This window comes from Pseudomonas sp. Pseusp21, from assembly GCF_059492145.1.
Genome location: NZ_CP168520.1, coordinates 4,794,056 through 4,909,398, shown reverse-complemented (window position 1 = coordinate 4,909,398; position 115,343 = coordinate 4,794,056). Strand labels below are relative to the sequence as shown.

The 115,343-nt window shown below is 60.7% G+C and carries 102 protein-coding genes and 2 pseudogenes (2 of these 104 running past the window's edge); 49 read left to right on the top strand and 55 right to left on the bottom strand.

Annotated elements, in window-relative coordinates; translation table 11 throughout:
• From ACEN93_RS22190 to ACEN93_RS22180, 3 genes are all read right to left on the bottom strand, one after another.
• Positions 1–535, bottom strand: partial view of an NADH:flavin oxidoreductase/NADH oxidase gene (locus ACEN93_RS22190; protein ID WP_495610504.1) — the 5' end (the start) only. Its footprint begins 572 nt before the window's first position; the window shows 535 of its 1,107 coding nt (coding positions 1–535); it begins with the start codon at positions 533–535; its stop codon lies beyond the left edge, outside the window.
• A gap of 224 nt (positions 536–759) precedes the next feature.
• A complete protein-coding gene (gene recJ, locus ACEN93_RS22185; protein ID WP_039769572.1) occupies positions 760–2,469 on the bottom strand; it encodes a single-stranded-DNA-specific exonuclease RecJ in 1,710 nt (569 codons plus the stop codon).
• Between the two features lie 54 nt (positions 2,470–2,523).
• Positions 2,524–3,066, bottom strand: coding sequence for a YaeQ family protein (locus ACEN93_RS22180; RefSeq protein ID WP_011332624.1), 543 nt, complete (start codon positions 3,064–3,066; stop codon positions 2,524–2,526).
• Between the two features lie 146 nt (positions 3,067–3,212).
• On the opposite strand from ACEN93_RS22180, the gene ACEN93_RS22175 reads away from it, so the two are divergent.
• Positions 3,213–4,412, top strand: a complete 1,200-nt coding sequence (locus ACEN93_RS22175) for a CaiB/BaiF CoA transferase family protein (protein WP_039769570.1) — start codon at positions 3,213–3,215, stop codon at positions 4,410–4,412.
• A 13-nt stretch (positions 4,413–4,425) separates the two neighbouring features.
• Complete coding sequence (locus ACEN93_RS22170) at positions 4,426–5,319, top strand: TIGR02285 family protein (protein ID WP_203546257.1); 894 nt, start codon at positions 4,426–4,428, stop codon at positions 5,317–5,319.
• 174 nt (positions 5,320–5,493) lie between these two features.
• Here ACEN93_RS22170 and ACEN93_RS22165 read toward each other — a convergent pair whose 3' ends face one another.
• From ACEN93_RS22165 to xerD, 7 genes are all read right to left on the bottom strand, one after another.
• Positions 5,494–5,775 carry a DUF3509 domain-containing protein gene (locus ACEN93_RS22165; protein WP_064382409.1) on the bottom strand — a complete coding sequence of 94 codons (282 nt, stop codon included), beginning with the start codon at positions 5,773–5,775 and terminating at the stop codon, positions 5,494–5,496.
• Positions 5,776–5,938: 163 nt separating this feature from the next.
• Positions 5,939–6,346: a response regulator gene (locus ACEN93_RS22160; protein WP_039769567.1), complete on the bottom strand. Its 408-nt coding sequence runs from the start codon at positions 6,344–6,346 to the stop codon at positions 5,939–5,941.
• 118 nt (positions 6,347–6,464) lie between these two features.
• Positions 6,465–7,835, bottom strand: coding sequence for a transporter substrate-binding domain-containing protein (locus ACEN93_RS22155; protein WP_039769565.1), 1,371 nt, complete (start codon positions 7,833–7,835; stop codon positions 6,465–6,467).
• Positions 7,836–7,954: 119 nt separating this feature from the next.
• Positions 7,955–9,364 carry a threonine synthase gene (gene thrC / locus ACEN93_RS22150; protein ID WP_495610503.1) on the bottom strand — a complete coding sequence of 470 codons (1,410 nt, stop codon included), beginning with the start codon at positions 9,362–9,364 and terminating at the stop codon, positions 7,955–7,957.
• 109 nt (positions 9,365–9,473) lie between these two features.
• A complete protein-coding gene (locus tag ACEN93_RS22145; protein WP_039769561.1) occupies positions 9,474–10,778 on the bottom strand; it encodes a homoserine dehydrogenase in 1,305 nt (434 codons plus the stop codon).
• Between the two features lie 132 nt (positions 10,779–10,910).
• Positions 10,911–11,642, bottom strand: a complete 732-nt coding sequence (gene dsbC / locus ACEN93_RS22140; RefSeq protein WP_007954633.1) for a bifunctional protein-disulfide isomerase/oxidoreductase DsbC — start codon at positions 11,640–11,642, stop codon at positions 10,911–10,913.
• A gap of 143 nt (positions 11,643–11,785) precedes the next feature.
• Positions 11,786–12,682, bottom strand: a complete 897-nt coding sequence (gene xerD / locus ACEN93_RS22135; protein ID WP_490840714.1) for a site-specific tyrosine recombinase XerD — start codon at positions 12,680–12,682, stop codon at positions 11,786–11,788.
• A 107-nt stretch (positions 12,683–12,789) separates the two neighbouring features.
• On the opposite strand from xerD, the gene ACEN93_RS22130 reads away from it, so the two are divergent.
• Entirely contained in the window at positions 12,790–14,598 is a 1,809-nt protein-coding gene (locus ACEN93_RS22130) for a cation:proton antiporter (RefSeq protein WP_495610502.1), read from the top strand.
• 27 nt (positions 14,599–14,625) lie between these two features.
• Here the strand turns inward: ACEN93_RS22130 and ACEN93_RS22125 are convergent, their stop codons facing one another.
• The 6 genes from ACEN93_RS22125 to ffh all read right to left on the bottom strand — a co-directional run bounded on the left by ACEN93_RS22125 (position 14,626) and on the right by ffh (position 18,702).
• Entirely contained in the window at positions 14,626–15,039 is a 414-nt protein-coding gene (locus ACEN93_RS22125; protein WP_011332614.1) for an acyl-CoA thioesterase, read from the bottom strand.
• A gap of 91 nt (positions 15,040–15,130) precedes the next feature.
• Entirely contained in the window at positions 15,131–15,481 is a 351-nt protein-coding gene (gene rplS / locus ACEN93_RS22120) for a 50S ribosomal protein L19 (protein WP_003175895.1), read from the bottom strand.
• 45 nt (positions 15,482–15,526) lie between these two features.
• The gene (trmD, locus tag ACEN93_RS22115) at positions 15,527–16,279 is read right to left on the bottom strand and encodes a tRNA (guanosine(37)-N1)-methyltransferase TrmD (RefSeq protein ID WP_039769553.1); all 753 of its coding nucleotides are present in this window, start codon (positions 16,277–16,279) and stop codon (positions 15,527–15,529) included.
• Between the two features lie 3 nt (positions 16,280–16,282).
• Positions 16,283–16,819, bottom strand: coding sequence for a ribosome maturation factor RimM (rimM, locus tag ACEN93_RS22110; RefSeq protein WP_011332613.1), 537 nt, complete (start codon positions 16,817–16,819; stop codon positions 16,283–16,285).
• 5 nt (positions 16,820–16,824) lie between these two features.
• Positions 16,825–17,076 carry a 30S ribosomal protein S16 gene (rpsP, locus tag ACEN93_RS22105; protein ID WP_003185073.1) on the bottom strand — a complete coding sequence of 84 codons (252 nt, stop codon included), beginning with the start codon at positions 17,074–17,076 and terminating at the stop codon, positions 16,825–16,827.
• 249 nt (positions 17,077–17,325) lie between these two features.
• On the bottom strand, positions 17,326–18,702 hold the full coding sequence (gene ffh, locus ACEN93_RS22100) for a signal recognition particle protein (protein WP_039769551.1): 1,377 nt from the start codon (positions 18,700–18,702) through the stop codon (positions 17,326–17,328).
• Positions 18,703–18,911: 209 nt separating this feature from the next.
• On the opposite strand from ffh, the gene ACEN93_RS22095 reads away from it, so the two are divergent.
• The 3 genes from ACEN93_RS22095 (at position 18,912) to ACEN93_RS22085 (ending at position 22,530) form a co-directional block, all read left to right on the top strand.
• Entirely contained in the window at positions 18,912–19,724 is an 813-nt protein-coding gene (locus ACEN93_RS22095; RefSeq protein WP_039769548.1) for a cytochrome C assembly family protein, read from the top strand.
• 12 nt (positions 19,725–19,736) lie between these two features.
• Entirely contained in the window at positions 19,737–20,978 is a 1,242-nt protein-coding gene (locus tag ACEN93_RS22090; RefSeq protein ID WP_495610501.1) for a transporter associated domain-containing protein, read from the top strand.
• Between the two features lie 235 nt (positions 20,979–21,213).
• Positions 21,214–22,530 (top strand): MFS transporter, encoded by a 1,317-nt coding sequence (locus ACEN93_RS22085; protein WP_495610500.1) that lies wholly within the window; start codon positions 21,214–21,216, stop codon positions 22,528–22,530.
• 42 nt (positions 22,531–22,572) lie between these two features.
• Here ACEN93_RS22085 and purT read toward each other — a convergent pair whose 3' ends face one another.
• The 5 genes from purT to ACEN93_RS22060 all read right to left on the bottom strand — a co-directional run bounded on the left by purT (position 22,573) and on the right by ACEN93_RS22060 (position 25,771).
• On the bottom strand, positions 22,573–23,754 hold the full coding sequence (gene purT, locus ACEN93_RS22080; protein WP_039769540.1) for a formate-dependent phosphoribosylglycinamide formyltransferase: 1,182 nt from the start codon (positions 23,752–23,754) through the stop codon (positions 22,573–22,575).
• A gap of 100 nt (positions 23,755–23,854) precedes the next feature.
• The gene (locus ACEN93_RS22075) at positions 23,855–24,322 is read right to left on the bottom strand and encodes a preQ0 transporter (RefSeq protein WP_074691220.1); all 468 of its coding nucleotides are present in this window, start codon (positions 24,320–24,322) and stop codon (positions 23,855–23,857) included.
• Between the two features lie 65 nt (positions 24,323–24,387).
• Positions 24,388–24,603 (bottom strand): DUF1289 domain-containing protein, encoded by a 216-nt coding sequence (locus ACEN93_RS22070; protein ID WP_007954618.1) that lies wholly within the window; start codon positions 24,601–24,603, stop codon positions 24,388–24,390.
• Positions 24,600–25,124, bottom strand: coding sequence for a gamma carbonic anhydrase family protein (locus tag ACEN93_RS22065; protein ID WP_025112181.1), 525 nt, complete (start codon positions 25,122–25,124; stop codon positions 24,600–24,602). Before ACEN93_RS22065 ends, ACEN93_RS22070 begins: the two co-directional genes overlap by 4 nt.
• A 47-nt stretch (positions 25,125–25,171) precedes the next feature.
• Positions 25,172–25,771: a CoA pyrophosphatase gene (locus ACEN93_RS22060; protein ID WP_039769535.1), complete on the bottom strand. Its 600-nt coding sequence runs from the start codon at positions 25,769–25,771 to the stop codon at positions 25,172–25,174.
• A gap of 147 nt (positions 25,772–25,918) precedes the next feature.
• Between ACEN93_RS22060 and ACEN93_RS22055 the strand changes: the two genes are divergently transcribed.
• The 7 genes from ACEN93_RS22055 (at position 25,919) to nagE (ending at position 34,578) form a co-directional block, all read left to right on the top strand.
• A complete protein-coding gene (locus tag ACEN93_RS22055; protein WP_039769534.1) occupies positions 25,919–26,470 on the top strand; it encodes an NUDIX hydrolase in 552 nt (183 codons plus the stop codon).
• 102 nt (positions 26,471–26,572) lie between these two features.
• Positions 26,573–27,088, top strand: coding sequence for a L,D-transpeptidase family protein (locus tag ACEN93_RS22050; RefSeq protein WP_039769532.1), 516 nt, complete (start codon positions 26,573–26,575; stop codon positions 27,086–27,088).
• A gap of 330 nt (positions 27,089–27,418) precedes the next feature.
• Positions 27,419–28,150 (top strand): GntR family transcriptional regulator, encoded by a 732-nt coding sequence (locus ACEN93_RS22045; RefSeq protein ID WP_039769530.1) that lies wholly within the window; start codon positions 27,419–27,421, stop codon positions 28,148–28,150.
• A gap of 30 nt (positions 28,151–28,180) precedes the next feature.
• Complete coding sequence (gene nagA, locus ACEN93_RS22040; protein ID WP_495610499.1) at positions 28,181–29,287, top strand: N-acetylglucosamine-6-phosphate deacetylase; 1,107 nt, start codon at positions 28,181–28,183, stop codon at positions 29,285–29,287.
• Positions 29,268–30,290 carry an SIS domain-containing protein gene (locus tag ACEN93_RS22035; RefSeq protein ID WP_139834502.1) on the top strand — a complete coding sequence of 341 codons (1,023 nt, stop codon included), beginning with the start codon at positions 29,268–29,270 and terminating at the stop codon, positions 30,288–30,290. Before nagA ends, ACEN93_RS22035 begins: the two co-directional genes overlap by 20 nt.
• Positions 30,291–30,325: 35 nt before the next feature.
• Positions 30,326–32,839 (top strand): phosphoenolpyruvate--protein phosphotransferase, encoded by a 2,514-nt coding sequence (gene ptsP, locus ACEN93_RS22030; protein WP_495610498.1) that lies wholly within the window; start codon positions 30,326–30,328, stop codon positions 32,837–32,839.
• Positions 32,840–32,862: 23 nt separating this feature from the next.
• Positions 32,863–34,578 carry an N-acetylglucosamine-specific PTS transporter subunit IIBC gene (nagE, locus tag ACEN93_RS22025; RefSeq protein ID WP_074691214.1) on the top strand — a complete coding sequence of 572 codons (1,716 nt, stop codon included), beginning with the start codon at positions 32,863–32,865 and terminating at the stop codon, positions 34,576–34,578.
• A gap of 687 nt (positions 34,579–35,265) precedes the next feature.
• Here nagE and ACEN93_RS22020 read toward each other — a convergent pair.
• Together ACEN93_RS22020 and purL are read right to left on the bottom strand one after the other, a co-directional pair.
• Positions 35,266–35,577 (bottom strand): YqfO family protein, encoded by a 312-nt coding sequence (locus ACEN93_RS22020; protein WP_039769519.1) that lies wholly within the window; start codon positions 35,575–35,577, stop codon positions 35,266–35,268.
• 5 nt (positions 35,578–35,582) lie between these two features.
• On the bottom strand, positions 35,583–39,479 hold the full coding sequence (purL, locus tag ACEN93_RS22015; protein WP_074691210.1) for a phosphoribosylformylglycinamidine synthase: 3,897 nt from the start codon (positions 39,477–39,479) through the stop codon (positions 35,583–35,585).
• A gap of 285 nt (positions 39,480–39,764) precedes the next feature.
• Here purL and mltF point away from each other — a divergent pair, with 285 nt between their 5' ends.
• Positions 39,765–41,225 carry a membrane-bound lytic murein transglycosylase MltF gene (gene mltF, locus ACEN93_RS22010; RefSeq protein ID WP_011332593.1) on the top strand — a complete coding sequence of 487 codons (1,461 nt, stop codon included), beginning with the start codon at positions 39,765–39,767 and terminating at the stop codon, positions 41,223–41,225.
• 125 nt (positions 41,226–41,350) lie between these two features.
• Here mltF and pdxJ read toward each other — a convergent pair whose 3' ends face one another.
• The 8 genes from pdxJ to lptF form a co-directional block, all read right to left on the bottom strand.
• Positions 41,351–42,094, bottom strand: a complete 744-nt coding sequence (gene pdxJ / locus ACEN93_RS22005; protein ID WP_064382428.1) for a pyridoxine 5'-phosphate synthase — start codon at positions 42,092–42,094, stop codon at positions 41,351–41,353.
• Positions 42,095–42,141: 47 nt separating this feature from the next.
• Positions 42,142–42,831 carry a DNA repair protein RecO gene (gene recO, locus ACEN93_RS22000; protein WP_495610497.1) on the bottom strand — a complete coding sequence of 230 codons (690 nt, stop codon included), beginning with the start codon at positions 42,829–42,831 and terminating at the stop codon, positions 42,142–42,144.
• A gap of 167 nt (positions 42,832–42,998) precedes the next feature.
• A complete protein-coding gene (gene era, locus ACEN93_RS21995; protein WP_039769512.1) occupies positions 42,999–43,901 on the bottom strand; it encodes a GTPase Era in 903 nt (300 codons plus the stop codon).
• Positions 43,894–44,583, bottom strand: coding sequence for a ribonuclease III (rnc, locus tag ACEN93_RS21990; RefSeq protein ID WP_011332589.1), 690 nt, complete (start codon positions 44,581–44,583; stop codon positions 43,894–43,896). The genes era and rnc overlap by 8 nt, the downstream gene beginning before the upstream one ends.
• Before the next feature lie 182 nt (positions 44,584–44,765).
• Positions 44,766–45,620, bottom strand: a complete 855-nt coding sequence (gene lepB / locus ACEN93_RS21985; protein WP_074691207.1) for a signal peptidase I — start codon at positions 45,618–45,620, stop codon at positions 44,766–44,768.
• A 9-nt stretch (positions 45,621–45,629) separates the two neighbouring features.
• The gene (gene lepA, locus ACEN93_RS21980) at positions 45,630–47,426 is read right to left on the bottom strand and encodes a translation elongation factor 4 (protein ID WP_039769508.1); all 1,797 of its coding nucleotides are present in this window, start codon (positions 47,424–47,426) and stop codon (positions 45,630–45,632) included.
• Between the two features lie 172 nt (positions 47,427–47,598).
• Positions 47,599–48,660 (bottom strand): LPS export ABC transporter permease LptG, encoded by a 1,062-nt coding sequence (gene lptG, locus ACEN93_RS21975; protein WP_074691203.1) that lies wholly within the window; start codon positions 48,658–48,660, stop codon positions 47,599–47,601.
• Positions 48,653–49,774 (bottom strand): LPS export ABC transporter permease LptF, encoded by a 1,122-nt coding sequence (gene lptF, locus ACEN93_RS21970; RefSeq protein WP_495610496.1) that lies wholly within the window; start codon positions 49,772–49,774, stop codon positions 48,653–48,655. The genes lptG and lptF overlap by 8 nt, the downstream gene beginning before the upstream one ends.
• A 307-nt stretch (positions 49,775–50,081) precedes the next feature.
• Between lptF and ACEN93_RS21965 the strand changes: the two genes are divergently transcribed.
• From ACEN93_RS21965 to rlmF, 5 genes are all read left to right on the top strand, one after another.
• Positions 50,082–51,572, top strand: a complete 1,491-nt coding sequence (locus ACEN93_RS21965) for a leucyl aminopeptidase (protein WP_007957362.1) — start codon at positions 50,082–50,084, stop codon at positions 51,570–51,572.
• A 60-nt stretch (positions 51,573–51,632) separates the two neighbouring features.
• Positions 51,633–52,061: a DNA polymerase III subunit chi gene (locus ACEN93_RS21960; RefSeq protein WP_074691201.1), complete on the top strand. Its 429-nt coding sequence runs from the start codon at positions 51,633–51,635 to the stop codon at positions 52,059–52,061.
• Between the two features lie 8 nt (positions 52,062–52,069).
• Positions 52,070–52,474 carry a hypothetical protein gene (locus tag ACEN93_RS21955; RefSeq protein ID WP_039769501.1) on the top strand — a complete coding sequence of 135 codons (405 nt, stop codon included), beginning with the start codon at positions 52,070–52,072 and terminating at the stop codon, positions 52,472–52,474.
• A gap of 151 nt (positions 52,475–52,625) precedes the next feature.
• Positions 52,626–55,472, top strand: a complete 2,847-nt coding sequence (locus ACEN93_RS21950) for a valine--tRNA ligase (RefSeq protein ID WP_039769500.1) — start codon at positions 52,626–52,628, stop codon at positions 55,470–55,472.
• A 132-nt stretch (positions 55,473–55,604) separates the two neighbouring features.
• Complete coding sequence (gene rlmF, locus ACEN93_RS21945) at positions 55,605–56,627, top strand: 23S rRNA (adenine(1618)-N(6))-methyltransferase RlmF (RefSeq protein ID WP_074691199.1); 1,023 nt, start codon at positions 55,605–55,607, stop codon at positions 56,625–56,627.
• Positions 56,628–56,752: 125 nt separating this feature from the next.
• On the opposite strand, the gene ACEN93_RS21940 is transcribed toward rlmF, so the two are convergent.
• Entirely contained in the window at positions 56,753–57,034 is a 282-nt protein-coding gene (locus ACEN93_RS21940; RefSeq protein WP_007957357.1) for an HU family DNA-binding protein, read from the bottom strand.
• Between the two features lie 396 nt (positions 57,035–57,430).
• Here ACEN93_RS21940 and yejK point away from each other — a divergent pair, with 396 nt between their 5' ends.
• Both yejK and ACEN93_RS21930 read left to right on the top strand, forming a co-directional pair.
• Positions 57,431–58,435 (top strand): nucleoid-associated protein YejK, encoded by a 1,005-nt coding sequence (gene yejK, locus ACEN93_RS21935; protein ID WP_039769496.1) that lies wholly within the window; start codon positions 57,431–57,433, stop codon positions 58,433–58,435.
• Entirely contained in the window at positions 58,435–58,785 is a 351-nt protein-coding gene (locus ACEN93_RS21930; RefSeq protein WP_039769495.1) for a glutaredoxin family protein, read from the top strand. The genes yejK and ACEN93_RS21930 overlap by 1 nt, the downstream gene beginning before the upstream one ends.
• Before the next feature lie 31 nt (positions 58,786–58,816).
• Here the strand turns inward: ACEN93_RS21930 and ACEN93_RS21925 are convergent, their stop codons facing one another.
• The 5 genes from ACEN93_RS21925 to ACEN93_RS21905 all read right to left on the bottom strand — a co-directional run bounded on the left by ACEN93_RS21925 (position 58,817) and on the right by ACEN93_RS21905 (position 62,898).
• Positions 58,817–59,752 carry a glutathione S-transferase family protein gene (locus tag ACEN93_RS21925; RefSeq protein ID WP_039769493.1) on the bottom strand — a complete coding sequence of 312 codons (936 nt, stop codon included), beginning with the start codon at positions 59,750–59,752 and terminating at the stop codon, positions 58,817–58,819.
• 276 nt (positions 59,753–60,028) lie between these two features.
• A complete protein-coding gene (locus tag ACEN93_RS21920) occupies positions 60,029–60,331 on the bottom strand; it encodes a GIY-YIG nuclease family protein (protein WP_163974075.1) in 303 nt (100 codons plus the stop codon).
• Between the two features lie 39 nt (positions 60,332–60,370).
• The gene (locus ACEN93_RS21915) at positions 60,371–60,844 is read right to left on the bottom strand and encodes a nuclear transport factor 2 family protein (protein WP_064593559.1); all 474 of its coding nucleotides are present in this window, start codon (positions 60,842–60,844) and stop codon (positions 60,371–60,373) included.
• A 100-nt stretch (positions 60,845–60,944) separates the two neighbouring features.
• Positions 60,945–62,249, bottom strand: a complete 1,305-nt coding sequence (locus ACEN93_RS21910; RefSeq protein WP_039769487.1) for a CynX/NimT family MFS transporter — start codon at positions 62,247–62,249, stop codon at positions 60,945–60,947.
• Complete coding sequence (locus tag ACEN93_RS21905; RefSeq protein WP_039769486.1) at positions 62,239–62,898, bottom strand: FadR/GntR family transcriptional regulator; 660 nt, start codon at positions 62,896–62,898, stop codon at positions 62,239–62,241. Before ACEN93_RS21905 ends, ACEN93_RS21910 begins: the two co-directional genes overlap by 11 nt.
• Positions 62,899–63,063: 165 nt before the next feature.
• Between ACEN93_RS21905 and ACEN93_RS21900 the strand changes: the two genes are divergently transcribed.
• Together ACEN93_RS21900 and ACEN93_RS21895 are read left to right on the top strand one after the other, a co-directional pair.
• On the top strand, positions 63,064–63,375 hold the full coding sequence (locus ACEN93_RS21900; RefSeq protein ID WP_074691191.1) for a type II toxin-antitoxin system MqsR family toxin: 312 nt from the start codon (positions 63,064–63,066) through the stop codon (positions 63,373–63,375).
• The gene (locus tag ACEN93_RS21895) at positions 63,372–63,863 is read left to right on the top strand and encodes a type II TA system antitoxin MqsA family protein (protein WP_495610495.1); all 492 of its coding nucleotides are present in this window, start codon (positions 63,372–63,374) and stop codon (positions 63,861–63,863) included. The genes ACEN93_RS21900 and ACEN93_RS21895 overlap by 4 nt, the downstream gene beginning before the upstream one ends.
• Before the next feature lie 52 nt (positions 63,864–63,915).
• Here ACEN93_RS21895 and ACEN93_RS21890 read toward each other — a convergent pair whose 3' ends face one another.
• The 4 genes from ACEN93_RS21890 to ACEN93_RS21875 all read right to left on the bottom strand — a co-directional run bounded on the left by ACEN93_RS21890 (position 63,916) and on the right by ACEN93_RS21875 (position 68,078).
• Positions 63,916–64,680, bottom strand: a complete 765-nt coding sequence (locus ACEN93_RS21890) for an amino acid ABC transporter ATP-binding protein (protein ID WP_007957337.1) — start codon at positions 64,678–64,680, stop codon at positions 63,916–63,918.
• An 11-nt stretch (positions 64,681–64,691) separates the two neighbouring features.
• A complete protein-coding gene (locus ACEN93_RS21885; RefSeq protein WP_007957335.1) occupies positions 64,692–65,789 on the bottom strand; it encodes an amino acid ABC transporter permease in 1,098 nt (365 codons plus the stop codon).
• A 10-nt stretch (positions 65,790–65,799) separates the two neighbouring features.
• Positions 65,800–66,981 (bottom strand): amino acid ABC transporter permease, encoded by a 1,182-nt coding sequence (locus ACEN93_RS21880; RefSeq protein WP_039769483.1) that lies wholly within the window; start codon positions 66,979–66,981, stop codon positions 65,800–65,802.
• Positions 66,982–67,046: 65 nt separating this feature from the next.
• A complete protein-coding gene (locus tag ACEN93_RS21875) occupies positions 67,047–68,078 on the bottom strand; it encodes an amino acid ABC transporter substrate-binding protein (protein WP_007957332.1) in 1,032 nt (343 codons plus the stop codon).
• Between the two features lie 467 nt (positions 68,079–68,545).
• Between ACEN93_RS21875 and ACEN93_RS21870 the strand changes: the two genes are divergently transcribed.
• The 5 genes from ACEN93_RS21870 to ACEN93_RS21850 all read left to right on the top strand — a co-directional run bounded on the left by ACEN93_RS21870 (position 68,546) and on the right by ACEN93_RS21850 (position 73,711).
• Complete coding sequence (locus ACEN93_RS21870) at positions 68,546–69,202, top strand: alpha/beta hydrolase (RefSeq protein ID WP_039769482.1); 657 nt, start codon at positions 68,546–68,548, stop codon at positions 69,200–69,202.
• Between the two features lie 96 nt (positions 69,203–69,298).
• Positions 69,299–70,765 carry an ATP-dependent RNA helicase RhlB gene (gene rhlB, locus ACEN93_RS21865; RefSeq protein ID WP_074691183.1) on the top strand — a complete coding sequence of 489 codons (1,467 nt, stop codon included), beginning with the start codon at positions 69,299–69,301 and terminating at the stop codon, positions 70,763–70,765.
• A gap of 124 nt (positions 70,766–70,889) precedes the next feature.
• The gene (locus ACEN93_RS21860; RefSeq protein WP_039769472.1) at positions 70,890–71,834 is read left to right on the top strand and encodes an ornithine cyclodeaminase family protein; all 945 of its coding nucleotides are present in this window, start codon (positions 70,890–70,892) and stop codon (positions 71,832–71,834) included.
• 14 nt (positions 71,835–71,848) lie between these two features.
• Positions 71,849–72,976 (top strand): NAD(P)/FAD-dependent oxidoreductase, encoded by a 1,128-nt coding sequence (locus ACEN93_RS21855; RefSeq protein ID WP_495610494.1) that lies wholly within the window; start codon positions 71,849–71,851, stop codon positions 72,974–72,976.
• Between the two features lie 93 nt (positions 72,977–73,069).
• The gene (locus tag ACEN93_RS21850) at positions 73,070–73,711 is read left to right on the top strand and encodes a helix-turn-helix transcriptional regulator (protein ID WP_039769469.1); all 642 of its coding nucleotides are present in this window, start codon (positions 73,070–73,072) and stop codon (positions 73,709–73,711) included.
• Between the two features lie 108 nt (positions 73,712–73,819).
• On the opposite strand, the gene ACEN93_RS21845 is transcribed toward ACEN93_RS21850, so the two are convergent.
• From ACEN93_RS21845 to ACEN93_RS21820, 6 genes are all read right to left on the bottom strand, one after another.
• Positions 73,820–74,596, bottom strand: coding sequence for an ABC transporter substrate-binding protein (locus tag ACEN93_RS21845; protein ID WP_074691177.1), 777 nt, complete (start codon positions 74,594–74,596; stop codon positions 73,820–73,822).
• A 200-nt stretch (positions 74,597–74,796) separates the two neighbouring features.
• Positions 74,797–75,249 (bottom strand): molybdopterin synthase catalytic subunit MoaE, encoded by a 453-nt coding sequence (gene moaE / locus ACEN93_RS21840; protein ID WP_039769465.1) that lies wholly within the window; start codon positions 75,247–75,249, stop codon positions 74,797–74,799.
• Between the two features lie 3 nt (positions 75,250–75,252).
• Positions 75,253–75,495, bottom strand: coding sequence for a MoaD/ThiS family protein (locus ACEN93_RS21835; protein ID WP_039769463.1), 243 nt, complete (start codon positions 75,493–75,495; stop codon positions 75,253–75,255).
• The gene (gene moaC / locus ACEN93_RS21830) at positions 75,492–75,965 is read right to left on the bottom strand and encodes a cyclic pyranopterin monophosphate synthase MoaC (RefSeq protein WP_007957321.1); all 474 of its coding nucleotides are present in this window, start codon (positions 75,963–75,965) and stop codon (positions 75,492–75,494) included. The genes ACEN93_RS21835 and moaC overlap by 4 nt, the downstream gene beginning before the upstream one ends.
• Before the next feature lie 101 nt (positions 75,966–76,066).
• Positions 76,067–77,461 (bottom strand): PhoH family protein, encoded by a 1,395-nt coding sequence (locus tag ACEN93_RS21825; protein ID WP_495610493.1) that lies wholly within the window; start codon positions 77,459–77,461, stop codon positions 76,067–76,069.
• 349 nt (positions 77,462–77,810) lie between these two features.
• Positions 77,811–78,935: a polysaccharide deacetylase family protein gene (locus tag ACEN93_RS21820; protein WP_495610492.1), complete on the bottom strand. Its 1,125-nt coding sequence runs from the start codon at positions 78,933–78,935 to the stop codon at positions 77,811–77,813.
• A 282-nt stretch (positions 78,936–79,217) separates the two neighbouring features.
• Between ACEN93_RS21820 and yaaA the strand changes: the two genes are divergently transcribed.
• The 13 genes from yaaA (at position 79,218) to ACEN93_RS21755 (ending at position 97,191) form a co-directional block, all read left to right on the top strand.
• Positions 79,218–79,997 (top strand): peroxide stress protein YaaA, encoded by a 780-nt coding sequence (yaaA, locus tag ACEN93_RS21815; RefSeq protein WP_011332561.1) that lies wholly within the window; start codon positions 79,218–79,220, stop codon positions 79,995–79,997.
• An 810-nt stretch (positions 79,998–80,807) separates the two neighbouring features.
• Positions 80,808–82,124: a nucleotide sugar dehydrogenase gene (locus ACEN93_RS21810; RefSeq protein ID WP_495610491.1), complete on the top strand. Its 1,317-nt coding sequence runs from the start codon at positions 80,808–80,810 to the stop codon at positions 82,122–82,124.
• A 106-nt stretch (positions 82,125–82,230) separates the two neighbouring features.
• The gene (gene alg8 / locus ACEN93_RS21805; protein WP_163974069.1) at positions 82,231–83,712 is read left to right on the top strand and encodes a mannuronan synthase; all 1,482 of its coding nucleotides are present in this window, start codon (positions 82,231–82,233) and stop codon (positions 83,710–83,712) included.
• 35 nt (positions 83,713–83,747) lie between these two features.
• Positions 83,748–84,917: an alginate biosynthesis protein Alg44 gene (locus ACEN93_RS21800; RefSeq protein ID WP_074691175.1), complete on the top strand. Its 1,170-nt coding sequence runs from the start codon at positions 83,748–83,750 to the stop codon at positions 84,915–84,917.
• A 9-nt stretch (positions 84,918–84,926) separates the two neighbouring features.
• Complete coding sequence (algK, locus tag ACEN93_RS21795; RefSeq protein WP_495610490.1) at positions 84,927–86,333, top strand: alginate biosynthesis TPR repeat lipoprotein AlgK; 1,407 nt, start codon at positions 84,927–84,929, stop codon at positions 86,331–86,333.
• Entirely contained in the window at positions 86,330–87,817 is a 1,488-nt protein-coding gene (locus ACEN93_RS21790; protein WP_039769452.1) for an alginate export family protein, read from the top strand. The genes algK and ACEN93_RS21790 overlap by 4 nt, the downstream gene beginning before the upstream one ends.
• Positions 87,818–87,843: 26 nt before the next feature.
• Complete coding sequence (gene algG / locus ACEN93_RS21785; RefSeq protein ID WP_039769710.1) at positions 87,844–89,415, top strand: mannuronan 5-epimerase AlgG; 1,572 nt, start codon at positions 87,844–87,846, stop codon at positions 89,413–89,415.
• 10 nt (positions 89,416–89,425) lie between these two features.
• Entirely contained in the window at positions 89,426–90,877 is a 1,452-nt protein-coding gene (locus tag ACEN93_RS21780; protein ID WP_039769449.1) for an alginate O-acetyltransferase, read from the top strand.
• Between the two features lie 8 nt (positions 90,878–90,885).
• Positions 90,886–92,010 (top strand): mannuronate-specific alginate lyase, encoded by a 1,125-nt coding sequence (locus ACEN93_RS21775; protein ID WP_103386420.1) that lies wholly within the window; start codon positions 90,886–90,888, stop codon positions 92,008–92,010.
• A 207-nt stretch (positions 92,011–92,217) separates the two neighbouring features.
• Positions 92,218–93,783 carry an MBOAT family O-acyltransferase gene (locus ACEN93_RS21770; RefSeq protein ID WP_039769445.1) on the top strand — a complete coding sequence of 522 codons (1,566 nt, stop codon included), beginning with the start codon at positions 92,218–92,220 and terminating at the stop codon, positions 93,781–93,783.
• A gap of 10 nt (positions 93,784–93,793) precedes the next feature.
• On the top strand, positions 93,794–94,966 hold the full coding sequence (locus ACEN93_RS21765; RefSeq protein ID WP_495610489.1) for an alginate O-acetyltransferase: 1,173 nt from the start codon (positions 93,794–93,796) through the stop codon (positions 94,964–94,966).
• 14 nt (positions 94,967–94,980) lie between these two features.
• Entirely contained in the window at positions 94,981–95,637 is a 657-nt protein-coding gene (locus ACEN93_RS21760; protein WP_039769442.1) for an alginate O-acetyltransferase AlgF, read from the top strand.
• Positions 95,638–95,739: 102 nt separating this feature from the next.
• Complete coding sequence (locus tag ACEN93_RS21755; protein ID WP_039769441.1) at positions 95,740–97,191, top strand: mannose-1-phosphate guanylyltransferase/mannose-6-phosphate isomerase; 1,452 nt, start codon at positions 95,740–95,742, stop codon at positions 97,189–97,191.
• A 72-nt stretch (positions 97,192–97,263) separates the two neighbouring features.
• On the opposite strand, the gene ACEN93_RS21750 is transcribed toward ACEN93_RS21755, so the two are convergent.
• Complete coding sequence (locus ACEN93_RS21750; RefSeq protein WP_495610488.1) at positions 97,264–99,954, bottom strand: RHS repeat domain-containing protein; 2,691 nt, start codon at positions 99,952–99,954, stop codon at positions 97,264–97,266.
• A 113-nt stretch (positions 99,955–100,067) separates the two neighbouring features.
• Between ACEN93_RS21750 and ACEN93_RS21745 the strand changes: the two are divergent.
• Positions 100,068–100,211: pseudogene (locus ACEN93_RS21745) on the top strand (hypothetical protein); the annotation flags it as partial.
• 73 nt (positions 100,212–100,284) lie between these two features.
• Here ACEN93_RS21745 and ACEN93_RS21740 read toward each other — a convergent pair.
• Complete coding sequence (locus tag ACEN93_RS21740; RefSeq protein WP_495610487.1) at positions 100,285–103,104, bottom strand: RHS repeat-associated core domain-containing protein; 2,820 nt, start codon at positions 103,102–103,104, stop codon at positions 100,285–100,287.
• 182 nt (positions 103,105–103,286) lie between these two features.
• Here ACEN93_RS21740 and ACEN93_RS21735 point away from each other — a divergent pair, with 182 nt between their 5' ends.
• Together ACEN93_RS21735 and ACEN93_RS21730 are read left to right on the top strand one after the other, a co-directional pair.
• Positions 103,287–103,751 carry a hypothetical protein gene (locus ACEN93_RS21735; protein WP_064382468.1) on the top strand — a complete coding sequence of 155 codons (465 nt, stop codon included), beginning with the start codon at positions 103,287–103,289 and terminating at the stop codon, positions 103,749–103,751.
• 35 nt (positions 103,752–103,786) lie between these two features.
• Positions 103,787–104,611, top strand: a complete 825-nt coding sequence (locus ACEN93_RS21730; protein WP_103385695.1) for an SDR family oxidoreductase — start codon at positions 103,787–103,789, stop codon at positions 104,609–104,611.
• 62 nt (positions 104,612–104,673) lie between these two features.
• On the opposite strand, the gene ACEN93_RS21725 is transcribed toward ACEN93_RS21730, so the two are convergent.
• From ACEN93_RS21725 to ACEN93_RS21705, 5 genes are all read right to left on the bottom strand, one after another.
• A complete protein-coding gene (locus ACEN93_RS21725) occupies positions 104,674–105,411 on the bottom strand; it encodes a hypothetical protein (protein WP_039769433.1) in 738 nt (245 codons plus the stop codon).
• A gap of 239 nt (positions 105,412–105,650) precedes the next feature.
• Positions 105,651–106,508, bottom strand: coding sequence for an efflux RND transporter periplasmic adaptor subunit (locus ACEN93_RS21720; RefSeq protein WP_039769432.1), 858 nt, complete (start codon positions 106,506–106,508; stop codon positions 105,651–105,653).
• A 10-nt stretch (positions 106,509–106,518) separates the two neighbouring features.
• Positions 106,519–106,719, bottom strand: coding sequence for a DUF1656 domain-containing protein (locus ACEN93_RS21715; protein ID WP_003221811.1), 201 nt, complete (start codon positions 106,717–106,719; stop codon positions 106,519–106,521).
• Positions 106,709–108,901, bottom strand: coding sequence for an FUSC family protein (locus ACEN93_RS21710; protein WP_495610486.1), 2,193 nt, complete (start codon positions 108,899–108,901; stop codon positions 106,709–106,711). Before ACEN93_RS21710 ends, ACEN93_RS21715 begins: the two co-directional genes overlap by 11 nt.
• A gap of 10 nt (positions 108,902–108,911) precedes the next feature.
• The gene (locus tag ACEN93_RS21705) at positions 108,912–110,423 is read right to left on the bottom strand and encodes an efflux transporter outer membrane subunit (RefSeq protein ID WP_495610485.1); all 1,512 of its coding nucleotides are present in this window, start codon (positions 110,421–110,423) and stop codon (positions 108,912–108,914) included.
• 182 nt (positions 110,424–110,605) lie between these two features.
• Here ACEN93_RS21705 and ACEN93_RS21700 point away from each other — a divergent pair, with 182 nt between their 5' ends.
• Both ACEN93_RS21700 and ACEN93_RS21695 read left to right on the top strand, forming a co-directional pair.
• A complete protein-coding gene (locus tag ACEN93_RS21700; RefSeq protein WP_039769420.1) occupies positions 110,606–111,574 on the top strand; it encodes a LysR family transcriptional regulator in 969 nt (322 codons plus the stop codon).
• Positions 111,575–111,891: 317 nt separating this feature from the next.
• Positions 111,892–112,266, top strand: a complete 375-nt coding sequence (locus ACEN93_RS21695; protein ID WP_495610484.1) for a DUF6124 family protein — start codon at positions 111,892–111,894, stop codon at positions 112,264–112,266.
• A gap of 121 nt (positions 112,267–112,387) precedes the next feature.
• Here ACEN93_RS21695 and ACEN93_RS21690 read toward each other — a convergent pair whose 3' ends face one another.
• On the bottom strand, positions 112,388–112,849 hold the full coding sequence (locus tag ACEN93_RS21690; protein ID WP_039769416.1) for a hypothetical protein: 462 nt from the start codon (positions 112,847–112,849) through the stop codon (positions 112,388–112,390).
• A 276-nt stretch (positions 112,850–113,125) separates the two neighbouring features.
• Between ACEN93_RS21690 and ACEN93_RS21685 the strand changes: the two are divergent.
• From ACEN93_RS21685 to ACEN93_RS21675, 3 genes and pseudogenes are all read left to right on the top strand, one after another.
• Positions 113,126–113,338, top strand: a pseudogene (locus ACEN93_RS21685) (LysR family transcriptional regulator); the annotation flags it as partial.
• Positions 113,339–113,988: 650 nt separating this feature from the next.
• Entirely contained in the window at positions 113,989–114,963 is a 975-nt protein-coding gene (locus tag ACEN93_RS21680; RefSeq protein WP_039769412.1) for a 2-hydroxyacid dehydrogenase, read from the top strand.
• Positions 114,964–115,114: 151 nt separating this feature from the next.
• Positions 115,115–115,343 carry the 5' end (the start) of a DUF2165 family protein gene (locus tag ACEN93_RS21675; RefSeq protein ID WP_039769411.1) on the top strand. Its footprint extends 281 nt past the window's final position, so 229 of the gene's 510 nt are visible here — the first part of the coding sequence; it begins with the start codon at positions 115,115–115,117; the stop codon falls past the right edge of the window.

Genomic DNA, 115,343 nt, shown 5'->3' with positions numbered 1-115,343 from the left:
CCGCATGCACCTCGACCACACTGAAACCGGCGGTCAAAGCACGTTGGGCTGCGGCCACGAAGTCCTGAATGACCTGGGCGATCTGCCCTTCATCCAGTTGTTTCGGCTGGGTGTGTTGCGGGTCAAAGGCAATCGGCGAAGGCCCGACCGGCGTCCAGCCACCGTCCTCCGGTTTGACGCTTCCGTGCTTGCCGATCCACGGCCGGTGGGTGCTGGCCTTGCGCCCGGCGTGGGCCAGTTGAATGCCGGCCACTGCGCCTTGGGCGGTGATGAAACGGGTGATGCGTTGCAGTGGTGCGATCTGTTCGTCGTTCCACAGGCCCAGGTCTTCGGCGGTGATCCGCCCGTCGGCCGTGATTGCCGTGGCTTCGGTGAATACCAGGCCAGCGCCGCCCACGGCACGGCTGCCGAGGTGCACCAGATGCCAGTCGTTGGCCAGGCCATCGACGCTGGAGTACTGGCACATGGGCGACACGGCGATGCGGTTGGGCAGGGTCAGTTGGCGAAGGGTAAAGGGTTCAAGCAGCAGACTCATGGGGCACCTCTCAAATCAGTGGGCAGGCTCCAGGGTTCTGTTTGAAAAGTCGACGAGTGACAGGAAAAAGGTGCAGCACCCGCCCCCGCGGGCAAAAAATTCGACAAGACGTCACAAGGCCAATCAAGCAGTGCTTAGAGCCTAGTCGACATCCGGGGATGAGGGAGGGTTCAGAGTAATTCTGTGTATGTAAGTCCGCCTGCGCGAGCTTGCTCGCGAAGGCGTCAACGCGGTTCGATGTGGGCAATCATCAGTTGCACGGTTTCATTGCCGCGAAACTCGTTGAGGTCGAGCTTGTAGGCCAGTTCGACCCATTTGATTGTCGGGTTCGGCCAGATATCGCGATCGATGCCGAAGGCGATGCCATCCAGCTTCACCGAGCCGCATTCAGTTTTCAGCACCACTTTCAGGTGCCGCTCGCCGACCACTCGCTGCTCGACCAACTGGAACACGCCATGAAACAGCGGCTCCGGGAAATGCTGGCCCCACGGCCCGGCGTGACGCAGGGCCCGAGCCAGTTCCAGATGAAACTCCTCGACCGCCAGCGTGCCATCCGACAGCAGGCGCCCGGTCAGGTCTTCTTCGCGAAGCTGCCTGCGCACCTCGGCGTCAAATGCCTCGGCGAACAACGGAAAATTCTCCTGCGGCAAAGTCAGGCCAGCCGCCATCGCGTGGCCGCCATACTTGCTGATCAGGTCCGGATGCTGCGCTGCCACCACACTCAGCGCATCACGAATATGAAAGCCCTGAACCGAACGCCCAGAGCCCTTGAGCAGACCGTCACCGGCATCGGCGAAGGCGATGGTCGGGCGGAAATAACGCTCCTTCATCCGCGACGCCAGAATACCAATGACGCCCTGATGCCATTCCGGATCGAACAGGCACAACCCGAATGGCATCGACTCGACCGGCAAGTCCTTGAGCTGGGCCAGCGCTTCGCGCTGCATGCCTTGCTCGATGGATTTGCGGTCCTGATTCATGCCGTCCAGTTGTGCGGCCATTTCCCGGGCCAGCGCAGGGTCGTGGGTCAGCAGGCATTCAATGCCCAGGCTCATGTCATCCAGACGCCCCGCCGCGTTCAGGCGCGGGCCGACGATGAAACCGAGATCGGTAGAGGTAATGCGCGAAGCTTCACGCTTGGCCACTTCCAGGATCGCCTTGATCCCCGGCCGCGCACGTCCGGCGCGAATTCGTTCCAGGCCCTGGTGCACCAGAATCCGGTTGTTGGCATCCAGCGGCACCACGTCGGCAACGCTGCCCAGCGCTACCAGATCCAGAAGTTCGCCGATGTTCGGTTGCGGTTTGCTCTCGTACCAGCCGAGGCTGCGCAGGCGTGCGCGCAAGGCCATCAACACATAGAAAATCACCCCGACCCCGGCCAGCGCCTTGCTCGGAAACTCGCAGCCGGGCTGATTCGGATTGACCAGTGCATCAGCTTGCGGCAGTTCATCGCCGGGCAAGTGGTGGTCAGTAATCAAGACCTTCAGGCCATGGCGCTTCGCGGCCGCGACACCTTCAACGCTGGAAATACCGTTGTCGACGGTGATCAGCAGCTGCGGCTCGCGGGTCATTGCGACTTCGACGATTTCCGGGGTCAGGCCGTAGCCGTATTCGAAGCGGTTGGGCACCAGATAATCGACATGTGCCGCGCCCAGCAGGCGCAAACCAAGCACGCCCACGGTGCTGGCCGTCGCGCCGTCGGCGTCGAAGTCACCGACGATCAGAATCCGCTGTCGCTGCTCCAGCGCCGTCACCAGCAGATCGACCGCCGCATCGATCCCTTTGAGCTGCTGGAACGGAATCAGCCGCGCCAGGCTCTTGTCCAACTCCGCCTCGGACTGCACGCCCCGCGCCGCGTACAGGCGGGTCAGTAGCGGTGGCAGTTCACCGAGAAACGGCAGAGTGGCGGGCAACGGGCGAGGATCGATACGCATGGGGTGACAGGAGCTTCTCTTGGATACGTGGGATTTTTCGGGAGTAGCGCGGACTTAACCGCGCTCGCCTTGCAGCCAGGTGAGCTGGACTTCGTGCTGGCCACGGTCGTCGGTGACGAAGATCGTGCCTTCGCTGATCATCACGTCCCACTTGATGACGCGGGGCATGTCCTTGGCCAGGGTTTCCAGCACTTCCTGCGGAACAGCGGCAATGTTGACGTTCTTCAGGTTTTTGATCGCCGGAATCACCTTGCCTTCCCAGACGCGCAGGCTGCCGTAGGCCAGCAGGCTGGTGCGTTCGGTGCGGCGCGAGCACCAGGTCAGGCGATCGGCGTCCGGCTGGCCGACTTCGATCCAGTGCAGGACACGGTCGTCCAGGCTCTTTTCCCACAGCGCAGGTTCATCCACGTCCGACAGACCACGCCCGAACGACAGTTGCTCGTTGTACCAGAGCGCGTAGGCCAACAGCCGCACGGTCATGCGTTCTTCGGTTTCCGAAGGATGGCGGGCGATGGTCTGCTTCACGTTCTCGTAGACGCTGCGGTCAAGGTCGGTGAGGTTCAGTTCGAATTTGTAGGTAGTGGACGGCTGGGCCATGAACGGGCTTCTTGATACGAGGAAAGTCGGCAAGTCTAACCGATGCTGTAGGCAATCCACGAATTGATGGCGATCAACCTTGCGCGACTGACAGCCGGCTATGTTAAAACGCTGTATCTGCTCAGCCTTGTCCTACAGGATCTCGCATGCCGTTCGCCAACAAACCGCTCAGCGGTCTGAAAGTCATTGAATTGGGTACTTTGATTGCCGGGCCGTTTGCTTCGCGCATCTGCGGCGAGTTCGGCGCCGAAGTGATCAAGATCGAATCGCCGGACGGCGGTGATCCATTGCGCAAATGGCGCAAGCTGTACGAAGGCACCTCGTTGTGGTGGTTCGTCCAGGCGCGCAACAAAAAGTCCCTGACGCTGAACCTGAAACACCCCGATGGCCTGGCGATCCTGAAAAAACTGCTGGGTGAAGCCGACATCCTGATCGAGAACTTCCGCCCCGGCGTGCTGGAAAAACTCGGCCTGGGCTGGGAAACCCTGCACGCGCTGAACCCGAAACTGGTGATGGTGCGCCTGTCCGGTTTCGGCCAGACCGGGCCAATGAAAGATCAGCCAGGTTTCGGTGCGGTCGGCGAATCCATGGGCGGCCTGCGCTACATCACCGGTTTCGAAGACCGCCCGCCGGTACGCACCGGGATTTCCATCGGCGATTCGATTGCGGCTTTGTGGGGCGTGATCGGCGCGTTGATGGCCTTGCGTCATCGCGAGGTCAACGGCGGCCTCGGCCAGGTGGTCGATGTGGCGCTGTACGAAGCGATCTTCGCCATGATGGAAAGCATGGTGCCGGAGTTCGATGTCTTCGGCTTCATTCGTGAGCGCACCGGTAACATCATGCCGGGCATCACCCCGTCGTCGATTCACACCAGTGCCGACGGCAAACACGTGCAGATCGGCGCCAACGGCGATGCGATCTTCAAGCGCTTCATGCTGATCATCGGCCGTGAAGATCTGGCCAATGACCCGGCGCTGGCCAGCAATGACGGGCGCGATACTCGCCGCGATGAGTTGTACGGGGTGATCGACCGCTGGGTCAAGTCGCTGCCGCTGCAAACCGTGCTGGATCTGCTGAATCAGGCCGAAGTGCCGGCCAGCCGGATCTTCAGCGCCGAAGACATGTTCAACGATCCGCAGTACCTGGCCCGGGAAATGTTCCTCCACGCCAAACTGCCGGACGGCAAACCTTTCAAGATGCCGGGCATCGTGCCAAAACTCTCTGAGACACCCGGCACGTCCGAATGGGTCGGACCGCAGCTCGGTGAGCACAATGCGCAGGTACTCCACGATCTTGGCTACGACGAGAAGCAGATCGCCCGGTTGCGCGAAGACGGAGCCATCTGAGCTGAAGCCCCTGATGCCCTCGGCCTCGAACCGCGCCCACCATTGGTGGACCTGGCGGTTGTTCGGCCTGCTGTTCCTGCTGGTGCTGCCGGCGTGGGCGCAGGCCAAACCGACGTTGATCTGGCTGCTGCGCGACCTGCCGCCACTGACGATCTTCGAGGGTCCGAAAAAGGGCCAGGGCGTTATCGATCAATTGATGCCGATGCTGATTGCCGGCATGCCGCAATACGAACACACCTTGATGCGGGTCAATCGCGCCCGTGGCATTCAAATGCTTCATGAACATCCCTTCGCCTGCGATCCGTCGCTGATCTGGAACAAGGAGAGGGCGCAATGGATCGCCTTCTCCATTCCCGCGTTTCGTGCTGTCAGCAATGGCCTGGTGGTGCGTCAGAGAGATCGCGAAGTGCTGGAGCCGTTTCTGGTCGAAGATGAAGTCGATCTGTCGGCATTTCTGGCCAACGGCGAGCGAAAAGTCGGCGTGGTAGCCGAGCGCAGTTATGGCGAGTACATCGATACATTACTGCATCAGGCACCGAGCGGCGCGCTGACGCCCCATTACGGCAACGACGCGCTCAGCAGCCTGCTGTCGATGCAGCGCCTGGGACGTTTGCAGGTAGTTTTGGGTTACTGGCCGGAAATCCGCTATCAGGCGCGCCAGGCCGAGATCACCGAGGACGAACTGCTGTTCTTCCCGATTCGCGGCACGGGCAAGTACCTGTCGGGCCATGTCGGCTGCACCGACACCACGGCGGGTCGCCAGGCGATCACCGAGATCAATCAGCTGTTGCGCACCCTGCCCCACGATCACCTCAACCAGCTCTACGCCGACTGGCTCGACCCCGAAAGGCGTCAGGATTATCTGGAACAGGCGCGGATTTTCTTCCAGCGACAAGCCGCGCAGTAAAATCCGGGCAAAAAGAAACCCCGAGAAGTGGGGAGACGACTCGGGGTTAAACGTGGCCTGTATCAAAGACCCGTAGCAGCAAGCGACAAGCACCGGAGCACAATGCTTGCTCCTGCTGTTACGGGGTCTGACCGACCTGAATGCAGGAAGGTTCCCACAAATGAAAAATCAGTTTCAGAGGGCCGGGTGCTTGTCGAGGGCTGCGTTTCGCAACGCGGCGATCACACAGGGTTCCAGCCGGCCTTCGGCAATCAGGATGTCACGGTGCAGACCGTCGACCACATCTGTCAGTTGACGCTTGTCGCTCAATTGCGCCTGATTGAATTCGCGCTCCACCACGATCGCGCCGCTGCCGTTCTTCAAGGTCACCAGGCATTCGCCATGGCGACCCCGAGGGGTCAACGTCACTTGATACGGGCTTAGAGCCTCACCGAGCAATAGACTGATACTTTCCATCTCGATCTCCACTCAATAGTCCGAAAACACAGTGCCTGGGGCGTGTTCACAGTAAATGACCACCGGCCCGAGAGGAAAGTTCTGCTTGTCGCCGGCTTCTCCCGGTGCGTCACCGGCCTATCGGAGCATGCATGGGGAAGATGACAGAAAAATAACCGGGGGCTCAGGCGTCGACGGAATGCCTGGGGAGGGTCATGTAGGCATCCAGCAGCGCCCTCATCAACACCGCCGAGACTGGCGTGTGCAAACGCCCCAGCAAGGTGATCCGGTGCTCGCCCAGCAAGGTTTCCAGATCGTCCAGCAGGCTGGGTGCCACGGCCCCCAGCAGAATCATCGCCCGCGCTTTCTGTCGGTCGGCCAGATGCCGAATCAGCGCAAGCCCGTCACCGTTCTGCAATTGTGGATTGCACAGGGTGATGTCCACGGCTCCGCGACGCTCCAGTGAGCGCTTTGCCGAGCCCAGCGACGGCGCGGTCAGAACATCGTAGATACCGATGGCGTTGAGCATCTGGTGCAACGCCATCAGCTGGAACGGATTGGGTTCTAGAATCAGGATCTTGAGCGAGCGCATGGGACGACCTCTGGAGCGACAATCGCGGATTCACGCCGCAGTGGCCTGTCACTCTAGGGCAGTCGTCCTAAGCCTCCCATCAGAAAAGGAATCGCGGTTTATAGGACTTTTCCCATCTTTAATGCAGACATTGACACCCGCTCTCCTTCCGCCGCTCGGTGATGTCGGTCCAGCCTCCGAGCAGGCCACGCAGTTTTCCATCGGCACTGTAAAACGGCACCGTCCACTGATAAATCTGACGGGGGCCGCTCTTGAACATCAGCTGTCGTTTGCTGAAACGTGTTTTACGAGTGCCCAACTGCGCCATGAACTCGTCGTGCAACATCAGTGCCGTGGCCTGTGGAAGCGCATCGATCTCGAACAGCTTCCGGCCCTGTACCTGCTCCAGCCGAACCGACAGCGCATCTTCATAGCTGCGGTTGCACATGATCAACCGCCCCTGCAGATCGCGCACGAACACGGGGTCGGGCATCGCATCGATCAATGCATGTTGAAAAGCCAGTTGATCACTTAGATCTTTTTCGGCCGCACGCCGCTGTTTTACCTCGACCGTCAATCGACGGTTCCACAGCAACGGCAACAGCCCGAACACGCCGAGCCCACCCATCGCCCAGCACCCCCACTTGATCAGGAGCGAGCTGATCGAGGGTACCGGAGCGGGAGAAATGCCATCCAGCCATTTCAGGCGCATGGCGCGCAGTTCGGCTGCCGAGAAAGCGCCCAGTGCCTTGTTGAGGATGCTCACAAGCTCTGGCAGCCCCTTGCGCACCGCCAGATGATCGGCCTCCCACTTGCCTTCCACGAGACCCGAGACCCTGAGCAGGCCGGAGGGAAACAGCTGCGCGCCGATCTCGTTTTCGATGGTGGCGTAGGCCTCACCACTCTCGACCAGCGCCCGGGCCTCGGCATAGGTCTTGACCGAGCGGATCTCGATGGACGGATAGTCGCGTCGAATGCTGTCCTCCAGCGCGTGCCTTGCCGGCAGGACCAACACCCGTTTGGCCAGCGTTTCGAGCGACTTTATCGGCGGCTCGCCCGAACGACCGACGAATACCCAGCCGGCACCGCCGAACGCGTGACTGAAGTCCAGGAATGCCTTGCGCTCGTCATTCATTGCCAACGTCGTGCTGATGTCGGCCACGCCACTCTGGAGCCGTTCCAGCATGTGATCGGTGGAAAACGACTCCTGATGGACGAACTGCAATCCGGTCATGGCGCTGATATGCGTGAGCACATCGTTGTTCAAGCCGCTCCACTGACCATGTTCGTCCTGAAACAGATACAACGGGTATTGCACCGAGGCGACCGTCACCCGGGGATTGTCCCGAATCCACTGACGCTCATTTTCATCCAGCTCGATGGGCTGGACACTCTCCCCCCCTTCGGAATGCCTCGCCAGATGGGCAGCTTCGCTCGACTGCGACAACTCGAAGCCCCCCAATAAAAACAACCAGCACAGAGCTGCTTTCAATCCTGAAAAAAACCGCATTGCCACATCCTTCGTCATCGACTCGCCCGTCCTTCGTGGGCGAAACGCGCGCAGTGTGGCATGCAAAAACAAGAAAGCCCGTCAGGAGACGGGCTTCAAAATGTGACAGCTTTGCGGGCTTAAAGAGGCTTGCCGCGGTTGCCATGCTGACTGACAAAGGCCTGCACGGCTTTCAGCTCGTTTGCCAGCACTGTGCAGCGCTCTTCTCTCTCAAACAAATCAGAAAGATGTGCAGGTAGTTCGAGAGCTTTTCCTACACCAGCTTTCTCCACCGCGTCCGGGAACTTGACCGGATGCGCCGTGCCCAGAATCACCATCGGGATGTCCAGGCTGCGACGGCATTCGCGCGCGGCTTTCACGCCAATGGCGGTGTGCGGATCCAGCACCTCACCGGTCTGCTCGTAGACTTCGGCGATGGTTTCGCAGGTTTGCGCATCGTCCACGGCCAGCGAGTCGAACAGTTTGCGTGCTTCGGTCCAGCGTTCCTGTTCGACGCTGAAACCGCCGCCCTGCTTGAACGAATCCATCAGCCCGGCAATTGCCGCACCGTTGCGGCCGTGCAGGTCGAACAGCAGGCGTTCGAAGTTCGACGAGACCATGATGTCCATCGACGGCGACAGCGTGGCGTGCAGGGTTTCCTTGACGTACTGGTTGCCACTCATGAAGCGGTGCAGGATGTCGTTGCGGTTGGTGGCGACGATCAACTGGTTGATCGGCAGGCCCATGTTGCGCGCCAGATAGCCGGCGAAGATGTCGCCGAAGTTGCCGGTCGGCACCGAGAACGACACCGAACGCGCCGGGCCGCCCAATTGCAGGGCCGCGTGGAAGTAGTAAACGATCTGGGCCATGATCCGTGCCCAGTTGATCGAGTTCACTGCCACCAGGCGGGTGCCCTTGAGGAAGCTCTGGTCGGCGAAGCTGGCCTTGACCATTTCCTGGCAGTCATCGAAGTTGCCTTCGATGGCGATGTTGTGGATGTTCTCACCGAGAATGGTGGTCATCTGCCGACGCTGCACTTCGGACACACGGTTGTGCGGGTGCAGGATGAAGATGTCGACGTTTTCGCAGTGCTTGCAGCCTTCGATGGCGGCCGAACCGGTGTCACCGGAGGTGGCGCCGACGATCACCACGCGCTCGCCGCGCTTTTCCAGCACGTAGTCGAGCAAGCGACCGAGCAGTTGCAGGGCGAAGTCCTTGAACGCCAGGGTCGGGCCGTGGAACAGCTCCAGCACCCATTCGTTGCCGTTCAACTGACGCAGCGGCGCAACGGCGTTGTGGGCGAACACACCGTAGGTTTCTTCAAGAATCTTTTTGAAATCGGCGTCCGGAATGCTGCCGGTGACGAACGGGCGCATGACGCGGAAAGCCAGCTCGTGATACGACAGGCCGGCCCAGGAAGCGATTTCTTCCTGGGTGAAACGTGGCAGGTTTTCCGGGACGTACAGACCGCCGTCGGTGGCGAGACCGGCCAGCAGGACGTCTTCGAAATTCAGGGCCGGTGCCTGGCCGCGGGTACTGATGTAACGCATAGGGGCAAACCTTCGGTTTGAGCTTCAAGCTACGAGTTACAAGCTTCAAGTAAAAGCCGGACTGCTTTTCTCTTGCTGCTTGCAGCTCGAAGCTTGCAGCTGTTTCTGTTTAGTTCAAGTGCTCGACACGGATCCGCACGACCGGACCGACCACGCCCGCCAGCGCTTCGAGGGCGGCGATCGCATCGTTGATGTGCTGTTCCAGCACGCGGTGTGTCAGCAGGATCATCGGCACCAGGCCGTCGTGTTCCTCGACTTCCTTCTGCATGATCGACTCGATGTTGATGCCGCGCTCCGAGAGGATGCTCGCCACCTGAGCGAGTACGCCCGGATGGTCCTTGGCCTGAATGCGCAGGTAGTAGGCGCTTTCGCAGGCTTCGATCGGCAGGATCGGATGGGCCGACAGCGAGTCCGGCTGGAAGGCCAGGTGCGGCACGCGGTTTTCCGGATCGGAGGTCATGGCGCGAACCACGTCCACCAGATCCGCGATCACCGACGAAGCGGTCGGCTCCATGCCGGCGCCGGCGCCGTAGAACAGAGTCGAACCGGCAGCGTCACCGTTGACCATCACCGCGTTCATCACGCCGTTGACGTTGGCGATCAGACGATCGGCCGGGATCAGCGTCGGGTGTACGCGCAGCTCGATACCGGCGGCGGTGCTGCGTGCCACGCCCAGATGCTTGATGCGGTAGCCCAGCGCTTCGGCGTAATTCACGTCGGCGGTGGTCAGCTTGGTGATGCCTTCGGTGTAAGCCTTGTCGAACTGCAGCGGAACACCGAATGCGATCGACGCCAGGATCGTCAGCTTGTGCGCCGCGTCGATGCCTTCGACGTCGAAGGTCGGATCGGCTTCGGCGTAACCCAGCGCTTGCGCCTCGGCCAGCACGTCTTCGAAGGTGCGACCCTTCTCGCGCATTTCGGTGAGGATGAAGTTGCCGGTGCCGTTGATGATCCCGGCGACCCAGTTGATACGGTTGGCGGACAGGCCTTCACGGATCGCCTTGATCACCGGAATGCCGCCGGCGACCGCCGCTTCGAACGCCACGATCACGCCTTTCTCGCGTGCCCTGGCGAAAATTTCATTACCGTGAACGGCAATCAGAGCCTTGTTCGCGGTGACCACATGCTTGCCATTCTCGATGGCCTTGAGTACCAGCTCGCGGGCAACGGTGTAGCCGCCCATCAGCTCTATGACGATGTCGATCTCAGGGTTCGTGGCCACTTCGAAGACATCGTTGGTAATCGCAATACCGGTCGTCTGGAACTGAGGCTTTGGCGTGCGCATGGCAATTTGTGCCACTTCGATTCCACGCCCGGCACGACGAGCAATTTCCTCGGCGTTGCGCTGAAGTACGTTGAAGGTTCCGCCACCGACGGTCCCTAACCCACAGATGCCTACTTTGACCGGTTTCACTGTGAACTCCCCATAAAACGGCCGACACGAGGCCGGCCGTGAAAACAACCGCAGGTTCGCGGCTCTCTGTTGATGGCCCGGCAATCCAGCCGCCGGACCACGCTCGTCAACGCCTGAGCGTGACGATGCGAATTACTTCGCGCCCAGCGCCAGTTTGGCGACTTGTGGCGCAGGCTGGTAGCCCGGAATCACTTGTCCGTCGGCCAAAACGATGGCCGGTGTGCCGTTCACGCCGATCGACTGACCGAGGGCGAACTGTTTGGAAACCGGGTTCTCGCACTTGGCGGCCTTGATTTCCTTGCCATCGACCATTTTGTCCATGGCGGCTTTCTTGTCTTTGGAGCACCACACGGCTTGCAGTTGCTCGTCACCCGGCGAGCCCAGGCCCTGGCGCGGGAACGCCACGTAACGCACTTCGATGCCGCGCTTGTTCAGCTCGGGCACTTCGGCGTGCAGCTTGTGGCAGTACGGGCAAGTGGTGTCGGTGAAAACAGTGATGTGCGATTTGGTTTCGCCCACCGCCGGATAAACCACGGTCTCGGCCACCGGGATCGCATTGATCAGTTTGGAAATGCCCAGGCGCTCGGTCTTCTCGGTCAGGTTGACCGGTTTGCCGTCCTTGAGCTGGAACATGTAGCCCTGAACAATGTACTGGCCGTCAGCGCTGGCGTAGAGCACGCGGCTGCCCTTGAGCTTGACTTCATACAGGCCTGGCAGCGGGCTGGCGGTGATGGTGTCCACCGGCACATCGAGCTGGAGGTTTTCCAGGCTTTGGCGAATCGCTTTGTCGGCCGCGTCATCGGCGACGGCAAAGGTGCTGACCAACGCAATGGCTGCGGCGGCGAAAATCTGGGTCAGACGCATGAGAACTCCTGAAGGCGGACAAATGGAACGATCAGAACGCCCGTGCCGGAACACCGGGTCATAACCGCCCATCGTGCAAACCGGCAAAGCCTACCACATAAGGCTCCCGTGGCCGAATGCGCCTGTCGCAAGACAAACGGCGCTCAGCCGCGCGGGTGATGTTTGGCATGCAGATCCTGCAAACGTGCCCGGGCGACGTGAGTGTAGATCTGCGTGGTTGACAGGTCGCTGTGGCCCAACAGCATCTGCACCACCCGCAGGTCGGCGCCATGGTTGAGCAAGTGGGTGGCAAACGCGTGACGCAAGGTGTGCGGCGACAGCGATTTACTGATGCCGGCGACCTTAGCCTGGTGCTTGATGCGGTGCCAGAAGGTCTGCCGAGTCATCTGCTCGCCGCGCTGACTGGGAAACAACACATCGCTTGGACGCCCGCCCAGCAGCTCGCCGCGACCGTCACGCAGGTAGCGCTCGACCCAGACAATCGCTTCCTCGCCCATCGGCACCAGCCGTTCCTTGCTGCCCTTGCCCATCACCCGCAACACACCCTGACGCAGGTTGACCTGTTCCAGCGTCAGGCTGATCAGCTCGGTGACACGCAGGCCGCAGGCATACAAGACTTCGAGCATGGCGCGATCGCGCTGGCCGATGGCTTCGCTCAAGTCCGGCGCCTTCAGCAGCGCTTCGACGTCGGCTTCCGACAGGGATTTGGGCAGCGGCCGACCGAGTTGCGGCATATCCACGCGCAAAGTTGGATCAACCGAAATCAGCTTTTCCCGCAGCAGATAGCGATAAAAGCCACGCACACCGGAGAGAAATCGCGCCGTAGAGCGAGGTTTGTAGTTCTGTTCCAGACGCCAGGCCAGGTGATCGAGGATCAGTTCGCGACCGGCATTGACCAGTTCGAGACCTTTGTCCTGCAACCAGCCATTGAACAGCGCGAGATCACTGCGGTAGGCGTCGCGAGTGTTGTCGGAGAGACCTTTTTCCAGCCAGAGGGCGTCGAGAAACTGGTCGATCAGTGGGTGGTCGATGGCAGGCATGGGCGCTCAAGACACGCAGGCTTGGCACTGCGCGCAAATAAAGAGTGAACGGTTGAAATGGCCGCTAGTCTTTCATAGCCCGCTATTTCAAGGAACAGGGAGCTTCAATGAACGAGCAGCAAATTCTGTTGGCTTTCGGTGGTATCGGCGCTGCCGCACTGGGCTGCCAATGGCTCGCCTGGCGCCTGAAGCTGCCGGCGATTCTGTTTCTGCTGCTGACCGGCATTCTGGCGGGCCCCGTGCTGGGCTGGCTCGACCCGCAGGAAATGTTCGGCCCGTTGCTGATGCCATTGGTGTCGCTGGCGGTGGCGCTGATTCTGTTTGAAGGCAGCCTGACCCTGCACCTGTCGGAATGGCGCGAGATCGGCAGCGTCGTGCATCGGCTGGTCACAATCGGTGCGCTCTCGACATGGGTAGTGATTACGGTCGCGACCCACTGGCTGCTGGGCTTCGACTGGCTGTTGGCGATCCTGTTCGGCAGCCTGACCCTGGTGACCGGGCCGACCGTGATCGTGCCGATGCTGCGCGTGGTGCGGCCGAAGGCTTCGATCGCCAACATCCTGCGCTGGGAAGGGATTGTGATCGACCCGATCGGCGCGCTGCTCGCGGTGGTGGTCTACAGCTTCATCATCGCCCGGGCCGAAGGCCACGGCCTGGAACAGAGTCTGCTGACCTTCGGTGGTGTGATTGTCTGCGGCAGTGCGTTCGGCGTTGCCGGTGGCTGGCTGCTCGGCACGATCATCCGGCGCCAATGGCTACCGGAGTATTTGCACAATCTGGCATCGCTCGCCGCGGTGCTGGGGATATTCATCGCCGCCAACCAGGTCATGCACGAATCCGGGCTGTTGGCGGTGACGTTGATGGGCATGTGGCTGGCGAACATGAAGGGGGTGGATGTGCGGCACATCCTGCACTTCAAGGAAAATCTCAGCGTGCTGCTGATTTCCGGACTGTTCATCCTGCTGGCGGCACGACTGGATCTGAACGCGTTGATCGGTCTCGGGCCGTTGGTGTTGATCCTGTTGCTGGTGATTCAGCTGATCGCCCGACCGTTGAACGTGGTGCTGAGCACCGCCGGTTCGAGCCTGAGTTGGCGTGAACGTGCGCTGTTGTGCTGGATTGCCCCGCGCGGGATCGTCGCGGCGGCGGTCTCGGCGATCTTTGCGATTCGCCTTGATGAAGCGGGCCATGAAGGCGCGCTGTTGCTGGTGCCGCTGACATTCGCCGTGATCATCGGCACCGTCGTGCTGCAAAGTGCGACCGCCCGGCCACTGGCCCGGCTGCTGAAAGTTGCGGAACCAGCGCCCAGCGGCTTCCTGATCGTCGGGGCGAACGGGCCCGCGCGCCTGCTCGGCAAGTCGCTGCAACAGCTGGGCAGCCGGGTGCTGCTGACGGATTCAAGCTGGGAAAATATCCGCGCCGCGCGCATGGATGGCTTGCCGACCTACTTCGGCAATCCGGCCTCACAGCACGCCGATGCGCATCTGGACCTGGTCGGACTGGGGCATTTGCTGGCGCTGTCACCGTCGGGCGAACTCAATACACTGGCGGCCATGCGCTTTCGTCATGACTTTGGCCATCAGCGGTTGTTCGGGCTGGCCAGCGGTCAGGAAAGCCGGCGCAGCGACAAGCACCGCGCCAGCCTTGAACATCGCGGCAACCAACTGGGGAGCGAGGCGCTGACTTACGCCAGACTCGCCAGTCAACTGGGGCAAGGTGCCGATCTTTACAGCACGACGCTGACGGACGGGTTTGGCTGGGACGATTACCGCGCGCTGCATGGCAATCGCGCGACGCTGCTGTTCATGCGCGATGACAGCGGTTGGGTGCATGTCGTGACGCCGGAAACCGTGTTGAAGCCGGGGCCGGGGTGGACGCTGGTGGCGCTGATTCAGCCGGAGAATGTCAGCGCCTGACAGATCGAATCGCGGCCCGGTGCTGGATCAGGCCGCGAAACCCGGCAGCACCGGCACCGGACGCTTGTCATCATCGATGGCAACAAAGCTGAACTGCCCATGAATGGCTTTCTCACGCCCGTCACAGCTCATGCTTTCGACGAACACTTCCACCTCGACCTTGAGACTGGTGTTGCCAACCTTGATCACCCGCCCAACCAGCTCGACGATGGAACCTGCCGGGATCGCGTGATTGAAGTCGATGCGATCGGTCGACACCGTCACCAGCGGCAAACGGCAAAACCGTGTGGCGGTGATGAACGACACTTCGTCCATCCAGGCCAGCGCAGTGCCGCCGAACAGGGTGTTGTGGTGGTTGGTGGTCGGCGGGAACACCGCCTTGGTCACGCGGGTCACCGAGAGTTCGGTGCGGCGTTCGATTTCTTGCTCGCGAGGGGTCATGGGTCAGGCCTGAAACAGAAATGCGGTGGATAAATTGCGGGCAACAAAAAAGCAGCCCGTAGGCTGCTTTTTTCTGCATCGGAAGCTGGACTTAAGCCAGTTTTTCCTTGATGCGAGCTGCTTTACCCGACAGGTCGCGCAGGTAGTACAGCTTGGCTTTACGTACGTCACCGCGACGCTTGACAGCCATGCTGTCGATTTGCGGGGAGTAGGTCTGGAAAGTACGTTCTACGCCAACACCGTTGGAGATTTTACGAACGGTGAACGCACTGTTCACGCCGCGGTTACGCTTGGCGATTACAACGCCTTCGAACGCTTGCAGACGGGAACGATCGCCTTCCTTCACTTTCACCTGAACGACGATGGTGTCGCCTGGGGCAAAGGTAGGGATTTCTTTGGTCATCTGCTCTGCTTCGAGTGCAAGGATGATTTTGTTGGTCATGCTGTGCTCCTAAGGTAAATCGTCTGATCTACCATCGATACGTTGTTAACTATCGTCCCGCTCGCGGATGTATTCCTCGAGCAGCTTCTTCTCTTCTCCAGAAAGCGAGCGGCTTTCCAGAAGATCGGCGCGTCGTTCAAAGGTCCTGCCAAGGGACTGCTGTAAACGCCAACGCCGGATATGCGCGTGATTGCCACTCAGCAACACGTCGGGAACACGCTGATCCGCATACACCTCAGGTCGGGTGTAGTGCGGGCAATCCAGCAGACCATCCGTAAAGGAATCTTCCTCAGCGGAATCCGCATGCCCTAAAGCTCCGGGCAGCAGTCGTGTAACCGCATCGATCATGACCATGGCCGGCAGCTCGCCGCCAGACAACACATAGTCACCAATCGACCACTCTTCATCGACATGAGCCTCAATAAAGCGCTCGTCAATGCCTTCATAGCGACCGGCAATCAGGATCAATGCATCCGATTTCGCCAGTTCGCGTACCGCCGACTGAGTCAGTTGACGGCCTTGGGGGGACAGGTAAATCACCTTCGCCGCCTCCCCGGCTGCTGCCTTGGCCTGAACCAGTGCATCTTCCAGGGGCTTGATCTTCATCACCATGCCCGGACCACCGCCAAACGGGCGATCGTCCACAGTGTGATGTCGATCCGTCGTGTAATCCCGCGGATTCCAACAGGTCAGCTGCAAGAGCCCCTGCTTGACCGCACGACTGGTAATGCCGTACTCACTGATGGCCGAGAACATCTCGGGGAACAGCGTAATGACGTCTACGCGCAGGCTGGCCATTGCTTAGAAGTCCGCGTCCCATTCCACCCTCATCACGCCTGCTTCCAGGTCGATTGCCAGCACGCATTGCTCCGTATAGGGCAACAACCGCTCGCGATCATCCAGGCTGCCAACGCAGGGCTTGACCACCAATACATCGTTCGCGCCGGTCTCCAACAGGTGATCAACCTTGCCGAACAATTGTTCGTCCTGGTTGATGACGCTCAGACCTTCCAACTGGTACCAGTAGTACTCGTCGGCGGTCAGGTCGGGCAAAAGGCTTCGCGGGATGCAAATCTCGTAACCGCTCAGAAGACGGGCTTCATCGCGATCGTCGAGGCCTTTGAGCTTCACAACCAGATCCTTTTGAGTGGATCGGCCGCTGACCAGCTCGACCTGTTTCACCACGCCTTCGCGCCGAAGCGTCCAGTTGCGATAGCCCAACAGGTTTTCAATCGGATCGGTAAAGGAAAAGACCTTCACCTCGCCGCGAACGCCGTGAACCGAAAAAATCTTGCCGACAACGATCAGATCATCAGCTTTTTCTGGCGTCGCGCTCATACTGCTCAGGCTGCAGCCTTGGCAGATTCCTTCAGCAACTGAGCAACACGCTCAGAAGGCTGTGCACCAACGCTCAGCCAGTAGGCAACGCGCTCTTGGTTCACGGACAGACGGATTTCCTGACCACGGGCAACAGGGTTGAAGAAGCCAACCTGTTCTTTGTGGGAACCGTCACGCGGGTTGCGGGAGTCGGTTACGGTCAGGTGGTAAAACGGGCGCTTTTTGGAGCCGCCAAGGGCAAGACGGATTGTTAGCATGTGAACATCGTTCCTGTAGTCGGTGCTGCAAATCTAAATGCACAGCGGGCATGGGTGCCCGAAAGGCCGCATATTCTAAGGAATATCCGGACTTTTGCAAATGACTTTTTCCGGCGCCTGTGGCATGCCGTGCAGATTTGCATATGGGGCCGTCGTTCAAAACGGCCAGTCAGCTCCCGCCGAGTGCGGGTTTGCTGTGGATCCCGCTTCCTTGCGGGACTGCGCCGGTGCGACGACCGGCGAGTTCTTTTACATCTTTGGCATGCCGCCGCCGGGCAACATTCCACCCATGCCGCGCATCATTTTCGCCATTCCGCCCTTGGCGGAGAATTTCTTCATCATCTTCTGCATCTGCTTGTGCTGCTTGATCAAGCGACCGATGTCCTGCACCTGGGTGCCGGAACCCATGGCGATCCGGCGCTTGCGCGAACCGCTGATCAGCTCAGGGTCGCGGCGCTCGGCCGGGGTCATGGAATTGATGATGGCTTCCATCTGTTTGAACTGCTTCTCTGCGGCGCTCTGGGCATTGCCCATTTGCGAGAGATTGACGCCGCCGATGCTCGGCAGCTTGTCCATGAGCCCGCCGAGGCCGCCCATGTTCTTCATCTGTTGCAGCTGATCGCGGAAGTCTTCGAGGTCGAAGCCCTTGCCCTTCTTCAGCTTTTTAGCAAGCTTGTCGGCCTTGTCCTTGTCGAGGGTCGCCTCAGCCTGTTCGATCAGGCTGAGCACGTCGCCCATGCCGAGGATCCGCGAAGCGATACGCTCAGGATGGAACGGATCGAGCGCTTCGCTCTTCTCGCCCATACCGATGAACTTGATCGGCTTGCCGGTGATAGCGCGAACGGACAGCGCGGCACCGCCACGGGCATCACCGTCGACCTTGGTCAGGATCACGCCGGTCAGCGGCAGCGCATCACCGAAGGCCTTGGCCGTGTTGGCCGCGTCCTGACCGGTCATGGCGTCGACCACGAACAGGGTTTCGACCGGGTTGATCGCGGCGTGCAGCGCCTTGATCTCGCCCATCATCTCTTCGTCGATGTGCAGACGACCGGCGGTGTCGACGATGACCACGTCGATGAATTTCAGTTTTGCTTCTTTAATAGCTGCGCTGGCGATGTCGACCGGTTTCTGGCTCAGGTCGGACGGGAAGAACGTCACGCCGATGTCGTTGGCCAGGGTTTCCAGCTGTTTAATAGCAGCAGGACGGTAGATGTCCGCCGACACGACCATGACCGACTTTTTCTTGCGCTCTTTAAGGAAGCGCGCGAGCTTGCCGGCGGTGGTGGTTTTACCCGCGCCCTGCAGACCGGCCATCAGAATGACGGCGGGCGGCACGGCGCTCAGGTTCAGGTCTTCGTTGGCCGCGCCCATCAGGCTTTCGAGTTCGGCCTGGACGATCTTCACAAACGCCTGGCCCGGCGTCAGGCTGCGCGACACCTCGGTGCCGACAGCGCGCTCCTTGACCGAATTGACGAAGTCCTTGACCACCGGCAGGGCGACGTCGGCCTCGAGCAACGCCATGCGCACTTCGCGCAGGGTGTCTTTGATATTGTCCTCGGTCAGCTTCGCCTTGCCAGTGACATGGCGCAGCGTCTGCGAGAGACGGTCGGTTAAGTTTTCAAACATTGCGCGATCCTTTCAGGCCCTGTGTAGACCGGGATAATGGCGGCCCAGACCGGAATCAACATGTGCTCGGCGAGCCTGCGGCGTGGGCAGGTCGCGGATTATAGCGAAGACTGCGGCTGGCGGACACCTCGCTGTCAGCTTGCCGGTCTTTCGTGCAACGGCGGTTCTATGCCAAACTCAGCCCCTTTCGGGCTTGCCTAACAGGATTTATGCTCCCCTTGTCACCGAGTTTGCTGACCACCCTCGCCGCCGCCCTTCTCTACGCCGCTGCGACCCTCTATCAGGGCACCCGCCTGGCCACTGGCGCCAAGGCCAACAAGCGCCTGCTGGTCTCGCTCGGCGTTCTCGCCGTGCTGGCCCACAGCGCCAGCCTGCTTACGCATTTATTGACACCGATCGGTCTAGGCCTGGATTTCTTCAGCGCTTCGAGCCTGATCGCTGCGGCGGTCATTGCCCTGACCCTGCTCGCCTGCTCGCGGATTCCGGTGGAAAACCTGCTGGTGCTGCTGTTCCCGCTGGGTGCGATCACGGTGCTGCTGGCGCAGTTCGCGCCGGCCGGTACGGTGCAGATCATCGATGAAGAACCGGGCATCCTCGCGCACATCCTGTTGTCGATCCTCGCCTACGGCATGTTCACCATCGCGGTGTTCCAGGCCTTGTTGCTGCTGGTGCAGGATCATCAGCTCAAGCACAAGCACCCGTCCGGGCTGATCAAGAACTTCCCGCCACTGCAAACCATGGAAAGCCTGCTGTTCGGCTTCCTCTGGGCTGGCTGGACATTGCTGTCGCTGTCGTTGATCTCCGGCTGGCTGTTCGTCGAGAACCTGTTTGCCCAGCATCTGGTGCATAAAACCCTGCTGGCCTGCCTGGCCTGGATCGTGTTCAGCGTCCTGCTGTGGGGCCGTAACCGCCTCGGCTGGCGCGGACACAAGGCAATCCGCTGGACCCTCGCCGGTTTCTGCCTGCTGATGCTCGCGTATTTCGGCAGCAAACTGGTCCGTGAATACATCCTGCACATCTGACGGGCGGCGTAAATGGACGGTTTGCCCATAGGGCCGATGCTCGCGGTATTTGCCCTGCTGATTCTCTGGTCGGGGCTGTTTACCGCCGTCGAAGCGGCGCAACAGCACCTGCTCGCGCAACGCACCGCTTCCCGCGCCAGCGACAAGCCGCTGGCGAAGCTCAGCTTCCCGCTCGACAGCCTGATCCTCTGCAATACCCTGTGCCGCGCCCTCGCCGTCATCCTGGCCACGCTGCTGGCCATCTTTCTCTGTGAAGAAAACGGCCCCTGGGCGGCTTGCCTTGGCGCCGGCGCCCTGCTGCTGGTTTTTGCAGACTATTTCCCCCGCGCCCTTGCCCAGCGTTATCCGGATGCGGTGCTGTCGTTCGGCAATACGCTGCTGGCAGTACCGCTGAAGGTCGTTTACCCGCTTGCCTGGCTGCTCAGCCGCGTCAGTGGTTTGCTGATGCGCCCGTTCATCCGCAAGGCCCAGGTGGTGCAACAGAGCGAAGACGATGTGCCGGCGGAGCGTCATGATGACCCCGATCATCCAGTGCGCCCGCACCCGGTTTCGGGCATCCATGCGCTGGATAACATTACGGTCAACGACATTCTGGTGCCGCGCAGCGATGTCGACGGCATCAACCTCGACGATCCGATCGAAGAAATCACCGAGCAACTGCGCCACAACCGTCGTACTCGTCTGCCGCTGTTTCACAGCGATATCAATCAGGTCGAGGCGGTGCTCAACACCCGGCAGGTCCGCCATTTGCTGGACAATGGCAACCTGACCCGCGAAGCCTTGCTGGCGGCCAGTTACGAGCCCTACTTCGTTCCCGAAAGCACCCCGCTGCAACTGCAGCTGCTGAACTTCCACAAGCAGCAGCGGCGGCTGGGCATGGTGGTGGACGAGTACGGCGAAGTACTGGGGATTGTCACCCTGGAAGACATTCTCGAAGAGATCGTCGGCGAATTCGAAAGCGAGCACAGCCTCGACAACCCGCACATCCACCCGCAAGCCGATGGCCGCATGGTGATCGATGGCGCGGCGTCGATCCGCGAACTGAACAAATGCCTGGGCTGGCACCTGCCCAGCGACGGCCCCCGGACCCTCAATGGCCTGGTGACCGAAGCGCTGGAAACCATCCCGGAAAGCGCGGTCTGCCTGAAGATCGGCCGCTACCGGCTGGAGATTCTCGAAACTGAAGAGAACCGGGTCAGCAAGGTCCTGATCTGGCACACCTCCTCGGCCCCTGCGCTCGCCCCTGTTCGCTAGGCAGCCTCTTGTTCAATCGTTAGCCACCTTCCTATAATCGCGGGGCTTACCCAAGCCCCGCCGAACCGCGTGCTTACCCCGCACCCGACTGGTTCCGGCCGGTTCATCGGCAATATCCGCATCACACCGACGACTGTTCCTACCTGAAGCAGCGATCGCGCCTCATCCCACATCCCTGGGTGTTCGACCATAATAATTCGCTCCAACGGAGCTCATGACTGTCAGGGATCACCGCATGACGACCAGTACCGCTTACAGCGACACCACGCCTGCCCAACCGGCCAACTCCGCCACCCGCGTGGCCACGGCAAGCTTCATCGGCACGGCCATCGAGTTCTACGATTTCTATGTCTACGCCACCGCTGCTGCGCTGGTGATCGGGCCGGTGTTCTTCCCGCAGACCTCCGGCACGGCGCAGATGCTTTCGGCATTTCTTACCTTCGGCATCGCCTTCCTGGCCCGACCGCTGGGCTCGGCGCTGTTCGGCCACTTCGGCGACCGCATCGGGCGTAAATCCACTTTGGTGGCCTCACTGCTGCTGATGGGTGTCTGCACCACGCTGATCGGCGTGCTGCCGGGTTATGACACTATCGGCGCCTGGGCACCGATCCTGCTCTGCGTGCTGCGCTTCGGCCAGGGCCTGGGATTGGGGGGCGAATGGGGTGGCGCGGCGCTGCTGGCGACCGAAAACGCCCCGAAAGGCAAACGGGCGTGGTTCGGCATGTTCCCGCAACTTGGCCCTTCGATTGGTTTTCTGGCCGCCAACGGCCTGTTCCTGACCCTGGCCATGAGCCTGAGCGACGATCAATTCCGCAGCTGGGGCTGGCGGATTCCGTTCCTGCTCAGCGCCGTGCTGGTGATGGTCGGGCTGTACGTGCGCCTCAAGCTTCACGAAACCCCAGTGTTCGCCAATGCCATTGCCCGCCAGGAACGAGTGAAAGTGCCGCTGGTCGAGCTGTTCAGCCAATACTGGGCGCCGACGCTGCTGGGCGCCGCCGCCATGGTGGTGTGTTACGCGCTGTTCTACATCTCGACCGTATTTTCCCTGAGCTATGGCGTATCAACATTGGGTTACAGCCGCGAGACTTTCCTCGGACTGCTGTGCTTCGCGGTGCTGTTCATGGCGGCCGCGACGCCGCTGTCGGCATGGGCCAGTGATCGTTACGGACGCAAACCGGTGCTGATCGTCGGCGGTGTGCTGGCGATTCTTTCCGGGTTTCTGATGGAGCCGCTGCTGACTCAGGGATCGACCTGGGGCGTGGCGCTGTTCCTGTGCATCGAGCTGTTCCTGATGGGCGTGACATTCGCCCCGATGGGAGCATTGCTACCGGAACTGTTTCCGACGCACGTGCGGTATACCGGCGCATCGGCAGCCTACAACCTCGGCGGCATCGTCGGAGCCTCGGCGGCGCCGTTCTTCGCGCAGAAACTGGTGGCGATGGGTGGTTTGAGTTACGTCGGCGGGTATGTGTCGGCGGCCGCGGTGCTCAGCTTGATCGCTGTGCTGTGCCTGAAGGAGACGCGCAATAACGACCTGAATCAGGTGGTGTAAGCGCAAAGATCGCTCCCGGGCGGGAGCGATCAGATGGCGTGATTACAGCTCTACAACAACAGCCTGGGAAGCACGGGTCGCCTTGGCGCGGGCCGCTTCAATCGACTCGTCACGCGCCAGCGCAACACCCATGCGACGCTGACCATTGACTTCAGGCTTGCCGAACAGACGCAGCGCGGTATCCGGCTCGCTCAGTGCAGCACCGAGGTTGGCGAATGCGGTCTGGGTCGACTGGCCTTCCACCAGAATCACCGCCGAAGCCGATGGGCCGAACTGACGGATCAGCGGCACCGGCAGACCGAGGATCGCCCGGGCGTGCAGGGCGAACTGCGACAGGTCCTGGGAAATCAGGGTCACCAGACCGGTGTCGTGCGGGCGCGGCGACACTTCGCTGAACCACACCTGATCGCCTTTGATGAACAGCTCGACGCCGAACAGGCCACGACCGCCCAACGCTTCGGTCACGGCTTTGGCAACGCGCTCGGATTCAGCCAGCGCCACCGGGCTCATCGCCTGAGGCTGCCAGGATTCCTGATAGTCGCCCTTTTCCTGACGGTGGCCGACTGGAGCACAGAACGTCGTGCCGCCGACATGACGCACGGTCAGCAGAGTGATTTCGTAGTCGAAATCGATAAAGCCTTCGATGATCACCCGACCTTTGCCGGCGCGACCGCCCTCTTGCGCGTAATCCCAGGCTTTCTGCACGTCATCGGCGCTGCGCAGCAGGCTTTGGCCCTTGCCCGAAGAACTCATCACCGGTTTTACGACGCACGGAAAGCCGAGGTCCTGAACGGCCTTGCTGTAATCCTCGAAGGTGTCTGCGAAGTGGTACGGCGAAGTCGGCAGGTCCAGCTCTTCGGCAGCCAGTCGACGGATGCCTTCGCGGTTCATGGTCAGTTGCGCGGCGCGAGCGGTCGGGATCACGGTGAAGCCTTCGGCTTCCAGTTCGACCAGGGTGGCGGTGGCGATGGCTTCGATTTCCGGCACGATGAAGTGCGGCTTCTCGGCTTCGATCACTGCACGCAGGGCGGCGCCGTCGAGCATGTTGATCACGTGGCTGCGATGGGCAACCTGCATGGCCGGCGCATTGGCGTAGCGGTCAACGGCGATCACTTCAACGCCCAGGCGTTGCAGCTCGATCACCACTTCCTTGCCCAACTCACCACAGCCACACAGCAATACGCGGGTCGCGGTCGGCGACAATGGAGTTCCGATACGGGTCATCTCAGGTCCTCAAAGAAGCGGATCATCGAGGAAAGCAACGCCAGACGCGCTTTCCATGGGGAGAAAGCGCGGCATTTTACATGAACCTGAGGGTTTGGCTTCAGCCGGCGACAGCCTGTTTGCGTTCGCGCCAGGCCATGATCAGCCAGACGGCGGTAACACCGGCGAACTTCGAGGCCAGCGCGGTGATAAGCACCGGCGGTGTCAGCAGGTCAATCATGCCAAAGAAGATGAAGGTATCGAGGGGAATGCTCAGCGCCGAACTGATCCACAAGCGGTCGCGCAACGGGCGCCTGGTGATGGTGAATACCAGCCAGTCAATGCACTCGGAGACCGCGAACGCCGTGGCGCTGGCCAGCGCAATCGATGGATCGGACGTGACATAAGACAGCACCAGTGCCGCCAGCATCGCCACGATCGCGCCATGACCGAAACGGGTCTGCACCATGTCGCGCAGCACGAACACCAACCCGCCCCAGGCCGACCAGATGATGTCCAGGTGCGGCGCGGTGGAGAAGGCGAAGTTGATCAGCACGACGCTGCTGATGTAAGAGATGAGGAAAATCATGGGCCGTGACCTGTCAATTTGGCGCACAGGTTACTTCAGCCCTTCGATGACGCCAATCAAATCGGCTATTGCCCCGGCGTTTTGCCGATCATCCAGACCAGGCCACTGGCCTTGGCCCGCTCATGGCACAGCCCGAGCACAACCCGGCGTTCATCATTGGTCATGCGGCTCCAGCGAGTGATCTCCTCGACCGTGCGCTGGCAACCGGTGCAAATATCGTCTTCGTCCAGCGCGCAAATGCTCACGCACGGCGAGGCGACAGGTCTTTCCGGGGTTGTCATTCTTCCTGCTCGACCAGATCGCGCGCATAGCGCTGGGAGTTATGCACATAGTGCGCGGCACTGGCTTCGAGCATTTTCTTCTGCGGCTCAGTGAGTTCGCGCACCACCTTGCCCGGCGAGCCCATCACCAGCGAGCCGTCAGGAATTTCCTTGCCTTCGCCGATCAGCGAGTTGGCGCCGATGATGCAGTTCTTGCCGATCTTCGCGCCGTTGAGAATGACTGCGTTGATGCCGATCAGGCTGTAGTCGCCGACCGTGCAGCCGTGGAGCATGGCGTTGTGGCCGATGGTCACGCCGGTGCCGATGGTCAGCGGATAGCCCATGTCGGTGTGCATCACCGTGCCGTCCTGAACATTGCTGTTCTTGCCGATCAGGATCAGTTCGTTGTCGCCGCGCAGCACGGCGTTGAACCAGACGTTGGCGCCCTCTTCCAGTCTGACCTTGCCCACCAGCACGGCATTGGGGGCGACCCAGCTCTGCGGATGGGTGTCGACTCGGGCGTCGCCCAGGCGGTATTTCATCTTGTTTTCCTCAGGGCTCACGATGGCTGGCCATTCGAAGGATGGCTTCAGGTATTGATGAAGCTTTTGGGCGGTTGATGCAGGCTGATTCTGGCGTCATAGAGCAGGTTGATCAACTCGACGATCATGATTGCCGTCAGCCCCCAGATCTTGTATTCGCCGTAACGATAGCTCGGCACGTACCAACTGCGACCCTGATAGTCGATGCGGTGGGTGTGTTCGCGCGGATCCTTGCGGAAGAACTCCAGCGGCACACTGAACACCGCAGCGATCTCGGCATCATTGGCCTGGTATTCGACAAAATCGGGAATCACCCCGACATACGGAGTGACCTTGATGCCATGCAGGGAAATCAGCGGGCTGAGCGGACCGATCACTTCGACCAGTCCCGGCGGCAGGCCGATTTCCTCTTCGGCTTCACGCAGAGCGGTAAACACCAGGTCCGGGTCTTCCGGATCCCGTCGTCCACCGGGGAAGGCGACTTCGCCGCCGTGGGTCGAAAGGCCGCTGGCCCGCAGGGTGAGGACAAGTTCGGGTTCGTCACTGCGAGTAATCGGCACCAGGACAGCGGCCTCGGGGAAACGCGTGTCGGTCTCCAGCGTGCGCGGCGTGTGATTGCTTACCCGGTGCAGTAGCTCGTCCAGCATAAGTGTTCTCGATCGGTGCCTTACCCTGCATCATGCACCAATCATTGCGACCGCCCAACCCCCGAACGGGGGTCATGTCGCGAAACGACAACTTGCCGACTGACACCGCTGCACGCCAAGATAGGCGCAGCATTCAGGAACCCCAGCATGAAATTTTGCAGCCAGTGCGGCAACCCGGTGACCCAGCGCATTCCCGAAGGCGACTCGCGGCTGCGATTCGTCTGCGACAGCTGTCAGACGATTCACTACCAGAACCCCAATATCGTGGCCGGTTGTGTACCGACCTGGGGCACCAAGGTCCTGCTGTGTCGCCGCGCCATCGAGCCACGCCTCGGTTACTGGACCCTGCCTGCCGGTTTCATGGAGAACGGCGAGACCATCGAACAGGCCGCCATCCGCGAAACCGCCGAGGAAGCCTGCGCCCGGGTGCGCAACCTGAGCATCTACACCCTGATCGACGTGCCGCACATCAGTCAGGTGCATGTGTTTTTCCGCGCCGAGCTGGCGGATCTGGACTTCGCCGCCGGACCCGAAAGCCTGGAAGTGCAATTGTTCGACGAGAAAGACATTCCCTGGGACGAGCTGGCTTTCCGCACGGTGGGCCGTACTCTGGAATGCTTCTTCGCTGACCGGCGCGTCGAGGTCTATCCGGTTCGCTCCGAATCGATCCCGCCGCTCGCTCAACCGGCCATCACTTGATTTCGGCGGCGGCCGGCCGATAACCGGCTAACGCAGCCCGCGACAGCGCCTGCACACTATCTATAAATAAAGTATCTGCTTCATTTCCGGGGAATCGTTTCAATGCGCTGGTTGCTTGCCCTGTTCTGCCTGTCATTCGTCACCGCCTCCCAAGCGTCATTCGTGACCACCGTGACGCCTTCGAACACCCCATTCATCGAAAAAGTACTGGTGCTCAAATCGGCTCATCAACTGCAGCTCATAGCCGACGGCAAGCCACTCAAGAGCTATCGTATTTCCTTGGGCAAAGGGGCGAAAAAAGGCCCGAAACTGATTGAAGGCGACAAACGCACACCGGAAGGTTTCTATTGGATCGACTGGCGCAAGACCAGTGACAAATTCAACCTGTCGATGCACATCTCCTACCCGAACATCAGCGACTCCGCCCGCGCACGGCGCGAAGGCGTCGAGCCTGGCGGAATGATCATGATCCATGGCACACCCGACTCCGAGGACACCCCGGAACAACTGTTCCACACCCTCGACTGGACCGACGGCTGCATTGCCATGCGCAACATCGACATGCGCGAAGTCTGGAACCTGGTGCCGGATGGCACGATGATCGAAATCCGCCCCTGATTCTTTCACCAGGGTGCCAGCTCTCTGCGGGCCGCGATGCGGCCCTTTCTCCTGACCATTGGTCGCCCGTAAAAAATAAATTCAAAAGATCGCAGCCTGCGGCCAGGCCTGAACGGTGATACCACTTTCACCCGCCAGAACGGCCGCAGACTGCGATCTTTTGCGTTTTACAGTCCACCTCTAATACCACTTGAAACCACCCACCTTGAAACCCTCGAACCCATAGGCCTACAGGCATTTCCGACGCGTTGACATGGTATGCAAGTGGTATTAGTTTTCGCCCGACAACCGAGCGACAACAATCCTACATCAGCGCCGGAAATGCCTTACATGAACGACCTCCACGCCCTACGCCCCGACGACTCCCAGCCGACGCCGCTATACCTGCAACTGGCGCGCAACCTGGAAGCGGCGATCCATGCCGGCCAGTGGAAAGCCGAACAGGCGATGCCGTCGGAGCGCAATCTCAGCGAACTGCTGGGGATTTCCCGAGTGACCGCGCGCAAGGCATTGGAGGTTCTGCTCGACCAAGGTTTGATCCGCCGCCTGCAAGGTTCTGGCACCTTCATCACCCCACGCCTGGAACAACCGCTGTCACGCTTGTCGGGTTTCAGCGAAATGCTGCGCCTCAAGGGCTTCGTGCCCAGCTCGCAATGGCTGGAACGGGAAATCACCCTGCCCACCCACGAAGAACTGATCCGCCTCGGCCTGTCACCGAACGACAAGGTTGCTCGCATGAAACGCCTGCGCAAAGCCGACGACACCGTGATGGCCATCGAGATGAGCACCCTGCCCGCCTCGATCATGCCCAAGCCACAGGTGGTGGGCGATTCCCTCTATGAACACCTCGACAGCATCGGCAAACCGATCGTGCGCGCCTTGCAACACATCCAGGCCATCAACGCCTCGGATGAGTTCGCCGCACTGGTCGGCATCGCCCCCGGCACCGCGATGCTGCTGATGACCCGGGTCGGCTACCTGGAAGACAACACGCCGATCGAAGTCACCGACACCTATTGCCGCAACGACTACTACGACTTTGTTGCAGAGCTTCGCCGCTGATCAGCAGCCAGGCCAAACGAGAGAAGCGAAATGTCTGAAGACAACATCCTCACCGCTGGCGGCTGGATTCGCGGCCGGCTGATCCACGAACACGGCAGAGTCGTGTCGATCGAAGGCGAGCCTTGCGATCCGGCGACCAATGACTTGCCGTATCTGCTGCCGGGTTTCATCGACCTGCACGTCCACGGCGGTGGCGGCAAGGACATCATGGAGGGCGCCAGCGCCTTCGAGACCATCACCAAGACCCACGTGCGCTTCGGCACCACCTCGCTGCTGGCCACCACGATGACCGCGCCGAGTGCCGAGATTTCCAGCGTGCTCAAGGAAGTCGGCGAGTTCTGTGAACAGCGCCCGAAAGGCTCCGCCCGAGTCCTCGGCGTTCACCTCGAAGGCCCGTACATCAATCCCGGCAAACTCGGCGCCCAGCCGAACTTCGCCCACACCGCGTTGATGGCCGAAGTCGAAGACTATCTGGCGCTAGCACCGATCCGCGTGATCACCATCGCCCCGGAAATCGCCGGCCATGACGGCTTGATTCGTGAACTCAGCAGCCGTGGCATCCGCATGCAGATCGGCCACACCCTCGGCAGTTACGAGGAAGGCGTCGCCGCCCTCGAAGCCGGCGCCACCGGTTTCACCCACTTGTACAACGCCATGAGCCCGCTGCATCACCGCGAGCCGGGCATCGTCGGCGCCGCCCTCGCCCACGCCACATTCGCCGAGCTGATTCCGGATTTGCTGCACGTGCACCCCGGCGCGATCCGCGTGGCCCTGCGTTCGATTCCGTGCCTGTACTGCGTGACCGACTCGACCGCCGCCGCCGGCATGCCCGACGGCGAGTACAAGCTCGGCAGCCACACCGTCACCAAATGCCTGGGCGGCGTGCGCCTGCCCGACGGCACGCTGGCCGGCAGCACCCTGACCATGGATCAGGCCCTGCGCAATCTGGTGAAAATCGGTCTGCCGATCGCCGAGGCCTCACAGCGTCTTTCGCAATTCCCCGCCGACTACCTCGGCATCACCGAACGCGGGCGCCTTGCACCTGGCGCCTGGGCCGACTGCGTGCGGCTGGATCGCTCACTCACACTGACCGCCGTCATGGTCGAAGGAGAAGACATTGACTTCAAAAATGCTTGAGGAGGCGCTGTCCTCGTTCGAGGCCGTGCAAGCCCAACTGCAGCAGCTCGACCCGCAAATGATCGAGATCGCCGGGCGCCTGCGCCGTCAGCCGCCGCAAGTGGCAATGACCGTCGCCCGAGGCAGCTCCGACCATGCGGCGAGCTACTTCGCCTACCTGACCATGCAGCAACTGGGGGTTCCGGTGGCGTCGCTGCCGATGTCGGTGGTGACCATGCAACAGGCGCCGTTGAAGGTCAGCGGTCAGGTTGCGTTCGCGTTTTCCCAATCGGGGCAGAGCCCGGATCTGGTCAACAGCCTGCGCCTGCTGCGCAAACGTGGCGCGCTCAGTGTGTCGATGGTCAACGCCGCCGATTCGCCGCTGGAGGCTGCGTGCGAATTCAGCCTGCCATTGCTGGCCGGCACCGAAAGCAGCGTCGCCGCGACCAAGAGTTTCATCGCCACCCTCAGCGCCAGCGCCCGTCTGATCGCGCACTGGAAAGAAGACAGCGAATTGCTGGAAGCGCACAACGCCCTGCCCGAAGGCTTGCGCGAAGCTGCGCAACAGGACTGGAGCCTGGCCATCGACGCCCTGCGCGATTGCGAGCGTTTGATGGTGATCGGGCGTGGCGCCGGTTTCGCCATTGCCCAGGAAGCCGCACTGAAATTCAAGGAAACCTCGGCGATCCAGGCCGAAGCCTTCAGCAGCGCCGAAGTCCGTCACGGCCCGATGGCCTTGATCGACGAACATTACCCGTTGCTGGTGTTCGCCCCGCGCGGTGCCGAACAGGCCGGTCTGCTGAGCCTGGCGGCCGAGATGCGTCAGCGCGGTGCCCGCGTGCTGCTGGCCGCACCGGATGACGTCAGCGAGCGCGACCTGACCCTGAGCCGCGCCGAACACCCGGCCCTCGATCCGATCCTGGCGATCCAGAGTTTCTACGTGATGGCGGCCGGTCTGGCCGTGGCCCGTGGCATGGACCCGGATCAGCCGCGACACCTGAGCAAAGTCACCCGTACGCACTGAGTCCGAACTGAACGTTTTCCTGATGAGACCGAGCCATGCACAACAACAATAAAGAGCTGACTTTAAGCGCCCCGCTCAGCGGCCCGGTGCTCACGCTCGCCAAAGTCCCGGACGCGGTGTTCGCCAGCGGCGCGATGGGCGACGGCATTGCCATCGATCCGCTGAACGACACCCTGTATTCGCCCTGCGCCGGGCTGGTGATCCACGTCGCCCGCACCGGCCATGCGCTGACCGTACGCGCCGACAACGGCGCCGAGCTGTTGCTGCACCTCGGTCTGGACACAGTGGAATTGCAAGGTGAAGGCTTCTCGATGCTGGTCAAGGAAGGCGCGCGGGTCAGCAATGGCCAGCCGCTGCTGCGCTATGACCTGGACAAGGTCGGCCGCCAGTGCAAAAGCCTGGTCAGCCTGCTGATCCTGACCAACAGCCAGGATTTCCAGGCGCGCCCCATCACCCTGAAAACGGTGAAGGTCGGCGAGCCGCTGCTGCACATCGTCGCTCGTCACAGCACAGCGGCGAATGCAGAAGAACTCGGCGGCCCGGAAGTTCTCGGTCACGTGCAGGTTGCCCATCGCGGCGGTCTGCATGCGCGCCCGGCGGCGTTGATCCGCCAGACCGCGCAAGGGTTCAAGAGCCAATCGCAGCTGCATTTCGCCGGCAAGTCGGCATCGTGCAACAGCCTCATCGGCTTGATGGGCCTGGCGATTGGCGAGCAGGACGAAGTGCAAGTCAGTTGCCAGGGCCCGGACGCACAGGCTGCGCTGCAAGCCTTGCTCACTGCGCTGGCCACCGCACTGCCCGAAGACCATCATGCCGCCGCACCGGTTGCCGCCGCTCCACGCAATCGCTCGGCCGAGGCTGGCGTGTTGCACGGCGTGTGCGCCGCGCCGGGACTGGTGGGCGGGCCGCTGTTTCGTCTGAACGCGATCAGCCTGCCGGCCGACACCGGCAATCACCAGCCCGAGCATCAACTACAGATTCTCGACACCGCGCTGAATCAGGTTCGCAACGAAATCGACGGCACCCTCGTCCAGGCGAAAAAACAGCGCAATGCCGACGAAGAAGCGATCTTCGCCGCGCACCTGGCCTTGCTGGAAGACCCGGCCTTGCTCGACGCCGCCCAGCAATCGATTGAAACCGGCACGGCGGCGACCCACGCCTGGAGCCAGTCCATCGATGCGCAATGCCAAGTGCTGCAAAACACCGGCAGCCCACTGCTGGCCGAGCGCGCCAACGATCTGCGCGACCTCAGGCAACGAGTGCTGCGCGCCCTGCTCGGCGAAGCCTGGCATTACGACGTGCCGACCGGCGCCATCGTCGCCGCTCACGAACTGACGCCTTCGGACCTGCTGCAACTGAGCGCGCAAGGCGTCGCAGGTTTGTGCATGGCCGAAGGTGGCGCGACTTCCCACGTGGCGATTCTGGCTCGGGGCAAAGGCCTGCCGTGCGTGGTCGCACTGGGCTCGGCGCTGCTCGATCAAGCGCAAGGCCTGTCGGTGGTCCTCGACGCCGACGGCGGTCGCCTCGAGCTGACGCCGAATGCCGAGCGTCTGGCCGAAGTGCAGCAGGCGCAAATCGACCGTCAACAACGGCGCGACGCCCAGCAGGCCCAGGCCCATCTGCCGGCCGAAACCCGCAACGGCGTATCCATCGAAGTGGTCGCCAACGTCGCCTCCAGCCATGAAGCGGCCGATGCGTTTGCCAATGGCGCCGATGGCGTCGGCCTGTTGCGCACCGAATTTCTGTTCGTCGACCGCCAGACTGCGCCGGACGTCGAAGAGCAACGCGCTGCCTATCAAGCCGTGATCGATGCCATGGGCGACAAGTCGGTGATCATCCGCACCATCGACGTCGGCGGCGACAAGCAACTCGACTACCTGCCACTGCCAGTGGAAGCCAACCCGGTGCTCGGCCTGCGCGGCATTCGCCTGGCCCAGGCCCGCCCGGAAATCCTCGATCAGCAACTGCGTGCGCTGCTGCAAGTCAGCCCGTTGCAGCGTTGCCGGATCCTGCTGCCGATGGTCACCGAGGTCGACGAACTGCTGCACATCCGCCAGCGGGTCGATGCGCTGTGTCTGGAACTGGGCATCAATCAACGTCCGGAAATCGGCGTGATGATCGAAGTCCCGGCCGCCGCCCTGCAAGCCGAACAACTGGCCGAGCACGCCGACTTCCTGTCCATCGGCACCAACGACCTGTCGCAATACACCCTGGCCATGGACCGCGACCACGCCGGCCTCGCCGCACGGGTCGATGCCTTGCACCCGGCGCTGCTGCGCCTGATCGCCATGACCTGCGAAGGCGCGGCGGTGCATAAACGCTGGGTCGGTGTGTGCGGCGCCCTGGCTTCCGACCCGCTGGCGACGCCGGTGTTGATCGGCCTGGGCGTGACTGAGTTGTCGGTGAGCCCGGTACAGATCGGCGAAATCAAGGACCGCGTGCGCCAGTTGCACGAAGCCGAATGCCAACGCCTCGCCCGGGACTTGCTCAAGCTGAGCAGCGCCGCCGCGGTGCGTCATGCCTGTCATCAACATTGGCCTCTGCGCTAACAAAAACAACAAGGACAAACGCCATGTACCAACTCTTCATCGAAGGCCTGCAACGCCTCGGCCGCGCGCTGATGCTGCCGATCGCGATCCTGCCGATCGCCGGCCTGCTGCTGCGCCTGGGCGACACTGACCTGCTGAACATCGCGATCATCCACGACGCCGGCCAGGTGATCTTCGCCAACCTGGCAATGATCTTCGCCATCGGCATCGCGGTCGGCTTCGCCCGTGACAACAACGGCACCGCTGGCCTCGCCGGGGTGATCGGTTATCTGGTGATGATCTCCACCCTCAAGGTGCTCGACGCCAGCATCAACATGGGCATGCTCGCCGGGATCGTCAGCGGCCTGATGGCCGGCGCGCTGTACAACCGCTTCAAGGACATCAAACTGCCGGAGTACCTCGCCTTCTTCGGTGGTCGGCGTTTTGTGCCGATCGTCACCGGGTTCGCGGCGGTCGGTCTGGGCGTGGTGTTCGGCTACATCTGGCCGCCGATCCAGCAAGGCATCAACAGCTTCGGCAGCCTGATGATGGAAAGCGGCAGCTTCGGCGCCTTCGTCTTCGGCGTGTTCAACCGCCTGCTGATCGTCACCGGCCTGCACCATATCCTCAACAACATGGCGTGGTTCGTGTTCGGCAACTTCACCGACCCGACCACCGGTGCTCTGGTCACTGGCGATCTGTCGCGTTACTTCGCCGGCGATCCCAAGGGCGGCCAGTTCATGACCGGCATGTTCCCGATGATGATCTTCGGCCTGCCGGCCGCGTGCCTGGCGATGTACCGCAACGCCCTGCCGGAACGCCGTAAGGTCATGGGCGGGATCTTCCTGTCGATGGCCCTGACTTCTTTCCTGACCGGGGTGACCGAGCCCATCGAATTTGCCTTCATGTTTCTGGCGCCGCTGCTGTATCTGGTGCATGCGTTGCTGACCGGGTTGTCGATGGCGATTACCAATGCGCTGAACATTCACCTCGGCTTCACCTTCTCCGGCGGTTTCATCGACATGGTGCTGGGTTGGGGACGCTCCACCAACGGCTGGCTGGTGGTGCCGGTGGGACTGGTTTATGCCGTCATCTATTACGCGGTGTTCGACTTCTGTATCCGCCGTTTCAATCTGAAAACGCCGGGACGTGAAGACGTGACCGCTGCCGAGAAATCCGTGCTGACAGAAAACGAGCGCGCCGCTGCGTACATCAAAGCCTTGGGAGGTGCCGAGAATCTGGTCACCGTCGGCGCGTGCACCACGCGGCTGCGACTGGAAATGGTCGATCGCAACAAAGCCTCCGATGCCGATTTGAAAGCACTGGGTGCAATGGCCGTGGTACGTCCGGGCAAGGGCGGCAGTCTGCAGGTGGTCGTCGGGCCGATGGCCGACAGCATTGCCGACGAAATCCGCCTGGCGATGCCCGCATTGGGCCGAGCCGCAGCGACTGCTCCTGTCGCCGTCGTCGAAACCAGCGAGCCCGTTGCTATAGCCGCACCCCAGGTCCAGCAATGGCTGAGCGCCCTGGGCGGCAGCGACAACGTGCTGCAACTCGACTGCATCGCCATGAGCCGGATCCGCCTGCAACTGGCCGATGGCAAAGCGCTGTCGGAAAGCCGATTGAAAGAACTTGGATGTCTGGGTGTGAGCGCGCTGGAAGATGGCGTATGGCACTTGCTGGTGGGGGATCGGGCGCAGAGCCTGAGTGCGGCGTTGGAGGGGTTGGTTAATCGGAGTGAGGTGAGTGCAAAAGTCTGATGGTCGCCATCCAGTTTTGACTTTAAGCGATTACAAACAAGAGACCCGGCCCAGGCCGGGTTTCCTGTTTCATTTGAAGCAACCACCGCAGGACCGGAGCTTCCGAGGGGCAAGCTAAAACCAAATGGGAAGATTCGGTAAAACCCACACATCTTTAAACATTCGAAAATGGAACGCGGAGCGTCCCAGGCTGCATTCCCACGCGGAGCGTGGGAACGATCAAGCAGTACAAAGTTACCTTCTGCTTCCTGCTTCCTGCTTCCGCTTCTGCTTTCGCTCCCCACCACTCAACACGATGAGCGTTAGCTCGAGTAAGGCTTTTGACGTGCCGGCCCCATCGGCAGGCTGAGTGGAGGGATTTATCCGGGGGTGGGAGCGCAGCGACCGTGCGGCGAAGCCGCATGCATCGAGAGGAGGTGCAGCGAAGCAAACCGTAGGCGATGCCCCCGGATGAATCCCGGAACGAAGGAACACCGAGCCAAAGCGAGGTGCCGAACGCCGGGGCCCAGCGTTTTTGGTTACTTTTTTCTGGGCCGGCATTCCGGGCGTTTGAAAAAAGTGACTCGCCGTAAGGGCGAAACCGCCAGTGGCAACACCCGAAGCAACGGATATTCACTCAATCCCAAAAACCAAAAAACCCGCTGAAATCACTCTCAGCGGGTTTCCCGTATCAGCAGCCAAGGAAGATCAAAAATCCTCCAACCGCCAAACCTCATAAGCCGGCGTCTCGTAGGGATGGCTCAACTTAAGAGCCGCCACTACCGAGCGAATCAACTCATCGCAAACGACAAGCTCAACCTTCCACTCCTCGACCCGCTCAACCTGCCCAGCCTGACCAATGAACGGCTGACTCCCGTCCAGAGGCCGAAACTGACCAGAGCCAAGCACCTGCCACGCACAGTGGTCATAGTCGCCAATCCGCCCACCACCGGCAGCGAACACAGCATCCTTGACCACCTCGACATGGCTGTCGGGAACAAAAAACGCGAGCTTGTACACAGCGCTTAGTTCACCCACACACGAGCGTTACGGAACATACGCATCCAGGGTGCGTCTTCGTTCCAGTCTTCCGAACGCCACGAGTTCTGCACGGCGCGGAACACACGCTCCGGGTGCGGCATCATGATCGTCACGCGACCGTCGCGGCTGGTGAGGCCGGTGATCCCGCGCGGCGAACCGTTCGGGTTGGCAGGGTAAGCTTCGGTGACCTTGCCGTGGTTGTCGACGAAACGCATCGCCACGCAACCCGACAAATCGGCTTCGAGCAGTGCCTCTTCGCTTTCGAATTCGGCATGGCCTTCACCGTGAGCGATGGCGATCGGCATGCGCGAACCGGCCATGCCCTGCAGGAAGATCGAGTTCGATTCCTGAACCTGAACCATCGCCACGCGCGCTTCGAACTGCTCGGAGCGGTTGCGCACGAAGTGCGGCCAGAATTCGCTGCCCGGGATCAGCTCGTGCAGGTTGGACATCATCTGGCAACCGTTGCACACGCCGAGGGTGAAGCTGTCGTTACGTTCGAAGAAGCCCTGGAACGCATCGCGGGCACGGCTGTTGAACAGTGCGGACTTGGCCCAGCCTTCACCGGCGCCGAGAACGTCGCCGTAGGAGAAACCACCGCAGGCCACCAGACCCTTGAACTCGTTCAGGTCGACGCGGCCGGCCAGAATGTCGCTCATGTGCACGTCGATCGCGTTGAAACCGGCGCGGTCGAACGCTGCCGCCATTTCCACCTGACCGTTGACGCCCTGCTCACGCAGCACGGCAACCTGTGGGCGAATGCCTTTCTTGATGTAAGGCGCGGCGATGTCCTGGTTGACGTCGTAGCTCAGCTTGACGCTCAGGCCCGGGTTATCTTCTTCCAGCAGCGCATCGAACTCTTGCTCGGCGCAGTCGGCGTTGTCGCGCAGACGCTGGATCTGGTAGCTGGTCTCGGCCCACTGACGTTGCAGCAGACGACGCTGGCCTTCGAACACGGTGTCACCGTTGAAGGTGATGTTGATCTGGCCATTGTTGATCGGCTGACCGATCACGGAAACGCAGTCGCCCAGACCGGCAGCGCTGAATTGGGCGAGGATGTCCGGGGTCGCGTCCTGGCGAACCTGGATCACGGCACCCAGTTCTTCGTTGAACAGGATGGCGGCGATTTCAGCGGAGCTTTCGGCAACGCTGTCCAGGTTGAGGCTCAGACCACAGTGACCGGCGAAGGCCATTTCCACCACGGAGGTCAGCAGACCACCGTCGGAACGGTCGTGGTAAGCCAGCAGGTGACCGTCGGCGTTGAGGCCCTGGATCACGGCGAAGAACGCTTTCAGGTCTTCGGCGTCGTCGACGTCCGGAGCCTGCTTGCCGAGCTTGCCGTGAACCTGCGCCAGGATCGAGGCGCCCATGCGGTTCTGGCCGCGACCGAGGTCGATCAGGATCAGGTCGGTGGTGCCCTTGTCCATGCGCAGTTCCGGAGTCAGGGTCTGACGGATGTCAGCCACTGGCGCGAAACCGGTCACGATCAGGGACATCGGCGAGGTGACGGTCTTGTCTTCGCCGTTGTCGTTCCAGCGGGTGGCCATGGACATCGAGTCCTTGCCCACCGGAATGGTCAGGCCCAGCTCAGGGCACAGTTCCATGCCGACCGCTTTCACGGTGTCGTACAGACGCGCGTCTTCGCCCGGGTGGCCGGCAGCGGACATCCAGTTCGCCGACAGTTTGATGTCGGAGAGCTTGTTGATGCGCGAGGCGGCAATGTTGGTCAGGGTTTCGCCGATGGCCATGCGGCCCGACGCCGGCGCATCCAGCAGCGCCAGCGGAGTGCGCTCGCCCATCGCCATCGCTTCACCGGTGTAGACGTCGAAACTGGTGGCGGTGACGGCCACGTCGGCCACCGGAACCTGCCAAGGGCCGACCATCTGGTCACGGGCCACGAGGCCGGTGATGGTGCGGTCGCCGATGGTGATCAGGAAGCTTTTGCTTGCCACGGCCGGGTGGTGCAGAACGCGCTCGATGCTTTCGCCGATGTCGAGGTTCGACGGATCGAAGTCATCGCCCAGCTCGGCTTCGCGAACCACCGAACGGTGCATGCGCGGCGCCTTGCCCAGCAACACTTCCAGTGGCATGTCCACCGGGTTGTTGCCGAAGTGGCTGTCGGTCACGGTCAGTTGCGGCTCGGCGGTGGCTTCACCGACAACGGCAAACGGGCAACGCTCACGTTCGCAGATCGCCTTGAAGCGCTCGAAGTCGGCCGGGCCGACCGCCAGAACGTAACGTTCCTGGGATTCGTTGGACCAGATTTCGTGCGGGGCCATGCCCGGTTCGTCGTTTGGAATGTTGCGCAGTTCGAAACGGCCACCACGGTCGCCGTCGTTGACCAGTTCCGGGAAGGCGTTGGACAGACCGCCCGCACCCACGTCGTGGATGAAGCTGATCGGGTTCTTGTCACCCAGCTGCCAGCAACGGTCGATGACTTCCTGGCAGCGACGTTCCATTTCAGGGTTTTCACGCTGAACCGAAGCGAAGTCCAGATCCGCCGAGCTGGTGCCGGTGGCCATGGAGGAAGCAGCGCCGCCGCCCAGGCCGATCAGCATCGCCGGGCCGCCGAGCACGATCAGCTTGGAGCCGACAACGATCTCGCCTTTCTTGACGTGTTCTTCACGGATGTTGCCCATGCCGCCAGCCAGCATGATCGGCTTGTGGTAACCGCGAACCTCGTCACCGTGCGGGGTGGTGATCGACTGTTCGAAGGTACGGAAGTAGCCGGTCAGGGCCGGACGACCGAATTCGTTGTTGAACGCAGCGCCGCCCAGCGGGCCTTCGATCATGATGTCCAGCGCGTTGACGATGCGCTCAGGCTTGCCGTACGGCACTTCCCACGGCTGTTCGAAGCCCGGGATCTGCAGGTTCGACACGGTGAAACCGGTCAGGCCGGCTTTCGGCTTGGCGCCACGACCGGTTGCACCTTCGTCGCGGATCTCGCCACCGGAACCGGTGGACGCGCCCGGGAACGGAGCGATCGCAGTCGGGTGGTTGTGGGTTTCGACCTTCATCAGGATGTGCACCGGCTCCTGCACCGCGCCGTACTGGCGGGTTTCCGGATCCGGGAAGAAGCGGCCGGCGACGTTGCCGACGATCACCGAGGCGTTGTCCTTGTAAGCGGACAGCACGCCTTCGCTGTGCATCTGATAGGTGTTCTTGATCATGCCGAACAGGCTTTTTTCCTGGCTCTCGCCGTCAATATCCCAACTGGCGTTGAAGATCTTGTGGCGGCAGTGCTCGGAGTTGGCCTGGGCGAACATCATCAGTTCGATGTCGTGCGGGTTGCGCTTGAGACCGTTGAAAGCGTTGACCAGGTAGTCGATCTCGTCTTCGGCCAGGGCCAGGCCCAGTTCGACGTTGGCTTTTTCCAGCGCGGCGCGACCGCCGCCGAGGATGTCGATGGCGGTCAGCGGCTTCGGTTCGGCGTGGCTGAACAGACCGGCGGCCTGCTCGAGGTTGGCCAGAACGATCTGGGTCATGCGGTCATGCAGTACGTCTGCAATCTGCTGCGCTTCGGTTTCGCTGAACTGGCCGGCGACGTAGAACGCGATGCCGCGCTCCAGGCGCTGGATCTTGCTCAGGCCGCAGTTGCGGGCGATGTCGCTGGCCTTGCTCGACCATGGCGAGATGGTGCCGAAACGCGGCAACACCAGGAACAGACGACCGGTCGGCTCTTGAACCGGAACGCTTGGACCGTACTTCAGAAGGCGCGCAAGCACCTGCTGTTCGTCGCCGGTCAGGACGCCGGTGACTTCGGCGAAGTGAGCGAATTCAGCATACAGGCCACTGACAGCTGGAACCTTCTGGCTCAGTTGCTCAAGGAGTTTGCTGTGGCGAAAGGCAGAAAGGGCAGGAGCGCCGCGCAGGATCAACATCTTCGGGACAGCCTCGGGAAGGGGTGTGCTTTGAGGCCGTGCATTCTAGCCTAAACCGCCCTCAACATCACCCGAAACGCTACGCACGGTTGCACCCGGATGTCGAGTGGTGTTCCTGCCTTGAGGGTCAAATTTATGGGGTGTTGCAAGGCGGGTTATTTTTTCTGTCACAAAATGCCTTTCGGGCCCGTTTCTGCGGGGTTTCGCGCGGTTTTGTGATGCCTAGCAGACAACCCCTCGACTGTCGAGATATGGCGCCCGTTGTCCTTTGCGTATACTGCGCACATGTTTTCCCCAACGGCTTTGCGTCCGCGATACGCCAAATGGCTGATCGCTACCGGACTCTTCCTGATGCTCAGTGGCTGTGTTGATAAACCCAACACACTCGAGCGCGTAAAGGAGGATGGCGTGCTGCGGGTGGTCACCCGAAACAGCCCCGCCACCTACTTTCAGGATCGCAGCGGTGAAACCGGCTTCGAATACGAGCTGGTGAAGCGCTTTGCCGACGATTTGGGGGTCGAGCTGAAGATCGAAACCGCCGACAACCTCGACGATCTGTTCAACCAGGTCGGCAAGCCTAACGGCCCGGTACTGGCGGCCGCCGGCCTGGTCAGCAGCGAACAGCGCAAGAAACAGGTGCGCTTTTCCCGCTCCTACCTCGAAGTCACCCCGCAGATCATCTATCGCAACGGCCAGTCACGCCCTACCGATGCGGGCGATCTGGTGGGCAAGAAGATCATGGTGCTCAAGGGCAGCACCCACGCCGAACAACTGGCGGAGCTGAAACAGAAATATCCTGGCATCCAGTACGAAGAGTCCGACGCCGTTGAAGTGGTCGACCTGCTGCGCATGGTCGATGAAGGTCAGATCGACCTGACCCTGGTCGATTCCAACGAAGTGGCGATGAACCAGGTGTACTTCACCAACATCCGCGTGGCCTTCGACCTCGGCGACGCGCGCAGCCAGAGCTGGGCCGTGGCCGCCGGCGAAGACAACAGCCTGCTCAACGAGATCAACAGTTATCTGGACAAGGTGCAGAAGAACGGCACCCTGCAACGTCTGAAAGACCGTTATTACGGCCACGTCGACGTCCTCGGCTACATGGGCGCCACCACCTTCGCCCAACATTTGCAGCAGCGGCTGCCCAAATACGAACAGCACTTCAAGGCCTACGCCAAGAAAGAGAAAGTCGACTGGCGCCTGCTGGCGGCGATCGGTTATCAGGAATCGCTGTGGCAACCGGCGGTCACCTCGAAGACCGGCGTGCGCGGGCTGATGATGCTGACCCAGAACACTGCCCAGGCCATGGGCGTGTCCAACCGCCTCGATCCGAAGCAGAGCATCATGGGCGGCGCCAAGTACCTGGCCTACATGAAGGATCAGCTCGACGAGTCGATCCAGGAACCGGATCGCACCTGGTTTGCCCTGGCGGCCTACAACGTCGGCAGCGGTCATCTGGATGACGCGCGCAAACTGGCGGCCAAGGAAGGGCTGAACCCGGACAAGTGGCTGGATGTGAAAAAGATCCTGCCGCGCCTGTCGCAGAAGCAGTGGTACAGCAAGACCCGCTACGGCTATGCCCGGGGCGGCGAACCGGTGCATTTCGTGGCGAACATCCGTCGCTACTACGACATCCTGACCTGGGTGACCCAGCCGCAGCTTGAAGGCGATCAGGTGGCCGAGGGCAACCTGCATGTGCCGGGGATCGACAAATCGAAACCGGCTCAAGAGCCCGCCCCGTTGTAACAAACACCCCAAAAACAAATGTGGGAGCGAGCCTGCTCGCGAAGGCGTCGTGTCAGCCGACATCATCGTTGACTGATACAGCGCTTTCGCGAGCAGGCTCGCTCCCACAGCTTTTTTGTCGAGGCTTAGTGCTTGGCGGCGGCCAGGATCAGCGCTTTCATTTCAGAGACAGCAGACTTGAAGCCTACGAACAACGCGTGCGCCACCAGCGCGTGACCGATGTTCAGCTCGTTGATGCCCTTGATTGCGGCAACCGCCTCGACGTTGTGATAGTGCAGGCCATGGCCGGCATTGACGATCAGGCCCTGGGCCAGACCGAAGGCCACGCCGTCCGCCACACGCTTGAGCTCTTCAGCCACTTCGGTCGGCGTTTCGGCATCCGCGTAACGCCCGGTGTGCAGCTCGATGGCCGGTGCGCCGACGCGCTTCGACGCAGCGATCTGCCGCTCGTCGGCGTCGATGAACAGCGATACCTCGCTGCCGATCTTCGACAGACGCTCGACCGCCGCCCTGATCCGCTCTTCCTGCCCTGCCACATCCAGACCGCCTTCGGTGGTCAACTCCTGACGAGTCTCCGGGACCAGACAGATGTGCGCCGGACGGATGCGCTCGGCGAACGCCATCATCTCTTCGGTGACGCCCATTTCGAAGTTCATGCGGGTTTGCAGCACATCCTTGAGCAGCAGCACGTCGCGCTCCTGAATGTGCCGACGGTCTTCGCGCAGGTGCACGGTGATGCCGTCAGCGCCCGCCTCTTCCGCGTCCAGCGCTGCCTTGACCGGATCCGGATAGCGCGTGCCCCGGGCCTGACGCAGGGTGGCGACGTGGTCGATGTTCACGCCAAGAAGAATGCGATTGCTGGTGGTCACGGATGCGCTCCTGAATGGAAAGATTCGGCGCACAGCATACGGCGAGATCAGGGCTTGCGAAACAGCTCGCGACTGACGAGAGGACGACCGCCCAGATGCACGGCCAAAGCTTGGCGCATCAAGCGCTTGGCGGCGGACAGCGCGCCCGGTGCCGACCAGTCGGCTTCGGCCATGGCCAGCAGTTCGGTGCCGTTGAACAGGCCGGGTTGCAGCAGATAGACCCGTTCGAGCCCGGCATCCACCTGCAAACGGTATAGGCCATCCGCAGCGATGGGTTCGTCGTTGATGTCGGTGTTCAGGGAGAAGCCGTAACCGAGGTCGTCGAGCAGCCGCCATTCGAAAGAACGCAGCAGCGGCTCCAGCGGCCGGCCTTCGGCCAATGCCAGCAAGGTCGCCGCGTAATGATCGAATACTGCCGGGTGTGGGTCTTCGGCGGGCAACAGGCGAATCAACAGTTCGTTGAGATACAGGCCGCTGAACAGCGCCTCGCCGACCATCCAGGTCGCGTTGCCGACGCCTTCCATGCGCCCGACATTCTTCAACTCACCCTTGCCGCGAAACTCCACTTCCAACGGCACGAACGGCCGCGCCAATGTCCCGGCCTTGCCCCGTGCACTGCGCAACACCGCCCGCAGCCGACCTTGTGGCGTGAGGAAGTCCACCAAGGCGCTGGTTTCGCGGTAGGCGCGGGAGTGGAGGACGTAGGCGGGTTGGGCGGGAGGCGGGCTTTGCGACATTGAGTTCTCGATGACGAAACGCAGTTTTACACACAAACCCAAAACTAATGTGGGAGCGAGCCTGCTCGCGATGAGGGTGTATCAGACAACAAGGATGTCGACTGAAATACCGCTATCGCGAGCAAGCTCGCTCCCACAGTGGGTATCGGTGTTCTCGGGATCAGCGCTTACAGGTCGCCGTAACCCAGCGAACGCAGCGCACGCTCGTCGTCGGACCAGCCGCCCTTCACCTTGACCCACAGATTGAGCATGATCTTGGAGTCGAACAGCAGCTCCATGTCCTTGCGCGCCTCGGTGCCGATGCGCTTGATGCGCTCGCCCTTGTCGCCAATGATGATTTTCTTCTGGCCGTCACGCTCGACGAGGATCAGCGCATGGATGTGCAGCGTCGCACCCTGCTGCTTGAACTCTTCGATTTCCACGGTGATCTGGTACGGCAGCTCGGCGCCGAGCTGGCGCATGATCTTCTCGCGCACCAGTTCGGCGGCGAGGAAGCGGCTGCTGCGGTCGGTGATCTGGTCTTCCGGGAAGAAGTGATCGTTCTCCGGCAGATGGTCGGCGATGACCTTTTCCAGCGCGTCGAGGTTGTGCCCGTGTTGCGCCGAGATCGGAATGATCTGCGCATTCGGCAGCTGTTCCTGCAACCACGACAGGTGCGGCATCAGCTCGGCCTTGTCTTCGATGCGGTCGGTCTTGTTCAGGGCGACGATCAAAGGGCCGGTCACGTACTGCACGCGCTCCAGAACCATCTGGTCTTCTTCGGTCCATTTGGTACGATCGACCACGAAGATCACCACGTCGACGTCTTTCAACGCGGCCGAAGCAGTCTTGTTCATGTAGCGGTTCAGGGCCTTTTCGCCACCCTTGTGCATGCCGGGAGTGTCGACGTAGATCGCCTGCACGTCGCCTTCGGTCTTGATCCCGAGCATGTTGTGGCGAGTGGTCTGCGGCTTGCGCGAGGTGATCGCCAGCTTCTGGCCGAGGATGTGGTTCAGCAGCGTGGACTTGCCCACGTTGGGACGGCCGACGATGGCAACATAGCCACAGCGCGTTGCGTTTGTATCAGTCATTGCCATTCTCCACACCCAGGGCAATCAGTGCTGCGGCGGCCGCTACCTGTTCGGCAATACGACGGCTCACACCCTGACCCCGGCTTTTTTCATTCAATAGGACAACTTCGCACTCGACGAAGAAGGTACGGCAGTGCGGCTCGCCCTGGATATCCACCACTTCATAACGCGGCAATTCGCAGCCGCGCGATTGCAGGAATTCCTGCAGGCGGGTCTTCGGATCCTTGTTGGTGTCGACCAGCGTCAGGCCTTCGAACTCGCCGGCCAGCCAGGCCAGTACACGTTCGCGGGCGACTTCCATGCCGGCGTCGAGGTAGATCGCACCGATCAGCGCTTCAAGGGCGTCGGCCAGAATCGACTCGCGACGGAAACCGCCGCTCTTCAACTCGCCGGACCCCAGACGCAGGTAATCGCCCAGATCGAAACCGCGGGCCAGCACCGCCAGCGTCTCACCTTTCACCAGTCGTGCGCGCAAACGCGACAACTGGCCTTCGCGCGCCAGCGGGAAACGGTCGAACAAGGCTTCGCCGGCAACAAAATTGAGGATCGCATCGCCGAGGAATTCCAGACGCTCGTTGTTGCGTCCGGCAAAGCTGCGGTGCGTAAGGGCCAGGACCATCAGTTCCTGGTCCTTGAAGGTGTAACCGAGCTGACGCTCGAGACGGCTTAGAGAAACGCTCACGGTTTACCCACGCTGAGTTCGTGGCTGGATTCCACTGCCATCGCCGGGATACGGCGCAGGCCTGGGACAATTAACGCTGTGTTCAAAAATGACGTCCTGAATATCGTGGCTTCATGCCCCGGAGCCGGTTGTGCCGACGCCAGAAATGCATTCGGCGCTGTGGTCAACAGCGCCGTGTTTGTTTACTTGATCAGGCCGACCCGCGAGAAGTTCGGCAGGTGGCTGAGTTTCGGTTCCGGCCAGCTCATCCAGACCGCGAAGGCTTTGCCGACGATGTTCTGGTCGGGAACCATGCCCAGCAGATCCTTGGGAATGTTCGGATCATCCCAGTAGCGACTGTCGTTCGAATTGTCGCGGTTGTCGCCCATCATGAAGTAGTGACCGGCCGGCACGGTCCAGCTATGGTCCGGCGTGGCGCGGTAGCGGCTCATTTCCTTGCGGATCAGGTGCTCGGCGGCGCCGAGTTTTTCCTTGTAGAGTTCCGCGCTGCCCAACGTACCCGGCTCGGAGCCGACCAGTTGCTCGGCAATCGACTCGCCGTTGACGAACAGGCGCTTGTCGGCGGTGTACCGCACGGTATCGCCCGGCAGGCCGACCACACGCTTGATGTAATTGACGTTCGGGTCGCTCGGGTAGCGGAACACCATCACATCGCCGCGCTGTGGGTCACCGACTTCGATGATCTTCTTGTCGATCACCGGCAAACGGATCCCGTAGGAAAACTTGTTCACCAGAATGAAGTCGCCGACGTCCAGGGTCGGTTTCATCGAGCCGGACGGAATCTGGAACGGTTCCACCAGGAACGAACGCAGCACCAGCACGATGAACAGCACCGGGAAGAACGACTTGCCATATTCGACCAGCAGCGGTTCCTTGTTCAGCTTCTCGACCACCACCACATCAGGCTGGCTGACGCTGCCCTGATAGGAGGCGATGGCGGCACGCCGACGCGGTGCCAGGATCAACAGATCGAGCAACGCCAACAGACCGCAGACGAACACGGCAATGACCAGCAACAGCGGGAAATTTAGTGACATAGGACCTGACTATTCCAACCTGAGCACGGCGAGGAAGGCTTCTTGCGGGATTTCCACGTTGCCGACCTGTTTCATGCGTTTCTTACCGGCCTTCTGCTTCTCAAGCAGTTTTTTCTTACGGCTGACGTCGCCGCCGTAGCACTTGGCCAATACGTTCTTTCTGAGTGCCTTGACGGTTGTCCGGGCGACGATCTGACCGCCAATGGCAGCCTGGATGGCCACGTCGAACATCTGACGAGGAATCAGCTCTTTCATCTTCTCGGTCAACTGGCGACCTTTGAAGTGCGAATTGTCACGGTGCACGATCAACGCCAGAGCGTCGACCTTGTCGCCGTTGATCAGCACGTCCAGTTTCACCAGATTAGCCGATTGGTAACGATCGAAATGGTAGTCCAGCGAAGCATAGCCGCGGCTGGTGGATTTCAGACGATCGAAGAAGTCCAGCACCACTTCGTTCATCGGCAGGTCGTAGGTCACTTGCACCTGATTGCCGAGGAACAGCATGTCGACCTGCACACCGCGTTTCTCGATGCACAGAGTGATGACGTTGCCCAGATGCTCCTGCGGCACCAGAATGTTGGCGCGCACGATCGGCTCGCGCATATCTTCGATCGACGAGACGTCCGGCAGCTTCGACGGGTTGTCGACGTAAATCGTTTCACCGGTTTTCAGCACCAGTTCGAAGATTACGGTTGGCGCCGTGGTGATCAGGTCCAGGTCGTATTCGCGCTCCAGGCGCTCCTGGATGATTTCCATGTGCAGCATGCCGAGGAAGCCGCAACGGAAGCCGAAGCCCAGCGCGTCGGAGCTTTCCGGGGTGTATTGCAGCGACGAGTCGTTCAGGGTCAGTTTCTGCAGCGCTTCGCGGAAGTCCTCGAAGTCGTCGGAACTGACCGGGAACAGACCGGCGTAAACCTGCGGCTGGATGCGTTTGAAACCTGGCAGCACCGGAACGTCCGGGGTGGAGCTCAGGGTCAGAGTGTCACCGACCGGCGCACCGTGAATGTCCTTGATGCTGGCGATGATGAAGCCCACTTCGCCGGCCTTCAGGTCAGCGGTGGCGGTGTGTTTCGGGTTGAACACACCCACGCTGTCGACCAGATGCACCTTGCCGGTGGACTTGACGAGAATCTTGTCGCCCTTCTTCACGCGGCCATGACGCACGCGCACCAAGGAGACAACGCCCAGGTAGTTGTCGAACCAGGAGTCGATGATCAACGCTTGCAGCGGATCTTCGATGTTGCCGGTCGGCGCAGGAATGGTGGCGACCAGACGCTCGAGCACTTCGTCGACACCCAGGCCGGTCTTGGCGCTGCAGGTGACGGCGTCGGTGGCGTCGATGCCGATGATCTTCTCGATCTCGTCCTTGACGCGATCGGGCTCGGCCTGTGGCAGGTCGATCTTGTTCAGGACCGGCATGACCTCGAGGCCCTGCTCGATGGCGGTGTAGCAGTTGGCCACGGACTGGGCTTCCACGCCCTGCCCCGCATCGACCACCAGCAGCGCACCTTCACAGGCCGCCAGGGAACGGCTGACTTCGTAGGTGAAGTCGACGTGGCCCGGGGTGTCAATGAAGTTCAGCTGATAGGTGACGCCGTCTTTGGCCTTGTAATAGAGGGTAACGCTGTGGGCCTTGATGGTGATCCCGCGTTCGCGCTCCAGATCCATGGAATCCAGTACCTGGGCTTCCATTTCACGCTCGGCCAGGCCACCGCACATCTGGATGAAACGGTCAGCCAGCGTCGACTTGCCATGGTCAATGTGGGCGATGATGGAGAAATTGCGGATATGACTCAAATCACTCACGGATCAACACTCAAAAAGGCTGCAGGCTTGGCCCGCCGAAAAATAGCCGGGAATTGTACCTGATACACGGCGCAAGCGTCACGTTCGCCTGTCACCCGGATTGCATGCAAAAACGCCCCGGTCTGGCGACCGAGGCGTTTTCAAGGCTAAAGCGTGGGTGAAACCTTGTTCATCAACCGGCTCGGCGCAACAGCCAGACACCTGCCAGCGCACACACGCCAGCCGGCACCAGCACCGCGAACAGCGGCGAGAAGCCGAATACCAGGCTGGATGGACCCAGCAGATCCTGGACGATGCGGAAGGTGAAGCCCACCAGCACACCGGTGAACACCCGCTGACCGAGGGTCACCGAACGCAGCGGGCCGAAGATGAAGGAGATTGCCATCAGCACCAGCGCGGCGGTCACCAGCGGCTGCAACACCTTGACCCAAAATGCCAGCCAGTAACGACCGTTGCTCAAGCCCTGATCAGCCAAATAGTGGATGTAACCCCACAGACCGGTAATCGACAGCGATTCCGGCGCCATCACCACGGTGCTCAACAGTTGCGGGCTCAGGGAAACGTCCCAGCGCTCGACCGGCGTATTGACCACTTCGGTGCTGCGCTCGTGGAATTTGGTGGTGGTCACGTCGGTGAGCTGCCAGTGATCGGTGTCGAACTCGGCGCGCTTGGCGAAGCTCGAGCTGAGCAGATGACGCTCCTTGTCGAAGTGATAGCGGGTCACGCCGTACAGACGACCGTTGGGTTGCACGGAGTTGATGTGAATGAATTCGTCACCCTGGCGGTGCCACATGCCGTGCTTGGCGCTTTGCGCGTCGCCGCTACCTTGCGCCAGCGAACGGTTGGCCTGGGCCATGCTTTCGGTGGCCGGCGCCACGTATTCGCCGATCAGCACACCGGCCAGCATCAGCACCAGCATCGGCTTCATCACCGCCCAGACGATACGCCCGATGGACACACCGGCGGCGCGCATGACGGTCAGCTCGCTGCTGCTCGCCAGGCTGCCGAGACCGATCAGGCAGCCGATCAGCGCCGCCATCGGCAGCATGTCGTAGAGCCGACGCGGCGCGGTCAGGAGCACGAAGCTCAGAACGTCGACCAGGGTGTAGGTGTCACTGACGTCGCCCATCTCGTCGATGAACGCAAACAAGGTGGCCAGGCCGAGAATGATCGCCAGCACTGCGATGATCGCCATGAACACGCTGCTGCCGATATAGCGGTCGAGTTTAACCACGGGCCACCTCCAGCGCTGCGCTGCGACGGCTGGCCAGCTTCAGGCGCAAAGGCTCCCAGTACAGCAGACCGAGACCGATGACCAGGAAGATCGCATGCACCCACCACAAGCCGAGCGCCGGTGGAATCTTGCCTTTCTCGAGGGCGCCGCGGGCGGCAATCAGGATGGTCAGGTAAGCCATATAAAGAAGAATCGCCGGCAGCAGCTTGAGGAAACGCCCCTGACGCGGGTTGACCCGCGACAGCGGCACCGCCATCAGGGTCACGATGAACACTAGCAACGGCAGCGACAGACGCCATTGCAGTTCGGTTTTCGAGCGAATGTCGTCGCTGCCCAGCAGGGACGAAGTCGGCATGGCGTCACGGTCGGTGACTTCCTCGCTGACATCCGGCTTGGGCAGCAGTACGCCGTAGGTTTCGTAGTGGATGGCGCGGTAGTTGGCCTGACCCGGGCTGCCGTCGTAGCGGTAGCCATTGTCGAGGATCAAGTAGCGGTTGCCGTCGGGACGCACTTCCTGACGACCTTTCTCCGCCACCAGCACGGAAATCCCGCGATCTTTCTGGTTGGCGCCGAGGTTCTTCTGCGAAATGAACACGCTGCCAAGGTTGACCCGATCGTCGCTCAGGGTTTCGGTGTAGGTCACCCGCGTACCGTCGCGCAGGGCCTGGAAGCGGCCTGGCTCGAGGGTGTCGAATTCGGTCAGGGCGTCCTGCTTGTTCAGCAGCAGTTGGAACTGGTTGGCGCCTTGCGGGGCCAGGCTCAGGCTCAGCCACGCAACCACCAGTGCCACCAGGGTGGCCGGGAACAGGGTCGTGCGAAACAGCCGTTGCTGACTCATGCCGGTGGCCGAGAGCACGGTCATTTCGCTTTCCAGATACAGCCGGCCGTAGGCCAGCAGAATCCCGAGGAACAACCCCAGCGGCAGGATCAATTGCATGAAGCCCGGCAGACGGTAGCCCATGATCAGGAACAGCGATCCCGGATCGAGCTGGCCCGCGGCGGCCTGGGCAAGGTATTTGATGAAGCGACCGCTCATGATGATGACCAGCAGCACGGCACTTACCGCACTCAGGGTCAACAGGACTTCGCGGGACAGATAACGGAAGACGATCAAACCAGACACTCCAGGGTTGTCAGGCTAAGGCGGCCAAACAAGCAAACGTATCGACGGGCCCGCAAGGCAGAGCCGTCGAAAAAAGATGCGGCATTATCCTGTGATTGAGGGCGCCTGTCACTGCGCACACTCACGCAAGCATGCAATCCGTTGAAGATCGTACAACCGAGGGTTGTCAGGCGCGGTGAGCGAGGTTCAAACTGCCGCCTCTGTCGCAGGCACTGGCCTGCGCCTCTTCTCTCTATAAGCAGGCGACGGCGGACACGTCGAACGCCTGCGTGTTGACCATTCATTCAGGGATCCGGACATGGAACTGGTTGTAAAAAGCGTTAGCCCAGAAACGTTGAAAACCGCCACCCTGGTGGTTGCCGTCGGCGAAGGCCGCAAACTCGGCGTTGCCGCCAAACAGGTCGACGAACTGAGCGGCGGCGCCATCAGCGCCGTGCTCAAGCGTGGCGACCTGGCCGGCAAGGTCGGCCAGAGCCTGTTGCTGCACAGCCTGCCGAACCTGAAAGCCGAACGCGTGCTGCTGGTCGGCGTGGGCAAGGATGAAGAACTGGGCGACCGTCCGTTCCGCAAGATCGTTGCCGGCATCCTCAACACGCTTAAAGGCCTGGGCGGCAGCGACGCCGTACTGGCACTCGATGAAATCATCGTCAAGAACCGCGACAGCTACGGCAAGACCCGTCTGCTGGCCGAAACCCTGGTCGACGGCGAATACACCTTCGACCAGTTCAAGAGCCAGAAAGCCGAACCGCGCGCCCTGAAGAAAATCACCCTGCTGACCATCAAGGCCGCTCAGGCCGAAGTGCAACGCGCCGTGAACCACGCCACCGCGATCGCCAACGGCATGGCATTCACCCGTAACCTGGGCAACCTGCCGCCGAACATCTGCCACCCGACCTTCCTCGGCGAACAGGCCAAAAACCTCGGTAAAGAGTTCAAGGATCTGAAAGTCGAAGTCCTCGACGAGAAGAAGATCAAATCCCTGGGCATGGGTTCGTTCTACGCCGTCGGCCAGGGCAGCGCCCAGCCGCCGCGCCTGATCGTCATGCAATACAACGGCGGCAAGAAATCCGAGAAGCCGTACGCACTGGTCGGTAAAGGCATCACCTTCGACACCGGCGGCATCAGCCTGAAACCGGGCGCCGGCATGGACGAGATGAAATACGACATGGGTGGTGCCGCCAGCGTGTTCGGCACCCTGCGCGCCGTGCTGGAACTGAAACTGCCGATCAACCTGGTGTGCATCCTGGCCTGCGCCGAGAACATGCCGAGCGGCACTGCTTCGCGTCCGGGCGACATCGTCACCACCATGAGCGGCCAGACCGTGGAAATCCTCAACACCGACGCCGAAGGCCGTCTGGTGCTGTGCGACGCCCTGACCTACTCCGAGCGCTTCAAACCGCAGGCGGTGATCGACATCGCCACCCTGACCGGTGCCTGCGTGGTTGCGCTGGGCGCCCACACATCGGGCCTGCTGGGCAACAACGACGAACTGATCGAGCAACTGCTGAGCGCCGGCAAGGCTGCCGACGATCGCGCCTGGCAACTGCCGCTGTTCGATGAGTACCAGGAGCAACTGGACAGCCCGTTCGCCGACATCGCCAACATCGGCGGTCCGAAGGCCGGCACCATCACCGCCGCGTGCTTCCTGTCGCGCTTCACCAAGAACCTGAACTGGGCGCACCTGGACATCGCGGGCACCGCCTGGACCAGCGGTGGCAAGGACAAGGGCGCAACCGGCCGTCCGGTTCCGTTGCTGACTCAATACCTGCTGGATCGCGCCAAAGCCTGAAACCGATGAACCTGGGCGGCGCTGCCTTCGGGTGGCGCCGTTCGAGGCTCAGGAACCGCAATGACCAAAGTCGACTTTTATATCCTGCCCAGTGCCGACCCTTCGGCGCGTCTGGATTTTGCCTGCAAGCTCACCGATAAAGCCTGGCGCATGGGCCACCGCATCTACCTGCATTGCAGCGATGCCGCCCAGCGTGATGATCTCGATGCGCGACTGTGGGCGTTCAAGGGCGAAACCTTCGTGCCTCATGGCCCGGCCGACAGCGAACCGGAAGGACTGATCGTGCTGGGACTGGGCGATGACTGCGGCCAGCACACAGACTTACTGGTCAACCTTGACCTGAAAGTCCCGGTTTTCGCCAATAAATTCGCCCGCGTTGCCGAGGTGGTGGTGGAAGATCCGGCGATCCGCACTGCGGCGCGGGAGAGTTTCCGTTTCTACCGCGAACAGGGCTATCCTCTGCAAGACCACCGTTTACAGCGACTCTGAGTACGCCGATGGACACTCCAAAACCGCTGCAAAAACCCGCGCACCTGCTGGACGACCTCGAGTCGATCCGCCAGTTGCTCGGCGATGACAACCTGCAACCGCCGCTTTTGACCGACACGGTCGATGATGGCGAACAGGAACAGATTCCGATGTTGTTCGATTCGGTCGACAACACACCGCAAGCCGTCGAAGCTGCACCCGCGCCAACGCCTGCTCCGCAATCTGCCGCTGCGCCTGTGGAGAAAGGCCCCGACGCTATCCTGCACCTGGACAGCGAACTGCGCGCCGCTGCGCAACTGATCATGCAGGACGTGATCGACGACTTCGCTCCGCACATCGAAACCGAAATCAAACGTCGCCTCGAGGCGCGGATGGAACGGCTTCTCGCCGCAGCTTCGAGCGGCAAGCTTTAAGCGGCGAGCAAAAGCCGCATACCTTCTGAAATCCACAGCTGCCTGAGTCCGCAGACAATAGCTTGCGGCTCGCAGCTTGTAGCCTGCCGCTGCCCCCCCAGCTATACTTCCCGGCTTTTCCTGAATAAATGCCAATAGGGTCCCGCCGCGCATGGATAAGACCTACCAGCCGCACGCCATTGAAACTTCCTGGTACAACACCTGGGAGTCCGAGAACTACTTCGCCCCGCAAGGCGCGGGCGACTCCTACACCATCATGATTCCGCCGCCGAACGTCACCGGCAGCCTGCACATGGGTCACGGTTTCAACAACGCGATCATGGACGCCCTGATCCGTTTCCGCCGCATGCAGGGTCGCAACACCCTGTGGCAGCCGGGCACCGACCACGCCGGTATCGCCACGCAGATGCTGGTGGAGCGTCAACTCGAAGCCCAGGGCCAGAATCGCCACGATCTGGGCCGCGAAAAATTCCTCGAGAAAGTCTGGGAATGGAAGGATCAGTCCGGCGGCAACATCAGCCGTCAGATCCGCCGTCTCGGCTCGTCCGTGGACTGGAGCCGCGAGCGCTTCACCATGGACGACGGCCTCTCGGAAGCCGTTAAGGAAGCCTTCGTGCGCCTGCACGAAGACGGTCTGATCTATCGCGGCAAGCGTCTGGTCAACTGGGACACCAAACTGCACACGGCGATTTCCGACCTCGAAGTGGAAAACCACGACGAGAAAGGTTTCCTGTGGAATCTGAAATACCCGCTGGCCGACGGCGCGAAAACCGCTGAAGGCAACGATTTCCTGATTGTCGCGACCACCCGTCCGGAAACCATGCTCGGCGACTCCGCCGTCGCGGTGAACCCGAACGACGAGCGCTACAAAGCCCTGATCGGCAAATTTGTCGAGCTGCCGCTGGTCGGCCGCCGCATTCCGATCATCGCCGACGATTACTGCGATCCTGAATTCGGCACCGGCTGCGTGAAAATCACCCCGGCCCACGATTTCAACGACTACGAAGTCGGCAAGCGCCACAACCTGCCGCTGCTGAACATCTTCGACAAGAACGCCAACGTGCTGCCGGCAGCGCAGGTGTTCAACCTCGACGGCACGCTGAACGACAGCATCGACGGCAAGATTCCGGCCGAGTACGCCGGTCTCGAGCGTTTCGAAGCGCGCAAGCAGATCGTTGCCGCGTTCGACGCCGCCGGCCTGCTGGTCAGCGTCGACGACCACAACCTGAAAGTGCCGAAAGGCGACCGCTCCGGCACCGTCATCGAGCCGTGGCTGACCGACCAGTGGTACGTGTCCACCAAGCCGCTGGCCGAGCCTGCGATTGCTGCCGTTGAAGATGGTCGCATCCAGTTCGTGCCGAAGCAGTACGAAAACATGTACTTCTCGTGGATGCGCGACATCCAGGACTGGTGCATCAGCCGTCAGCTGTGGTGGGGCCACCGGATTCCGGCCTGGTACGACGAGTCGGGCAAGGTCTACGTCGGTCGCGACGAAGCCGAAGTGCGCGCCAAGCACAACCTCGGCCCGGACGTTGCGCTGCAACAGGACAACGACGTTCTCGACACCTGGTTCAGTTCGGGCCTGTGGACCTTCTCCACCCTGGGCTGGCCGGAAAAGACCGAGTTCCTGAAGAAATTCCACTCCACCGACGTGCTGGTTACCGGTTTCGACATCATTTTCTTCTGGGTTGCCCGGATGATCATGCTGACGATGCACCTGATCAAGAACGAGGACGGCACGCCGCAGGTTCCGTTCAAGACCGTTTACGTGCACGGTCTGGTGCGTGATGGCCAGGGCCAGAAGATGTCCAAGTCCAAGGGCAACGTCCTGGACCCGCTGGACATCATCGACGGTATCGAGCTCGAAACCCTGGTGCAGAAACGCACTTCCGGTCTGATGCAGCCAAAACTGGCGAAGAAGATCGAGAAGCAGACCCGTGACGAATTCGCCGACGGCATCGCCAGCTACGGCACCGACGCCCTGCGCTTCACCTTCTGCTCGCTGGCGTCCACCGGTCGCGACATCAAGTTCGACATGGGCCGCGTCGAAGGCTATCGCAACTTCTGCAACAAAATCTGGAACGCCGCGCGTTATGTTCTGGACAAGGGCGAAGACTGCGGCCAGAACGGCGAAGCCTACGAGCTGTCGCTGGCGGATCGCTGGATCATCTCGCAACTGCAACGCACCGAAGCCGAAGTGACCCGTCAACTGGATCAGTTCCGTTTCGACCTGGCGGCGCAAGCGCTGTACGAGTTCATCTGGAACCAGTACTGCGACTGGTATCTGGAACTGTCCAAACCCGTGCTGTGGGACGAAAACGCACCGATCGAGCGCCAGCGCGGCACCCGTCGCACACTGGTTCGGGTACTGGAAGTGGCGCTGCGCCTGGCGCATCCGTTCATGCCGTTCATCACTGAAGAAATCTGGCAGCGCATCGCGCCGCTGGCCGGCATTCAGGGCAAGACGATCATGCTGCAACCTTGGCCGGTGGCCAACGAAGAGCGTATCGATCCGGCGGCCGAAGACGACATCGAATGGCTCAAGGGTCTGATGCTCGGCACGCGCAACATCCGTGGCGAAATGAACATCGGCCCGGGCAAGCCACTGCCGATCTACCTGAAGAACGTCAGCGCTGAAGACCAGCGTCGCCTGACCGAAAACGAAGCGCTGCTGAAGAAGCTGGCGCGTCTGGAATCGATCACCGTACTGGCCGCCGGCGAAGAAGCGCCGCTGTCCGCGACCGCGCTGGTTGGCGAGATGGAAGTGCTGGTGCCGATGGCCGGTCTGATCGACAAGGGCGCCGAGCTGGCGCGCCTGGACAAGGAAATCCTGCGTCTGCAGGGCGAAGTCCAGCGGGTCGGCGGCAAGCTGTCCAACGCCGGTTTCGTTGACAAGGCCCCGGCCGAAGTCATCGAGAAGGAGCGCGCCAAACTGGCCGAGGCTGAACAGGCCTTGGGCAAACTGGCCGAGCAGCACGCGCGGATTGCCAGCCTGTAACGGCGTATCGCACTGAAAAGGGAGGCCCGCAACGGCCTCCCTTTTTTGTGCCCGGCACTTTTCCGGCCAACAACACGGCTCCCTGTGGGACAATGGCCGCCACTTTCAGCCCTACCCGAATCGACCACGCCCATGAACGCCCCACGTACACCGAAACCTGCGCGCAAGAAGCCTGACTCCGCCACCCCGGCCAAGCCCGTGGCGCCGCGTAAAGAGGCCAGCCTGCATCCGCGCAATCGCCATCAGGGTCGTTACGACTTCCCGGCGCTGATCAAGACCACGCCGGAACTGGCGAAGTTCGTGATCACCAACCCGTACGGCAAGGAAAGCATCGACTTCGCCAGTCCCGATGCAGTGCGTGTGTTCAACCGGGCGCTGCTCAAGTCGTTCTACGGCATCCAGCATTGGGACATTCCGGCCGATTATCTATGCCCGCCGGTGCCGGGCCGTGCCGACTACATCCACTTCCTGGCTGACCTGCTGGCCAGCAACAACGACGGCGTGGTTCCGCGCGGCGCCATCGTCAACGTGCTGGATATCGGCATGGGCGCCAACTGCGTGTATCCGCTGATCGGCAACAGCGAATATCGCTGGCACTTCCTCGGCTCGGAGATCGATCCGACCGCCGTGGCCGCCGCCAGGGCTATCGTCCAGTCCAATGACCTGAACAAGGTCATCCAGCTGCGCCAGCAGGAGAATCGCAAGCACATCCTGATCGGCCTGCTGGAACCCGGCGAGCGCTTTGACCTGACCATGTGCAACCCGCCGTTTCATGCCTCGATGGAAGAGGCCACCAAGGGCAGCGAGCGTAAATGGCGAGCCCTGGGCAAGGCCGACCCGAAACGCAAACTGCCGGTGCTGAACTTCGGCGGTCAGTCGGCCGAGCTGTGGTGTGAAGGCGGCGAAGCGCGTTTCGTGACGCAACTGATCGCCGAAAGCGCGAACTTTGCGCACAAGGTGCTGTGGTTCAGCACCCTGGTCTCCAAAGCCTCGAACCTGCCAGCCATCGAAACCGCGCTGAAGAAGGCCGGCGCGCTGGAAAGCCAGGTGGTGGAGATGTCACAGGGGCAAAAGCAGAGCCGCTTCGTCGCCTGGACTTTCCAGACCAAGTCCGAGCAGCAGATCTGGCGGCGCGAACGCTGGGTGCGCACGTAATACGTTTCAGCTGGGGCGGCGCTAATTCGCAAAGCAGCCGCTGCTACTGCTGAAACACAATCGGCAGGCACAAAAAAACCGTGCCCGGATCACTCCGGTGCACGGTTTTCTTTTATCGCTGCGTCTTACTTGTTCACAGCGTCGGTCAGGCCTTTAGCCACAACCAGCTTGATCACTTTCTTGGCAGGGATTTCGATGGCAGCGCCAGTCGATGGGTTACGGCCAGTGCGGGCAGGACGCTCGGTCACTTTCAGCTTGCCGATACCTGGCAAAGTGATTTCGGCACCGTTTTCCAGCTGATCGGCAACGATTTGGCCCAGTTGGTCCAGAGCGGCACGCGCGGTGGTTTTCGGCGCGTCGATAGCTTCAGCGATGTCGGCGATCAGTTGGTCTTTAGTAAGAGCCATGTAGTGTTCCTTCCCTATCAAATTCATATGGATTGCAGAGTGCAGTGTCAGCCATCGAGCCCGATCTTCTGGATCTGGCACCCTCGGCGATAACCACGACGAGTCGGGGTTATAGATGCCGAAATCAAGGTTTGGTTCGACCTGACAAAAGCTGAATGCATGCTTGTCGCGGTGACTTCGCACAAGACCGGGCAAAACTAGCACAGAGACAAGGAAATATCCGCCTCCAGCTAGCCAAATGGTCAGGTTTATTGCGCTAAATCGGTAAATAAATGCATAAGGGCGGTCGGCTGACCCGGATTTGCCCTTCACCCCGCGCCAAATCCAGTGGTTGCGGTACACTGGGCGCTTTTTCGGGGGAGCCCGCCCTCCTCCCTTCCACCAGCCGAGAAGCCTATGCCGATCCGTCATTGCATCGTCCATTTGATCGACAAAAAACCCGACGGCACACCCGCAGTTCTGCACGCCCGTGACTCCGAACTGGCTGAGTCCGCAGCCATCGAGAACATGCTCGCCGATCTCAACGAGAGCTATAACGCCAAACAGGGCAAAGCCTGGGGGCTGTTCCATCCGGAGTCCGGTGCGTTTCCGTTCAGCGGCTGGCTGAAGGAATACATGGAAGGCGGCAAGGACTTCACTGCGTTCAGCAAGGTCGCGGTCGAGCACCTGCAAAAGCTGATGGAAGAATCGAACCTGTCGGTCGGCGGCCACGTGCTGTTCGCCCACTATCAGCAAGGCATGACCGATTACCTGGCCATCGCCCTGCTGCACCACAGCGAAGGCGTGGCGGTGACCGATGAACTGGATGTGACGCCGTCGCGCCACCTCGATCTCGGTCAACTGCACCTGGCAGCGCGGATCAACGTTTCCGAGTGGCAGAACAACAAGCAGTCCAAGCAGTACATCTCGTTCATCAAGGGCAAGAACGGCAAAAAGGTCTCGGAGTACTTCCGCGACTTCATTGGCTGCCAGGAAGGCGTCGACGGCCCCGGAGAGACCCGCACCCTGCTCAAGGCCTTCAGCGACTTCGTCGAGAGCGAAGACCTGCCGGAAGATTCCGCCCGCGAGAAGACCAAGACCCTGGTCGACTACGCCAGCAGCCAGGCCAAGCTCGGCGAGCCAATGGGCCTGGAAGAACTCTCGGAGTTGATCGACGAAGAACGCCCGAAAGCCTTTTACGATCACATCCGCAACAAGGATTACGGCCTGTCGCCGGAGATCCCGGCGGATAAGCGCACCCTCAACCAGTTCCGCCGCTTCACCGGTCGCGCCGAAGGCCTGTCGATCAGCTTCGAAGCGCACCTGCTGGGCTCGAAAATCGAGTACGACGAAGAAGCCGGGACCCTGGTCATCAAAGGTCTGCCGACCTCGCTGACCGATCAGCTCAAGCGCCGCAACTGATGCTCGGCAATGTGCTGAAAAAGGTTCTGCTGGTTCTGCTGGTGGTTGTGGTCTATCAGAACTGGGGCAAGATCGAGCGGGTGTTCAACCCGTCGCAGATGTCGTCCGAGCAGGTTCGCGCCAACGCCCATGTCGTGCTGTACGCCACGGACTGGTGCGGCTACTGCAAGCAGACCAAGCGTTTTCTCGATCAGAAAGGCATTGCGTTCAAGGAATTCGATATCGAGAAGGATACCGAGGCACGCAAGGCGTACGAAGCGCTGGGCGGGCGCGGGATCCCGCTGATCGACGTCAATGGCACGTTGATTCGCGGGTTCGATCCGGACGAGATTCTCGCTGCACTGAAATGAACGAGGGAGCCCAAGAGCTCCCTCATTTGTTTCAGCGTTTCTCGATTCGGAAACCGAAACGCGGGAAGTGCACATGCACCACCCCGCCACGTTCGTCTTCACGGCGCAGGATCAGCTCCTCTCGACCGGCAAACACCAGCTCACCGGCCACCGGATCAACGCCGTAGTCTGTCGCGGCGATCAGCACCTGCTGACCTGCCACGAACCCGTTCGGATCAGTGAATTCCTCGTCCGGCAACGCCGCTGGCTTCGAACTGCGCGCGATCTCCAGTGCTTCCTCCGAGCTCATCTCGCTGGCCGCGCCATGGCCAAAACCGAGCACACGCCCCAGCCACGCCGACACTGCCGGATAAGCATCCACCAAGGGCGCCGTCACGTGCGTGGCCTTGAGAAACCACAGCGGATGGGCCATGGCGAAGTCGGCAATCGAAGGCTCACCGAACAGGAAGTCACCGTCCTCACGCTGCAACTGTTGCTCCAGACGTGCCATGACAGTCGGCCAGTTGTGTTTGGCCTGCTCGGCCGACAGCCTGGTCGCGCTGCCACCACTGAACAGCCCGGCCCGATCGGCGAGGAACGCCTTGATCGCTTCCGGCGGCAACTTGCCGAAACGCACCGCCACCGATTCCGGCTGGAACACCAGGCTCACCGCATGCTGGAACACCACCGAATCGGCCCAGGCGGCAAAACTGGCGGCGATCATCTCCTGACCTTCCGGGAAGAACGACGGCTGGGCCTTTTCCTGCTCGAGGCGGCGGGCGATCAACGCGGTGTCGCAGTAGATATCGGCGCCGATCTGCAGCACCGGGGTCTTGCGGTAGCCACCGGTCAGGGCAGTCAGGTCCGGCTTCGGCATCACCGGCGAGATGTGCACCGAACGCCAGGACAAGCCCTTGAAACCCAACAGCAGCCGGGCCTTTTCGGCGAATGGAGAGGTCGGGTAATGATGCAGAATCAACTCGGACATGCTCGGCTCCGCCGCACAGAAAGTGAGCCAGCAGCTTAGCGCGCAATTCGTTCGCAGCCTACGGATCCGGCTGATGGGAACTGATCAGTCAGGTTGATAATGGGCGCAAAGGCGAATAGTCTTCAGCCACGCCAGTGTATTCAGTGAGATGCACCAAGCGCGGCCGCAAACCGATGCTTGCCGAAAAAACCGCCCCGCAAAGGCGGTTTTTTTTCGCCTGCCGCTTGCCTGAGGCAGCGCCTTCGACATGCAGGGACTTCTACCGCCTGCCCCCGATCAATCAGGCCGATAAGACGCCACCAGACATTCCTTCGCACTCTTCCTGAGCTTCTTGATCAACCGCTCCTGACGCAACGCATCACCCTTGTCGCGACAACGCTCGGTGTAGACCAGCGCCATCGCCGGGCTTGAGAGAAAGAACCGCGCGCCCTTGCCGCTCTGGTGCTTGGCAAAACGGCGCACGGGATCATCGCTGATCCCGCAGTACAGCGAACCGTTGGCGGCGCGTACGAGGTAGACGAACCAGGCCTTGCTCACTGGAACGTCGGCGTCGAGAGGATTTTCGCTGAGGCTGGTCACGGGACAATTCAGGCGTAAGGAAAACAGGCGGCGATCTTATCAGCGACTCGCCTGAAATGCCTTCAGCCCTTTCAGCGCTTGGGCGCGGACGGCGTTGCGCACCAGTGGCGTCCAGCCAAGCAGCAGGCCCTTGAAGCCCAGCGCCTGACGCGACCAGCGCCACAGGTCGAAGTGGTCGTGGTGTTCACAGATCTTGCCGTCACGGAAGACGAAGCGTGCCTGGATGTCGTTGATCACGACGTTGCCGGTCTGGCTGAACAGGTAGGTCGCCACCCAGTGGGCGCCGCCGCTGCGTTCGTCGGCGCGGACGTTGTCGAAGGTCAGGGAGAAGTCCTTGGCGCGGGTGGTGAGCATGCGCCACATGTCGCCGGCATCGCGCCCGCGCAGTTCGCCGAAGGCCGGATCGCTGAACACTACGTCGTCGGTGTAGCAGGCGGCCATGGCCTCGGCGTCGAGGCGCTGGAAAGCCTGGTAGAAACGGGTGATCAGGGCGCTGTGGGCTTCTTCACTCATGGGCAATCTCCGGGAAAGGTACAGATTGCCAGCACGATAATCCGCAAACGCCCGAAACACTATCGGCATTCGCATTCCGAATACCGACAATGTGTGCGCGTCAGACCTTTTCGCTTGTCACCTGCACGTACAGCGCGCGACCGGCACCGAGGCCGGCGAGGATTGCCCCGGCACCGATGATGCCGAAGATCCAGCCCACGGCGTTCCAGCCGCCGGTCCAGTCGTGCACCACGCCGACCGCGAACGGCCCCATCGACGCGAGGGTGTAGCCAAAGCCCTGGGACATGCTCGACAGGTTCGCCGCCACGTGGGAATCCCGCGAGCGCAGCACGATCAGGGTCAGCGCCAGGCTGAACGTACCGCCCTGCCCCAGGCCCAGCAGGATCGCCCAGCCCCACAGACCTTCGATCGGCGCGTACAGGCAACCGAACAGGCCGCCAAGGGTCAGCGCCATTACTACCACGATCGCCAGGCGCTGATCCTTGCCCCGGGTGGCCAGCCACGGTGCCGCCAGGGAACTGGCGAGCTGGATGATCACCGAACCGGACAGCACCAGACCGGCCTGGGTTGGCGTCAGCCCGCGACCGATGAGGATCGACGGCAACCAGCCGAACACGATGTAGGCCAGCGACGATTGCAGGCCCATGTACAAGGTCACTTGCCAGGCCAGCGGATCCCGCAGCAGACCGCGCACCCGGTAGGCAACGTTGTGCGCACCGTGCTTCTGGCCGATTTGCGGCAGCCAGAAAACCGCAGCAACCAGCGCCGGAATCACCCAGAACCCCAATCCCATGGCCCAGCTGTGGTTGAAGTGCTCACTCAGTGGCACGGTGGACCCCGCCGCCATCGCCGCACCCAGGCACAGGGCCATGGTGTAGACACCGGTCATGGTGCCGGCATGCTTGGCGAAGTCACGCTTGACGATGCCCGGCAGCAACACGCCGATGATGCCGATGCTCGCGCCACCCACCACGCTGCCGGCGAACAGACCGATCTCACCGAAATTGCTGCGCAGGATAATGCCGCCGGCCAGTGTCAGAAGAATCCCCAAGACCACCCGCTCGGCACCGAAACGCCGCGCGAGCACCGGGGCCAGCGGGGCGAACAAGCCGAGGCAGAGCACCGGCAATGTCGTCAGCAATCCTGCCTGAGCAGCTGACAAGCCAAGGCTTCTCGACACCTCACTGAGCAACGGCGCCATGCTCGACAGCGCCGGTCGCAGGTTCAACGCCACCAGAATCAGCCCCAGCAGCAACAGCCACGGGCGCCGCACCAGCGGATGGCTTTGCTGCACCTGCTCGTCATCGGCTTCGGCGTCGATCAACAACTCTTCGAGCTCGGCCTTGCGAACGGCAGCCGGGGAGACTTCTGGGCGGGACATGGTTTTCTCGGTTTCAAGGTTCATTGATCAACTGCCTCGACAGGGCTTTTGCTCGCTCCGGGTCGCGTTGCTCGACGGCCTCCAGCAAGGCGACGTGCAAATCGAAGACTTCCTGTCGACGGGGGACGATGTTCAGGGTCTGGCGCAATTGCGCGCCGACGATGCTGGAAAAATAGCGATACAACTCGCTGAGGGTCGGGTTGTGCGCGGCGTCCACCAGACGGCGGTGAAACACCAGATCGCAGGCGATGTAGCTGTCGAGGTCGCCATGGTAGTGACTGCCGGCGTGCCCCAGTGCCTCGCGCAGAGCCACAAGGTCGTCGTCGGTCCGACGCAAGGCCGCCAGGCCGATGGCCTCGACTTCAAGGATGTGCCGGGTTTCCCGAGCCTGATCCAGCGAGCATCTGGACAGCGCCTTGAGCGTGTCCATCGGATCGACCACCGCCCGCAGGTAACTGCCGTCACCCTGACGGATTTCGATCAACCCGGAAAATGCCAGCACCCGCATCGCCTCGCGCACGGTGTTGCGGCTGATGCCGAGTTCGGCGCACAGCTCGGGCTCGGTCGGCAAACGCTGTCCGACCTGCCACGTGCCGTCGGTGATGCGTTGGCGCAACTGATCCAAGGCCTGATCGACCAGGGATCGCTTAATAAGTGGAGAAATGTCTGACATAGGATTCGCCCTTTCATCCAATCATGGGATGAATTTTCTGACATGTTAGTCAGCTCCGCGTAGGACGGCAACCACCTAGGGTCAAGAGAGGCAAATGGAGCGGGATTTTCGATTGGTCAAAATTACCCTTTAAGGGTAATTTCAGGGACAGGGCTTTGGTTTCTTATGGAAAAGAACACACCCCATTACGACTTGGTGGTGATCAAGGCTGAGGTCAGGCGACGGGGAAGACAGGCATTCACCAAGAGCGCAGAAAAAACCGGACTGGATCTCGGCTTCAGCATCATAGAGATGCAAGAAATCGTTTTCGAACTGCAGAACAGGATGTTGTACAAGTCGATGACCACCTATGACGATCATCGAGTCTGGCAAGACGTTTATCACACGCACTCACACGATCTGGAGATTTACATCAAGGTGACATACCGCCCCGAAGGTGGCCCACCGGTAATCTCCTTCAAGGAGAAAAACCAATGAAGACCCGGCAATGTTTCAGCTGCGGTGCACGTGAGGGAATGACACATTTCGAGGGCCGCGGCGAAACCATCAGTGTCAAAGGCATGGAACGTCGTATCGATGACCTTGCTGGCTGGGAATGTCGCAAATGCGGTGAGGTCGAGTGGGACGCCGATACCGATAGTGCAGAACGCTACACGCAAGCCGGTGATGATCTGGTGATTGCTGCCCGACAAATGATCGGTAACGAGATGAAGCGCATCCGGCGCAAATTGCACCTGACGCAAAAAGAAACGGTGCAACTGCTGTCTGGTGGCGGACACAACGCATTTTCCCGCTATGAGCGCGGCGAAGTGCTTCCGCCGAAGGCGTTGATGCTGCTGATGCGCCTGCTCGATCGCTATCCGCACTTGCTCGCCGATGCGAAAGCCTTGGGTGAAGGGGCGGATCTGAGGAACGCCTTCAAGTATACCGAGCACAAAGAACAAGAAGCCCTCACCGTTTCCTGACCCACAAAAAACCAACCCGGCACAAGGCCGGGTTGGTTTTACTCATCAGATATCAATGCAGGATCTGACTCAGGAACAGCTTCGTCCGATCATTCTGTGGATTGTCGAAGAAATCGTTCGGTGCCGCCTGCTCGACGATTTCGCCCTTGTCCATGAAGATCACGCGGTTGGCCACGGTGCGTGCGAAGCCCATTTCGTGGGTTACGCAGAGCATGGTCATACCGTCTTCGGCGAGGCCGATCATAGTGTCGAGTACTTCTTTCACCATCTCCGGGTCGAGTGCCGAGGTCGGTTCGTCGAACAGCATGATTTTCGGTTTCATGCACAACGCGCGGGCGATCGCCACACGCTGCTGCTGACCGCCGGACAGTTGCCCCGGGTACTTGTGCGCCTGCTCCGGAATGCGTACGCGTTCCAGGTAATGCATGGCGATTTCCTCGGCCTTGCGCTTGGGCATCTTGCGTACCCACATCGGCGCCAGGGTGCAGTTCTGCAGGATGGTCAGGTGCGGAAACAAGTTGAAGTGCTGGAACACCATGCCGACTTCGCGGCGGATCGCTTCGATCTGCTTGAGGTCGTTGGTCAGCTCCACGCCATCGACCACGATGCGGCCCTGCTGGTGCTCTTCCAGACGGTTGAGGCAGCGGATGGTGGTGGATTTGCCGGAACCCGACGGGCCGCACAGCACGATACGCTCGCCCTGACGCACGTTGAGGTTGATGTCTTTCAGCACGTGGAACTGGCCGTACCACTTGTTCACGCCCTGCATCTGAATGATGCCTTCAGGGCCCACTGGCTTTTTGATTGCTTCGCTCATCGAAAAAACTCCTAACGCTTGTGGCCAGTGTCGAGCTTGCGTTCCAGGTGCATGGAATAGCGCGACATACCAAAACAGAAAATCCAGAACACCAGGGCGGCGAACACGTAGCCTTCGGTGGCCATGCCCAGCCATTTCGGATCGGCAGCGGCTTGCTTGACGCTGTTGAGCAGGTCAAAGAGGCCGATGATGATCACCAGGCTGGTGTCCTTGAACAGCGCGATGAAGGTGTTGACGATGCCGGGAATCACCAGCTTCAGGGCTTGCGGCAGAATCACCAGGCCCATGGCGCGCCAGTAACCGAGGCCCATCGCGGCCGCGGCTTCGTACTGGCCTTTAGGGATCGCTTGCAGACCGCCGCGCACCACTTCGGCGACGTACGCCGACTGGAACAGGATCACGCCGATCAGCGCCCGCAGCAGCTTGTCGAAGTTCATGCCTTCGGGCAGGAACAGCGGCAGCATCACCGAGGACATGAACAGCACCGTGATCAACGGCACGCCGCGCCAGAACTCGATGAAGGTCACGCAGACCACACGGATCGCCGGCATGTTCGAACGCCGGCCCAGCGCCAGGACAATCCCCAGCGGCAACGCACCGGCGATGCCGACAGTGGCGATCACCAGGGTCAGCATCAGACCGCCCCACTGGCTGGTCGCCACGGTGTCGAGGCCGAAGACGCCGCCATGCAGCAGGCACCAGGCAACGATCGGGTAGACCACCAGGAAGCTCAGGCCGTACACCGCCTTGTGCGCCACGCGCTTGATGAACAGTGGCGCCACGCCGATGACCGCCAGCCACACCGTCAGGTCCACGCGCCAGCGTAGTTCCGGCGGGTAGTAGCCGTACATGAACTGACCGAAACGCTGCTGGATGAAGACCCAGCAGGCGCCGTCCTTGGTGCAGTCGGCGCGGGTGGTGCCGACCCAGTTGGCATCGATGATCGCCCAGCTGAGGATCGGCGGAATCACCAGATAGATCAGGTAGAACGCGAACAGGGTCAGCAGGGTGTTGAGCCAGCTGGAGAACATGTTCGCGCGGATCCACGCCATCGGGCCGAAGACCTTGGCCGGCGGTGGCATGTCGGGTTTGAAAGTATGAGTACTCATGCGCTATTCCTTACCGCTCGATCAGCGCGATGCGCTTGTTGTACCAGTTCATCAGCAGGGAAATGCTGATACTGATCGCCAGGTACACGCTCATGGTGATGGCAATGACTTCGATCGCCTGACCGGTCTGGTTCAGCACGGTGCCGGCGAACAGCGAAACCATTTCCGGATAACCGATACCGGCCGCCAGCGAGGAGTTCTTCGCCAGGTTCAGGTATTGGCTGGTCAGCGGCGGGATGATGACCCGCAGCGCTTGCGGAATGATCACCTTGCGCAGGGTCGGACCGTTGCGCAGGCCGAGCGAATGCGCCGCCTCGGTCTGGCCGTGGCTGACCGACTTGATGCCCGAACGCACGATCTCGGCGATAAACGCGGCGGTGTAAACCGTCAGCGCCAGGGTCAAGGCCAGCAGTTCCGGAATCAGCACCCAGCCACCGACGAAGTTGAAGCCTTGCAGCTTCGGCATTTCCCAATGCACGGGCGCACCGAAGATCAGCGCGCACAGCGCCGGGATCACCAGGAACAGCGCCAGACCGGCCCAGAACTTGTGGAACGGCTCGCCGGTGGCTTCAAAGCGCTTGTTGGCCCAGCGGCTCATCAGCACGATGGCGACGATGGCCACCACGATGCTGATCACGAACGCCCAGAAACCGTCGGCCATTTGCGCGGCCGGCATGTTCAGGCCACGGCTGCTGACGAAGAAGGTATCGCCGAAGTTGTGGCTGTTGCGCGGCCCCGGCATGGTCAGGAACACCGCGAAGTACCAGAACAGGATCTGCAGCAGTGGCGGGATGTTACGGAACACCTCCACGTACACCGTCGCCAGTTTGGCGATGATCCAGTTCTTCGACAGGCGCGCCACGCCGACGATGAAGCCGAGGATCGTGGCCAAGATCACGCCGATGAAGGTCACCAGCAGCGTGTTGAGCAGGCCGATGACAAACACCCGGGCATAACTGTCCGCTTCGGTGTAGGAGATCAGGTGTTGAGCGATGCCGAACCCGGCACTGCGCTCGAGAAAGTCGAACCCCGAAGTGATACCCCGGTGTTGCAGGTTGGTCTGGGTGTTATCGAACAGATACCAGCCCAGGGAGACCACCGCCACGATGGTGATGATCTGAAATACCCACGCACGCACTCGTGGATCGCTGAGGCTGAGCCTCTGCTTTGGTGCGCCGATTGAATTTTGCATGAAGTGCCCCGGAAATAATGGAACAGAACGTCACCCGGCAGTTGGCCTGCCGGGTGACAGAACCATCAGCGCACTGGTGGTGCGTATTGAATGCCGCCGTTGTTCCACAGCGCGTTCAGGCCGCGGTCGATTTCCAGCGGAGTGCTCTTGCCGAGGTTTTTCTCGAAGATTTCGCCGTAGTTGCCGACTTGCTTGACGATCTGTACGACCCAGTCCTTCGGCAGTTTCAGGTCTTTGCCGTATTCGCCGTCTGCGCCGAGCATACGAGCGACATCCGGGTTCTTGGTCGCTTTGGCTTCAGCTTCGACGTTCTTCGAAGAGATGCCGGCTTCTTCGGTGTTCAGCAGCGCGTAGCCAACCCAACGCACGATGGCCAGCCACTCGTCGTCGCCGTTACGCACGACCGGGCCCAGGGGTTCCTTGGAAATGGTTTCCGGCAGAACCACGTAGTCCTTCGGCGAAGCCAGCTTGCTGCGCTGGGCGAACAGCTGGGACTTGTCGGAGGTCAGCACGTCGCAACGACCGGATTCCAGCGACTTGGCGCTTTCATCGGAGGTGTCGAAAGTGATCGGGGTGTATTTCAGACCGTTGCCGCGGAAGTAGTCGGAAACGTTCAGCTCGGTGGTGGTACCCGCCTGGATGCAGATGGTTGCACCGTCCAGCTCTTTGGCACTCTTCACGCCCAGCTTGTTGTTTACCAGGAAGCCGATGCCGTCGTAGTAGGTAATGAAGCCCGGGAATTTCAGGCCCATGCCCGCGTCACGGGAGCTGGTCATGGTGGTGTTGCGCGACAGGATGTCAATCTCGCCCGACTGCAGCGCGGTGAAACGCTCCTTGGCGTTCAACTGACTGAACTTGACCTTGGTCGCATCGCCGAACACGGCAGCGGCCACGGCGCGGCAGACGTCAGCATCGATACCCACGATCTTGCCGGTGGAATCCGGAACCGAGAAGCCTGGCAAGCCATCGCTGACGCCGCACTGCACGAATCCTTTCTTCTTCACTGCATCCAGGGTTGCACCCGCCTGAGCGAACCCGCTGACACCCAGTACTGCAGCAGCAGTCACGATCGCCAGAGTGGATTTCAACATCTTCATTCAAACCTCCAGTTTTGCTCTTGTTGTGTCGGAGCTTGAGTCCAGTCGCACCCTTTTGAGGCGTTGTTGACCCGTGTTGGCTTTTTTTGGGGTCAACCGACGCAGGACCTTCGCTATGAGTCTAGTAGGAGACAATCCACATCATGGACAACTCACTTCTCACCAGTCGGCCGAACGGGCGGTAGCCCTTTCACGTTCGCTAAGCCCGTTGCGGCCATTGGCGAACATCCATCACCGGATTCTTTGCTATCCCGTCGCCAGGCGTTCACTGATAGTGTTACCGCCAGGCGCGAGATCGATTGCACGACTACCTCATAGCAAAGCCCGTACCACACCGGCAGCTGAAGCGATTGAGTGACAGGTCAATAGCAAAACTTGCACCCTTGCGACATCTTCTTAACGGATCAGCCGGGCGCGCACGCAAATCACGCACTCAATGAGAGCGCCCGCACACAATTGGAGCAGCCATGACCGAGCCCTTGATTCTTCAGCCTGTTAAGCCCGCAGACGCCTGCGTGATCTGGCTGCACGGCCTCGGCGCCGACCGCTACGACTTTCTGCCGGTGGCCGAAGCGCTTCAGGAAAGCCTGCTGAGCACGCGGTTCGTCCTGCCCCAGGCGCCGACCCGTCCGGTGACGATAAATGGCGGATATGCCATGCCGAGCTGGTACGACATCAAAGCCATGAGCCCGGCCCGGGCAATCGACCGCGATGAGCTGGAAGCGTCCGCCGACCGCATCATCGAATTGATCGAAGAACAGCGAAGCAGCGGAATAGACGCTTCGCGGATTTTCCTCGCCGGCTTTTCCCAGGGCGGCGCCGTGGTCTATCACACCGCATTCCTGAAATGGCAGGGGCCGTTGGGCGGGGTGCTGGCACTATCGACATACGCGCCGACGTTCAGCGATGAACTGGAGTTGTCCGCCAGCCAGCAGCGGATTCCGGTGCTGGCACTGCACGGCCAGTTCGACAACGTGGTGCAGAACTCCATGGGACGCACGGCTTATGAGTATCTCAAGGCCCATGGTGTCACCGTGACATGGCAGGAATACCCAATGGAGCACGAAGTGTTACCCGAAGAAATTCGCGACATCGGCACATGGTTGAGCGAACGCCTGCGCTGACAATTGCGACAGGGGTCGCCCTTTGATCATCCCACTACGCCGCGCCCGTTTCTTGCATTACACTGGCCGGCGTACATTCCTTAACCAATTGATGAGATGACCGTGCTCAAAGCACTCAAGAAAATGTTCGGTAAAAGCGAGGCTGAGCAGCTCGCGCCAGTCCCCACTGCGCCGTCGCACGCCCCCGGTCATCGCAACGATGCCAGCCAGGCCGACCGCCAGACGCCCAAACGCGAACCGAAACCCGCTCCAGCTGCCGCGCCCGCTACCGAGCCGGCCCGCAGCGAAGCACCGAAACCGGCCAAACCACGTCGCGAACCCAAGCCCAAGGCGCCGGTGATTCCCTGGAAACTCGAAGACTTCGTCGTCGAGCCGCAGGAAGGCAAGACCCGCTTCCACGATTTCAAGCTCGCCCCGGAACTGATGCACGCCATCCACGACCTGGGTTTCCCGTATTGCACACCGATCCAGGCCCAGGTGCTGGGTTATACCCTCGCCGGCAAAGACGCCATCGGCCGCGCCCAGACCGGCACCGGCAAGACCGCCGCGTTCCTGATCTCGATCATCACCCAGCTGTTGCAGACCCCGCCGCCGAAAGAGCGCTACATGGGCGAACCACGGGCGCTGATCATCGCGCCGACCCGCGAGCTGGTGGTGCAGATCGCCAAGGACGCAGCCGACCTGACCAAGTACACCGGCCTCAACGTCATGACGTTCGTCGGCGGCATGGACTTCGACAAGCAGCTCAAGCACCTCGAAGCGCGCCATTGCGACATCCTCGTCGCGACCCCGGGCCGCCTGCTTGACTTCAACCAGCGCGGTGACGTGCACCTGGACATGGTCGAAGTGATGGTGCTGGACGAAGCCGACCGCATGCTCGACATGGGCTTCATCCCGCAGGTCCGGCAGATCATTCGCCAGACCCCGCCGAAAAGCGAACGCCAGACTCTGCTGTTCTCCGCGACCTTCACCGAGGACGTGATGAACCTCGCCAAGCAGTGGACCACCGATCCTGCGATCGTCGAAATCGAAGTCACCAACGTGGCCAACGAGAACGTCGAGCAGCACATCTACGCGGTGGCCGGTGCCGACAAATACAAACTGCTGTTCAACCTGGTCAACGACAACGGCTGGGAGCGGGTCATCGTGTTCGCCAACCGCAAGGACGAAGTGCGCCGTATCGAAGAACGCCTGGTGCGTGACGGCATCAACGCCGCGCAACTGTCCGGCGACGTGCCGCAGCACAAGCGGATCAAGACGCTCGAAGGCTTCCGCGAAGGCAAGATCCGGGTACTGGTCGCCACCGACGTGGCCGGGCGCGGTATCCACATCGACGGCATCAGCCACGTGATCAACTTCACCCTGCCGGAAGTCCCGGACGACTATGTGCACCGTATCGGTCGTACCGGTCGTGCTGGCGCCGACGGCGTGTCGATCAGCTTCGCCGGTGAGGACGACTCCTATCAGTTGCCGTCCATCGAAGAAAAGCTCGGTCGCAAGATCAGCTGTGAAACGCCGCCGACCCATCTATTGCGGGCGGTTGAGCGCAAGCGTCCACAGTAAGCGACGCTATAAAGCGAAGCGCAGCCGGCAACGGACTGCGCTTTTTTTTCGCCCGGATATTGTTCAACAAAACTAAAAGTCCATAATGGACAAATTAGTTTAGAAACAATCTGCGGAGTCCAACATGTCCAGTACGCCTTACGTGATCGACCAAACCCAGGCCCGCGAGCTGCTGGCCCGGATCGATGTGCCGCAGATCCTGCGCAAGCTGTTCCGCGATCTGGCGGCCGGGCATGCGGTGCAACCGGCGCAGCAACTGGTGGAGTTCCCCCAGGGCGCTGGGGACTTCATCAACTATCTCGGCGTATTGGCCGAAGACGGCGTGTACGGGGTCAAGACTTCGCCGTACATCGTTCGCGAACAAGGCCCGCTGGTGACCGCGTGGACGCTGTTGATGTCGATGCACACCGGCCAGCCGCTGCTGCTCTGCGATGCCGGCGAACTGACCACCGCCCGTACCGCTGCGACCACCGCCGTGGCGGTCGATGCCCTCGCCCCCCTGAAAGCCACGCGACTGGCAATCATCGGCAGCGGCAAGGTCGCCCAGGCGCACCTGCATTACGTCAAAACGTTGCGCGACTGGCAGAGCATCAGTGTGTACTCGCCGACCTTGAGCGACGACCCGGCAACCGCCCGCCAACTGCAAACCCTTGATTCACGGGTGAGCATCGCCGACAGCCGCGAAACCGCCATCGCCGAGGCCGACGTGATCATGCTCTGCACCTCGTCCGCCGGCCCCGTGATCGACCCGGCAACTTTAAGCAAACCGGCGCTCATCACTTCGATAAGCACCAACGCACCGCGCGCCCACGAAGTGCCGCCGCAAAGCCTCAACGACATGCAGGTGTTCTGTGACTATCGTATGACCACCCCGGACTCGGCCGGCGAGATGCTGATCGCCAGCGAACAACATGGCTGGGACCACAGCGCGATCCTCGGTGATCTCGCGGATCTGCTCAGCGAAAAAGTGCAGCGCCCCGATTACAACCGTCACGTGTTTTTCCGCTCCATCGGTCTGGGCCTGGAAGACATCGCCCTGGCCAACGCCGTCTATCAATTGCAGCGCTGACACCGGAGATTTTCATGAGTCATGCAGATTTCATCATCATCGGCGGCGGGATTGCCGGCGCTTCCACCGGTTTTTGGCTGTCGCAACATGGCAAGGTCGTGGTGCTGGAGCGCGAGTCGCACCCGGCTTATCACTCGACCGGGCGTTCGGCTGCGCTGTTCACCGCTGCTTACGGCACTGCGCAGGTCCGGGCGCTGACCCAGGCCAGCCGCGAATTCTTCGACCATCCGCCCAGCGGTTTCTGCGAGCACCCGCTGCTGACCCCGCGCGGCGAAATGACCGTCGACTTCACCGGCGACGCCGCCGAGCTGAACAATCAATACCTCAGCGCCAAGGCCACGGTGCCGCAGATGCAGCTGCTCAGCGCGGATGAAGCCTGCGCGCGGCTGCCGATCCTGCGTCGGGAGAAAGTCCATGGCGCGATCTACGACCCGACCGCCAGCGACATCGACACCGACGCCCTGCATCAGGGCTATCTGCGCGGTATCCGCCGCAACAACGGCCAGGTGCAGACCGATTGCGAAGTGCTCGGAATGAGCCGCGACGCCGACGGCATCTGGCAAGTGCAGACCAACGGCCAGAGCTTCAGCGCTCCCGTCGTGATCAACGCCGCCGGCGCCTGGGCCGACAAGATCGCTGCACTGGCCGGTGCCCGGCCGCTGGGCCTGCAACCGAAACGCCGGGCCGCGTTCATTTTCGCCGGCCCGGAGGGCGTCGACATCCACCATTGGCCGATGCTGGTCAGCCTCGACGAATCCTTCTATATGAAGCCCGACGCCGGCATGTTCCTCGGCTCGCCGGCCAACGCCGACCCGGTCGAACCCCACGACGTACAACCCGAAGAACTGGACATTGCCATGGGCATTTACCAGATCGAGGAAGCGACGACCCTGACCATCCGCCGCCCGACCCGCACCTGGGCCGGCCTGCGCAGTTTTGTCGCTGACGGCGATTTGCTGTCCGGGTTCGATCCGCAGGTGCCGGGGCTGTTCTGGGTCGCGGCCCAGGGCGGTTACGGTATCCAGACCTCCCCGGCCATGGGCCAGGCCAGCGCCGCGCTGGTGCGTGGTGAATCGTTACCCGAACACCTTCAACAATTCGGCCTGACCGCCGCCATGCTCGCCCCTGCCCGCCTGACCTGACCGTCCGCCCGGATGACGCGCCCGACGGATTGCGGCACACTCGCAACGCCCCCGGATCACGGGGGCGTTGACGTTGCCTGGAGCTCCACAGTTATGACCGCCCCCGAACACACGCCCGAGCTGCATGACGCCGCGCTGGATAACTACCACGCCATCGCCGATGCCATTGCCACGTTGTTCTTTCCCCATGCCGAAGTGGTGTTGCACGACCTGCGCACGCAGAAGGTCGATTACATCGCCAACAACCTGTCGAAACGGGTGATCGGCGACGAATCGTCACTGGAAGACATGCTCAGCGACGAGGTCAGCGAACGGAACATCGGCCCGTATGAAAAGCTCAATTGGGACGGCCAGAAGATTCGCAGCCTGAGCACCGTGCTGCGCGACAGCGAAGGTCATCCGCTGGCGGTGCTGTGCATCAACCTGAATATTTCGCTGTTCGAAAATGCCAAAGCTGCGCTGGACCTGTTCCTCTCGCCGAGCAAACTGATCCCGCAACCGGACTCGCTGTTTCGCGATGACTGGCAGGAGCGGATCAACACCTTTCTGCACGCCTGGCTACGCGAACGGCAACTGAGCCTGAACCTGCTGACCCGCGATCACAAACGCGAACTGGTATTGGCGCTGCACGCCGAGGGGGCGTTCAAGGGCAAGAGCGCCTCGAACTATGTGGCCAATGTGCTGAACATGGGGCGGGCGACGGTGTACAAGCATTTGAAGGAATTGAAGGGCTGAAGATTTTGCGGTGAATCTGACGGCCTCATCGCTGGCAAGCCAGCTCCCACAGGTTTTGTGTACACCGAAAATCTCTGTGGGAGCTGGCTTGCCAGCGATGGCGGACGATCAGTCGCCGTAGATGTCCGACTTGAAGTACTTCTCGGAAATCTTCTGGTATTCGCCACTGGCGCGAATGCCGTCGATGGCACTGTTCAACTGGCTGACCAGTTCGGTGTTGCCCTTGCGCACCGCGATCCCCGCGCCCTCGCCCACATACTTCGGATCCTTCAGCTCAGGCCCGACAAAGGCGTACCCCTTGCCGCGCGGCATCGACAGGAAGTCGTTCAGCGGGATGGTGTCGGCGAAGATCGCGTCGAGACGCCCGGCCGCCAGGTCCATGTAGATTTCTTCGTTGTTGCCGTAGCGCTTGACGTTGATGCCCTTGGGCTCGAACACCTCGGTGGCGTAACGGTCGGTGGTGGTTGCACGCTGTACGCCGACGGTCTTGCCTTTGAGGCTGGCGTACTGGTCATCGACGCTCGCGCCTTCCTTCATCACCAGCCGCGACGAGGTGAAATAGTACTTGTGGGTGAAGTCCACCGACTTCTTGCGGTCTTCGTTGATGGTCATGGACGACAGCGCCATGTCGATTTTCTTCACTTTCAGGGAAGGAATCAGACCGTCGAACTCGCCCTCGACCCACACGCACTTGACCTGCATCTGCGCGCACAGGGCATTGCCGATGTCGTAGTCGAAACCGACGATTTCACCCTTCTCGGTCTTCGAGGCGAAGGGCGGATACGCCGCTTCGATACCGATGCGCAGGGTTTTCTCGGCGGCGAACGCGCTGCTGCACGCCAACAGGCTCAGTGCCAGACCGGTGATGAGGGGGAATTTCTTCATGTTCGTTCTCTCGCGGGTTGTTGTTGGTTTGGCAAGACGAAGAAGAGCAGCTGCAAGCGGCAAGCCTGAAGCTTCAAGCATGAGACTATTTTTGTACTTGTAAATCCATATTGGACTTTCATGTACAAATCGTCAATCAGGCAAAAGCCATCGGCATCAGCCAATGGTCGGCTGATGCACTAGAGGGGATAAAAGAAGATTTACTGCTTCCAGCGATCCGCCGCCGCATGATCGCTGTCGCGACCTTCGACCCAGCGCGGGCCGTCGCTGGTGTTCTCTTTCTTCCAGAACGGTGCGCGGGTTTTCAGGTAATCCATGACGAAGGCGCAGGCGTCGAACGCTGCCTGGCGGTGGGCACTGGCAGCGGCGACAAACACGATCGGCTCACCCGGTTCCAGCGCGCCGATGCGGTGCAGCACTTCCAGCTTCAACAGCGGCCAGCGCTCCTCGGCTTCAACGGCGATCTTGCCGAGGGCCTTTTCGGTCATGCCCGGATAGTGTTCGAGGAACATTCCGGCGACATCGAGGCCATCGTTGAAGTCGCGCACGTAGCCGACAAAACTCACCACCGCGCCGACGCCGACATTGGCCGCGTGCATCGCGTTGACTTCGGCACCCGGATCGAACGGTTCGGACTGCACCCGAATGTGCATGGCTCAGCCTCCGGTCACGGTGGGGAAAAACGCCACTTCGTCGCCATCCACCACCGGCTCGTCGAGCTGGCAGAGGTCTTCGTTGCGTGCGCACATCAGGTTCTGTTCGCTCAGCACCTCGGCCCCCTCACGCTGCGCCAGCAACGCACGAACGTCATCGACGGTGAAGAAATCACCCTCGACCTTCACCGAATCCACGCCCAGCGCCTCGCGGTAACGGGCAAAAAACTTCACGGTCAGGTTCATGGCTGCTCCGCCTGGAAATGCCCGCTCTTGCCGCCGACTTTCTCCAGCAGGCGCACACTTTCGATGGTCATGCCGCGATCCACGGCCTTGCACATGTCGTAGATCGTCAGCGCGGCGACGCTGGCGGCGGTCAGCGCTTCCATCTCGACACCGGTCTGCCCGGACAATTTGCAGCGAGCCACGATGCGCACCGCGTCGTCACCTTCGGCACTGAGCTCGACCTTGACGCCGGTCAGCATCAACGGATGGCACAGGGGAATCAGGTCACTGGTTTTCTTCGCCGCCTGAATGCCGGCAATGCGCGCCACGGCGAACACGTCGCCCTTGGGATGGCCACCGCTGACGATCATCTGCAGGGTGTCGGGCAGCATGCGCACCAGCGCTTGGGCCGTCGCTTCACGGAACGTCACGGCTTTTTCGGTGACGTCGACCATGTTGGCGCGACCTTGGGAATCGAGATGAGTCAGCACGGGATTACTCCTGATCAGGAGCGTCGATTGTAAACCTGGGGGTCAGAATTGCGCACATAAAAAACCGGGCGACTTTGCAGTCGCCCGGTTCGATTTGACGGTTACAGATGCGATTCGGCGTATTCGGCCAGGATCGAGCGAGGCACCCCTTGCAGGGTGATGTGCACACCGTTGGGGAAATCCTTGAAGCGTTCGGTCAGGTAAGTCAGCCCGGAACTGGTCGCGGACAGGTAAGGGGTATCGATCTGTGCCAGGTTGCCCAGGCACACCACTTTGGAACCGGCGCCGGCCCGGGTGATGATGGTTTTCATCTGGTGCGGCGTGAGGTTCTGGCATTCGTCGATCAGGATCAGGCTCTGCTGGAAGCTGCGACCGCGAATGTAGTTGAGCGATTTGAACTGCAACGGCACTTTGCTGAGGATGTAGTCGACGCTGCCATGGGTGTTTTCGTCATCCATGTGCAAGGCTTCGAGGTTGTCGGTGATGGCGCCGAGCCAAGGCTCCATTTTTTCCGCTTCGGTGCCCGGCAGGAAGCCGATTTCCTGGTCCAGGCCCTGCACGCTGCGGGTGGCGATGATGCGGCGATAACGCTTGCTGACCATGGTCTGCTCGATCGCAGCGGCCAGCGCCAGAATGGTTTTACCCGAACCGGCGGCACCGGACAGGTTGACCAGGTGAATATCCGGATCCAGCAGCGCATACAGCGCCAGGCTCTGATAGATGTCCCGTGGCTTGAGGCCCCAGGCTTCCTGGTGCAACAGCGGTTCCTGGTGCAGGTCGAGGATCAACAGCTTGTCCTCTTTGATTTCCTTGATCCAGCCGACGAAGCCCTGCTCATCAATGATGAATTCGTTGATATGCACGGCAGGCAGGTTGTCGATCAGCTGCACCTGATGCCAGGTGCGGCCGTGGTCCTGACGGGTTTCGACCTTGCTCACGCGGTCCCAGAAAGAGCCGGTCATGTTGTGATAGCCGTTGGGCAGCAGGGACACATCGTCGACCAGTTGGTCGGTGCTGTAGTCCTCGGCGTCGATCCCGCATGCGCGCGCCTTGAGGCGCATGTTGATGTCTTTGGTGACCAGCACCACCGGTTTTTTCGGGTCGCGGGTGTGCAGGTCAATCAGCTGGTTGATGATTTTGTTGTCGTTCAGATGCTCGGGCAGAATCAGGTTCGATTCGGCCTGCTTGCTCATCAGAATCGACAGCAAGCCCTTCGGACCGCCCTTGCCACGCTGGATCGGCACGCCCTGTTCGACATCATCGGGTGAGGCATCGCCCAGGGTCTTGTCGATCAGCCGGATCGCCTGACGGCATTCGGCGGCCACGCTGTGATGCCCGCTCTTGAGCTTGTCCAGCTCTTCAAGCACGGTCATCGGGATCGCGACGTGGTGTTCTTCAAAATTCAGCAGGGCGTTCGGATCGTGAATCAGTACGTTGGTATCGAGTACATAAAGGATTGGCTGGTTGGAGGAAGGGCTACGTCCGTGATCATCCATACTCGGTCACCTTTGTGGGAGCCATTCGACGCAATACCTCGGCGGTGCTGCGCCTCGAAGTGACTGCCGAATCCACCTGCACAGCTTTTGTCGGGATAGCAGGTGAACTGCACACAAAATGGGTCTTGGAAGACGCCACCTGTGTTGCAGGTTTCGGCGGTCTGACTTCGTAATACTCCAAAACCCGTGACAGAAAAAAGCACTTTGACGCTTTTTTGAAGTTTATTTTGCAAAGTGACGAAAAGCCCTTGGCGGACCGCCCTGCCCCCGTTAGAGTCGGAAGTCCGCCTGCATCGAATTCTGCAAAAAATTCACCCCAAGCCCAATGTTTCCGGGCTCTTGCCGTTTTTCAGCGAAACGCGTCCTGACAGTCTTCCCAGCCGATGCCGCTTTGCGCGGTTTGCGTGATCAGCCACGGCAACGCGGTCTTCACCGCATCCTGTTTCATGTTGAAATTGATCACCCCGTGCCGCCACAGCAGCATCAGGGTCAGCACCCGCTGCGCGCTCGGAGCGCCCTTGAGCTTGCCGGCGCCGTCCTGGGCATCGATGTCCCACAGCGCCACTTGCAGGCCCTGGCTGTTGAAAAAGCTCCGGGCATCGCCGCGACGTTGCCCTTCCGGTGGACGGAACAGCGGCACGTAGTTTTCCGGCAGCTTGTTGCGGACCAGATCGGCACTGCGCCGCACCGAATCCTGCCAGTCCTGCCAGTGGCTGTGGGACCTGAATTCCCAGCCCTGCACGCCGACGCACTGCTGCGAAAACGCCGCTTGCAGGCTGCTGACGGAACGGTCGGCCAATCGCGCCTGAACATCCTTGCCCAACATGAAGAAGGTGCCGCTCAGGTTCGACTTGCGCAGGTACTCGGCGAGCCAGTCGGTATTGTCCGGCTGCAGGTTGGCGGCGCTGTCGAAAGTCAGAAGAAACAGGCGATCGTGCATGTCGTCGCCGTTGCGCTCGTAGTCTCCGAAATGATCGATTTCGCTGCTGGTCTGCGGCGACAGCGCCGCCTTGCGCATCAGTTCATCGAGATATTGCAGATGGAAGATCCGGCTCGGCTCGGCCCATTTGGTGTAATAGCTTTCGTCGCTGACCACGAATTTGGCGGCCTGCTCGCGCAGGGTCGGCAGGTCTTCGACGAGGAAGCAGAACGAGGCGTCCTGATCGCAGCTTTGCTGGGCGAAGTTGTAATTGGCGAGCAGGCGCTGCCACAGCCGCCCGCGCAGGCTGTTGATCGCATCCAGATTGACTGTGCGCAGCCCCAGGCGCTGGGCCAGCGCCGCCTCGTCCAGCGCTTCGGTACCGAGCAGGCCCCGGGCGAACATCAGGATTTCCGCCCGCGAGGCGACGTCGAACAGCGTCGGGTTGTCGAGCTTTTCCGGCCAGGTGCTGCGATCCAGCGTCGCGATATCGCCCGGCGCCGCAACGGCACCGACGCTCAACAGCCACGCGGTGAAGAAAAGAACAATGCGCAAAGGGTGTCTCCATTACAAAACCCGCGCCGCACTATAGCCGATCCGACAGTAATTCCTGCAGGCACACAGATGATCGTTCCCACGCTCTGCGTGGTAACGCCTCCCCGGACGCGCTGCGTCCGCTGCCGGGGTGACGCAGAGCGTCACTGACTACATTCCCATGCAGAGCGTGGAAACGATCAGGGTTGGGTGGCACACCGCCGATCACCTATGGACCTGATAGCTGGAGTCATCCGCCCCAACCCCCTAGAATCGCCCCCACGATTAAAAGGAGACGACTTCATGCTGATGGTGATTTCCCCCGCCAAGACCCTCGATTACGAAACACCGCCGGCGACCCAGCGCTTCACTCAGCCGCAATACCTCGACCATTCCCAGGAACTGATCCAGCAACTGCGCGAACTGAGCCCGGCGCAGATCAGCGAACTGATGCACGTGTCCGACAAGATCGGCGGCCTCAACGCCGCGCGTTTCGGCAGCTGGACACCAGCGTTCACGCCGGAAAACGCCAAGCAGGCGCTGCTCGCGTTCAAGGGTGACGTCTACACCGGTCTCGACGCGCAATCCTTCAGTGAAGCCAATTTCGATTACGCGCAAAAACACCTGCGCATGCTCTCCGGCCTCTATGGCCTGCTGCGCCCGCTCGACCTGATGCAGCCATATCGCCTGGAAATGGGCACCAAACTGGCCAACGCCCGGGGCAAAGACTTGTACGCCTTCTGGGGCACGCGCATCAGCGAGTGGCTGAACGAAGCGCTGGCCGATCAGGGCGATGACGTGCTGTTGAACCTGGCATCCAACGAGTACTTCTCGGCGGTCAAGCGCACGGCCCTGAACGCGCGGATCATCAACACCGAATTCAAGGATCAGAAGAACGGCCAATACAAGATCATCAGCTTCTACGCGAAAAAGGCCCGAGGCCTGATGAGCCGTTTCGTGATCCAGGAAAAAATCAACGATCCGGCCCTGCTCAAACAGTTCGATGTGCAGGGTTATCGCTACAGCGCCGAGCAATCGAAACCGGATAATCTGGTGTTTCTACGCGATCACGCCCCCGAATAAAGCATGCCTAATGCACGACTCTTTATATGAAGAGTCGTGCAGCTCGCACGATGTCAAAAAACCCTCGCCACATTTCGCCATTTTAATGGCGCCAGAAAAACCTCCCTGCCTTTTCTAAGATTAGTTTCACTCGACACTGATCATTTTTTTCAGTAGTGGCACCTAAATTTTTTCACCGTAGTGGCACAAAACTATCTAACGTGATTTTTCGCCTGTTATTAAAGGTCGAAAACGAAATTGCTATCAAATTGATACTGGTGCCATCTCTGACAATATTTCAAGAAATTTCAGATTTCGCGATGAGCGGACAGGAACTTCGTCCGAATGCATAGCTCATACCACCGGTAACGATTCTCGCCGAGTTTGTACGAGATAACTTACGCGGAGCAGATAGCCATGTAACCAAGTTGTCACAGCAACTTGCCTAGATGACTAACTAGTCTCAAAGCAGACGATGGACAGGAGATACGAACCATTAATATCCCCTACAAAGGCCATGGCCGCGCCCTTATAAACGTGCTCGCCTGAGCACCCAACCGCTTGATTTACGGGACTTTCATCCTGACATCGAGCGCGCAAGACGATTGCACAAGAGTCTTCTCCAAAGAAGATCGGCTGCATAACAGGGCACGTCATAACAACAAGGCCTGGTTACGCACATCTTGAGTGCACTTATTTAGACACTCGAAACTTAGTATGCCTGCACACGGCATTGTGGCGCCTGTATGCCGCACTTTCGAGTGCACTAATGAACGCTGAACACCATTAACTCCGGCCCTCTAAGGCCTGATATATACAGAGGTAATTGCGATGCGCATCAGCATATTTGGTTTGGGTTACGTTGGCGCAGTATGTGCCGGTTGCCTGTCTGCTCGGGGCCACGACGTGGTGGGCGTCGATGTTGCCAAAGACAAGATCGACATGATCAACGCTGGCAAATCTCCCATTGTTGAACCGGGCCTGGGTGAGTTGCTCGCACAAGGTATCCAGACCGGTCGTCTGCGCGGTACGACCAACTTCGCCGAAGCGATTCGCGACACCGACCTGTCGATGATCTGCGTCGGTACGCCGAGCAAGAAGAACGGCGACCTGGAACTGAACTACATCGAAGCGGTGTGCCGCGAGATCGGTTTTGTCCTGCGTGAAAAAAACACCCGTCACACCATCGTCGTGCGCAGCACCGTTCTGCCAGGCACCGTGGCAAACGTTGTCATCCCGATCCTCGAAGACTGCTCCGGCAAGAAAGCCGGCGTCGATTTCGGCGTGGCGGTCAACCCAGAGTTCCTGCGTGAATCCACCGCGATCGCCGACTACGACCAGCCACCGATGACCGTCATCGGCGAGTTCGACAAGGCGTCGGGTGACGTTCTGCAATCGCTGTACGAAGAACTCGACGCACCGATCATCCGCAAGGACATCGCCGTCGCCGAGATGATCAAGTACACCTGCAACGTCTGGCACGCCACCAAAGTGACCTTCGCCAACGAGATCGGCAACATCGCCAAAGCGGTGGGCGTCGATGGCCGCGAAGTGATGGACGTGGTCTGCCAGGACAAGACCCTCAACCTGTCCCAGTACTACATGCGCCCGGGCTTCGCCTTCGGCGGTTCGTGCCTGCCGAAAGATGTGCGCGCCCTGACCTACCGCGCCGGTTCCCTGGACGTCGAAGCGCCGCTGCTCAACTCGCTGATGCGCAGCAACGAATCGCAAGTGCAGAACGCCTTTGACATCGTTGAAAGCCACGACAAACGCAAAGTCGCCCTACTGGGCCTGAGCTTCAAGGCCGGCACCGACGACCTGCGCGAAAGTCCGCTGGTGGAACTGGCCGAGATGCTGATCGGCAAAGGCTACGACCTGAGCATCTACGACAGCAACGTCCAGTACGCCCGTGTCCACGGCGCGAACAAGGACTACATCGAGTCGAAGATCCCGCACGTATCGTCCCTGCTCAATTCGGACTTCGATTCGGTGATCGACAACTCCGACGTGATCATCCTGGGCAACCGCGACGAGAAGTTCCGCGCCCTCGCCGAAGAGGCGCCGCAGGGCAAGCAGGTGATCGACCTGGTGGGCTTCATGTCCAAGGCCACCAGCGCCGGTAGCCGCACTGAAGGCATCTGCTGGTAACTCGGCCCTAAGCGACAAGCCTCGAGCTGCAAGCCAAAGCGTTTCACTTGCAGCTCGAAGCTTGAAGCTTGTCGCTTAAAGCTCCCATCACCTTCGGATGACGGTCATGTCCAAGCTCAAACATTTTTTTCTGCAATCCGCCGGCTGGCTTTTGTTTCTGAGCCTGCTGATGGGCCTGGCCCTGATGCTGCCCACGTCCACATTCGACTCCGAGTCGAAGGACTTCATTTTCCTGATTGGCGCCGTAGGTATCTGGCGCTACTCGATGGGTGCCACGCACTTTGTGCGCGGCATGATTTTTCTCTACATCGTCTACCCGCACCTGCGCCGCAAGGTTCGCAAGCTGGGTAAGGCGGCGGACCCGTCCCATGTGTTTCTGATGGTCACCAGTTTTCGCATCGACGCGTTGACCACCGCGCAGGTTTACAGCTCGGTGATCCGCGAAGCCATCGACTGCGAACTGCCAACCACCGTGGTCTGCTCCATCGTCGAAATGTCCGATGAGTTGCTGGTCAAGGCACTGTGGGCGCGGATGAATCCGCCAGACCGCGTGAAACTCGACTTCGTACGCATTCCCGGCACCGGCAAACGCGATGGCCTGGCCTATGGTTTCCGCGCGATCTCCCGTCACCTGCCGGACGACCGCGCCGTGGTGGCCGTGATCGATGGCGACACCGTGCTCGGCGAAGGCGTAGTGCGCAAAACCGTGCCGTGGTTCCAGATGTTCGGCAACGTCGGCGGCCTGACCACCAACGAATTCTGCGAAGTGCGCGGCGGCTACATCATGAGCGAATGGCACAAGCTGCGTTTCGCCCAGCGCCACATCAACATGTGCTCGATGGCCCTGTCCAAACGCGTGCTGACCATGACCGGGCGCATGTCGGTGTTCCGCGCCACCGTGGTCACCAACCCGGAATTCATCGCCGACGTTGAAAGCGACTCGCTGCAACACTGGCGCCTGGGCCGTTTCAAATTCCTGACCGGCGACGACAAGTCGAGCTGGTTCAGCCTGATGCGCCTGGGCTACGACACCTTCTACGTGCCGGATGCGGCGATCAACACCGTTGAACACCCGCCGGAAAAGAGCTTCATCAAGGCCAGCCGCAAACTGATGTTCCGCTGGTACGGCAACAACCTGCGCCAGAACTCCCGGGCTCTGGGTCTGGGTGTAAAACGCCTCGGCGCCTTCACCTCGGTGGTGCTGTTCGACCAGCGCGTATCGATGTGGACATCCTTGCTCGGCCTGACCGTGGCAATCATCGCCAGCTTCAAGTACGGCACCGCGTTCATCCTGGTTTACCTGCTGTGGATCGGCATCACCCGTCTGATTCTGACGCTGCTGCTGTCCTGCTCCGGCCACCGGATCGGCCCGGCTTACCCGGCAATTCTCTATTACAACCAGATCGTCGGTGCGCTGGTGAAGATCTACGTGTTCTTCCGCCTCGACCAACAATCCTGGACCCGACAACCCACTTCCCTGACCCGTGATCTCGCCAGCTTTCAACGTTGGTTCAACACCTGGTCGTCTCGGACCATGACCTTCTCCGCCGGCAGCATTTTCGTCGCCGTGCTGCTGATGATGGTCTGACCTGCCCCTATTGAATTAACAAGGAAATCGCCCCCATGAATACCGCCGTCAACGCCAACGTAGTGCATGAATCCGAAGCCCAGCGCCAGCACGCCCGTGTGAAAATCCCGGCCAAGCTGCGTTTCTTCGGCCCCGACCGGAGTCCGGTTGAAGCGCGGGTCCTCGACCTGTCCGCCGGTGGTCTGGCGTTCAACGCCGGACAACTGCCGCTGACCGTCGGCGAGGTGTACAAGGCGCGTCTGCAGTTCGTCATCGACAACCTCGGCCTGGCCATGGACGTTGAACTGCAAGTGCGCTCCTACGACCGCCAGACGGGTCGTGCTGGCTGCCAGTTCCAGAACCTCGAGCCGCAGGACATTTCCACCCTGCGCCACCTGATCACTTCGCACCTGGCCGGCGACATCGTCAGCATCGGCGAAGTGCTGGCAACCCTGCAGCGCGACAACTTCACCAAGGCCCGCAAGGTCAAGGACGGCGACTCCGGCATGACCCCGTTCGGGCGTCTGAAAGCGGTGACGTTCAGCGCCGGTATCTTCGCGGTCGGCCTGGTGGCGGCGGGTTTCATTTTCAAATCGGTGTACAGCATGTACTTCGTCAGCCATGCGCAGGCCGGTCTGGTCAGCGTGCCGGGGATGAACATCACCATGCCGCGCGACGGCACCGTGCAAAGCCTGGTGAAGTCCGACGGCGTCGCCGCCAAGGGCGCACCGCTGGCGACGTTCAGCACCAGCATGCTCGACGTACTCAAAGGTCACCTGGAAGAGGATCAACTGTCCCCGGCCAAGGTTGAAGAACTGTTCGGCAAACAGATGACCGGCACCCTGACCTCGCCGTGCGATTGCACCGTGGCCCAGCAACTGGTGGCCGACGGTCAATACGCGAGCAAGGGCGACGTGATCTTCCAGCTGGTGCCGCGCAACACCCAGGCCACCGTCGATGCGCGCTTCTCCTATCGCCAGTTCGGCGACGTGCGTCCGGGCACCCCGGTGAGCTTCCAGATCGCCGGCGAAGACAAGACCCGCACCGGCAAGATCGTCAGCAGCACCAGCCTGAAAAGTGCCGACCTGTCCTCCGACATCCGTGTGCAGATCCAGCCTGACGAGCCGCTGGACAGCCGCTTCGCCGGCCGCCCGGTGGAAGTCAACAGCGACCGTGGTCCGAACCTGAACTGGCTGATCGACAAAGCCATGGCTGCCGGTCTTTAAGTCGAGGACATGCCCGTGACGAGCCCTATCAGAATCCTGCCGGTCCCGCTGACGCTGGCCATGGCAATCGCCCTGGCCGGTTGCGCCGGCCTGCCCGACCAGCGTCTGGCCAACGAAGCGCTCAAGCGCGGTGACACCGCGACCGCCGCGCAGAACTACCGTGCGCTGGCCGATCTGGGTTACAGCGAAGCCCAGGTGGGCCTCGCCGACATCCAGGTCGACAGCCGCGATCCGGAACAGATGAAACAGGCCGAAGCCACCTACCGCGCCGCCGCCAGTGTTTCGCCGCGTGCCCAGGCCCGACTCGGTCGTTTGCTGGTGGCCAAGCCCGGCTCCACCGAAGCCGAGCATCAGGAAGCCGAAAGCCTGCTGAAAAAGGCCGCCGCCAGTGGCGAAGGCAACACGTTGATCCCGCTCGCGATGCTGTACCTGCAATACCCGCACAGCTTCCCGAACATCAACGCCCAGCAGCAGATCGATCAATGGCGCAAATCCGGTTACCCGGAAGCCGGTCTCGCTCAGGTGCTGCTGTATCGCACCCAGGGCACTTACGACCAGCATCTGGATGACGTGGAAAAGATCTGCAAGGCCGCAATCAACACCACCGACATCTGCTACGTCGAGCTGGCCACGGTCTATCAGAAACGTGGCGCGCCGGAGCAACAGGCCGAGCTGATCAAACAACTGCAGGCCGGTTACAGCCGCGGCACCGTCAGCGCTCAACGGGTGGATTCCGTGGCCCGCGTGCTGGCCGATTCGACCCTGGGCAAGACCGACGAAAAAACCGCGCAGTCGCTGCTCGAGCCGATCGCTCCGGGATACCCGGCGTCGTGGGTCACCCTCGCGCAACTGCTCTACGACTTCCCGGAACTGGGCGACGTCGACCAGATGATGAAGTACCTGGACAACGGCCGCGCCGCCGATCAGCCGCGCGCCGAACTGCTGCTGGGCAAGCTCTACTACGAAGGCAAACTGGTCCCGGCCGACGCCAAAGTCGCCGAGGAACATTTCCAGAAAGCCGTCGGCCGCGAAGTCGCTGCCGATTACTACCTCGGCCAGATCTACCGCCGTGGCTACCTGGGCAAGGTCTATCCGCAGAAGGCCCTCGACCATCTGCTGACCGCTGCGCGCAACGGCCAGAACAGCGCCGATTTCGCCATCGCCCAGCTGTTTTCCCAAGGCAAGGGCACCAAGCCCGACCCGCTCAATGCCTATGTGTTCAGCCAGTTGGCCAAGGCGCAAAACACCCCGCAAGCCGATGAGCTGGCGACCACCCTCGCCGCCCAACTGCCGCCCGAGCGCCTGGCCGAAGCCCAGCGCCTGCTGCAACAGGAACAGGCGACCCGTGGCGCCCTGAGCCAGAACACGCTGCAACTGCACGCCCTGCAAGAAGAAGACGGCGAGGAAAAACCATGAAATTGAATCCCTTTGTGAAGGCCGGCATTGGCCTCACGTTCGCGCTGATCTGGTCTTGCCCGACCCTGGCCGCGATGACTGAATCGAAGAACTTCGGCCTCGAAGTGAAAATCACCGGCCAGTCCGAAGACGACCGCGACCTTGGCACCGCCAGCGGCGGCGACGTCAACGGCATCGGCCTCGACCTGCGTCCGTGGGTCTACGGCGAAAGCGGCGCATGGAGCGCCTACGCCATGGGCCAGGCCGTGACCTCGACCGACATCATCGAGACCGACACCCTGCAGCAGTCCGACAGCGACGGCACCCAGACCACCGACAACGGTGACCGCAAGACCAAGAAAAACTACCTGGCGATGCGTGAGTTCTGGGTCGGCTACAGCGGCCTGACGCCCTACCCCGGCGAGATCCTCAAGTTCGGTCGCCAGCGCCTGCGCAATGACGACGGCCAGTGGCGCGACACCAACATCGAAGCCCTGAACTGGACCTTCGACACCACCCTGCTGCGCGCCAACGCCGGTGTCGCCGAACGCTTCAGCGAGTACCGCACCGACTTGAAAGAGCTGGCACCCAAAGACAAGGATCGCCTGCACGCCTACGCCGACGCCGCTTACCAGTGGACACCCGGCAACTGGGTCGGGATTCGCGGTCACCACACCCACGACGACGGCAAGCTCGACTATCCGGAGCCAGGCGTGGCCGGCGATTCGCTAGACAAGAAAGAAAACGGCGACATCAGCTGGCTCGGTCTGACCGCAGACAGCGACGCCTACAACTGGCGCAACACCAACACCGTCAACTACTGGGGCAGCATCACCGGCATGAGCGGCGACCGCGACACGGTCAACGCTCTCAACGCCGACGGCACTCGTCCGGCGCAAGCCAAGCGCAGTGACAACGTCGACGGCTGGGCCACCGATATCGGTGTGCGCCTGCGCCTCGATCCGCAATGGCAGGTCGGTGCGGCGTATGCCCGTGCCAGCGCCGATTACGAACAGAACGGCCTGGAAAGCAACCGCTCGAACTACACCGGTACTCGCTCGCGGGTTCACCGTTTCGGCGAAGCCTTCCGTGGCGAAATGAACAACATGCAGACCGCCACCCTGTTCGGTTCGTGGATGCTCAACGACCAGTACGACGCCAGCCTGATCTACCACAAGTTCTGGCGTGTGGACGGCAACAAGCCGGTGGGCAGCAACGGCATCAACGCCGTGGAGAACAACACCGACGACGTCACCGGCGCGATCCTTTCCAGCACTTCCCTGCCACTGCAGGACGGCAACAAGGATCTGGGCCAGGAAATGGATCTGGTGGTCACCAAGTACTTCAAGCAAGGCTTGCTGCCGGCGGCGCTGAGCCAGTCGATCGACGAACCGTCGGCGCTGGTGCGTTTCCGTGGCGGCGTGTTCAAGCCGGGTGATGCCTACGGCAGCCAGGTCGATTCGTACATGCACCGCGCGTTCATCGACGTGATCTGGCGCTTCTGATGCTGACCGCCAAGGGAGTGCCCGACATGAACAGTGCCCGCAAAGGCTCACTCAGCCTGCTGGCCGGCGCGATGCTGCTGGCCTCGGCCGGCGCCTTCGCCAGTGTGGAACCGGCCAAACCCGCGACCACCGCCAAGGAGCTGCAACAGGCCAAGACCTACACCGTCAGCAGCGCGCCGACCGAAGCGCTGGAACTGGCCAAGCCGAAATTGCCCGACCTCTCCGGCTACACCGCCGAAGCCGCCGCCGCGAAAATCGTGCGCAGCAAACCGGGCAAGATCAGCGTGCGCCGGATGATGCAGGAAGACGCCCTGAAGGACTTCATCGGCGGCGACAACAAGATGGCCGAATGGGTGGTGCGTCAGCACGGCATCCCGCAGGCGATCTTCGTCGACGACGGCTACATGAACCTGAAAGAGCTGGCGCAGAAACTGCCCAAGCAGTACTTCAGCGAAACCTCGCCGGGCGTCTACCTGGCCAAGTTGCCGATCGTGGTCGGCCGTAAAGGCATCCTCGAAATCGACGGCCAGACTCAGGAATTGCGCCTGTCACAGGAGGCCGGCTCGTTCCTGGTCAACGACGGCCAGCTGTTCGTGCGTGACACCAGGGTCACCGGCTGGCGCGAGAAGGAAAACGGCCCGGCGACCTTCCGTTCGCCGAAAGAATTCCGCCCGTTCCTGCTGGCCTGGGGCGGCACCGAGACCTACATCGTCAACAGCAAGATGGCCAGCTTCGGCTACGCCAACAGTAAGTCCTACGGCGTGAGTATTTCCCAGTACACGCCGAACATGGCCAAGGTGCTCAAGCGTCCCGAGCCGACCGGCTGGATCGTCGGCTCCGAGTTCTCGGACATGTGGTACGGCTTTTACTGCTACGAGACCCGCGACTTCGTGGTCAAGGGCAACACCTACAAGGACAACATCGTCTACGGCATCGACCCGCACGACCGTTCCCACGGTCTGATCATTGCCGAGAACACGGTGTACGGCACGAAGAAGAAGCACGGGATCATCATTTCCCGTGAGGTCAACGACAGCTTCATCTTCAACAACAAAAGCTACGACAACCACCTCTCGGGGCTGGTGATCGACCGTAACAGCGTGAACAACCTGATCGCCTACAACGAGATCTACAAGAACCACACCGACGGCATCACCCTCTACGAGTCCGCCGACAACCTGCTGTGGGGCAACAAGGTCATCAGCAACAAGCGCCACGGCATCCGCATTCGTAACAGCGTGAACATCCGCCTCTACGAAAACGTCGCCATGGCCAACGGCCTGACCGGCGTCTACGGGCACATCAAGGACCTGACCGACACCGACCGTGACATCAAGCTCGACCCGTTCGACGCCCAGGTCTCGCTGATCGTGGTCGGCGGTGAACTGGCGGCCAACGGCAGCGGCCCGCTGTCAATCGATTCGCCGTTGAGTGTCGAGTTGTATCGCGTGTCGATGCTGGCGCCGACCAAATCCAGCGGCATCAGCTTCAACGGCATCCTCGGCGAGCGCCAGGATGAAATTCTCGACCTGCTGGTGCGCCAGCAGAAAGCCGTGCTGATCGACCCTGTCGAACGCCAGACCGAATTGCAGGACTGAGGATAATTTTATGCACCCACACCTGATCAAATTACTCAGCCTGTCGGCCCTGACCGTGGGCATCCTGGCGGCCAGCAACGGCGCCCGCGCGGACGAAGTGAAAGCGCCGACGTTCACCGCCGAACCGTGCTGCAGTCTGTGCCCGGCCGCCCATGACGCGAAGAACTACACCACGCGCTATCAGCAGAACTTCACCACTCTGGTGCAAGCGCAGGGCGACTGGTTGTTCCGGACCCAGGAAGACCTGCGCACCGAGTTCAACACCACCCCGGCCGGTTACAAACGCCTGCAACAGCTGCACGATGCGTTCAAGGCCAAAGGCGTCGAACTGGTGATCGTCTACCAGCCGACCCGTGGCCTGGTGAACCGCAACAAGCTCAACCCGGCGGAAAAAGCCGCGTTCGATTACGAGAAAGCGCTGGGCAATTACAAGACCATGCTCGGCCGTTTCGCCAAGATGGGTTACGTGGTGCCGGACCTGTCGCCACTGACCAACGAGTCGCTGCCGGAGACCCTGCCCGCCCACGATTTCTACTTCCGCGGCGACCAGCACTGGACCCCGTACGGCGCCCAGCGCACGGCGAAAATCGTCGCCGAGAAGGTCAAGCAGATTCCGGCCTTCGCCGACATTCCCAAGCGTGAGTTCGAAACCAAACGCTCCGGACGCATGGGCAAGACCGGCACCCTGCACAACATGGCCGGGCAACTGTGCGGCACCAGTTACGCGATCCAGTACATGGACCAGTTCACCACCGAGCCGAAAGGCGAAGCGGGTGACGGCGACCTGTTCGGTGATTCCGGCAATCCGCAGATCACCCTCGTGGGCACTTCGCACAGCGGCAAGAACTACAACTTCGCCGGTTTCCTCGAAGAAGCCATCGGCGCCGACATTCTCAACGTCGCGTTCCCCGGCGGCGGTCTGGAAGGTTCGATGCTGCAGTACCTGGGCAGCGACGAATTCCAGAAGACGCCGCCGAAAATTCTCATCTGGGAATTCTCGCCGCTGTACCGCCTCGACCAGGAAACCATCTATCGCCAGATGATGGCGCTGCTCGACAACGGCTGCGAAGGCAAAGAGGCGCAAATGTCCGCCAGCACCACGCTCAAGCCGGGCGGCAAACAAGAACTGCTGGTCAACAGCAAGAACCTGAACCTGCAGAACAGCAGCCACCAGGTGGACATCCGCTTCGCCGACACCTCGGTGAAAACCCTGCAAGCCACCCTCTGGTACATGAACGGTCGCCACGAGGACATCAAGATCGAGAAACCGGAAACCTCCGATACCGACGGTCGTTTCGCCTTTGAGTTGCGCACGGACGAAGACTGGGCCTCGCAAAACCTGCTGGCGGTCGAAGTCCAGGGCCCGGAAGCGGGCACCGCGCCACAGAAAGTCGAAGCGAAAATCTGCAAACGCAACGTATTCCCGGGCGCTGGGCAACAAACCGCTCAGGTCGGGCAATGAGGTCTGCTATGCGAAATCCGAAACTGAAAACTCTTTTGGCGCCGACGCTGCTCGGGCTGGCGATCTTCGCCGGCACCGCGCAGGCCGCCGCGCCGCTGCGTCCTCCTCAGGGCTACTTTGCGCCTGTGGATAAATTCAAGACCGGTGACAAGAGCGAAGGCTGCGACGCGATGCCGGCGCCCTACACCGGCCCGCTGCAATTTCGCAGCAAATACGAAGGCTCGGACAAGGCTCGCGCGACGCTGAACGTGCAGTCGGAAAAAGCCTTTCGCGACACCACGAAAGACATCACCACCCTGGAGCGCGGCACCGCCAAGCGGGTGATGCAGTTCATGCGCGACGGTCGTCCGGAACAGCTCGATTGCACGCTGAACTGGCTCACCGCGTGGGCCAAGGCCGATGCGCTGATGTCGAAAGACTTCAACCACACCGGCAAGTCGATGCGCAAATGGGCGCTGGGCAGCATGGCGTCTTCGTACATTCGCCTGAAGTTCTCCGACTCCCATCCGCTGGCCCAGCATCAGCAGGAAGCCCAGGTGATCGAAGCCTGGTTCAGCAAGATGGCCGATCAGGTGGTCAGCGACTGGGACAACCTGCCGCTGGAAAAAACCAACAACCACTCGTACTGGGCCGCGTGGTCGGTGATGGCGACAGCGGTCGCGACCAACCGCCGCGACCTGTTCGATTGGGCAGTCAAGGAATACAAGGTCGGCGTCAATCAAGTCGATGCCGACGGTTTCCTGCCGAACGAACTCAAGCGCCAGCAACGCGCCCTCGCCTATCACAACTACGCCCTGCCGCCACTGGCGATGATCGCCAGTTTCGCCCAGGTCAACGGTGTGGATCTGCGTCAGGAAAACAACGGCGCGCTGAAACGTCTGGGTGACCGGGTGTTGGCCGGGGTGAAAGACCCGGATCAGTTCGAGAAGAAGAACGGCAAAGAGCAGGACATGACCGACCTGAAAGAGGACATGAAATTCGCCTGGCTCGAACCGTTCTGCACCCTCTACACCTGTTCGCCGGATGTGATCGAGAAAAAACACGGCATGCAGCCGTTCAAGACCTTCCGCCTCGGCGGCGACCTGACCAAGGTCTACGACCCTTCGCACGAGAAAGGTAACAAGGGCAGTTAGTCGCTGATCGGCTGATCGTTCCCACGCTCTGCGTGGGAATGCAGCCCGGGACGCTCCGCGTCCCAAAGCGTGACGCAGAGCGTCACAAGAGGCATTCCCACGCAGAGCGTGGGAACGATCGCAGGACTGTTTCACCCCTCCAACACCACGGGGGGGGTTGGGGGGGCTTTGGCCCTTGACTGTTGGTTCAAACATGGAGAGATCGGGATGGTATTTTCATCCAACGTGTTCCTGTTTCTGTTCTTGCCGATCTTTCTCGGCTTGTACTACCTGAGCGGGCAACGCTATCGCAACCTGCTGCTGCTGATCGCCAGCTACGTGTTCTACGCGTGGTGGCGGGTGGACTTTCTGGCGCTGTTCGCCGGCGTCACCCTGTGGAACTACTGGATCGGCCTGAAAGTCGGCGCCGCCGGCGTGCGCACCAAACCGGCCCAGCGCTGGCTGCTGCTCGGCGTGGCGGTGGACCTGTGCATCCTCGGCTACTTCAAGTACGCCAACTTCGGGGTCGAGAGCATCAACGCGATCATGACCTCGATGGGCCTTGAGCCGTTCATCCTGACCCACGTGCTGCTGCCGATCGGTATCTCGTTCTACATCTTCGAGTCGATCAGCTACATCATCGACGTCTACCGCGGCGACACTCCGGCGACCCGCAACCTGATCGACTTTGCAGCGTTCGTGGCGATCTTCCCGCACCTGATTGCCGGTCCCGTTCTGCGTTTCCGTGACCTGGCCGATCAGTTCAACAACCGCACGCACACCCTCGACAAGTTCTCCGAGGGCTGCACGCGGTTCATGCAGGGTTTCATCAAGAAGGTGTTCATCGCCGACACCCTCGCCGTGGTGGCCGACCATTGCTTCGCCCTGCAAAACCCGACCACGGGCGATGCCTGGCTCGGCGCGCTGGCCTACACCGCGCAGCTGTATTTCGACTTCTCCGGTTACAGCGACATGGCCATCGGCCTGGGCCTGATGATGGGTTTTCGCTTCATGGAAAACTTCAAGCAGCCGTACATCAGCCAGTCGATCACCGAGTTCTGGCGCCGCTGGCACATCAGCCTGTCGACCTGGCTGCGTGACTACCTCTACATCACCCTCGGCGGCAACCGCAAAGGCACGTTGATGACCTATCGCAACCTGTTCCTGACCATGCTGCTCGGTGGTCTGTGGCACGGCGCGAACATCACCTACATCGTCTGGGGTGCGTGGCACGGCATGTGGCTGGCGATTGAAAAAATGCTCGGCCTCAACACCGCGCCGCGCAGCCTCAATCCGATCCGCTGGGCGCTGACCTTCCTGCTGGTGGTCATGGGCTGGGTGATCTTCCGCGCCGAGAACCTGCACGTCGCCGGCCGCATGTACGGCGCGATGTTCAGCTTCGGCGACTGGTCGCTGTCGGAACTCAACCAGGCCAGCCTCACCGGTCTGCAAGTGGCGACCCTGGTGGTGGCTTACGTGACCCTGGCGTTCTTCGGCCTGCGTGATCTGTACACCAACCAGCCGCCGGCCAAGACCAAACCTGAAGTCAACGTCGAGGCCAATGGCCCTGCCACGGCGACGCCGGGAATGATCAAGGCCGCTCCGGGCGAAAACCCGGCGAGCATCCACGAGCCTGGCTACACCGTCGGCGTCGAGGCCCAGGTGCAACCGGCCTACTGGACCGCGGACTGGTCGCGCTACGTGATGCGCGGGTTGATCCTGCTGCTGTTCATCGCCTCGATTCTCAAACTCTCGGCGCAAAGCTTCTCGCCGTTCCTTTACTTCCAGTTCTGAGGGATCTGACATGACCCGCTCATTACGCATCTTCTACATCGCGCTGTTTCTGGTGACCCTGCTGGTGCTCGGTCTGTGGTCGGTGCGCAGCTTCTTCGGCTTCAGCACCAACGCCGATGCGACGGTGCTCAACGGCCGCTGGACCAAAGCCGTGGAAACCCACTACGACGACGAATTCCCGATCAAGCGCCTGGGCACCAATCTTTGGGCCGCGCTGGATTTCAAACTGTTCAACGAAGGTCGTCCGGGCGTGGTGCTCGGTCGCGATCAGTGGTTGTACAGCGATGAGGAATTCAACCCGATCGTCAACGAAGAGCTGAACCTGCAAGGCAACTACGCGCTGGTCGAAGGCGTGCGCCAGACCCTGAAAGAGAAAGGCGTGAAACTGGTGATGGCGATCGTGCCGGCCAAGGCTCGCCTGTACCCGGAACACCTGGGTGAAGTGAAACCGGCGAGCATCCACGCCAATCTCTATCAGGACTTCCATGCCCGTGTCGCGGCGGACAAGATCCTCGCCCCCGACCTGCTCGGCCCGCTGCAAAAGGCCAAGCAGAACGGTCAGCAAGTGTTCCTGCGCACCGACACCCACTGGACACCTGAAGGCGCGGAAATCGCCGCCAACACCCTGGCCAGGACCATCGCCGACAAGTTCCCGCTCAGCGGCGAGCCACAGCGCTTCGTCACCACCCCGGCGGAGAAGGTCACGCACAAGGGCGACCTGCGTCTGTTCCTGCCGCTGGATCCGCTGTTCGAAAACCTGATGCCGGCCAAGGAACCGCTGCAAAAGCGCAACACCGTGGCCGTCGAACAACCTGCCGGGGACGACGCCCTGTTCGCCAACAGCGAAGTGCCGGTGGCCCTGATCGGCACCAGCTACAGCGCCAACCCGAACTGGAACTTTGTCGGTGCGCTCAAGCAAGCGCTGCACAGCGACGTGGTCAATTACGCCGAAGACGGCCACGGCCCGATCCTGCCGATGCTCAGCTACCTGAAAAGCGATGACTTCAAGAACAGCCCGCCACAGGTGCTGATCTGGGAGTTTCCTGAACGATATCTGCCTGTGAACAACGAAATCGGCGACGCCGACCCACAGTGGGTCGCAGAGCTCAAACAAGCCGGTGCTCGCCAACAAAACGTAGCCATCAACACTAAATCCGAGACGCCCGATCGGGCGCAAAACTGAAAGAGAGGTACACCATGACTTTCACTACAACTCCTCGTCGTCTCGCCAAACGCTTCGCTCTGGTTGCGGGTCTGAGCGTGCTGTCGGTCCAGGCCTTCGCCGGTGGCGACGCTGCGCTGTACGGCCCGACTGCACCGAAAGGCTCGACCTTCGTGCGCGTCTACAACGCCAGCAACGCTGAAGTCAGCGCCACCGTCGGCAGCACTAACCTCGCCGACGTCGCGCCGCTGGCCAGCAGCGACTTCAGCTTCATGCCGGGCGGTGACTACAGCGCCAAGGTCGGCAGCCAGACCCTGCCGGTGAAACTCGCCGGTGACCACTACTACACCCTGGTCAACAACGCTTCCGGCGCGCCGCAACTGATCGAAGAACCGCCGTTCAAGAACAAGCAGAAATCCCTGGTGCGCGTGCAGAACCTCAGCGACAAGTCGCTGACCCTGAAGACCGCCGACGGCAAGACCGACGTGGTGCCGAACGTGGCCGCCAAGGGCCGTGGCGAGCGTGAAATCAACCCGGTGAAAGTCAGCCTGGCGCTGTACGAAGGTGACAAGAAAGTCGGCGACGTCAAACCAGTCGCCCTGGAGCGCGGTGAAGCAGCCGTGCTGTACGTCACCGGCAACGGCAGCAACCTGTCGCCAGTCTGGGTGAAACGCCCGGTGTCGACTCGCTAATCGCTCGAGCTATCAGCTACAAGCCTCAAGCTGCAAGTGAAGTGCTTCTAACTCGCCGCTTGCAGCTTGCAGCTCCCAACTGCATTTTTAGGAGTAAACAATATGATTCCGGTGATCTTGTCAGGTGGTAGCGGCTCACGTCTTTGGCCGCTTTCGCGCAAGCAGTTTCCCAAGCAGTTCCTCGCCCTGACCGGCGAACACACACTGTTCCAGCAAACCCTCGAGCGTCTGGTGTTCGAAGGCATGGACACCCCGATCGTGGTCTGCAACAAGGATCACCGCTTCATCGTCAACGAGCAGTTGGCCAGCCGCAATCTGGAATGCCAGCGGATCCTGATGGAACCGTTCGGTCGCAACACCGCGCCGGCCGTGGCCCTGACCGCGATGATGCTGGTCAATGAAGGTCGCGACGAATTGATGCTGGTGCTGCCGGCCGACCACGTTCTGGAAGACCAGAAAGCCCTGCAACGTGCCCTCGCTCTGGCCACCGTTGCCGCCGAAAACGGCGAGATGGTGCTGTTCGGCGTGCCGGCCACCAAACCGGAAACCGGTTACGGCTACATCAAGTCCACCGGTGATTCGCTGCTGCCGGAAGGCGTCAGCCGCGTCTCGCACTTCGTGGAAAAACCCGACGTCAAACGCGCCACCGAGTACGTAGAGTCCGGCGGTTACTACTGGAACAGCGGCATGTTCCTGTTCCGCGCCAGCCGCTTCCTCGAAGAACTGAAAAAGCATGATCCGGACATCTACGACACCTGCCTGCTGACCCTCGAGCGCAGCCAACAGGATGCCGATACCGTCACACTGGACGAAGCCACCTTCGCCTGCTGCCCGGACAACTCCATCGACTATTCCGTGATGGAAAAAACCCAGCGCGCCTGCGTGGTGCCGCTGACCGCCGGCTGGAGCGATGTCGGTTGCTGGTCGTCGCTGTGGGAGGTCAACGAGAAGGACGCCAACGGCAACGTCAGCAAGGGCGACGTGGTGATCCAGGACAGCAGGAACTGCATGATCCACGGCAACGGCAAACTGGTGTCGGTGATCGGTCTGGAAAACATCGTCGTGGTCGAAACCAAGGACGCCATGATGATCGCCCACAAGGACAAGGTCCAAGGCGTCAAGCAGATGGTCAACACCCTCAACGCCCAGGGCCGCAGCGAAACCCAGAACCACTGCGAGGTGTACCGTCCGTGGGGCTCGTACGACTCGGTGGACATGGGTGGCCGCTTCCAGGTCAAGCACATCTCGGTCAAGCCGGGCGCGTGCCTGTCGCTGCAGATGCACCACCACCGCGCCGAACACTGGATCGTAGTCAGCGGAACCGCCGAAGTGACCTGCGACGAGAACGTGTTTCTGCTCACTGAAAACCAGTCGACCTACATCCCGATCGCCTCGGTGCATCGCCTGCGCAACCCGGGCAAGATCCCGCTGGAAATCATCGAAGTGCAGTCGGGCTCATACCTGGGCGAAGACGATATCGAGCGCTTCGAAGATATCTACGGTCGCTCCACCCCGGTCGAACGCGGCGTGTCGGTGAAAACCATCGCGCAGTAAGCGTTCCGTAACAAGAAGCCCCCGTCCAGCCCGCTGCGTCCCCTATCCGCAGCGGGTTGGGCGGGGGCTTTTTTACGCCACTTTTCTGGCTCCCAGTCTTTTGGCGATAGCCGCTGATCGCGGATTGACCGCGGCCGTCCTGACTTTCTGAACGTTGTGCGTGCTCACCATCCTGGCCAACGACTTGACGGTCAGGTAGGTCCCAATACCACGCAATTTGAAAGGTTGGATGGCCTCGGTGGTCTCGACCGATTCACCCAGGAACTTATCCACGCCCGGCTGCGTCAGTGGGTGCGCAATTACGTTGCTCACATGAACCGTGCTTTCTCCGCCCTTTGTTGACGAGACACTCAACTCAGCGATGCCATAAATCACTTTATCCTGGCCCTTTTTTTCGACATCGTCGCGATTGATCAGTGCGAAGAAGTGCTTGGTGACCGTTTTTTCCTCCGATACCCGTGGTTCGCTTGAATACTTGAGGGACGAGGATGTGATCTCGGCGATCTCTTTTCCCAATTCAAAATTTTGTTCCGCGCTGACATTTGTGTTCTGCAGTTCTCGCCGCATAGAGTCGTGGTACATCTCACGGTACTGGCGCCGGTACATCCTCAGATGACTCAAGAGCTCGCGCTTGCTCACTGAAAAATCCGGGCCCTCGCCGACTTCAACCAGTTTGAAATCAGCAGACTTGCTGTATTCCACACCTCCCAGGTCAAGCCTGGACACATGTGCTTGGGAGGAAAGCAGCTTGAAGGCCAATCTCACTCGAATGCCCACGTCCGCTTCGTAGGTTCCGGTCTCGGCTTGCAGCCCCAGCGCGTCTCTCATCGTGAGCGGATTGTTGCGAACCATCCGGTAAATATTCAGCCCATCCGAATAGCCGGCAGGATCGGTGCTGGCCCAGCGTTGCAACCACGGGATGTAATAACGGAAGCCATAATAGTAAAGCCCCGTCGCATCGTGCTCCTTGCCCGAGTAACGCACGTATTTATATTTGAGTTCACCGTTTTGCCAGGCCGTAGTACCGAACGGGTGAAATACTTCCTGACTGATAATTGCGCCACGGTCGTCCGACTCCAGGCTGACTGACCCCAGGTGATCCGAGCACGCATATCGATATCGATCGTTGGTCCCCGTGGGCGGAGGGATCTCCCAATGCAGTACTCGAATATTGTTCAGCCCGCCCTCGGCAGTGATGACCTGCAACCGTTCACCGATCTCGTTATCGGTACGCAGTTCCAACCCGGGCAAATAGCGCACCTCGGCAACCACGGTGCGTGCACTGGCCTGTAACAGGCGGATCTTGCGCACCCGCTGGTGATCGCCATCGTAGAGATAGGTTTCGCTGTCATTGGCACCGGAAGCGCGCTCCACCGGGCTGACTGATTGCAGTTGGTTGCGCAGGTTCCAGCTCAGTATCCGCCCCGGCTCCAGCTGCAACACGTTGCCTCTGCGGTCGTAGGCGGCTTCGATTTGAGCGTCGTCGGGAGGTGCGTGCTCGTAAGGCAGAGCGCGGTTGCTGTAACTCGCCGGTTGCAGTTTGCGCCCATGACTTTGTGCGCCGACATGAGTCAGCCTGCGCAAGTTGCCGCCGGAATCATATTCATAAGTCTGCTGATAGTTGCTGACCGCCGCCGGGTCGACTCGTCCCATTGATTGCGGGCCCTGACTGGCACTGCCAGCTTCCCAACCGAACGCCATGATCAACTGATAAAGACTGTCATAGACAAACCGGCTGACCGGCTCTATTCGCTGATTGGCGAAATAACGGATCGGCAGCGCCTTGTCCTCGATGCTCAAGACATTGCCCATCGGGTCATAGTCGTAAATCCAGTGCTGCAGTACTCGGCCGGCGGCATCCTTATCCCGGCGGACCGTCAGGCGACCGTCCTCTGGGCGATACGTCAGCGCGGCCACCACGCCATTGCCGGCCGTTTCGCGCTCGATGCTGCCATCCGCGCTGTAGCGGATGTCACTGACCAGGATCTGCGCGGGCTGGTCCTTCAACTGCAGTCGGCGTTCACGCAAACGGCCATCGACGGTCAGCTCGAACGTATGCCGGTTGTCTCGGGCATCCGTCTGCTCCAGCACATCACCCAGCGCACCATAGCGCCACTGTGTGGTCTCACCGACGCCTGGCTCCAGCAGCCGCTGACGATCCTCCTCCCGCTCCGGCCAGTCAGTTGCCAGCGGTTCCAGCGTGAAGTGGCGGATGTCCTTGGTGCGGGGACCGCTGATTGCAAACGCGTCGAACAGCACGCTGCCGGCCGGATGATCATGACGAATCAGCTGACCGTATTGGTTACGCGACGGATCCCCACAGCCGGGATGACCGTAGGTCATTCGCTCTACGCAACGACGTGGCTCGTTTGCGCCTTGTTCGAATATTGCGACTGGTCGCTGCATGAAGTCGCATTCAATGTCGCGTCGCGTCTGCCGGCTGTCCCAACTGAACACTGTTTGCCCGGCGAGCCCCTTCAACTCGATTTGCGTGCCGGCATCAACGCTGTCCGAACGAATCACCGTGGAGTCCAGAGTAAACACCTGCGTCAGGTTGGCCGGGGGCAGCGGATCGCCGGCCTGCGACAGCCAAAGTCGCGGGTCCCACTGTTTCACCGCACGCCCCGCAGCGTCATGCAGGGTGCGGTTGATCCGGGACTCGACCGGTCCGTCCTCGATGTCTCGGCAATAGTCGACCGTGCGCACCGGCAAGCCGCGCGGGTCGACCACAGACATTCTCGGCGTATTGACGTGCAAGCTCATGGAGCGTACTTCCCCGCAACCGGCATTTGTTGTGCCTCCGGGCATCTGAGCAAGCTCAGCGCTGGTTCGGCTACTGTCGGAAATTACAGTCCCGACCAACGGCACCTGCGCGCAACCCCGACAAGATCCCGCTGAAAATCATCGAAGTGCAGTCGGGCTCATACCTGGGCGAAGACGATATCGAGCGCTTCGAAGATATCTACGGTCGCTCCACCCCGGTCGAACGCGGCGTGTCGGTGAAACCCATCGCGCAGTGATCGACCTGCAATAAGAAGCTCCCGTCCAGCCCGCTGCGTCCCCTATCCGCAGCGGGTTGGGCGGGGGCTTTTTTCAGCCCGTCTTGCGCCTGTCACTCGGAATGACTGCTCGGCTCATGGTTTTCCTGATACGTGTCTGTGGATAAACCGAAACCGATGCATTGGTTTTCTTGAAAAACCCGGTGCTGCCAGGGCTGTAACGCTCGATTCCGCTGGAGCCCTGAATGGTCTGATAATGGATGTTCCATTGCTGCTGTTTGCGGTCGTACTTCATGAAAGCGAAACCGGTCGTGAGGTTTTCCTGACGGCCCTGATCATCCGGTGCATAACCATAATCCTGATATTCCATGGCGGCGGCCTGCCCCATTCCGTGGCCTTCGGAGAGATCGTTGTATTGGGCATTTTCATATCCGCCTTCCACATGCCGGACACGCAGCACGTTGTCGTTGAGTTGATCCACCGTCAGTGAGCAACCGCTGAAACCGGGGGTAAATACATAGTCAGGCTGAGTACCTGTCGGATGCAGCGGAATATCGACATAGCCACCCTGAGGCGCCCAATACCCGGATACCGCGTTGTTCTGGTCAGGGATCTCGCCATTGGGAATATCGACGATCCGCAAAGCATTGAATTCCCCACTGCCAGCACCGGAATAAGTCATGCGATCCATACTGAAAATAAACTCGGCGCCACCGTTACGGCGGCTCAACTGCGCGACGGTTTCGTTCGAGTAACGTCCGGGAGTGGGGTCCAGCAGTTTGGTACTGACCTCAATCCTGCCCAGCTCGCCAATCTCCAGCGACTTTCGGATGTTGCCAGACCTGCCTGTTGCGGGCACTCCGCGCCGAGGTGCGCCGCTTTTCACCTCCAGAGCTCCGGTCATCAATCGATCAGCCCCCGTCGCGATAACAGGCTGCCACAATCCGTTGGCCAGCCTTCTACGCGTGACCGCCCCCTCGTCATCGGTGAAGGTGAGTGGATTGTTGCGAACCATTCGGTAGAGGTTGGCACCGTCGCCATGACCGGCAGGGTCCGCACTGGACCAGCGTTGTAGCCATGGGATGTAGTAACGCAGACCAAAGTAGTCGAGCCCGGAGGCATCGCGCTCCTTGCCCGAGTAACGGACGAATTTGCAGCTGAATTCGCCGTCCCGCCAGGCGCTGGTGCCGAAAGGGTGAAACCTTTCGCGGTTGATCATCGCGCCGTCAGCGGCGGTTTCCAGACAGACCGAACCCAGATGATCGACATGTTGATATCTATACCGATTGTTGATTCCCGAAGGCGGCGGGCTTTCCCAGTGCTGTACTCGAGCGTTGTCGGCAATGATGACTTGCACCCGTTCGCCGGTGCCGTTGTCGATGCGCAATTCCAGTCCAGGTAAATAGCGCACATCGGAAACCAGGGTGCGGGCGTTGGTTCGTAATGAGCGGATCTTGCGTACTCGCTGACTGCCAGACGCGTAGAGATAGACCTCTTGGTCGGCGAGCCCGAAGGTGCGCTCCACCGGGCTGACTGATTGCAGTTGGTTGCGCAGGTTCCAGCTCAGTACCCGCCCCGGTTCCAGCTGCAACAGGTTGCCTCTGCGGTCGTAGGCGGCTTCGATTTGAGCGTCGTCGGGAGGTGTGTCGTCATAAGGCAGAGCGCGGTTGCTGTAACTCGCCGGTTGCAGTTTGCGCCCGTGACTTTGTGCGCCCGCATGAGTCAGCCTGCGCAGGTTGCCAGCGGGATCATATTCGTAAGTCTGCTGATAGTTACTGACAACCGCCGGATCGACGCGCCCTATCGATTGCGGGCCCTGCCTCGCCATTCCGGCTTCCCAGCCCGACGCCATGATCAACTGGTCAAGGCTGTCGTAGACAAAGCGGCTGACCGGATCGATTCGCTGGTTGGCGAAGTAACGGATCGGCAGCGCCTTGTCTTCGATACTCAGGACATTGCCAGTCCTGTCGTATCCATAACGCAAGTGTTGCAGCACTCCACCGCGAGTGTCTTCGTCCCGACGGACCATCAGGCGACCGTCTTCGGGCCGATATACGCGGGTGGTCTGCACACCGTTGCCAGCGGTTTCCTGCTCGATACTGCCGTAAGCGTTGTAGTGAATATCGCTGATCAGGATCTGTTCAGCCTCACCCCTCAACTGCAAGCGGCGCTCGCGCAAGCGGCCATCGACGGTCAGCGCGAATGTATGTCGGTTGTCTCGGGCGTCCGTCTGCTCCAGTACATCGCCGAGCGCACCATGGCGCCACCGCGATGTCTCACCGGCGCCGGGTTCCAGCAGCCGCAGACGATCCTCCTCCCGCTCCGGCCAGTCAGTTGCCAGCGGTTCCAGCGTGAAGTGGCGGATGTCTTCGGTGCAGGGGCCGCTGATTGCAAACCCTTTGAACAGTACGCTGCCCGCCGGATGGTCATGACGAATCAGCTGACCGTACTGGTTTCGCGACTGATCCCCACAGCCGGGATGACCGTAGGTCATTCGCTCTACGCAACGACGTGGCTCGTTTGCGCCTTGTTCGAATATTGCGACTGGTCGCTGCATGAAGTCGCATTCAATGTCGCGTCGCGTCTGCCGGCTGTCCCAACTGAACACTGTTTGCCCGGCGAGCCCGTTCAACTCGATTTGCGTGCCGGCATCAACGCTGTCCGAACGAATCACGGTGGCGTCGAGGGTAAATACCTGCGTCAGGTTGGCCGGTGTCATAGGGTCTTCGGCTTGCCGTTGCCACAGGCGTGGATCCCACTGTTTGATCGCGTTTCCCTGTGGATCATGAAGCACTCGGTTGATCCGGGGCTCGACAGGTCCACCCTGGACTACACGGCAATAGTCGACCGTGCGGACCGGCAAGCCGCGTGGGTCGACCACAGACATCCTCGGCGTATTGGCATGCAAGCTCATGAAGCGCGCTCCCCCCGCGACCGGCATTCTTTCTGCCTCGGGTATCTGAGCAAGCGCAGCGCTCGTTTGGCTACTGTCAGAAATTACAGTCTCGACCACCGGCGCCGTCGATCTACCCACGAATGTCCATTCCCGCGCCCCTTCGGTAGGATGGCAGGCACAAGTTCAAGGAGCGTTAGAACATGTTCATCGGCGTCTTGCTGGTCATCACCTGGCTGATCCTGCTGTTGCGCTACCCGGCCAAGGCCTTGCCGGTGTCGATGGCCGCCGCTGTGGGCCTGGGGCTGGTGGCGATGTGGGTGGTGTGGCTGGACAATCGCGAGGTCAAGCAGCTGGCGCGTCTGGAACTGCGCATCGTCTATGCCCCCGAACACTGCCCCGCCGACCGTCCGCTGCTGCTCAAGCTGAACAATGGTAACGACGTGCCGCTGACCGAACTGCGCTGGCGCATCGCGGCGTACGCGCCGGGCGACACCGTGAACCTGGCCGACAACCAATACGCCGCCCCGCGCTATCGCGGCCCCGGCGAATTGCAGGCTGGCGGCAACTGGGAAGACTGTCTGCCGATGCCGCCGTTGCGTCCCGGTTATCGCCCGCAAACCCTGGAGTTTCGCGCCGAGCGATTGCAGGGTAGTTTCTCCGACTGATCCCCTCTCCCACTCTTTTGCACAAGGAATGCGCCATGCCCGTTGCGTTGATTACCGGTTGTTCGAGCGGCATCGGCCGCGCCCTCGCCGATGCCTTCAAAACCGCCGGCTACGAGGTCTGGGCCAGCGCGCGCAAGGCTGAAGATGTTGCGGCACTTGCCGCTGCCGGGTTCACGGCCGTGCAGCTTGACGTCAATGACAATGCAGCGCTGGAACAACTTGCCGAGCGAATCAACCAGCAACACGGCGGCCTCGACGTGCTGATCAACAACGCCGGTTACGGCGCCATGGGGCCGCTGCTCGATGGCGGTGTTCCGGCCATGCAGCGCCAGTTCGAAACCAACGTGTTTTCGATTGTCGGCGTGACCCGTGCGCTGTTCCCGGTGCTGCGCCGGGCCAAGGGCCTGGTGGTGAATGTTGGCAGTGTTTCCGGGGTTTTGGTCACGCCATTTGCCGGCGCCTATTGCGCGTCGAAAGCGGCGGTGCACGCGTTGAGCGATGCGTTGCGCATGGAGCTGGCGCCGTTCGGGATTCGCGTCATGGAAGTGCAGCCCGGAGCGATCCAGTCCAGTTTCGCCAGGAATGCCGGGCATGAGGCCGAACAACTGATCAACGAACAATCGCCGTGGTTTCCGTTGCGTGAAGGCATCCGGGCGCGGGCCAAGGCGTCCCAGGACAAACCGACCCCGGCCAGCGAATTTGCTGCCGAGCTGCTCAAGGCTGTGCAGCAGAACAAGCCGCCACGGCTGATCCGCATCGGCAATGGCAGCCGGGCGTTGCCGTTGCTGGCGACGTTGTTGCCGAAAGGCTTGCTGGAATCGACGTTGATGAAGCGCTTCGGGCTGCAAGGGAAACTCTGATCCACAGGTTTGAGTTCGCCAGCGGCGGGCTCAAACCATCACAACCTGGTTACCCCGTAGCGTCAGCGCGGGAACGCCATCAGATTGGGCAAGGATTCAAAGGCTGGAGATTGTCCCGATGCTGCTGGGTATAAGAGCTGGATCGAAATGGCGACTTCCTGGCCCGGGATCAGAAAATACTTGTCTCCTGGTGGTGTGGCCAGTTCGACAATGCCCTCTTTTGCATCATGAACGACGTCAAGCCACGGATTGGCGTAAATTTTCGTTCCCACCGGTAAGCCTGCACTTGAAAACTTCCATTGGGCAAACGATTGATTATTTGCTTGGACCATAACGTCGTAACTATAAACCCAGCCGCCGGTCACAATGTCCTGCCATTTTGCAGTAAATACCTGCCTGGCCGAAATGGCCTGTTCCCCATCCGGCTTAACGAGTACAGAAAAGTTCCCTGCCTCATACCGGGGCTGATAATAAACAATGCTTAACATTTCGCACACTTCTGAAGGGTCCATGTTCACAGGTGCTGTAAACGTCAGCGTGCGCCTTGGATTCCATCCTTCAAGTTGATCTTCGGTAATGGTCAAAGTGGCGGACTTTGACGCTTCGGAATAGCTCATCTGCGCACCGCTGGCGGGCATCGAAGCGTGCACAAACGCTGCGCCGTTGTAGGCCCGAAACTGCATACGCGAGCCAACGGGGGGTGGCGTACCATCGGTCAACATTGTAAAGCCCAATGTCACCGTTTCCCCGCTGACTATATGACTGACAAAGTCATCCATCCTGATATCAATCAGTTCCATAACTTAAAACTTCCTATTAAAAAGCCAATAGCTGCCAATGCCTGATTGCAATCGGCAATATTAAAATCAATGAGATAGCGCCTTTATCCAGACGACGAAAAAACACTAACACAGGAATAAAGTCAGGAACCGAAAAACAACAGGCACTTACAATTCAAAAAAACTTCAAACACCCCACTAACAACCACAACTAAAAGCACAAGTCGCGAAAGCACTTATCTCTCGCGACATGCTTGCTTTTAGTTCAAACCCTCAATAACTACCGTGCAGGTAATCCCCGCCGCCAGCAGCACACCCTCCGGCACTTCATCGATGTGAATCCGCACCGGCACCCGTTGCGCCAGACGCACCCAGTTGAAGGTCGGGTTCACATCGGCGATCAGCTCGCGGCTTTCCGGGTTGTCGCGGTCGTAGATGCCACGGGAAATACTTTCCACGTGGCCCTTGAGGACTTCGCCGCTCATCAGCTGCATGTCGGCTTTATCGCCGACGCGCACGTGGGGCAGTTTGGTTTCTTCGAAGAAGCCGTAGACCCAGAACGAGTTCATGTCGACCACAGCCATTTTCGCTTCGCCGATGCGGGCGTAATCGCCGCGATGGACGTTAAGGTTGGTCACGTAGCCGTCCACCGCCGCCCGCACTTCGGTGCGTTTGAGGTTGAGTTCGGCCGCTTCCAGTTGCGCCTGAGCCTGTTGGTAATCGGCCAGCGCCGAGTCGGCGATGTTGCTGGCGTCGTCGCGGTTTTCCTTGGAGATCACCAGGTTGTCGAGGTCGGCGCGGCGATGGGCGTTGACCTTGCGCATCTCCCACGTGGCCTTGCGCGAAGCGACCAGCGACTGCGCCTGTTTCACCGCGAGGCGGTAGTGCTCGGGGTCGATCTGCATCAGCAGATCACCTTTCTTCACCAACTGGTTGTCGCGCACCGGCACGTCGACCACTTCACCGGTGACGTCGGCGGCGACGTTGATGATGTCGGCGCGCACCCGGCCGTCGCGGGTCCACGGGGTGTTCATGTAGTGCTCCCACAACGTGCGGCCGATCCACAACGCCAGGGCCAGCACCAGCAGGGTCGCGAGCAGGCTGAAAAACTTTTTCATCAGAGCGTTCTCAACGGTAGACAGTCAGCGCCATCGCGCCGAACAGACAGGTAAACAGGCTCAGGCGCAACAGCGCCGGGTGCCAGAAGAAGCGATACAGATCGAACCCCGACAGAAACCGGTCCAGCGCCCAGGCCAGTGCCGCAGCGACGAAAAACATCAGGGTCATGGTCGGCATGTACACGCCGTGGAAGGCGATTTCACGAGGCATGGGCAAGTCCTTCGGGCTTGGCGATGGCGTAGGCAGCAAGGGGCGATTGCGGGTCGAGCAATGAGGTGCGGATGAAGTGCAGGTAGCTTTTCACCCGCCGCAGTGCCGAGGTATCGAAGTGCGGTGCGAACGGCTCGTCGGTGGCGGCGACACGGCTGATCGCGTGATCGACCGCGACCAGCGCGCGTTCCAGATTGCTCGAATTCGGTTGCAGGAACAGCCGCACCAGCGAGCGCCCCATGACCCGGATTGCCTGGCGCCATGGCTGGGATTCGGCATACGCCGGATGCACCGGCAGGATCGCCTGTTCCTTGCGCAACTCGATGATCGCGTGGCCGACTTCCAGCACCACGAACATCCAGCGCAGCAGGTTTTTCTGCACCTGCGGCTGACCGGCCGCCAGCCCATAAGCCTGATGCATCAGGTCGCGGGTACGGCTTTCGAAACTCGACGCCAGGCCCTTGAGTTTGCCGCTGATCGCGTACACCACTTGCCCGCGCAGGTCCTGCTCCAGGCGCTGCCACAACCAGCGGCTGTTCGGCGGCAGAATGATCGCGCCCGCCGCTGCGCAGACCAGCATGCCCATGACCATGGCGATGTAGTCGTTGATGAAGGTGTAGGGGTTGTAGATCGTCAGGTTGTCCGGCACCGAACCGGTGCTGAAAAAAATCAGCAGACCGAGGCCGACACCGGCATATTGCGGCCGCGATGCGAGGAACGAGCCGAGCACGATCACCGGCGCGAGCATCACGCACAGCAGCGGGAAGCCATCGATCCACGGGAAGATGAAAAACATCTCGACGAAGCCGATCAACGCCCCGAGGAACGTGCCGCAAGCCATCTGGAACGCCATGCGTTTCGGGTTCGGCGTGGCGGCCGACAGGCCCACGGTAGCGGCAGCGATCAGGGTCATGGTCGCGCCGCTCGGCCACGCAGTGGCGACCCAGTAACTGCCAAGCACGATCAGAATGAATGACGCACGAATCCCCGAAGCCGCTGCAGCCCACCAACTGGTTTGCGGGGTGAACGGCTCATCCCAGCGCTCGCGTTCGTGGCTGTGATCGGCCAGAGACGCGTGGGTCTGTGCATAACTGTGCAAGTCATCGACGAAGCGATAGAGCAGCTCGTATGCGGTGTGGAAATCCAGCTGCTCGGCGTCGCTCGGTTCACTCTCCTGGAAGATCGCCCGCAGACTGCGCACCCGCGCCGGCAAGCCTTCCTTGTACGCCGCCAGCGCCAGCACCAGACGCGCCGCATCCGGGCTGGTCAGGGCGCGGCCACTGAAGCCGTCGAGCACTTCGGCCAAGTCCTGCAGGCCCGGTTTGATCGCCGCTTCCACATGATCGGCATCGTTGTTGCGCAGGCGTTCGAGCAACTGGTGCAAGGCGTTGAAACGGGTGGTGATGCCCATGAACTCGCTGTTCAGGCGACTGAGCCGGCCGTTGCGTCGACGCATGTGCGGGTCTTCGAACACGGTCACGCTGCGCAGCCCTTCCAGCCCTACCGCTTCGGCGATGAAGCGTACGTTGCTGGCCTCGAACGACTCCGGTTTGCTGCGCCCGCGCAGGCCATCGGTGACGAACAACGCGAACACACCGAAGCGCTGATACAAGGCGTTGCGCATCGCGGCGCTGGCGGTTTGCGGCAGGAACGCGGCACTGACCAGGGTCGAACAGAGAATACCCAGCGAGATTTCCAGCACCCGCCACACCGCCGCCATGAACGCACCGTCAGGATGAGCCAGCGCCGGCAGACCGACCATCGCGGCGGTGTATCCGGCCAGCACAAAACCGTAGGCGCGAAAGTTGCGGCAACGGGCGGCGCCGGCCGAGCAGATGCCGACCCAGATCGCCAGTGAACCGAGGAACAGTTCAGTGTTCTGGGCGAACAGTGAAATCAGCGTGACCATCATCGCCGACCCGGCCAGGGTGCCGAGAAAACGGTAGAAACTCTTGGCGAACACCTGACCGCTCTGCGGCTGCATGACGATGAACACGGTGATCATCGCCGTGCGCGGCTGCGGCAGTTCCAGACGCATCGCCAGCCACAGGGTCAGGAATGCGGCGATCAACACCTTGAAGATGTAGACCCAGGTCACGCCGTCGCTGCGCGCCCAGTCGAATAAGCCCCGGCGCCATTCCAGGGAGTAGAGCCAGCGTAAAGGTGCGGGCAAGGGAGTCATTAAGGCTTGCTCAGTGGTCGAGGGCTTGAAGAAGGGCCGGGGTTTTCGGGGCGGCGGTCTGTGCGGCAGTCGGCACGTCTTTACCCGCACCAAGTCCACCACCCAATGCCGTCACCAGTTCCGCATGGGCACTCAACCGCGCTGCCTGCACCTGCTTCTGCACCTGCTGCTGTTTGAACAGCAAGGTCTGCGCATTGAGCACGTTGAGGTAATCGGTGAGCCCGCGCTTGTAGGCGATCATCGCGATGTCGTAGGTCTTCTGCGCCGTGGCCACGGATTCGGCGGCGAATGTCTGCTGCTTGTCCATCGACTCGCGGCGGATCAACTGATCCGAGATGTTCTTCAGCGCATTGACCAGGGTCTGGTTGTAATGCGCGACGGCGATGTCATAACCCGCCGACGCTTCGCCGAGCTCCGCACGCAGTCGCCCGCCGTCAAAGATCGGCAGCGAGATCGCCGGCCCGACGTTGTAGTTGAGTTTCTTGCCGGTCAGGAACTCCAGCGCCCCGCCGCCGGTGGCCATGTAGCCGAGGCTGCCGACCAGATCGACGTTAGGGTAAAACCCGGCATGCGCCACATCGATCCCGCGCGCCTGCGCCGCCACTTGCCAGCGACTGGCGACCACGTCCGGACGCTGGCCGAGCAGTTCGGCGGGCAGTGCCGACGGCAGTTTGAGCGCTGTGCCAAGGGACAGGGTCGGCCGCTGCAATTGCGTCCCGGCGCCCGGCCCTTTGCCGGCCAGTGCAGCGATCTGGTTGCGGCTCAGGGCGATTTCTTCGTCCAGCGCATCCAGTTGCCGATGGGTTTCCGGCAGCGGGGTTTCGGCCTGGCTGACTTCGAAGTGGGTGCCGATCCCGCCGTCCAGGCGTTTCTGTGCCAGTTCGAGAATCTGCTGTTGCTGCTTGAGCGTCGCCGCCACGATATCGCGCTGGGCGTAATGCAGCGACAGCTCGATATAGGCGCGCACGATGTTGTTCTGCAATTCGAGCTGCGCCTGACGCGCCTCGGCCGCGCTCATGTGCGCCAGATCCACCGCCCGCTCGGTGCTGTTGCTTTCACGGCCCCAGAGGTCGAGGGCGTAACTGAAACCCAGCGCGGCGTTGTTGTCCCAGGTGGTGCTGTTGTCCAGCTCACCGGGGCCGTAGAACGGGTCGGTCGGCCAGTTGTGGCGCTTGAGGGTCGACTCGCCATTGATCTGTAACGACTCGGCGGCTTCGGCGACACCGGCCACGGACCGGGCCTGACGCACGCGCGCGGCGGCCATCGCCATAGTCGGGCTGCCTTGCACGGCAAGGTCGATCCAATGGTTGAGTTGCGGGTCACCGTAGGCTTGCCACCATTGGGCGGTGGGCCAGTTTGCGTCACGGGCGGCGTGGGCGATGGCCTCGTCGGTGGCCAGTTCATTAGCCTCCAGAGCCTTGCCCTGCGGGGCAATTCCTCCGGTTCCAATGCAGCCGCCGAGACCTAACGAAAGAGCCAGAACACTGAGCGGCAAAAGCGCTCTGTTGATGCGACGCGGCACTGCTGCGAATTCCTGAGGTGGGAGATGTTTCGAGGTGGGCGCAATTCTAGGGGGGCGCCATTACGGCGATAAGCTGGGAATCCTGTGAATCTTTGTTACCGTTAACGAGATAATCCCTTGGTCGGGGGTCTCAGACCCTGAAACTTCGTGTCACAATTTGCCATCTCCCTTGAGAGCACCCCATGGACACTTTGCAAAACATGCGCGCCTTCAGTTGTGTGGCCGAAGCCGGCAGCTTCACCGCCGCCGCCGTGCAGCTCGACACCACCACCGCCAACGTATCGCGCGCGGTCTCCAACCTTGAGGCCCACCTGCAAACCCGCCTGCTCAATCGCACGACCCGCCGCATCGCGCTCACGGAAGCCGGCAAGCGCTATCTGCTGCGTTGCGAGCAGATCCTCGCCTACGTCGAAGAGGCCGAAGCCGAAGCCAGCGAGGCCCACGCCCGCCCGGCCGGACAATTGAAAGTGCACACCATGACCGGCATCGGCCAGCACTTCGTGATCGACGCCATCGCCCGCTACCGCAAGACCCACCCGGACGTGACCTTCGACCTGACCATGGCCAACCGCGTGCCGGACCTGCTCGACGAAGGCTACGACGTGTCCATCGTCCTGGCCCGCGAACTGCCGGACTCGGGTTTCGTTTCGCAACGCCTGGGCATCACCTACAGCATCGTCTGCGCCTCGCCGGCCTACGTGAAAGCCAACGGCTGCGCACAAAAACCCAGCGACCTGCTGAACCACGCCTGCCTGCGCCTGGTGAGCCCGGTGATCCCCCTGGAAAAATGGGCCTTCGATGGTCCTGACGGTCAGGAAGTGGTCACTATCAACAGCTCCCCTTTCCTGGTGAACTCCGCTGACGCGATGAAAAGCGCGATCACCAGTGGGATGGGTGTCGGCGTATTGCCGGTGTACGCGGCGATTGAAGGCTTGCGCAACGGCTCACTGGTGCGGGTAATGCCGAACTACCGCTCGCAGGAACTGAACCTGTATGCGATCTACCCGTCACGGCAGTACCTGGATGCGAAGATCAAGACCTGGGTTGAATACCTGCGTGGTTCGCTGCCGGAGATATTGGCGGGGCATCAGGCGGAACTGGCGGCTTATGAGATGAGTGGGAGTTTGGGTGGAGCCAGGCTCGCGAACTGAGTTTACCGTCCTACAGACGGGGTGATTTGGGGGGACGTTTCCGACAAGTCGCGTCGGTTGTCCCTCGGAAACGAGGTAGATAGGCTTTTGGGGGTCGCTGACGCATCAGCGGCCGGGTCTGGAAAACCCGAAGTTCAGGATCACAGCCCATGACATAATGCGGCGTTTTTTCGCGACGTTATGGTAGCTGTACGTGGGAGACCTTCGGGTCTGCCGGGTTTGATCCTTTCCGGTTTTTCCAGTCCGCGTACAGCTGCCACCTCTTTCGCCTGGAAAACGAAAAATGGCAGCTCCTCCAAGACTTAAGGATCTATGCCATGAAAAAACTTACTCCGAATCCCCCCGAAACCAACGACACCTCGCCCTACGAATCCGCCGATTCAAACAAACTCCACGACGCCGCCGAACGCGCGCTCGACCACTACCTGAACCCTCTCCCGAAAAAATGCCCCGGCCGCAAACCGAGCGAAATGTTCCAGATTTCACCGGACATGGACGACGAAAGCCTGCTGGCCCACGCCTGCGAATCCCTGGCCTCGGCCAGCGTCATGGCCAGTGACGTGGCAGCCTATATCGACTCACCACAGCGACACCGGATTCTGGGCATCCAACAAGTCATCATGCTCGCCGAACTCGCCGTGAACCGCGTGCTGGATAACGTCGAAGTACAACGTCATCCCACACACAGCTAAACCGCTCTGACCAAACCGACCTGCCAGCGATAACTGCATTCGCTGGCAGCCAGGATGGGACCCAGAGCGTCCCGGGCTGCATTCCCACGCAGAGCGTGGGGACGATCAAAATAGAGCCGTGTTACTTCTTCACATGCTCAAGACCTGAAACATCTCTGAATGCACCAATCGCTTTCAACCTTGGCTCAGTAGGACTGTTTTGAACTTCCAAGTTAAATCCAACTGCCAGTGCACCTTTATCATAGTCGAAAGTCACAGCTACAGTTCCACTACCGTAAACAGCCGGAAATGGCGTGATTTTTGTCCCCCCTTCGACCTTTTCGAGCAAAGCATAACTAATAGACAGCCCTGAATCTGCCTCATAATCATGCTTACCATTAGTGATATCAGCTTTAAACCTGAACGTCAGAGACCCTGATCGCTTGGCATCAAATTGCTGACGTGCACTAACGTAAACTTCCTCACCATCTGTTATAAAGGTGTCAACCACGCCGTTGAATGGTGCAAGACTATCAATGAGAACATTGCCCGTACCGCTCACATTTTTTTGTTGGTTTGAAAACAGAAAAAATTCATTCTTCATGAGAAGTCCTTTTATCAAGGTTGACTGCCGCCGAAAATGCGAAATAAAAGACTGCCAGTATTATTATTCTACTGCGCCTGTCAGAACTGACAGCCTTAAATAACTATTCGCAATTAAATTCTTTATCGACGATTCTTTTTGTTAGAAGCGAAGTCATCAAAAGTTCAGCGCAGTTTAGAAAAGCAACACCAGGAGAGACTCCAGATGAACAGGGAGCGCCCCCCGAAAAACCGTGTATTCACCCAAAAACCCAAGAGGCTGTTCGGCGCACAAGCCAGCGGCTCACTGGTGCGGGTAATGCCGAACTACCGCTCGCAGGAACTGAGCCTGTATGCGATTTACCCGTCACGGCAGTACCTGGATGCGAAGATCAAGACCTGGGTTGAATACCTGCGTGGTTCGCTGCCGGAGATATTGGCGGGGCATCAGGCGGAACTGGCGGCTTATGAGATGAGTGGGAGTCTGGCGGGGGTGCGGGTGGCGAATTGAGTTTGGCGTGAAGCGATTGCTGAATAACGTCGAAGTACAACGTCATCCAACCCACAGCCAAGCCGCTCTGACTGAACGGACTTGCCAGCGAATGCCATCGTCACTGGCAGCTCGAATTGGGACGCGGAGCGTCCCGGGCTGCATTCCCACGCAGAGCGTGGGAACGATCAACACCGAGGTGAACTCAGGTTCTAAAACGCACATAACTCCGCTTTGGCTTTCCACCACTCAACACAATGAGCGTTAGCTCGAGTACCGCTTTTGACTTGCCGGCCCCTTCGGCAGGCTGAGTGGAGGGATTCATCTGGGGGTGGGCGCGAAGCGCCGTTCGACGAAGTCGAACACACCGAGAGGAGGTGCAGCGAAGCAAACCGGAGGCGGTGCCCCCGGATGAGTCCCGGAGCGAAGGAACACCGAGCCTAGGCGAGGTGCCGAACGCCGGGGCCCAGCGTTTTTGGTTACTTTTTTGGCGTTTGAAAAAAGTGACTCGCCGTAAGGGCGAAACCCTAAGAAGCCGTTACCGCAGCAACGGATATTCACGCCCCCCCCCCAAGAACCTGGTCGGCCCAAAGGCCGCCAAGACAACCCCAAACAGAAAATGTTAGCTTGCTTGGCAATCACACCAGCCGCCAAGCCCGAGCCAAATGCCAATGAAAAAAACAGTCCTGGCCTTCAGCCGCATCACCCCGCCCATGATCGAACGCCTGCAACAGGAGTTCGACGTCATCGTCCCCAACCCGAAAAACGGCGACATCAACGCCCAGTTCAACGAAGCCCTGCCCCACGCCCACGGCCTGATCGGCGTCGGTCGCAAACTCGGCAAGGCCCAACTGGAAACCGCCGCCAGACTCGAAGTGGTCTCCAGCGTCTCCGTCGGCTACGACAACTACGACCTCGCCTATTTCAACGAACGCGGGATCATGCTTACCAACACCCCGGACGTGCTCACCGAAAGCACCGCCGACCTGGCCTTCGCCCTGATCATGAGCAGCGCCCGCCGCGTCGCCGAACTCGACGCCTGGACCAAGGCCGGCCAATGGCAGGCCAGCGTCGGCGCACCGCTGTTCGGTTGCGACGTGCACGGCAAGACCCTGGGCATCGTCGGCATGGGCAACATCGGCGCCGCCGTCGCCCGTCGCGGCCACTTCGGCTTCAACATGCCGATCCTCTACAGCGGCAACAGCCGCAAGACCGAACTCGAACAGCAACTCGGCGCACAGTTCCGCAGTCTTGACCAACTGCTGGCCGAGGCCGACTTCGTTTGCCTGGTGGTGCCGCTAAGCGACAAGACCCGCCACCTGATCAGCCATCGCGAACTGGCGCTGATGAAGCCGGATGCGATTCTGGTGAACATCTCCCGCGGCCCGGTGGTCAACGAGCCGGCATTGATCGAGGCATTGCAGAACAACCGGATTCGCGGTGCCGGTCTGGACGTCTACGAGAAGGAACCGCTGGCCGAGTCACCGCTGTTCCAGATGAAAAACGCCGTGACCTTGCCGCACATCGGTTCGGCCACCCACGAAACCCGCGAAGCCATGGCCAATCGTGCCCTGGCCAACCTGCGTAGCGCCCTGCTCGGCGAGCGTCCGCAGGATCTGGTGAACCCGCAGGTCTGGCGCGGATAAATAAATCGGGCAAGTATTGCAAAGTACTTGCCCGCACAACTTACAGCCAATACACACTTTGAAAATCAACACACCAACAAAATAAACTATCGCGCTATAAAATTTCCGGACTTATCAAATATAACGATAAACACTCCAGAGAATAGCCACCTTGAGAATTTCCAATACCGATCAATTAATCCGTTACAGCAAAGTCTGCCTGATGGCCTACATCAGTTTTTTTGGACTATTGGTGATGTACGGAAACCTGACCGACTATTCGGCAAACTATGTGTACGTCGGACACATCCTGAGTATGGATACCACTCAAATCAACGAGAACATACGTTACAGGGCGATTGAATCGCCCATGATGCACCATCGGATCTATTGGTTCATCA

Excerpts from the sequence above, each read along its gene's own strand:
- recJ (WP_039769572.1), bottom strand. The coding sequence starts at position 2,469 with ATGCGTATCGATCCTCGCCCGTTGCCCGCCACTCTGCCGTTTCTCGGT.
- ACEN93_RS22180 (WP_011332624.1), bottom strand. The coding sequence starts at position 3,066 with ATGGCCCAGCCGTCCACTACCTACAAATTCGAACTGAACCTCACCGAC.
- ACEN93_RS22175 (WP_039769570.1), top strand. The coding sequence starts at position 3,213 with ATGCCGTTCGCCAACAAACCGCTCAGCGGTCTGAAAGTCATTGAATTG.
- ACEN93_RS22170 (WP_203546257.1), top strand. The coding sequence starts at position 4,426 with ATGCCCTCGGCCTCGAACCGCGCCCACCATTGGTGGACCTGGCGGTTG.
- ACEN93_RS22165 (WP_064382409.1), bottom strand. The coding sequence starts at position 5,775 with ATGGAAAGTATCAGTCTATTGCTCGGTGAGGCTCTAAGCCCGTATCAA.
- ACEN93_RS22160 (WP_039769567.1), bottom strand. The coding sequence starts at position 6,346 with ATGCGCTCGCTCAAGATCCTGATTCTAGAACCCAATCCGTTCCAGCTG.
- ACEN93_RS22155 (WP_039769565.1), bottom strand. The coding sequence starts at position 7,835 with ATGCGGTTTTTTTCAGGATTGAAAGCAGCTCTGTGCTGGTTGTTTTTA.
- thrC (WP_495610503.1), bottom strand. The coding sequence starts at position 9,364 with ATGCGTTACATCAGTACCCGCGGCCAGGCACCGGCCCTGAATTTCGAA.
- dsbC (WP_007954633.1), bottom strand. The coding sequence starts at position 11,642 with ATGCGTCTGACCCAGATTTTCGCCGCCGCAGCCATTGCGTTGGTCAGC.
- xerD (WP_490840714.1), bottom strand. The coding sequence starts at position 12,682 with ATGCCTGCCATCGACCACCCACTGATCGACCAGTTTCTCGACGCCCTC.
- ACEN93_RS22130 (WP_495610502.1), top strand. The coding sequence starts at position 12,790 with ATGAACGAGCAGCAAATTCTGTTGGCTTTCGGTGGTATCGGCGCTGCC.
- ACEN93_RS22125 (WP_011332614.1), bottom strand. The coding sequence starts at position 15,039 with ATGACCCCTCGCGAGCAAGAAATCGAACGCCGCACCGAACTCTCGGTG.
- rplS (WP_003175895.1), bottom strand. The coding sequence starts at position 15,481 with ATGACCAACAAAATCATCCTTGCACTCGAAGCAGAGCAGATGACCAAA.
- trmD (WP_039769553.1), bottom strand. The coding sequence starts at position 16,279 with ATGGCCAGCCTGCGCGTAGACGTCATTACGCTGTTCCCCGAGATGTTC.
- rimM (WP_011332613.1), bottom strand. The coding sequence starts at position 16,819 with ATGAGCGCGACGCCAGAAAAAGCTGATGATCTGATCGTTGTCGGCAAG.
- rpsP (WP_003185073.1), bottom strand. The coding sequence starts at position 17,076 with ATGCTAACAATCCGTCTTGCCCTTGGCGGCTCCAAAAAGCGCCCGTTT.
- ffh (WP_039769551.1), bottom strand. The coding sequence starts at position 18,702 with ATGTTTGAAAACTTAACCGACCGTCTCTCGCAGACGCTGCGCCATGTC.
- ACEN93_RS22095 (WP_039769548.1), top strand. The coding sequence starts at position 18,912 with ATGCTCCCCTTGTCACCGAGTTTGCTGACCACCCTCGCCGCCGCCCTT.
- ACEN93_RS22090 (WP_495610501.1), top strand. The coding sequence starts at position 19,737 with ATGGACGGTTTGCCCATAGGGCCGATGCTCGCGGTATTTGCCCTGCTG.
- ACEN93_RS22085 (WP_495610500.1), top strand. The coding sequence starts at position 21,214 with ATGACGACCAGTACCGCTTACAGCGACACCACGCCTGCCCAACCGGCC.
- purT (WP_039769540.1), bottom strand. The coding sequence starts at position 23,754 with ATGACCCGTATCGGAACTCCATTGTCGCCGACCGCGACCCGCGTATTG.
- ACEN93_RS22075 (WP_074691220.1), bottom strand. The coding sequence starts at position 24,322 with ATGATTTTCCTCATCTCTTACATCAGCAGCGTCGTGCTGATCAACTTC.
- ACEN93_RS22070 (WP_007954618.1), bottom strand. The coding sequence starts at position 24,603 with ATGACAACCCCGGAAAGACCTGTCGCCTCGCCGTGCGTGAGCATTTGC.
- ACEN93_RS22065 (WP_025112181.1), bottom strand. The coding sequence starts at position 25,124 with ATGAAATACCGCCTGGGCGACGCCCGAGTCGACACCCATCCGCAGAGC.
- ACEN93_RS22060 (WP_039769535.1), bottom strand. The coding sequence starts at position 25,771 with ATGCTGGACGAGCTACTGCACCGGGTAAGCAATCACACGCCGCGCACG.
- ACEN93_RS22055 (WP_039769534.1), top strand. The coding sequence starts at position 25,919 with ATGAAATTTTGCAGCCAGTGCGGCAACCCGGTGACCCAGCGCATTCCC.
- ACEN93_RS22050 (WP_039769532.1), top strand. The coding sequence starts at position 26,573 with ATGCGCTGGTTGCTTGCCCTGTTCTGCCTGTCATTCGTCACCGCCTCC.
- ACEN93_RS22045 (WP_039769530.1), top strand. The coding sequence starts at position 27,419 with ATGAACGACCTCCACGCCCTACGCCCCGACGACTCCCAGCCGACGCCG.
- nagA (WP_495610499.1), top strand. The coding sequence starts at position 28,181 with ATGTCTGAAGACAACATCCTCACCGCTGGCGGCTGGATTCGCGGCCGG.
- ptsP (WP_495610498.1), top strand. The coding sequence starts at position 30,326 with ATGCACAACAACAATAAAGAGCTGACTTTAAGCGCCCCGCTCAGCGGC.
- nagE (WP_074691214.1), top strand. The coding sequence starts at position 32,863 with ATGTACCAACTCTTCATCGAAGGCCTGCAACGCCTCGGCCGCGCGCTG.
- purL (WP_074691210.1), bottom strand. The coding sequence starts at position 39,479 with ATGTTGATCCTGCGCGGCGCTCCTGCCCTTTCTGCCTTTCGCCACAGC.
- mltF (WP_011332593.1), top strand. The coding sequence starts at position 39,765 with ATGTTTTCCCCAACGGCTTTGCGTCCGCGATACGCCAAATGGCTGATC.
- recO (WP_495610497.1), bottom strand. The coding sequence starts at position 42,831 with ATGTCGCAAAGCCCGCCTCCCGCCCAACCCGCCTACGTCCTCCACTCC.
- era (WP_039769512.1), bottom strand. The coding sequence starts at position 43,901 with ATGACTGATACAAACGCAACGCGCTGTGGCTATGTTGCCATCGTCGGC.
- lepB (WP_074691207.1), bottom strand. The coding sequence starts at position 45,620 with ATGTCACTAAATTTCCCGCTGTTGCTGGTCATTGCCGTGTTCGTCTGC.
- ACEN93_RS21965 (WP_007957362.1), top strand. The coding sequence starts at position 50,082 with ATGGAACTGGTTGTAAAAAGCGTTAGCCCAGAAACGTTGAAAACCGCC.
- ACEN93_RS21960 (WP_074691201.1), top strand. The coding sequence starts at position 51,633 with ATGACCAAAGTCGACTTTTATATCCTGCCCAGTGCCGACCCTTCGGCG.
- ACEN93_RS21955 (WP_039769501.1), top strand. The coding sequence starts at position 52,070 with ATGGACACTCCAAAACCGCTGCAAAAACCCGCGCACCTGCTGGACGAC.
- ACEN93_RS21950 (WP_039769500.1), top strand. The coding sequence starts at position 52,626 with ATGGATAAGACCTACCAGCCGCACGCCATTGAAACTTCCTGGTACAAC.
- rlmF (WP_074691199.1), top strand. The coding sequence starts at position 55,605 with ATGAACGCCCCACGTACACCGAAACCTGCGCGCAAGAAGCCTGACTCC.
- ACEN93_RS21940 (WP_007957357.1), bottom strand. The coding sequence starts at position 57,034 with ATGGCTCTTACTAAAGACCAACTGATCGCCGACATCGCTGAAGCTATC.
- yejK (WP_039769496.1), top strand. The coding sequence starts at position 57,431 with ATGCCGATCCGTCATTGCATCGTCCATTTGATCGACAAAAAACCCGAC.
- ACEN93_RS21930 (WP_039769495.1), top strand. The coding sequence starts at position 58,435 with ATGCTCGGCAATGTGCTGAAAAAGGTTCTGCTGGTTCTGCTGGTGGTT.
- ACEN93_RS21925 (WP_039769493.1), bottom strand. The coding sequence starts at position 59,752 with ATGTCCGAGTTGATTCTGCATCATTACCCGACCTCTCCATTCGCCGAA.
- ACEN93_RS21915 (WP_064593559.1), bottom strand. The coding sequence starts at position 60,844 with ATGAGTGAAGAAGCCCACAGCGCCCTGATCACCCGTTTCTACCAGGCT.
- ACEN93_RS21910 (WP_039769487.1), bottom strand. The coding sequence starts at position 62,249 with ATGAACCTTGAAACCGAGAAAACCATGTCCCGCCCAGAAGTCTCCCCG.
- ACEN93_RS21905 (WP_039769486.1), bottom strand. The coding sequence starts at position 62,898 with ATGTCAGACATTTCTCCACTTATTAAGCGATCCCTGGTCGATCAGGCC.
- ACEN93_RS21900 (WP_074691191.1), top strand. The coding sequence starts at position 63,064 with ATGGAAAAGAACACACCCCATTACGACTTGGTGGTGATCAAGGCTGAG.
- ACEN93_RS21895 (WP_495610495.1), top strand. The coding sequence starts at position 63,372 with ATGAAGACCCGGCAATGTTTCAGCTGCGGTGCACGTGAGGGAATGACA.
- ACEN93_RS21890 (WP_007957337.1), bottom strand. The coding sequence starts at position 64,680 with ATGAGCGAAGCAATCAAAAAGCCAGTGGGCCCTGAAGGCATCATTCAG.
- ACEN93_RS21885 (WP_007957335.1), bottom strand. The coding sequence starts at position 65,789 with ATGAGTACTCATACTTTCAAACCCGACATGCCACCGCCGGCCAAGGTC.
- ACEN93_RS21880 (WP_039769483.1), bottom strand. The coding sequence starts at position 66,981 with ATGCAAAATTCAATCGGCGCACCAAAGCAGAGGCTCAGCCTCAGCGAT.
- ACEN93_RS21875 (WP_007957332.1), bottom strand. The coding sequence starts at position 68,078 with ATGAAGATGTTGAAATCCACTCTGGCGATCGTGACTGCTGCTGCAGTA.
- ACEN93_RS21870 (WP_039769482.1), top strand. The coding sequence starts at position 68,546 with ATGACCGAGCCCTTGATTCTTCAGCCTGTTAAGCCCGCAGACGCCTGC.
- rhlB (WP_074691183.1), top strand. The coding sequence starts at position 69,299 with ATGACCGTGCTCAAAGCACTCAAGAAAATGTTCGGTAAAAGCGAGGCT.
- ACEN93_RS21860 (WP_039769472.1), top strand. The coding sequence starts at position 70,890 with ATGTCCAGTACGCCTTACGTGATCGACCAAACCCAGGCCCGCGAGCTG.
- ACEN93_RS21855 (WP_495610494.1), top strand. The coding sequence starts at position 71,849 with ATGAGTCATGCAGATTTCATCATCATCGGCGGCGGGATTGCCGGCGCT.
- ACEN93_RS21850 (WP_039769469.1), top strand. The coding sequence starts at position 73,070 with ATGACCGCCCCCGAACACACGCCCGAGCTGCATGACGCCGCGCTGGAT.
- ACEN93_RS21845 (WP_074691177.1), bottom strand. The coding sequence starts at position 74,596 with ATGAAGAAATTCCCCCTCATCACCGGTCTGGCACTGAGCCTGTTGGCG.
- moaE (WP_039769465.1), bottom strand. The coding sequence starts at position 75,249 with ATGCACATTCGGGTGCAGTCCGAACCGTTCGATCCGGGTGCCGAAGTC.
- ACEN93_RS21835 (WP_039769463.1), bottom strand. The coding sequence starts at position 75,495 with ATGAACCTGACCGTGAAGTTTTTTGCCCGTTACCGCGAGGCGCTGGGC.
- ACEN93_RS21825 (WP_495610493.1), bottom strand. The coding sequence starts at position 77,461 with ATGGATGATCACGGACGTAGCCCTTCCTCCAACCAGCCAATCCTTTAT.
- yaaA (WP_011332561.1), top strand. The coding sequence starts at position 79,218 with ATGCTGATGGTGATTTCCCCCGCCAAGACCCTCGATTACGAAACACCG.
- ACEN93_RS21810 (WP_495610491.1), top strand. The coding sequence starts at position 80,808 with ATGCGCATCAGCATATTTGGTTTGGGTTACGTTGGCGCAGTATGTGCC.
- alg8 (WP_163974069.1), top strand. The coding sequence starts at position 82,231 with ATGTCCAAGCTCAAACATTTTTTTCTGCAATCCGCCGGCTGGCTTTTG.
- ACEN93_RS21800 (WP_074691175.1), top strand. The coding sequence starts at position 83,748 with ATGAATACCGCCGTCAACGCCAACGTAGTGCATGAATCCGAAGCCCAG.
- algK (WP_495610490.1), top strand. The coding sequence starts at position 84,927 with ATGCCCGTGACGAGCCCTATCAGAATCCTGCCGGTCCCGCTGACGCTG.
- ACEN93_RS21790 (WP_039769452.1), top strand. The coding sequence starts at position 86,330 with ATGAAATTGAATCCCTTTGTGAAGGCCGGCATTGGCCTCACGTTCGCG.
- algG (WP_039769710.1), top strand. The coding sequence starts at position 87,844 with ATGAACAGTGCCCGCAAAGGCTCACTCAGCCTGCTGGCCGGCGCGATG.
- ACEN93_RS21780 (WP_039769449.1), top strand. The coding sequence starts at position 89,426 with ATGCACCCACACCTGATCAAATTACTCAGCCTGTCGGCCCTGACCGTG.
- ACEN93_RS21775 (WP_103386420.1), top strand. The coding sequence starts at position 90,886 with ATGCGAAATCCGAAACTGAAAACTCTTTTGGCGCCGACGCTGCTCGGG.
- ACEN93_RS21770 (WP_039769445.1), top strand. The coding sequence starts at position 92,218 with ATGGTATTTTCATCCAACGTGTTCCTGTTTCTGTTCTTGCCGATCTTT.
- ACEN93_RS21765 (WP_495610489.1), top strand. The coding sequence starts at position 93,794 with ATGACCCGCTCATTACGCATCTTCTACATCGCGCTGTTTCTGGTGACC.
- ACEN93_RS21760 (WP_039769442.1), top strand. The coding sequence starts at position 94,981 with ATGACTTTCACTACAACTCCTCGTCGTCTCGCCAAACGCTTCGCTCTG.
- ACEN93_RS21755 (WP_039769441.1), top strand. The coding sequence starts at position 95,740 with ATGATTCCGGTGATCTTGTCAGGTGGTAGCGGCTCACGTCTTTGGCCG.
- ACEN93_RS21750 (WP_495610488.1), bottom strand. The coding sequence starts at position 99,954 with ATGAGCTTGCACGTCAATACGCCGAGAATGTCTGTGGTCGACCCGCGC.
- ACEN93_RS21740 (WP_495610487.1), bottom strand. The coding sequence starts at position 103,104 with ATGAGCTTGCATGCCAATACGCCGAGGATGTCTGTGGTCGACCCACGC.
- ACEN93_RS21735 (WP_064382468.1), top strand. The coding sequence starts at position 103,287 with ATGTTCATCGGCGTCTTGCTGGTCATCACCTGGCTGATCCTGCTGTTG.
- ACEN93_RS21730 (WP_103385695.1), top strand. The coding sequence starts at position 103,787 with ATGCCCGTTGCGTTGATTACCGGTTGTTCGAGCGGCATCGGCCGCGCC.
- ACEN93_RS21725 (WP_039769433.1), bottom strand. The coding sequence starts at position 105,411 with ATGGAACTGATTGATATCAGGATGGATGACTTTGTCAGTCATATAGTC.
- ACEN93_RS21720 (WP_039769432.1), bottom strand. The coding sequence starts at position 106,508 with ATGAAAAAGTTTTTCAGCCTGCTCGCGACCCTGCTGGTGCTGGCCCTG.
- ACEN93_RS21715 (WP_003221811.1), bottom strand. The coding sequence starts at position 106,719 with ATGCCTCGTGAAATCGCCTTCCACGGCGTGTACATGCCGACCATGACC.
- ACEN93_RS21710 (WP_495610486.1), bottom strand. The coding sequence starts at position 108,901 with ATGACTCCCTTGCCCGCACCTTTACGCTGGCTCTACTCCCTGGAATGG.
- ACEN93_RS21700 (WP_039769420.1), top strand. The coding sequence starts at position 110,606 with ATGGACACTTTGCAAAACATGCGCGCCTTCAGTTGTGTGGCCGAAGCC.
- ACEN93_RS21695 (WP_495610484.1), top strand. The coding sequence starts at position 111,892 with ATGAAAAAACTTACTCCGAATCCCCCCGAAACCAACGACACCTCGCCC.
- ACEN93_RS21690 (WP_039769416.1), bottom strand. The coding sequence starts at position 112,849 with ATGAAGAATGAATTTTTTCTGTTTTCAAACCAACAAAAAAATGTGAGC.
- ACEN93_RS21680 (WP_039769412.1), top strand. The coding sequence starts at position 113,989 with ATGAAAAAAACAGTCCTGGCCTTCAGCCGCATCACCCCGCCCATGATC.